We start from the raw sequence: 112,976 nt of genomic DNA, 5'->3' as shown, positions 1-112,976 counted from the left end.
AGCCCACGCCCGAGGAACTCGCCAAGGAAATGGACATCACCCCGGAGAAGGTGCTGGAGATCCAGCAGTACGCCCGGGAGCCCATTTCGCTCGACCAGACGATCGGCGACGAGGGCGACAGCCAGCTCGGCGACTTCATCGAGGACTCCGAGGCCGTCGTGGCCGTGGACGCGGTGTCGTTCACCCTGCTGCAGGACCAGCTCCAGTCGGTCCTGGCGACGCTGTCGGAGCGCGAAGCGGGCGTCGTCCGCCTGCGCTTCGGCCTCACCGACGGCCAGCCGCGCACGCTCGACGAGATCGGGCAGGTCTACGGGGTGACCCGTGAGCGCATCCGCCAGATCGAGTCGAAGACGATGTCGAAGCTGCGCCACCCGTCGCGCTCGCAGGTGCTGCGCGACTACCTCGAATAAGCCGAGGACTGCTTACGGACGCCGTCCGCTCCCACGTGGAGCGGGCGGCGTTCTTGCGTTTCGGCCCGATCCGCGCGGACAAACCGCCTGACGTCCACAGCCCGCGAGTCGCCCCGCCCGGCAAACGAGTCGCCCGTTCCGGCAAGTGAGTTCGACATTCGGGATAACGCGAATGTCGAACTCACTTGCCTGGAGGGGCGACTCGTTTGCCGGGCGGGGCGACTCGCGGGTTGGGGGTGGGGCGGGGACGGCGGCGGAGTCGCGTGATTGGGATCCGCCACGAACCCGTCCAGCGACGTCGTGACGTGCCGGAGCACCTTCCGCCTGCGGTCTGCGGCTCGTGTCGTCCGCAGGCGATGGGCAACCGGTGGGCTCACGGCCTAGTCCGCTGAGCTCTCCTCTACCTGCTGCATCTTGCGCCAGGCGAGTCCGGATGCCCGTTCGGCCTCTTTCGCGTCCCGGCGGGCAAGCTGGAGGGTGCGGCGGGCCTCCAATTCGGCCACCTCGGCGGCGTCCAGCTCGGCGTTGAGGTCGCGGACGCGTTTTTCGGCCGCGGTGACCGCGTCCTCAGCCCTGCGGATGGCCTTGTCCGCCGCGGCGCGTTCGGCTTCGGCGGCTTTTACCTGGGCCTTCGCCTCGGCCAACGCTTGGCGGGCGGCGGCCTTGCGGGCGCGTTCATCGTCGGCCTTGGCGCGCGGCTTGGGTTTCTCCGCGGGCTTCTTGGCGGCGGGTTCAGCAGGCGGCGTGAGGGACAGGCCGGGCCAGGTGGGGGCGATGGCCAAGTCGCGGGCGGTGGTGATCCGGCCCGCGCGCAGGACCTCGGCGGCCTCGGGGGTGGCCACGGCGGCGGTGAACATGTCTTCGAGTTCTCGGGTGATCGCTTCGGTCAGCTTCGATCCGCCCGCCAGGCCGACGAGTTGCCCGATCAGCTCAGTGCGCCGGCGGGTCAGGGCCCGCAGTTCCGAGCCCGACGCGTTGCCGGTGGCTTCGCGCAGTTCGTCGCCGAGGGTGACCAGGGACTCGATCTCGTCCGGGTGTTCGCGGGCCAGCCGGTTGACCAGCCAGGCGGCCGTGGTGGGCTTTGCCAGCTTCTCGATGGCCGCGGCGCCCTCCTTGTCGCCCGAGTCCCGGGCCTGGCGGGCGAGTTCGCGGCGGGCGGGGATGAACTCCTCCCGCGGCAGCCCGTACAAGTCGTCGACGCTCACACCGACCATCATGTCCGAACCGGGCGGGTGACACGATGTGGACGTGGTCTACCAGCAGCTGATTCGAAGCACCCTGTTCAAACTCGGCGGCGGCGATCCCGAGATCGCCCACACCCGCACGATGGCCGGTCTGACCCGCCTGGCGAAAGTCCGCCCGGCCGTGTCCGTCCTGCGCCACTACTTCGGCACGTCGAAGACCGTGCGGGCGTTCGGCGTGGACTTCCCCGGCGTCGTGGGGCTCGCGGCGGGGATGGACAAGGACGGGCACGCGCTGCGGGCGTGGCCCGCGCTCGGGTTCGGGTTCGTCGAGGTCGGGACGGTCACCCAGCACCCGCAGCCGGGCAACCCGAAGCCGCGGCTGTTCCGGCTCACCGACAGCGAAGCCATCGTCAACCGGATGGGCTTCAACAACGCCGGCGCCGACGCGCTGGCCTCGCGGCTGCGCGCGACCGGGCCGGTCGGGGTGCCGCTGGGCATCAGCATCGGCAAGTCGAAGGTGACGCCGGTCGACGAGGCGGTCGAGGACTACCGTCACTCGCTGCGCGCCCTGCACGAGTACGGCGACTACTTCGCGATCAACGTCAGCTCCCCCAACACCCCCGGGCTGCGCGGGCTGCAGGACCGGGCGGCGCTGGACGTTCTGGTCGGCGAGCTGCGCCGGGAGTCGACGAAGCCGCTGCTGGTCAAGATCGCCCCCGACCTGACCGACGACGCGATCGCCGAGGTGCTGCAGGTCTGCGCCGACCACCGGGTCGACGGGATCATCGCCACCAACACCACGCTCAGCCGTGAGGGCCTGGCGCCGTCCGATGTCGAGACGGGCGCGGAGGCGGGTGGCCTGAGCGGGCGGCCGCTGGCCGAGCGCGCGCGCGACGTGGTGGCTTTCGTGCACCAGGAGAGCGGGCTGCCGGTGATCGGCGTCGGCGGGATCTTCGACGCCGACGGCGCGCAGCGGATGCTCGACGCGGGCGCGACCTTGGTGCAGCTCTACACCGGGTTCATCTACGAGGGACCGCCGCTGGTGCGCCGGATCAACCGCGCGGTCGCCGCACGGTGACCTTGTCCAACTCGTCGCCGCGGCCGCGCCACCAGCGCAGCAGCGGGTAGGCCAGCACGATGAACATCGAGCCCCAGGCGATGCCCTCGATCGTGAGTTCGCCGATGGTGATGGTCAGGTTGCCCACGCCCGCCACCACGGCCGCGGCGGCGACGAGCTGGTTGACGGGGTCGGTGAAGTCGACCTTGTTGGCCATCCAGATGCGGACGCCGACCAGGCCGATCATGCCGTAGAGCAGCAGCGTGGCGCCGCCGAGGACACCGTCGGGCATGGTGTTGACCAGCGCGCCGAACTTCGGGACCAGGGACAGCAGGATGGCGGTCAGCGCGGCGACGGCGTAAGTGGCGGTCGAGTAGACCTTGGTCAGCGCCATGACACCGATGTTCTCGGCGTAGGTCGTCGTGCCCGAGCCGCCGCCCGCGCCCGCGAGCGTGGTGGCGAGGCCGTCGGCGATGAGCGCGTCGCCGACACTGCCGTCGAGGTTGCGGCCGGTGACCGTGCCGACGGCCTTGACGTGTCCCGCGTTCTCCGCGACAAGCACGATCACGACGGGGATGACGAGTAAGACCACCGACGGGCGCAGCTGCGGGCCGCTCAGTTCGGGCAGGCCGAACCAGGGCGCGGCGGCGAGCGCGGCGATCCTCTCGTCGCTCAGCGCGCCGGTGAAGACGGCGAACGCCCAGCCGACCAGCATGCCGACCAGGATCGAGACCCGGGAGAGCAGGCCGCGGGCGACCCCGCAGATCAGGATCGTGGCGAGGGTGACCACGGCGACCACAGGCTGCTTGGCGAACGACTGGGTCGCGGTGGGCGCGAGGTTGAGGCCGACAAGCACGACGACCGCGCCGGTGACGACCGGCGGCATGACCGAGTCCAGCAGCCGCACACCGAGCGCCTTGACCGCGACGCCGACACCCATGAGCAGCAGACCGGCTGTGAGCACGCCTCCGAGCTGCGCGGCCATGCCCTCGTCGCGGGTGGCCATCAGCGGCGCGATGAACGCGAACGACGAGCCAAGATAGCTGGGCACGCGGTTGCGGGTGATGATGAGGAAAAGCAGGGTGCCGACGCCGGAGAACAGCAGCGTGGTCGTCACCGGGAAACCGGTGAGGGCGGGCACCAGCACCGTGGCGCCGAACATCGCGGCCACGTGCTGCAGCCCGAGCCCGATGGTCAGCGGCCAGCTGAGCCGCTCGTTGGGCGCGACCTGATCACCATCACGGACGCGGCGGCCGTCACCGTGCACGGACCACACCGTCAATGCCGCCTCCACCCACGCCCGGGATTTGTCGGTGCATGGTGCCACAGCAGGTAGTCGCCAAGTCGATACGACACCGTGATGTTCACACAGATGCGCTAGTGCTGGCTGGTGGACCGGTAGCTCTAGGCAGGCATCCAGGACAGGACGAGGGCGTACGGGTCGACGACATCGCCGCGACCGGTGCCGATCCACTCGACCGCGACGTCGAGCATGCGGGAGGCGCGGGTGCGGTCGATGTGGCTGTTGTCGACGATGTCCCAGAAGCGGTCCTCATAGGCCGCCGCCTCGGCCACGCGCTCGGCCACGGTCTCGCGCAGTGCTGCCTGGTCGATCGTGTCCACGGCGGGCTCCCCTCGGGTCGGTTCGAGGTGGAGACGGTGGATTTGGGGGGCCATGACGTGAGCCTGGTAGTGATCATGGGCACAACGTCGTTGGCGGGGTGCCGGTCGCGTTCGCAGGTACGGCTCAGGGGGGCGGCGGCAGCGGTCGTTCGCTCTCGGCCGACAGGGCGTCGCCGAGGGTTTTGACATGGGCCCAGCAGGCCACGGCGGGCAGTCCCAGGACAAAAGCGGCGGAGAGGGACCGGTCAAGGACGGTGGTGCCCGGGTGCGGAAGGAAACCAAGCCACACGGCCAGTACGGGCAGCAGGAAAAAGCCCGCCGCGGCGAGCAACAGGGCCAACAAGATCCGCGTGCGCAACTGTCGGCGCAGTAGTTGGTTTCGATCGGCCATTTCGCCCCCTTGTCTCGACAGTGGGACGCATGTCCGGGCCCGTTGGATCCCTCGGGCTATGACAGCTCACGCAGGGCGTGGGCAAGGCCTGCGAGGTGGTCCGTGGCATCGACGAGTTCCGCGCGGCCGCTGGTGCGGGTGCTGGCGGCCAAGGCGTGGCCGGCGGCGCCGACCAGGCGGCAGTAGCCGTCGATACCCTCGTCGAGGTGGGTTCGCAATCGCCGGACACCGTCGGAGAGGGCCGCGCGGTCGGACGGCGGGGCGTGGTCTCGGGCGCGTTCCACGGCGTGGAGCTGGGCGGCGGTGGCGCGCAGCGCGGTCGCCGCGTCGGCTCCGGTGCGTCGGGCCTGGTCGACCGAGTCGGCCGGGACCATGGCGCCGCGTGAGAGCTGCGACAGGAGTTCATGGAGGGTGTCCTCGGCTTCCTCCAGGCGGCGCATCGGTTCGCGTGCCTGGGAGCCTCGGGCGGGTAGTCGCGTGGGGATGCGGATCGGGTCCGGCAGCGGCTGCTTGTGCAGCCGCCTGGACTGGATGCCCGCGCTGACCGCCATGAAGCCCGCGATGACGGTGGCGCCGATCAGGACCCCAGGTCCCGCGCCAGGGGACTCGACGGCGGTCTGCAGGACGGCGGCGCCGCCACCGGTGGTGACACCGGTGGCGGTCCACAGCCTGGTCCGTCTCGCCGCCTTGCGCCGCTCCCGCACGGCCTTGGCCCGCGGATCGCGCCACTTGGCGATCGTGCCGCGGATCTGGTCCGCGTAGGGGCCGCGCACATGCTGGCCTACCAACTCTCCGAGCTTGATCAGCTCGCGCCTGCGCGACCCCGTCATCGTCTGGTCAGGAACCGGCCTGCGGGTTGGCCTTCTGCTCCTGGGCCACCCGCTGCTGGATCTCCGCCTGGATGTTGGCCGTCGGCGCGGCCGCCGCCGCCGGTCCGCTGGTGACCTCGCCCGCGACCTTGCCGCCCGCCATGGACGCGCGGATCTGCTCGAGCCGCGAGTTGCCCGCCATCTCCGTGGTGGAGGCCTGGACCTCCATCATCCGGCCCTGCACCGAGTTCTGGGCGAGCTCGGCGGACCCGAGGGCGGTGGTGTACCGCTTCTCGATCTTGTCGCGGACCTCCTCAAGCGACGGGGTGTTGCCCGGCGCGGCGAGTTCGCTCATCTGGTTGAGCGACTTGGAGACCTGCTCCTGCATCTTGGCCTGCTCGAGCTGGCTGAGCAGCTTGGTGCGCTCGGCGAGCTTGTTCTGCAGGACCATCGCGTTGCGCTCGACGGCGGTCTTGGCCGCCCCCGCGGCCTGCAGCGCCTGGTCGTGCAGCGTCTTGAGGTCCTCGATGCCCTGCTCGGCGGTGACGAGCTGGGTGGCGAAGGACTGCGCGGCGTTCTCGAACTGCGTCGCCTTCTGCTCGTCGCCCTTGGAACGGGCCTCGTCGGCGAGCACGAGGGCCTGCCGGGCCGAGGCCTGCAGCTTCTCGACCTCACCGAGCTGGCGGTTGAGCTTCATCTCCAACTGGCGCTGGTTGCCGATCACCGCCGCGGCCTGCTGTGAGAGGGCCTGGTGCGCGCGCTGCGCCTCCTCGATGGCCTGCTGGATCTGCACCTTCGGGTCGGCGTGCTCGTCGATCTTCGACGAGAACGACGCCATGAGGTACTTCCAGAACTTCACGAACGGGTTGGCCATCTCCTCCGCCTGCCTTCTTCGTACCTGCCGGACCACTGGACCCCGCTGCCGACCACGAAACGGCAACGCTCCGGCACCGTTGTGGGTTCCATCGTGTCAGGTGCGTCGAAGCCGTACCACCAGACCCGGCAGATTTCAGGGTTACCTCGGAGATCAACCCTGATGCTCGGGCCCGGACTGCGGGTGATCCCCGACCAGGGCCGCGGTCAGCGCGGCCAAACGGGCGACCAACACCGCGGGGTCGGGGTGTGGCCCGCGGACGTCGTCGCGCACCTCGCGCAGTCCGTCCACGGCTGTGACCTGCGTCGACTCATCGGCGGCTCGCTCTATCGCGGCGACGAGCTCCGCCGCGGAACGACGGACCGCGCCCAGTGTGGTGGATCTCAAGGCCACGGCGTCGATGTCGGCGAGCAGTCGTCGGGATCGCGCGATCGCGGAATCAGCCCGTACCCGAACGGGCACGCCCATGGGTCGTCGGTGCGCGCCGGTCAGTACGGGAATGGCGGCCGCCACAATGACGGCGGCCGCGATCGCGACCATGACCCACACGGGATCAGGCGGCGAACACCGCGCCCGCCCTGGTGCCGCCCAGGGAGGTCTCGATCCGGTGCGACAGCGCGGGCTGGATGCGCAGATCGGCCAGGTTCTCCCCGACGATCGCGGGGACCAGCCTGCCGCCCTCGGCCGCGGCCCGGGGGCCCGCCTGCCTGGTGGACTCCTCGACGGCCGCCTGCTCCGGCATGGAGTGCTCCACGGCGGTCAGCGCGCCGATGTCGGCGGCCACCTTGTGGAGCAGTTCCGACAGCGGCAGGGCGAGGGCGTCGCAGATGGCGGCCAGGAGTTCGCTTGAGGCCTCCTTGCGCCCGCGTTCTACCTCGGAGAGGTAGCCCAGGCTGACCCGCGCGGAGCGGGAGACCTCCCGCAGCGTGCGCTGCTGGTTGGTGCGGGCGTGTCGGAGCCGATCACCGATCGCCTCTCGCAACAGCACGGTCATCGCGCACCTCCCTTCCTCCTGCGGAACCAGTCCGAACGCCGTTCCCTTCCCGGTCGGTGACCGGCTTGGGGACAACGTGTGGCCGTCTCCTCCACAACGTTACCGACTGACGCCGACGAAACGCAGCGCCTTTGCGGGTAGTCCGCCAAGAGCGAACGATCGGAGAGGATCGAATGTTCCCTGGTGGACGCGGGTTCGCCGGTTTCGGACATGATCATGTCAGGCACGCTTGGTGACGACAACCTCACTCGATGAGCGTATCGAGATCGGCCGTGAGCAGGTCCAGCGCACCTTGGACAGCGCCCGCGCGGACCTCTTCGCGATCTCCGGAGAGCGTCAGCAGCGCCACACTCGGGCCGCGCGCGCTGATCAGCGCCACCCAGACCGTGCCCGGCGTCACACCGTCCTGCGGGTCTGGTCCGGCGACACCGGTGAGGCCGATGCCGATGCTCGCCTGGCACCGGTCACGCGCGCCCGCGGCGAGTTGCACCGCGATGTCGGGGTCGACCGGACCGTTCGTGGCGAGGAGCGCGGCGTCGACTCCGGCGAGGGACGACTTGAGGTCGGCGCCGTACACGACGAGCCCCCCGCGCACCACGGCGCTGGAGCCGGGAACGCTGGTCAGGACGGCCGTGAGGAGCCCGGCGGTGAGCGATTCGGCGGTGGCGACGGTCTCGCCGCGCTCGCGGAGGCGGTCGATCAGCGCGGCGACAGGCTCCGCCGTCAGGCCGGGGACCAGCGCCAGCGCGGTCATGAGCCGACGACCCGCTTGCCCAGGGCGCGCAGCCGGACGGCGCGGATCACGTAGTCGACGCCGGTGATGACGGTCAGTGCGACCGCGACACCCATGATCGTCCAGGAGACCGGCAGCCAGCCCGCGGGCAGAGGCAGCAGGAAGAGCGTGATCGCGAAGATCTGGACCAGGGTCTTGAGCTTGCCGCCCGGGCTCGCCGGGATCACGCCCTGGCGGATCACCCAGAAGCGGAGCAGCGTCACGCCGATCTCGCGGGCGGCTATGACCAGCGTCACCCACCACGGCAGGTCGCCGAGCACGCTGAGCCCCACGAGCGCGGCCCCGGTGAGGGCTTTGTCGGCGATCGGGTCGGCGATCTTGCCGAAGTCGGTGATGAGGCCGTGTTTGCGGGCCAGCCAGCCGTCGACGTGGTCGGTGACGGAGGCGACGCCGAAGATGGCGGTGGCGATCAGCCGCCACGTGGAGTCGTGGCCGTCGCCCACGAAAAGGGCCACCAGGAAGACCGGGACAAGAGCGAGCCGCGACAGGGTGAGCAGGTTGGCGATGTTGAGCACCGGAACCTGGGTGGGCTCCGGGAGCACCGGCCGCGTGGGTTCGGCGGCGGGCGCGTCGTCGCCGGTCGCGGCCGGGCTCATGGGGCCGCCACCGCCGCGCGCGGGATGACCGCGACGGGCTCGACGACCAGGTCGACGCCCTCGCTGTCGATCACGCGGCAGCGCACGAGGTCGCCGACGACCAGGTCGCCGACGAGGACCGGGCCGCGATCAATTCCGTTGCCGTCGACCACGACGCATTCGCCATCGACCTCGGGGGCCTGGTGGGCGGCGCGGCCGCTGCAGTCCTCGTCCTCGGACTCCTCGCACTCGATGAGCACGACGACCTCCGAGCCGACGCGGTCCTCGGCGCGCTGCGTGGTCAGCTCCTCGACCAGCGCGGAGATCCGGGCGACGCGCGCGCCGATGGTGTCGGTGTCGAGCTTGTCGCCCAGGTTCTCGGCCTCGGTGCCGTCCTCGTCGGAGTAGCCGAACACGCCGACCGCGTCGAGCTTGGCCTCGGTGAGGAAGCGGGCGAGTTCGTCGACGTCGTCCTCGGTCTCGCCGGGGAAGCCGACGATGACGTTGCTGCGGATGCCCGCGGCGGGCGACAGCTCGCGGATCTGCTTGACCAGGCCGAGGAACGACTCGGTGTTGCCGAAGCGGCGCATGCGGCGCAGCACGGTCTCGCTGGAGTGCTGGAAAGACATGTCGAAGTAGTCCGCGACACCCTCGGTGGTGGCGATGGCGCGCACCAGGTTCGGGCGGGTCTCGGCGGGCTGCAGGTAGGACACGCGGACGCGGTCGATGCCGCCGATGGCGGCCAGGCGGGTCAGGACGGCTTCGAGGGCGCCCTGTCCGGCGTGCTCGCGGCCGAGGTCCTTGCCGTAGGAGGTGGAGTTCTCGCTGACCAGGACCAGCTCGCGCACACCCTGCTCGGCCAGCCACGCGCCCTCGGCGACGATCTCGTCGGGGGTGCGGGAGACGAAGGAGCCGCGGAAGGACGGGATCGCGCAGAACGAGCAGCGGCGGTCACAGCCGGAGGCGATCTTCAGCGAGGCGACCGGGGCGTCGTCGAGGCGCTTGCGCATGACCCGCGGGCCCCAGCCGTGGCCGGGGACGGTGACGTCGGTCGCGGCTTCCTGGCGCTGCACAGGCGTGATCGGCAGCAGTGTGCGGCGGTCGACCGGCGTGTGCGAGGGGACGGCATGGCCCTGGACGATGTCGCCGAGGCGCTCGGCCAGGTCCGGGTAGTGGTCGAAGCCGAGGACCGCGCTGGCCTCGGGCAGGCTCTCGGCCAGCTCGGCGCCGTAGCGCTCGGCCATGCACCCGACGGCGACGACCTTCGCGCCGGTGTCGGCGGCGGCGAGGAGCGTGTCGACGGAGTCCTTCTTGGCGGACTCGACGAAGCCGCAGGTGTTGACCACGATGACGTCCGGGGCCGCCTCACCGTCCGCGCCGCCTTCGAGGTCGACCAGGTCCCAGCCGCCGCCGGCGAGACGACCGGCGAGTTCCTCGGAGTCGACTTCATTGCGGGCGCACCCGAGGGTGAGCATGGCGACACGGCGTGACGTGGTCGGAGAGGGCACGGACACAGGGTAACCGCCTTGGACAGCCACTTTGACCAGTGGCGGCCACGGGTCCTTCGAGGGCGGCCGGGGCACCGGGGTTGGTCAGCGCCACCGGCCGCCACGGGCAATGGTGCCATCCCTGGTTCCGCCGGGGCCGACCAGGTTGTCGTAGTGTGCCGCGTCATGAGTCTGGAATGGGAGCAGGTCATGGTCGACGCCGCGGATCCGGCGGCGCTGGGGCGGTGGTGGGCGGAGGCGCTCGGCTGGGTCGTGGTCGAAGACGCGCCGGATGAGTTCGAGATTCGGCCGACGGCGGATCGGTTGCCGGGGCTGTTGTTCACGACCGTCCCTGAAGCGAAGAGCGTGAAGAACCGGCTGCATCTCGATTTTCGGCCGGAAGATCAGGCGGCTGAGGTCGCGCGGCTGATCGCGCTTGGGGCTTCGCGGGTGGATATCGGGCAGGGGGATGTGCCGTGGGTGACCTTGGCCGATCCCGAGGGCAATGAGTTCTGCGTGCTCGGGGAGCGGGCGGGCTGATCCCGCGCGCGCCCGTCAGACCCGTTCGAAGATCGCGGCCAGGCCCTGGCCGCCGCCGATGCACATCGTCTCCAAGGCGTAGCGCGAATCCCGGCGGCGCATTTCGCGCAGCAGAGTGGAGAGGATTCGGACGCCGGTCGCCCCCAAGGGGTGACCGAGGGAGATGCCGGAGCCGTTGACGTTGGTGCGGTCCCAGTCCGAGTCGGTGAACTTCCACTCGCGGGTGCAGGCCAGGACCTGGGCGGCGAAGGCCTCGTTGAGTTCGATCAGGTCCATGTCCGCCAGCGTGAGGCCCGCCCGGTCCAGTGCCTTCGCGGTGGCGGGGACCGGGCCGATGCCCATCGTGCGGGGCGGGACTCCGGCGCTCGCCCACGTCACCAGCTTCGCCAGCGGGCGCAGGCCCAGTTCGGCGGCCTTCTCCGGGGTGGTGACCAGGCAGGCCGCGGCGCCGTCGTTCTGGCCGCTGGCGTTGCCCGCCGTCACCGTCGAGTCGGGGTCCTGCCGGGCCATGATCGGCTTGAGGGCGCCCAGGCTCTCCATCGTGGTCTCGGGTCGCGGGTGTTCGTCGCGGTCGATGACCGTCTCGCCGCGGCGGCCGGGGACGGTGACGGTGACGATCTCGTCGGTGAACCGGCCCGCCTCGATGGCGGCGACGGCGAGGGTGTGCGAGCGCAGGGACAGTTCGTCCTGCTCTTCGCGTGGGATCGAGTACTCGCGGCGGAGGTTCTCCGCGGTCTCCAGCATTCCGCCGTCGACGGGGTGGTTGACGCCGCCCGCGGTGACTCGGGCGCGGGCGAGGCGGTCGTGCAGTTCGACGCCGGTTCCCTTGACGCCCCAACGCATCGCCGAGGAATAGAACTCGACCTGGCTCATGCTTTCCGCGCCGCCCGCGAGGACCACGTCGTTGACGCCGGTCTGCACGCGCATGGCCGCATTGATCACCGCCTGCAAGCCGGAGCCGCAGCGGCGGTCGAGTTGGACGCCGGGGACCTCCACCGGGAGGCCCGCGTCGAGGGCGGCGACCCGGCCGAGGGCGGGGGCGTCGCCGTTGGGGTAGCACTGGCCGAAGACCGCGTCCTCGATGACGGCCGGGTCGATACCGGTGCGCCGCAGGAGTTCGCGGATCACCGTCGCGGCGAGAGTGGTGACGGGGACGTCCTTGAACACCCCGCCGAACCTTCCGACGGGAGTACGGACGGGCTCACAGATCACTGCCTCGCGCATGGTTCTCCTAGGTTCGTGCCGCCACCACGATTCTGCCCGCCCACCCGAATTGCCGAACTACGTACCCTGATCAGGGCAAACCCTGATGCGCGACAGACTGCGCGGGGTGATGGTGGAAAGGTGACGTTTGCCGGAGTTCCGCTGTGGATCCCGGGGCTGGCCGCGCTGGTGCCCGCGATCGTGTTCGTGTTCGTCTACCCCCATGTGGCGGCGAACGGGTTTCGCGCGTGGCTGCTGCGGTGGGGGCATCCGCTGGCCTGGGTGCTGATCTCCGCCGCCGCCTTCGTCGGATACCGGTTCTCCGGTGAGCTGGCGTACTACACCGCCCTGGCCGGGCTTACGACCTTCCTCGGTTTCTTCGGTGCGTGGAGCACGGCCACCCAGGCGGAGGGATAGATTTTCGGTGTGAAGCCGTCTCCGCTGGTGCGCCGCGCCAGGACCACCGATGTCCGCGCGATCAAGGCCGTCGTCGACACCTACGTCGGGCGAGTGCTGCTCGCGAAGGCGATGGTCACCCTCTACGAGGACGTTCAGGAGTTCTGGGTCGCGGAGGTCGACGGCGAACTGGTCGGCTGCGGCGCGCTGCACGTGCTGTGGGAGGACATCGCCGAGATCCGGACGATCGCGGTGCTGCCCTCTGCCGTGGGGCTCGGGGTGGGACACGCGCTGGTGGAGCGGCTGGTGGCGACCGCGCGTGAGCTGGAGCTGTCGCGGATCTTCGTGCTCACGTTCGAGACGGAGTTCTTCGCCCGGCACGGGTTCGTCGAGATCGACGGCACCCCGGTCAGCCCGGAGGTCTACGAGGAGATGCGCCGGTCGATGGACGAGGGTGTCGCGGAGTTCCTCGACCTGCCGTATGTGAAGCCGAACACCCTGGGCAACACCCGCATGCTCCTGAAGCTGTGATTGTTCGAGTAATCACTCGAAGAGTCTTGACTAGATGAATCCTCGTCCGACAGGATCCTGTTTGTGGGACGAGACGCCGCGTTGACTGTCGAACAGCTGGCCGCCGAGGCCGGGCTGCCGACGAGCACGATCCGGATGTACCAGACGAGGGGACTGCTGCATCCGCCTCGGCGCGAGGGCCGCACGGCCCGTTACGACTCGTCCCATGTCGAGCGGCTCGGGCTGGTGAACAGGTTGCAGCAGCGGGGTTTCTCGCTGCCCGCGATCGCCGAGCTGATCGCCGCGCGGGACCTGGGGGCTCGCGTCGGCGACGTGCTCGGCCTGACCGGCCAGGGGGGCCCGGACGACTGGGTGCCGGTCGGCATGCGGGAGCTGCGGGCGTTGGTGTCGGTTCGGGACCTTCGCCCGCAGCTGTTCCGCCGGGCCAGCCGAATGGGGTTGATCCGGTGGGAGCGCGGCAAACCGTTCGTCCGGCGCTGGGCGATGGACTCGGGCACCGCGATGACCGAGATGGCCATGCCCCCACGCGAAATTCTCGACGCGTTCGAGCGGCTGCGCGGGCAGACCGACCGGATCGCCGCCGATTTCGTCGACGTCTTCGAGCGCATCCTCTGGCCGCGATTGGCGGACCAGGCAAGCAGCGACGACCAACTCGACCGGGTCCGCGCCCTCCTCGTCGAACTCACCGAGACCGCGCAAGGTGTGGTTGCCGGCGCGCTGCGCGATTCTATTCGGGACTCCGCGGAGGCGTTCGCCCGCAAGCACAATCTGCTTCCCGAGGACCGGCCACCCACCTGGGCCGGGCACACCGTCCCGGTCCTGGCCGAACGGCTCGAAGGCACGGCGGCCCACCCGGACGAGCCCGCCGACGCCGACATCGACCGCTACCTCGCCGAAGCCGACGCGGAGGAGGAGCAATGACCGCGAAGCTCGTCGCTGATCCGGCTTGGCGGGCGCAGGCTCGCGACGAAGGGCTCGTCGTGTTCGCCGGGGCCGACCTGATCTACCTCGTCCCCGACGTGCCGCGGGCCGACGCCGAGCAGCTCGCGGCGGCGTTCGACGGGCGCGACATCGATCCGGGGGCGCTGACCTCCTCCGCCCGGGATGTGCTGCCGCAGCTGCGATCCCTCGGTGCCCTGCGGCCCGCCGCGCTGCCCGGGCCGGGGCAGTCGCGCACGCTGCGCGTCGGCACCCAAGTCCTCGGGGACGCCTCCCCCGACCTCACCTCGGCCCTGGCGAAGGCGTTTCCGCCAGTCGGTGACCCCGACGTGCTCGTCGTGGTCCGCACGACAGCCAGGCTGGCCGAAGTGGTCGGTCTGAGCGCCGGACTGGTCCGAAGTGGACAGATTCACGTCCTGCTCGACCTCGCCTTCCACCACACCATCGCGCTCGGACCGCTGGTCGTCCCGGGTGCAAGCGCTTGCCTGGAGTGCCTCGCCCGCCGCGCCGGAAGTCGGTGGGGCGACCCGAAACCGCCGCCCGCGCCGAAGGCCGCCGCCGAGCCCGACCTGCCGATCGCGTTGGCCGCGCACGCGTTGCGCGAATTGGGCGACGGTTCTCTGGCCCTGTTGCAGCGCAGCGTCTCCTACGACCTGCGGACCCTGAGCAGCACCGCCGAGGACGTCCTGCCGAGCGCCGACTGCGACTCCTGCAGCCGACCACACCCGGGGCGCGTCACCCTGCCGTGGGAGTCGGCGTGATCGCCTTACGCTTGCCCGACCAGTTCAGCCCGGGCGCACTCGGCGCGGCGGCCGCGACCCCGACCTGCTGTTGTTGCTGCTGCTGTTGCCTCGCCTCCACGCTCACCACGCCGATCGTCCTGCACGGCGGACTCGGCCGGGACTTGGCGCGCGTCGCCGAGCCCGAGCGCCTGGAGCGGCATCACACCGCTCGCGCTTTCTCCGCCGCAACCTGGTTCACCTCGCTCTTCGCCGTCGTGCTGATCGCCGTCAACCTGGACTTGCCGGGCGACATCCTCCGGATCGTCGCTGCTGCCGTCGTTCTGGGCGCCGGCACCGCTGTGGCCCTGATCGCGGCCTGGGCGGGTTCGCCGAGGCCCGCCATGTCGGCGGTCCGACTGCTGGTGGGCGCGTTCGCGTTCGTCGTGGAACTCATCGGCGGCGCGTATCTGGTCCTGCTGGGCGGCTATCTGTTCATCGGCCCGGTGATCGCCCTGATCTCCGTGGTCGTCGCGATCTCGGTGTACCGGCGATGAGGCCGCCGCTGTCGTCGGTCCTGCTCGACCGCGCGGTCGGGTGGCGCCAGGGCGTCGTGTCGCGACTCCAGGCCACTCCGCCTTCTTTGTCCGATGTGGACATTCCAGGGTTCGCCGCGATCCCTGACCCGTCCACGACGGGCGGCACGACCGGCGGCGCGGGGTTCGACGCCGACTCCGCCCGGCTGGCCGCACTCGCCGAGGCCCTCGAACGACACGCCGCCACCCGCTGTCCATTGGAAACCACGGACACCGACGGCCCGCGATGGGACCTCGACGAGTTCACCCTGCACTCCCCCGAGCAGCGCGCCCACAAGGACTTTCCGCACGCCGGATACGAGAACCCCGGCTACACCACCGCGTGGACACTGCCCGACAACGAACCCATCCAGGTGCCCGCCGGTCTGATCTCCCTGGACGGCAGGCACCGACTGCCGGCGACCTCATCCGGTCTCGCCGCCGGCCCTTCGGCGAATGCGGCCCTGTTGAGCGCGATCAGCGAGATCGTCGAGCGTGACGCGCTCGCCACAGTGTGGCTACACGGCCTCGCCCCCGCCCGAATCCCACTCCCCACCCGGCTCACGGACCCCGTGCGCGCGCTTGGCGGCGACATCACCGCGTTCGATCTGACTCCCGCCTACAGCCCGTACCCGGTCGCCGCGATCGCCGGAACGCTTCCGGTGGCGGGCGAACTCCGGCCCACCTTCGGTCTGGCCTGCCGGGCGACTTGGGCCGACGCGGTCGACAAGGCGTGGCTGGAGTGGTGTCAGGGCACGGTGTTCATCCGGGTCTGGCTCGCCGGTGGCGACACCGCGAGCAGGCGACCGGACGAGGTGACCGACTTCGACCGCCACGCCGTCTACTACACCCGCGCCCTCGACGCCTGGGCCGACCTCCCGCTGTGGACCGGAGAGGTCAAGGAGCCACCCCCGGACGCCGCCGAACCCGGGCTGCGGCCGTTCGTCGACGCCCTCACCCAGGCCGGTGTCCGTCTCGCCTACCGGGACCTCACGACGCCCGAGCTGAGTGCCGTGGGCCTGCGCTGCGTCCGCGCGCTCTCCCCCGACCTGACCCCGCTGCACGCCGACCACCGGTGGCCCAACCTGGGCGGCCGGGCGCGCGAACTGTCCTGGCGCTACCCGGACCTGGTGTCGCGCACCGGGTTCCCGTCGCCGTATCCGCATCCCCTTGGGTGAGCCGATGTCCTTCGACGAGTTCTGGACCGAGAGCGGCCTGAGCACGCTCACCCAGCGGGCGTTCGCCGAGCGCCTGGGCGAGTACCGTGACGCGCCGTCGCGGCTCGACCCGTTCGTGCTGCCCAGTCCCCCGATCGCGTTACACCGACCGAAGAACGCCCTCACCAAGCTGTTCGCGAAGCGGCGCAGCGACCGGGGATTCGGCACCGGCCCACTGCGTGCCCGCGACCTCGGCGCCGTGCTCGCCGCCCTGGCCGAGACCGCACCGGGCAGGCGTTCGTACCCGTCCGCGGGCGGGCTCGCCGCGGTCCGCGCCTACCCCATCCTGCTCGACGCCGACCACGCCCTGTCCTACCGGGTCACCCGCTACGACCCGCGAACCCATGCCCTGCAAGATATCGCCCCCTGTCCCGAGTGGACGGAGCTGGCCGCGCTGGTCGGCGCTCCGCCGGACAGCGCGGCTCCGCAGCTGGTCGTCGTGCTGGTGCTCACCGACATCGAGCTGTTCGCCAAGTACGGGCCGCGCGCGGGACGGTTCGGGCTGGTCGAGGCCGGTGCCGCCGCGCAGTCGCTGGCGCTGGCGGTCGCCGACCAGGGACTCGCCGGGTACCTGCTCGGCGGCGCCGCCGACCGCGAACTCCTGGCGGCGCTGGGTTTGGCGCCGGAGCAGGCGCGACTGGCCGTGACGTTCGCGTGCGGCCGAACTTCACCCGATGTTGGTGGCGACTGACCCGAACGGCGGTGGCCAAGCACCGCGGGTGCCATGCGTAATAGGCGCAGCGTCGACGTCACCGAGGAGTTGTCATGCTCGCCGTCCGAGCCCTGCTCGCCACCGTGATCATGCTTGTCATCGGCGCGGGAACCGCCGCCGCGGAGCTGCCGCAGACCGAGCTGCGCGCCACCACCGACACGTTCCTCTTCACCCTGGCGCTGCCGCGGTTCGCCCAGACCCGGGCGGCCCAACCGTTCGCGAACCAGATCGACTGGTCGTCCGACGGCTGCTCCAGTTCGCCGGACACACCGCTGGGCTTCGACTTCCTGTCCGCCTGCCACCGGCACGACTTCGGCTACCGCAACTACAAGGCGCAGACCCGCTTCGACGAGACGACCCGGCTGAGCGTCGACAACGTGTTCCGGGCCGACCTGTACTCGGTCTGCGGCCGGAACTGGCTGTGCAAGCGCACGGCCGACATCTACTACGCGGCCGTCCGGGAGTTCGGCGGCGGGTACCGCAGCACCGCCGAAACCCTGCGTCACGCTCGAAGTCAGGAAGCTTCTCTGCTCACCAACAGGGTCGCCACGTCCCCAGCGGTGTCGAGCCCGACGAGCTTGATCCGGTAACCCTCGGACACGACCGACGTCGGGAAATCCCGGTGGGTGTGCAGTTCGATCGCCTCGGGTCCGCCACCCTTGTTGACCGTGACCCGGATGGTCGCGTCCCCTTCCCAGACGCACACCTGGCCCGGCTTGCACCGGCTGTCGTCCACGAGCGTCTGGTACCCCACCGTGAGGCCTTCGGCGGACAGGGTCAGCGATTCGCCTTTGCGCAGCGGGAAGTCGGCGTCGAGCGCCGGACCCGGTGGCTGCGTCGTCGACGGCGGTTCGGTGGTCGACGGCCCACCCGTGTCCGCCCCGCCCGTCATGCACGCCGACACCGCCATCAGCGCGGCCAGTGCCAAGACGCGGATCAAGCCGTTCACCATGGTCATTCCTCCAGTCTTCACCGCTGAGACGGAATTCGCGGCCCATGAGGTTGCCTGCAAAGCACAACGGGCGCCCCGACGATGCCGGGACGCCCGTGTGGAGAGCGGGACTTACTGGCCGTACGGCTGCTGCGGGTAGCCGCCCTGCTGCGGGTAGCCGGGCTGCTGGGGGTAACCGCCCTGCTGCGGGTAACCAGGCTGCTGCGGGTAACCAGGCTGGGCGGGCGCCTGCTGCGGGTAACCGGGCTGCGCCGGGTAACCGGGCTGCTGCGGGTAGCCCGGTTGCTGCGGGTAGCCGGGCTGCGCGTAGGCCTGCTGCTGCGGGTAGCCGCCCTGCTGCGGGTAACCGCCCTGGGGGTAGCCGCCGTGGGGCGGGTAGCCGCCACCGGCAGCGAAGGCCGGGTCGGCGACGGGGCCGACGTAGCGGGCGCTACCGAAGCCGAGGATGGGAATCGCTATCCAGGACAGCAGGATCAGCAGCACGGCGAAGCCTGCGCCCTTGCCGTACGCCTTCGCCAGGTCGATCATGACGATGATGGCGATAACGACACCGACCAGCGGGATGAACATCAACAGCAGCCACCACCACGGCCTGCCGACGATCTTGAGCATGGTCAACGTGTTGTAGATCGGGACGATGGCGGCCCAGCCGGGCTGGCCCGCCTTGGTGAACACCTTCCACATCGCGACGATGATCACCACAAAAAAGACCAAGCCCGCGATGATGGCGGGCACCATGGCCGCCGCATCGGGTCCCGAGCTGTAGCTGTAGTCGTACTGCACGCGCGTCCTTCCGTCGATCATGCCGCTACGACGGCACGCCACATTCGTCCGCCGGTACCTTCGCCGCCAATACGCTTCCCTGGGGCGAATATCCACCGGTCGTTAGCAATTCGAGACCTAAAAGGACCTTGCGCCCCGTCAGTCGTCGGGGTCGCCGTCCGCGGGCGCGCCGCCGCGCATCTCCCACAGGACGTTCTCCAGCTCGTCCGGCTTGATCAGCACCTCGCGGGCCTTGGACCCCTCGGACGGCCCGACGACGCCGCGGGTCTCCAGCAGGTCCATCAGCCTGCCCGCCTTGGCGAAGCCGACGCGGAGCTTGCGCTGCAGCATCGACGTCGAGCCGAACTGCGACGTCACGATCAGCTCGGTGGCCTGCAGCAGCACGTCGAGGTCGTCGCCGATGTCGTCGCCGATCTCCTTCTTCTCGCCCGCCTTGGCCGCGGTGACGCCGTCCTGGTAGTCCGGCTGCGCCTGCTCCTTGGTGAACGACACGATCGCGGAGATCTCCTCGTCGCTGACGTAGGCGCCCTGGATGCGGACCGGCTTGGAAGAGCCCATCGGCAGGTACAGCGCGTCGCCCATGCCGATCAGCTTCTCCGCGCCCGGCTGGTCGAGGATGACCCGCGAGTCGGTGAGCGAGGAGGTGGCGAACGCCAGCCGCGACGGGACGTTGGTCTTGATCAGGCCGGTGACGACGTCCACCGAGGGCCGCTGAGTCGCCAGCACCAGGTGGATGCCCGCGGCGCGGGCCTTCTGGGTGATCCGGACGATCGCGTCCTCGACGTCGCGCGGGGCGGTCATCATCAGGTCGGCCAGCTCGTCGACGATCGCGAGGATGTATGGGTACGGCCGGTAGACGCGCTCGCTGCCGGGTGGTGCCTGAATGACACCGGATCTCACTTTGGCGTTGAAGTCGTCGATGTGCCGGACCCGGTTGACCTGCATGTCCTGGTAGCGCTGCTCCATCTCCTCGACCAGCCAGGTCAGCGCGACGGCGGCCTTCTTCGGCTGGGTGATGATGGGCGTGATCAGGTGCGGGATGCCCTCATACGGCGTCAGCTCGACCATCTTCGGGTCGATCAGGATCATCCGGACCTCGTCCGGAGTGGCCCGCGCGAGCAGCGAGACGAGCATCGAGTTCACGAAGCTGGACTTGCCGGAACCGGTCGAGCCCGCGCACAGCAGGTGCGGCATCTTGGCCAGGTTCGCGGTGATCATGTGGCCTTCGATGTCCTTGCCGAGGCCGACCACCATCGGGTGGGTGTCCTTGATCGCGGTGGCGCTGCGCAGGACGTCGCCGAGGCGGACCATCTCGCGGTCGCTGTTGGGGACCTCGATGCCGACCGCGGACTTGCCCGGGATGGGCGCGAGCAGCCGGACGTTGTCCGTGGCGACGGCGTAGGCGATGTTCTTGGTCAGCGCGGTGATCTTCTCGACCTTCACGCCGGGGCCGAGCTCGACCTCGTAGCGGGTGACTGTCGGGCCGCGGGTGAAGCCGGTGACCTGGGCGTCGATGGAGAACTGGTCGAGGACGCCGCTGATCGCCTCGATCATCAGGTCGTTGGCCTTGCTGCGGGTCTTGGGCACGTCGCCGTCGGCCAGGATCGACGGGTCGGGCAGCCGGTAGTCGCCGTCGACGACCCGGGTCACGGTGATCGCGTCCTTCGGCTTCTTCGGGTCACCTGCCGGCTTGTTCTCCTTGACCTGGTCGGCGCGCACCCGCGGGGTCGGCTCGTCGATCGGCAGTTCGGGCTGCACGGCGCCGTCCTCGGCGGCCGTCCCGACCCGGCGCCGCGAGGGCCTGCGCAGCTTGACCGGCTCCGGCTCGGGCTCTTCGAGGTCGTCGAGACCTTCGTCGTCGGGTTCCATGCCCGCGAGTTCGCGCAGCCGGGTCGGGATCTCGCGGATGCGGGTGCCGGTGAAGACGAGGACACCGAAGCCGAGCATCAGGACGAGGACCGGGATCGCCACCCACGCGGTGACGCCCTTCGCGAGCAGGCCGCCCGAGACATAGCCCAGCGCGCCGCCCGCGAACATCCGCCCGGTGTTGTCGGTGGGCAGGTCACTGATCACATGCAGGACACCAAGCAGCGAAAGGATGATCAGCAGCGCGCCGACGACGAGTCGGGGGCGTTTCTCCGGCTGGGGGTCCGAGCGCATCAGGGCGACGCCGGTCACCAGCAGCATCAGCGGCAGCGCCACGGCCAGCGCGCCGAACACGCTGCGCACGCCGATCTCCATGCCCCGGCCGACCGGGCCCGCGGCCCGCCACCACACGGCGGCGCCGAGGACGACGCCCAGGGCGATCAGGCCGAAGCCGACACCGTCGCGGCGGTGGGCCGGGTCGAGTTCCTTGGTGCGCCCGACGGCCCGGGCGATCGAACCCGCGCCCTTGGCCAGCAGCCCCCAGCCGCCGGCGAACATCGCGACGAGGACGTTCTGCCTGGCGGGTGATTTGCGGGCCGCAGCCTTGCGGACCACTGCCTTACGGGCGGCCGGTTTGCGCGCCGGTGGACGCTTGGCCGCGGGTTTGCGCGCGGCGGGACGCTTGCCCGCGTTGTTGGAGGAGGTCGTCCGGCTCGCCATAGCCCACACGGTAGTCGGCCCTGCCCTCCCGCCCCACCGGTCACACGGACAACGTGAATCCGTGTCGACCTGGCGGCCGACACCGACCTGGGGCATGCCATGCTCTGGCCATGGTTGCGCTGCGGACCGACGGAGAACAGTCGACACGCCGTGGAAAGGCATACGGCAAGTCACCGCTGGTCTGGCGGGCGATGGTCTGGATCGATCGAGCCCTGGTGCGGTCCGTCGGACGCGTCGAGATCACCGGCGAGTTCCCCGAGGACCTGCGCGGACGCCCGGTTCTGGTCGCGGCCAACCACATCGGCATGTTCGACCCGTTCGTCCTGATCGCCGCATGCGCGAAAGCAGGTTTCCCGCCCCGGTTCATGCTCACCGCCGGCCTGCTCGACGCGCCCGTGCTGGGCTACTTCCTGCGCAAAGCGGGACACCTGCGGGTCGACCGCGGCAAAGCCCATGTGGCGGAGGCGTTCCACCGCGCTGTCGACGCTCTTGGCGAGGCTCGGGTGCCGCTGCTGGTCTATCCGGAGGGGCGGGTCAGCCGGGAGCCTGGGCTGTGGCCGGAGCGTGGGAAGACCGGTGTGGCGCGGATGGCGCTCGGCGGGAATGTGCCGGTGGTGACGATCAGCCAGTGGGGCGCGCATGAGGCGGTTTACTGGGGGACTGAGGTTGTCACGGGGTGGCGGGATGTGAAGCCGCTGCTGTTGTCGTTCTTCCGTGCGGTGCGGGATCGGCCGGTGTTTCGTGTCCACTTCGGACAGCAGGTTGACTTGTCGGATCTGACCGACGGGAAGCCTGGGGACGCGGTTCGGGCGCATGCTCGGATCATGCGGGCGATCACGGCTGACTTGATTCCGTTGCGGGCTGGAGAGCCTGACGGGCCGGCGTTTTTTGATCCGACTCGGCCTTGTGATGCCAAAAGTCCGTGGCGGCCTGTTTAGGTTCTTCTTGGGGCGTGCCGGTTGAGTGGTTCGTTGCGAATCGGGATCTTGGGGTCTGCCGAGCCCATTGCCGCTAGCTCGCGCTGTCGGGTAGGCCGAAGGCGTGTTCCGGTGGTGTCGGGGTGACCATGGGGGACGCGTCGGTGATGGGGACCGCGTTTGCCGATAGGGCCAAGAGTTGTGCCGTGGGAACACATCGCGCCGGGAAGGCTGCCGATGCTGCCCGTGACGCCAGGTCCTTCACCGGGAGTGGCTCGTTCGACGCCCCCACCACCAGATTTCCGTAGCGTCTGCCCCTCAGGACGTTTGGTTCTGCCAGCATCACCACATGGGGGTACACGGCCAACATCGTCGCGATGAATCTGCGGGCGAAGCGCAGGCCCGGGCCGTCGGAGATGTTGACCACCGCCGTTCCTCCCGGACGTAAGACGCGGGCTGTGTCGGTGATGAATTCCAGGGTGGCCAGGCCGCCGGGCATGGCCGCACGAACGTAGGCGTCGAGGATGACCAAGTCGTACTGGGCGTCGGGGAGTTCCGCCACCGCCGGGCGGCCTTCGGCGACGCGGACTTCCAGGCCTGGTACCGAGTCCAGGTCCAGCTCGGCCCGCACCAGGTCTATCAGGGGGCCGTCGGCGTCGATGACCAACTGGTCGCAGCCCGGGCGGGTCGCGGCGAGGTAGCGGGGCAGGGTGCCCGCTCCCCCGCCGACATGCAGGACGTCCAGCGGGCCGGCGGGAAGCACATCGATCACATCACCGATGCGGCGGACATAGTCGAATTCGAGGTGCCATGGGTCGTCGAGGTCCACATAGGACTGGGCGACGCCCTCGACAGTCAGGAGCCACGCGTTGTCGCGGTCGGCGTCGGCGAGTAGTTCGGCGGTGCCGAATCGGACCTTGTGAAGTCCGGGCACGGGCCCACGTCGTTCGCCTCGCATGACACCTCCGCCGCCTGTGCGCGCGCAAGCATAGAGGGCGGCCCAGGGGTTACCGACGAACGGATACGTCCTACCATCCAACCACCGACCGCATTGACTTAAGGCAGACTGGCATTCGTGACGACTGAACTGAAGACACCGGTTATTCACCGAGGTCGAGGCGTTGTTTACATCCTCGGCGCCTCGGTGGCGTTCGGCAGTTCCGGGCCGATGGCCAAGGCGGCGATGAATGCCGGATTGTCCCCGGAGCACGTGGCGAGCGCCCGGGTGGGCATCGCGGCCGCGGTGCTGCTGATCGGTGTCGCCCTGATCAAGCCGTCGATCCTGCGCGTCCGCCGCGACCAGTGGCGGCTCCTCGTGGCCTACGGGCTCACCGGGGTCGGCCTGGTCCAGCTGCTTTTCTTCATCGCCGTGTCCCGCCTGCCGGTGGGTATCGCGCTGCTGCTGGAGTACACCTCGCCGATCTTGGTGGCGTTCTGGGTGCGGTTCGTCCGCAAGGTGCGGCTGCCGATGTTGTCCTGGGCGGGCATCGCGCTCGCCTTTTGCGGGCTGGCGCTCGTCGCGCAGGTATGGAAGTCGCTTGAACTTGATGGGGTCGGGCTGCTCGCCGGAATCGGCGCGGCGCTGTGCTCCGCGGCCTATTACCTGCTCGGGGAGCGCGGGGCGAGCGAGCACCACCCGATCGGGATGGTGACGTGGGGAATGGTGGTAGGCGCGCTCGCGCTGTTCGCCGTCGCGCCGCCGTGGACGATGCCGTACGCGGCGGTCCGAACGACCTCGACCTTCGGCGGCGCGCAGGTGCCGGTGGTGGCGTTGCTGGTCACGGTCGCGCTGATCAGCACCGCTCTCGCCTACACCCTGAGTATCAGTTCACTTCGGCATCTGCCCTCCACCGTGGCCAGCGTGCTCGCCCTGTCGGAGCCGATCGTGGCCACCCTGCTCGCCTGGCTGATGCTCGGCGAGACCCTGTCACCCGACCAGATCATCGGGATGGTGGTGATCCTGAGTGGGGCCGCGCTGGTCCAGATCGCGTCGCGCGGACCGGTCACGCCCGCTGACCCACTACCCACCGATTGAGACCCACACCACACGCGGTCGAGTGAAGTTGATCTACCCGGGGGTCACCGGGAGCGTCGGAAGTAAAGCAATGTTTACTTGTCGCAGGCGACACATCGTGGTCAATCGGTCACCATGTGCTCATCTCGGTACCGAAACATGGTGCACCCGAGAGCGTCCATTCCGACCGACTCTCAAGGAGGTACCCCGATGGGTGCACCACGCTCCAGTGGCCCAGCCCACGCCCCGCCCCACCGCCTGCTCGACGCCCGCCATGACGTGCAGGCCTCACTCGTCGTCTTCCTCATCGCCGTCCCGCTCTCGCTCGGCATCGCCGCCGCGTCCGGGGCGCCCGTCATCGCCGGGCTCATCGCCGCCGTCGTCGGCGGCCTGGTCGCCGGACCGCTCGGCGGCTCCCGGCTGCAGGTCAGCGGCCCCGCCGCGGGTCTCACCGTGGTCGTCGCCGAACTCATCGGCCAATTCGGCTGGGCGGTGACCTGCGCGATCACCGTCTGCGCCGGCGTGCTCCAACTCATTCTCGGGGCGTGCAAGATCGGCCGGGCCGCGCTCGCGATCTCCCCCACGGTCGTGCACGCGATGCTCGCGGGCATTGGCGTCGTCATCGTCATCAGCCAGGTGCACGTGCTGCTCGGCGGCTCCCCGAGCGCCAACACCTGGCACAACCTGCGCGACCTGCCCGCCCAGATCACCGACCTGCACCAACCCGCCACCTTCATCGGCCTGGCGGTCGTCGCGCTGCTGCTCGTCTGGCCCAAGCTGCCCGCGCGGATCAGGGCCATCCCCGGCCCGCTGGTGGCGATCGTGCTCGCCACCCTGGTCACCCTGGGGATCGACGTACAGCGGGTGTCGCTGCCGGACTCACCGCTCTCGGCGATCGTCCTGCCCGCGCTCCCCGACGGCCACTGGGTCGCGTTCGCGCTCGGCGTGTTCACCATGACGATCATCGCCAGCGTCGAGAGCCTGCTCTCCGCTGTCGCCGTCGACAAGCTGCGCGACGGCCACCGCACCGACCTCAACCGCGAACTGGTCGGCCAGGGCAGCGCGAACATCGTCTCCGGCCTGCTCGGCGGCCTGCCCATCACCGGCGTGATCGTGCGCAGCGCGACCAACGTCCGCGCGGGCGCCCGCACCCGGGCCTCGGCGACCATGCACGGATTGTGGGTGCTGCTGTTCACCGTGCTGCTGGTCGACCTCGTCGAGCGGATCCCGATGGCCGCGCTGGCCGGGCTGCTCGTGGTCGTCGGCATGAACCTGGTCAAGCTGTCCGACATGCGGACCGCGCGCAGACACGGCGAGCTGATGGTCTACGTGGTCACGATCGCGGGCGTGGTCATGCTCAACCTGCTCGAAGGGGTCCTGCTGGGCTTCGCCGTCGCGCTCCTCGCGACGCTGCGCCGGATTGTCTGGGCGCGCGTGCGAGTCGAGCAGGGCGCCGACGAAGTCTACGCCGTCGTCGTCGAGGGAACTTTAAGCTTTCTTTCGGTGCCAAGACTTTCCCGCGTGCTCGCCCAGGTGCCCGACGGCAGCTCCGTCCACTTGGAACTCGTCGTGGACTACCTCGACCACGCCGCCTACGAACACCTCTCGGCGTGGCGGCGCCAGCACGAGGCGACCGGCGGCACGATCGTCATCGACGAGATCGGCGGACCCGGCCCCAACACCCGCCGCAAGCGCACCGGGCCGGGCCCGCGCTGGTTCCTGCCGTGGTCGCACTGGCAGGACAGCGAGTCCCTCAACTCGCACCATTCGATCAGGGGGCACGACAGTGCTGATTCAGGCACGCACCTCCCGATCCCACATCAGTCGCGTGACCATGTGCTCCGGCCGCTGCTGACGGGTGCCCGCGAATACCACCGCAGGACCGCGCCGATCATGCGCCCGCACCTGCGCAGGCTGGCCGCGAACCAGCACCCGCACGCCCTGTTCCTCACCTGCGCGGACTCGCGGATCGTGCCGAACGTGATCACTACGTCGGGCCCTGGCGACCTGTTCACGCTGCGCAACGTGGGCAACCTGGTGCCCGGCGACCTGTCGATGCGGGCGGGCGTGCTTTACGCGCTCGACCACCTGAAGGTGCCGACGATGATTGTCTGTGGCCACTCCCGCTGCGGTGCGATGACGGCGCTGCTGTCGGGTCCGGAGAACGATCCGATCGGGCGGTGGCTGCGGTGGGCCGAACCCAGCTTGCTGGCGTGGCAGGACGGGCATCCGCTGGGCAAGCGTGCGGCGGAGTCGGGGTGGTCGGAGATCGATCAGCTGGCGATGGTGAACGTGGCCGTGCAGCTTGATTCGCTGCGCAAGATGCCTGATGTGGCTGCCGCGGTGACGGCAGGCCGGGTGCGGCTGATCGGGCTGTTCTTCGACATTCCCAGCGGGACTTTGTTGATGTTGGACGACGCTGGGGAGCGGTTCGAACCCTTGCGGGCGCCGTCGGAGGCCGTTACGCCGCCGACGGGTGGAGCGACACCGTAGTAGACGCGAGCGGAAACGGAACTGCGATGAATCGAACCAGGCGTGAACGCCGTCGTGAACGCAATCTCCTGCTGCGGCAGTTGTTCAGCGCTGCTGTGGCTGTGCTGCTTGCCACGGCGGCTCGGCGCGCGTAGCTGCTTCGGGGCCTGGGCGGCTTGACTTACCGCCCAGGCCGCCGGGCCGGTGGTGGTGCGGGCGTCATCCCCGCAGTTCGCCGCCGACGCCCCAGTTCTCCGCTGGGACCTCGTTGATCACAACCCACACGCCCTCGCGATTACCGCCGCACGTCTCGACGAAAGCGTCTGTCAGCTTCGCGACGAGTTCGCGCTTCTGTTCCTGCGTGCGGCCCGGGTACATGGAAACCGAGATATAGGGCAAGACCCTCTCCTATACGGGGATGACGGTCGGCACGATCATCGGGCGCCTGCGGTAGGTGTCGGCGACCCAGCGGCCCACGACCCGGCGGATGTGCTGGGCGATCCTGTGGGTGTCGGTGATGCCTTCGGACTCCGTGTGCGACAGCTCCATCTCCACCAGCGACACCACATCGTCGAGTGCCTTGGGGTCGTCGGAGAAGCCGCGCCCGGAAATGGTCGGCGGCGCCATGGCCCTGCCCGTCGCCGAGTCGACGGCGATGGTGATGGAGATGAAGCCGCCCTCGCCGAGCACCAGCCGGTCCGAAAGTGTCGACTCGCCGACGTCGCCGACGGAGAGGCCGTCGACGTAGACGTGGCCGACCTCGACCCGGCCGGAGATCCTCGCGCGGCCGTCGATCAGGTCGACGACCACGCCGTCTTCCGCGATGACCACGCGGTCTTCGGGGACGCCGGTCTGCACGGCCAGCGCGGCGTTGGCGCGCAGGTGACGCCATTCGCCGTGGACTGGCATGACGTTGCTGGGGCGTACCGCGTTGTAGAGGAACAGGAGTTCGCCCGCGGGGGCGTGGCCGGAGACGTGGACCTTCGCGTTGCCCTGGTGGACGACGTGGGCGCCGAGCCGAACCAGGCCGTTGACGACGCCGAACACCGCGGTCTCGTTGCCGGGGATCATGGAACTGGCCAGGATCACCGTGTCGCCGGGGCGGATCGAGATGTGCCGGTGCTCGCCGCGCGCCATCCGCGACAGTGCGGAGAGGGGCTCGCCCTGCGAACCGGTGGAGACGAACAGAACCTGGTCCTCGGGCATCGTCATCGCCTCGTCGAGGCTGACGAGCAGGCCCGGGGGGACGGTGAGCAGCTTCAGGTCGGCGGCGATGCCCATGTTGCGCACCATCGACCGGCCGACGAGCGCGACCCGGCGGCCGTGTGCGACGGCGACGTCAAGGACCTGCTGCACGCGGTGCACGTGGCTGGCGAAGCAGGCGACGATGACCCGCTGGTTGGCCCGCTGGATGACACCGTCGAGGACCGGGCCGATCTCGCGCTCGGAGATGACGAACCCGGGGACCTCGGCGTTGGTCGAGTCGACCAGGAACAGGTCGACGCCCTCGTCGCCGAGGCGGGAGAAGCCCGCGAGGTCGGTGAGCCGACCGTCGAGCGGGAGCTGGTCGAGCTTGATGTCGCCGGTGTGCAGGACCACGCCCGCGGGCGTGCGGATGGCCACGGCCAGCGCGTCGGGGATGGAGTGGTTGACGGCGAAGAACTCGCAGTCGAACACGCCCCAGGCGCGGCGTTCGCCTTCCTTGACCTCGTGCAGTTTCGGGGTGAGGCGGTGCTCTTTGCACTTGGCCGCGACCAGGGCGAGGGTGAACCGGGAACCGATGATCGGGAGGTCGGGCCGCAGCCGCAGGAGGAACGGCACGGCGCCGATGTGGTCCTCGTGGCCGTGGGTCAGGACCAGCGCGTCGATCTCGTTGATCCGGCCTTCGATCGCGCGGAAGTCCGGGAGGATCAGGTCGACACCAGGCTGCTGGTCTTCGGGGAAGAGCACACCGCAGTCGACGATCAGCAGCCTGCCGCCGTACTCGAAGACGGTCATGTTGCGGCCGATCTCACCGATCCCGCCGAGCGCGACGATGCGCAGGCCGCCGTCAGCCAGCGGGGCGGGCGGATTGTGCGGCCACTTCCCCGTTGTGCGGTTGTCACTCACTTATGAACCGTCCCGGCGCTTGTGTGGGTCGTGGTGTTGACGTAGGCGGCGTTGGCGTCGGTGTGCGCCACGCGCGCGGTGGCGGGGTCGATGCCCTGACCGTCCGCGTTGGTCAGCCCGGCCACACCAAGGTCGCCCGCGATGGCGGCGATCTGCTCGTCGGTGGCGGGCAGCAGCGGCAGCCGCGGGTCGCCCGCGTCGATGCCGCGCAGCCGCAGCGCGGCCTTGGAGAACACGACGCCGCCGACCCGGCTGAACGCGCGCAGCACCGGCAGCAGTCCATTGTGGACTTCGCGGGCCGCGGCGACATCGCCGCTCTCGTAGCTGTCGACCATGGTGCGCAGGCGGTCGGCCACCACGTGGCCGATGACGCTGACGAAGCCGACGCCGCCGATGGACAGCCACGGCAGGTTCAGGGCGTCGTCGCCGGAGTAGTAGGCGAGGTCGGTGGTCGCGATGACCTGGCTGCCCGCGAGGAGGTCGCCCTTGGCGTCCTTGACCGCGAGGATGCGCGGGTGCTCGGCGAGCTTGCGCAGGGTGTCGACCTCGATCGGGACGACCGAGCGGGGCGGGATGTCGTAGAGCATGACGCCCAGGCCGGTGGTGTCGGCGATCGCGGTGAAGTGCGCGAGCAGGCCGGACTGCGGCGGGCGGGAGTAGTACGGGGTGACCACGAGCAGGCCGTGCGCGCCCGCCTTCTCGGCCTCGCCTGCCAGGTGTACCGAGTGCGCGGTGTTGTACGTGCCGACCGAGGCGACGACGGTCGCCCGGTCTCCCACGGCCTCGACGACGGCGCGGACCAGGTCCGACTTCTCCGTGTCGGTCGTGGTCGGCGATTCGCCGGTGGTGCCGTTGACGATCAGACCGTCGTTGCCCAGGTCGACGAGGTGCGCGGCGAGTTCCTGCGCCCGGTCCAGATCGACCGCCCCCTCGGCGTCGAAGGGGCTGACCATGGCGGTGAGCACCCGGCCGAACGGTCTGCCGGGCGTGGCTGTGGGACTTGCGGTCATGGGGTTAGACGCTACCTCGTGGTCATCGACCCGACGCCCGCAACCTGCGGTCACCGGCGCAGGTCTGGCTGCTAGAGGCCTCTGTTGAGGCCGGATACGACGCTGATGGACGACTGCTCGCCCTCGAACTCGACCCGGCATTCGTCGCGGCCGAACGCGAACAGCAGCAGCTCACTCGGTTCACCCACAAGGGTGACAGTGTTGGGGCCGCGCTTGAGGCTGGTGTGCCTGCCGGACGGGGTCCGGGCGTTGACGCCGACGGGGCTGTTGCGGAAGAACATCCGGCCGGAGCGCTTCAGTGCGACCCACAGGGCGCGGTCGCGCTCGTTGTCGGCGGGGCGCGGCTCCCAGCCGGGGACGGCGCGGCGGACGTCCTCGTGGTGCACGTAGTACTCGGTAGTGTTGATCAGCTCGTCAAGGAAGGCGGGGCGATAGATCGACAGCAGCGGCGGGCCGCCGCGCACCAGGTCGACGAGTTCGGGCCATGGCTTGGCGGCGTAGCCGTCCTGGACCTTCTGGAGGTAGCCCTCAAGGGCTTTGACCAGGATGCCGCCCGCCGCGTCGGGTCTGCGCTCGCGGACCACGAGGTGGGCGGCGAGATCGCGGGTCTTCCAGTCGCCGCACAGCGTCGGCGCGTCTGGCCCGACGGCGGAGAACAGGTCGCTGAGCTGCGCGCGTTCGTCCTTGGCTACACCCATGGACCTACATTACCGGCGGTAAGTTACTCCGGCTCCGTGACCTGGGACTCAGTGAGGGACGCGCCGCCCCGGTCGCTGAGCACACAGGACACGGTCCGATCGCCGCCATCGGAGGAGTCGGCATCCCAAGTCTTCTCAGACGGGATGAGCACCGAGTAGACAAGGCTGGACTTGCGCTCCTTGTTGACCCGATCGGTGGCGAACAACCAGCCGCAGTAGCTCTCGCCCAGCGCTTTCAACTCCGTGCCCGCGTAATCGAGTTTCGCGGAGGAGGTGGCCGGTTCCGTCTGCCCGTAGACCTGGAACTGGAACGGCTTCTTGCAGTCCGTGCCCGAATCGAACGAGGACCCCGCCTGCAACCTGCCGGTGTCGCAGTAACCGTTGGAGATCTTGAACTCGACGATGTTGCCGCCATCGCCATAGGTGAACGTCTGCGCCAGCGGCTTGGTGTCGGCGTCGGGGGTGTTGATGGCGTTGCTCAGGAAGAAGCCGCCGACCGCGCCCGCGATCAGCAGGATGCCCGCGAGGATCAGCGCGAGCTTCTTGTTCACCGCACCCTTCGGCGGCGCGGTGACCGCGCGGGTCGCCTGGTTGTGCGGGAAGTACGCGGTGCCGCCGGTCATCATCGTCGGGCCGGTGGGTGGGCCCGTCTGCACGTGCGTCAGCAGGCCGCGGGCCTGGCCGGAGGTGAGCCGGGCCTGCGGGGTGTTGATCATCAGGCCGGTGATCACCGAGGCCAATGCGCCCTGGCCGCGGGTCAGGTACGGGACCTCGTTGAGGATCGAGTGCATGGTGGCGGCGGTGGTGGCCCGCTCGTAGGGCGAGTAGCCCTCCATCGCGAAGAACAGGACAGCGCCCAGCGCCCACAGGTCGGAACTCGCGCTGGCCTCTTCGCCGCGGATGCGCTCGGGAGCCATGTAGGACGGCGACCCGATGAGGATGCCGCTGCTGGTCAGGCGCGGGTCGTCGAGGGACTGGGCGATGCCGAAGTCGGTGAGCTTCACCCGGCCGTTCGCGGCCAGCATGATGTTGCTGGGCTTGACGTCGCGGTGCACGATGCCCGCCTGGTGCGCGGCGTCGAGGGCGGAGAGCAGCTGGTCGGCGAGCTTGGCGACCTGGTCGGCGGGCAGCGGCCCGCGCTCCTTGACCACGTCGGACAGCGTCGGCGCCTGGATCAGCTCCATGACGATGTGGGTGGCGCCCGATTCCTGCACCACGTCGTAGACGGTGACGACAGCCGGGTCGTTGAGCCGCCCGGCGGTGCGGGCCTCGCGCAGCACGCGTTCCTCGAAGATCTGCCGCTCGCTCTGCGGCACACCCTCGGGCAGGTGCAGTTCCTTGATCGCGACGTGCCGCCCGATCATGGTGTCCTCGGCGAGCCACACGACGCCCATGCCGCCGCGGCCCAGCTCGTTGAGGACCGCGTACCGGCCCGCCACCATGCGCGGCCCGTGCGCCACGGTCGGCCCTTGCTCCTGCGACACCCTGCTACCTCCTCAGCCGCCGCGAATCCTAGACTCCCACCCCATTCGCGAGTCGCCCCTTCCGGCAAGTGAGTCGCCCCTTCGGGCAAGTGAGTTCAACATTCAGGCGGCGAACCTCTGCCGCGCGACCCGGTCGACACCATGGCCCCGCCAGCCTGAATGTTGAACTCACTTGCCGGAAGGGGCGACTCACTTGCCGGAAGGGGCGACTCGCGTTATTCGTGGACCTCGTGGCCTGCCTCGCGCAGGGCCGTGACGGCGCGGGTGAGGTCGGTGGCGTGCACCAGGATGTGGTCGGTGTCGAAAGTGGACAGCGCGAACAGCGACACCCCGGCCGCGGCGAGCGAGCCCGCCAGGGAGGCCATGATGCCGGTGAGGGTGAACTCCAGCGGGCCGCGCACGGTCAGCAGCCGCCAGCCCGCCTCGGTCTGGCCGCCCTCCGGCGCCGCGGCGCTCGGGGAGACGATCGAGACCTCGGTGGGCGTTCGGCTGACCGACACCAGGCCGTCGGCGTCGAACAGGCCCGCGGGGACCGTGGTCCCCGCGTCGAACCTGGTGACCGTGTAATCGCCGTCGATGACGTCGATGGCGAGCCGCTTCACCCGGCTCAGCCTTCGGCGACGAGCGGGCTGGAGGCGACCTCGGTGCCGTCGGGCAGCGCGGTGATCGTGAAGTCGGCGAACACGCTCGACGCCGCCTTCTGCAGCTGCCGCAGGCACTCGATGGCCAGCGCGCGGATCTCGACGTCGGCGTGCTCGGTGGCGCGCATCGCGATGAAGTGGCGCCAGGCGCGGTAGTTGCCGGTGACCACGATGCGGGTCTCGGTGGCGTTGGGGAGGATCGCCCGGGCCGCCTGGCGTGCCTGCTTCTTGCGCAGGGTGGCGCTCTTGACGTCGGCGAACTTCTTCTCCAGGCCTGCGAGCAGCTCGTTGTACGCGTCCTGCGCGGCCTGGGCGGCCTCGATGAACTTGGCGTGCAGCTCCGGGTCCTCGGCGATGACGTCGGGCTCGACCATCGCGGCCGACTTCTCCGGCACGTACCGCTGCGAGAGCTGCGAGTAGGAGAAGTGGCGGTGGCGGATCAGCTCGTGGGTGAGCGAGCGGGACAGGCCCGTCATGTAGAAGCTCACGCTGCCGTGCTCGAGGACCGACAGGTGGCCGACCTCGATGATGTGGTTGATGTAGCCCGCGTTGGTCGCGGTGGCCGGGTTCGGCTTCTTCCACGACTGGTAGCAGGCCCGGCCCGCGAACTCGGCCAGCGCCTCACCGCCGTCGGCGTCGGTGGACCACGGCACGTCCGCCGGCGCGAAGAACTCGGTCTTGGCGATGAGCTGCACCTTCGGCGACACCGTCTCGGTCACGTGGCCCGTCCTCTACTCGATTGCGACTACGGCGGCCAGCCTAACCGCACCCACCCACTTCCTTGACCGATGTCACCAGTGGTGTCATGGTGGTGTCATGGACCTGAACCCGTACCTCGCAGCTCTGCGTGACGACCTGGCCACCACGGCGTCGGCCGGTGACGAGACGATGCGGCGCGCGGCGGCGGTGTTGTCCGCCGCCATCGAGCCAGCCGCCCGGCTGGCCATGATGAACGCCCTGTCCGACCTCGCCGCCGAGGTGACCGCGGCGCTGCCCGACCATGTGGTGGATATCCGCTTGGACGGGCGCGATGTGCGTGTCGTCGTCACCGAGACGTCAGGTGGTGCCAAGGAGACACCACCGCCGCCGCTGCAAGACGGCGGCGATATGAGCCGGATGACCCTGCGCCTGTTCGAGGAGCTCAAGGCGAAGGCCGAGCAGGCCGCGAACGCCCAGGGCGTGTCCCTCAACACGTTCGTCCAGCAGGCGCTGCAAGGCGCGCTGCACGGCAAGGCGAAGGGCGGAGACAAGGGCTGGGACAAGACCGACGGGTCGCGCGTGCGGGGCTGGTACCGCGGATGACCGACACCCAGCCGGTCGCCGCGCGGACGTTCGACGCGGACGGACCTATAGAGATGACGGTGACCATCGGCGCCGGGGTCATCGAGGTGCGCCTGGTCGACGAGCCCAACGTCGCGGTGAGCGTGCGGCACGCGCCGGACAGCGGGAGTCCGTGGGCGGAGGGCCTGTCGAACCTGGTCACGTGGTTCAGCGGCCAGCTCGGTGAGCAGGCGCCCGCCGATGTGCCCGGGGAGGCGGTGCGCCAGACGAAGATCGAGTTCGGCGGCGGCAGGCTGACCGTGCGCACACCGCACCAGGCGAGCCTGCGCGGCGTGCCGGTCGCCGTGTCCATCCGCGCTCCCCTCGGCTCCCACCTGACGTCACGCTCGGGCGCGGCGTCGATCACCGTGACCGGGCAGGCGGGACGGGTCGAGGCGGCCACCGCGGGCGGCGCGATCGACGTCGAGGCAGCCGCAGGCGCCCACCTGACCACCGGCTCCGGCTCGATCCGGGTCGGCCGGTCCGGCTCGGGTCTGCGGGCCCGCACCAGTTCCGGCGCCGTCGAGGCGACCGAGATCGCGGGCCCCTCGTCGGTGTCCACCGGCGGCGGCGACGTCTGGCTGGGCGCGGTGGCCGACGACGTCCTCGTGCGCACCGGCACCGGCGACATCACGGTCGCCGACGCCGCGTCCGGTCAGCTCGAACTCACGACCGGCTCCGGTGACCTGCGGGTCGCGGTGCGGGCCGGATCGGCGGCCGAGATCGACCTGTCCTCCGGGTCGGGCGAGGCCCGCAGCGAGCTGCCGCTGTCGGATGAGCGGCCGGACGGGCCCTCCCCGCTGCGGGTGCGAGGCCGCACCGGCTCCGGTTCCGCACTCATCACGCTCGCGACTCTCTGAACATGAATGGCTCCGTTGCGCTCAAAGTCCGAGGCCACGACCTGCGACGTTCGGATCCGATGATCATGGTTTTGCTCGAAAACCGACAGTTGGTGCCCGTAGACGGTGGATATAGGTACGTAGGTACGTAGTTCTGACGATGTAGTACGCGTCACCGGACGGCATCGTGATCACGCGGGCAACGATGCAGGCTGGAGAGGCACATGGGACTTCAACACGGGTTGGTCAGCGACACCCCGGCGCAAGGGTCGACAGTCCGACGGGATGTGCAGCCACGGTGGTCGCCTTCGGTGCAGCGGGAGGCGGTCGCCGGGTTCCGGGCGCACGCGGGCCAGGTGGCCATGGCGATCATCGCCGAGGTCCGGCGGGCCGTGCCCGATCTGGCGACGCCGTTGGCGGGGCCGATCGGCGGGCTGCTGCCGTCGGCGATCCAGGCGGTGATCCTGCGCGGCATCGACACCGTGCTCGCGCCGCGGTCGACGTCGGACGACTGGACGGAGATGTTCCGCGGCATCGGCGCCATGATCTACGGCGCGGGCTGCCCGGCGGACGCGCTGCCCAAGGCGTACCAGGCGGGCGAGCGGGTCATCTCCGAGCAGATGCGCGCCTACGGCCTGGCGAACTCGGTGTCAGCGCAGGCGATCACCGTGCTGACGGGTGCCGTGGCACGGCAGGTCGACCGGCTGCGCGCGGTGTCCGTCGAGGGCTACGAGACCGCCCGCGCCACCTCCACCGACACCATGGCCGACCGCCGCGCCCGGCTGCTGCGGCTCCTCCTCGATGAGCGCACCACCGACGTCAACGTGATCACCGATGAGGCGCACGCGGCGCGGTGGCGGGTGCCCGAGGCGATCGTCGCGGTGGCGCTGCGCTCCCCCGAGGGACCGAGTGTCCCCGGGCAGGGCCCGCTGGGCACGGAGATCCTCGCCGACCTCGACGGCGCCCGGCCGTGTCTGGTGATCGCGGCCGACGACGTCGACCAGGCCGCGCTGGCCAAGTCGTTCCCCGGCTGGCGGATCGCCGTCGGCCCGCCGGTCCCGATCACGGCGATCCGGTCGTCGCTTCGGGTGGCGCGCAAGGCGATCGAGCTGTCCGAGCGTGGGCTGATCACCGACGGGCCGGTCGTCGACTGCGCCGAGAACGGTCTGGCGCTGGCCCTGTTCTCCGACGACTTCCTGATCGAGCAGCTGGTCAACCGGCGCCTCGCGCCGCTCAACGACCTGACGCCCCGGCAGCGGGAGCGGATGCTGGTGACCCTGCACGAGTGGCTCGCGCTGCGTGGCCGCGCCGGTGAGGTGGCCGACCGGCTAGGTGTGCACCCGCAGACCGTGCGCTACCGCTTGCACAAGATCGAGGAGCTGTTCAGCGACCAGCTCAGCGACCCGCGGGCCCGCTTCGAACTCGAACTGGCCGTCCGCGCCGAACTCCTCCGCACCGCCTCCCACCAACCCGACGAAGACACCGTCGAAGAGGCCTGCTAAACCCCGCGAGTCGCCCCCTCATGCAAACGAGTCGCCCCTTCCGGCAACTGAGTTCGTCGTTCGCTGCCGCGAATGTCGAACTGGCTTGCCGGAAGGGGCGACTCGTTTGCTGGGAGGGGCGACTCGCGGGTTCTGAATGTTGAACTCATTGTTCTGAACGTTGAACTCGCGACATCCAGGCGGCGATTTGGGCGCGGTTGGTGAAGCCGAGTTTGGTGCGGATGTGGTCGATGTGGGTCTCGGCGGTGCGCAGGGAGATGACCAGGGCCTTGGCGATCTCCTTGTTGGTCATGCCTTTCGCGACCAGTTCGGCGACTTCGCGTTCGCGCTTGGTCAGCCGCGGCTCGTCGGACTCCGGGGCGGCGCGGGTGATGTCCTCGCCCAGAGCGTAGGAAACAGCGGTGTCGGTGGGGAGTTTCGCGCCGACCATGAACTCCGCGCCCGCCACCTCCAGGCCCAGTGCGCTGGTCACCAGCTCCATGTCCCGGCGCATCGGTTCGCCGAAGGCGCCGTAGTTCGTCGGTGACGCGCCGACCTCGTGGAACACCGTGACCGACGCGCCGAGCAGTCGCGCCGCGCGGCGGTACTCGCCGCGGTGGGTGGCGCACCCGGCCAACACGTTGAGGCTGAACGCGAGGATCACCCGGTGGCCCACCTCGCGCTGCAGCCGCAGCACCTCCAGGCCCGCCTCAAGCGACTGCTCGTACTCCCCGTGCAGATACTCCGCGGCGCTGAGCGACCACAGCGCCCAGCACTGGAATGCCGCCTCCCCAAGGGAAGCGCACCGGTCGGCGCAGGCCCGCATGACGGTGCGGCCGGTCTCCAGATCACCGGCGAGGCTCACCGCGAGGCCGTGGTTGAAGGTCGACCACAGCTCACCGCTGAGATCACCGTGCGCGACGAAAGCGTTCGACGCCTTGCGGAACAGCCCGGCCGACTTCTCCCCTTCGTTCGCCATCAGCGCGGCGTAGCCGTTCACGTGGTCGACGTACGCGCGGGCACTGTCGTCGCCGATCCGCTCGGCGATCTCGGACGCCTCGGCCAGCCGCGCCGCGTAGGCGTCCATGTCGCCCTGGACGAGCGCGAGGAACGCCTCGACCCAGGCTGCGCCCGCCCACTCCGGGGTGTCGGGCTCGGCGACGGCCAGCAGCCTGCCCGCCCAGATCCGGCCCTCGGTGAGGCCGCGGATGAGCCAGTAATCCCTGATCTCGGTGACCATCCGCAGCCCGATGACCGCCTCGGCGGGATCGCTGAGGCAGAAGTCGAGCGCCTGGCGCAGGTTGGCGTGTTCCCGGTCGAGCTCGTGGACCAGCGCGAGCTGCCCCGGACCGACCCACTTCGCGCCGAAGTTCCGGGTGACCTCCCGGCACCAGTCGCGGTGCCTGCGGCGCAGCGCGCTGAGGTCGCCGTCGGCGCGGAGCCGGTCTTCGCCGTACTGGCGCACCGTCTCCAGCATCCGGAACCGGACCTGCCCGTCGTGTTCCTCGCGCAGCAGGATCGACTTGTCGATCAGGCTGTCGAGCATGTCCAGCATGTCATCGCAGGTCAGGTCGTCGCCGCAGCACACGGCTTCGGCGGCGTCGAGGTCGAAGCCGCCGGGGAAGACCGCCGCGCGCGCCCAGAGCAGCCGCTCCTCCTCGGTGCACAGCTGGTGGCTCCAGTCGATCAGCGCCTCGAGCGTCTCGTGCCTGCTCGGCGCGGACCGGTTCGTGCGAGTCAGCAGGGTGAACCGCTTGCTGAGCCGGTCGGCGAGCTGGCGCACCGACAGCGAACGCAGCCGGACCGCGGCGAGTTCGAAGGCCAGCGGCAGGCCGTCGAGCGAGCGGCACAGCTGGATCACGGCGTCGACGTCGTCGTCGGTGATGGTGAACGACGGCACGACCGCTGTCGCGCGGTCGATGAACAGGCGCACCGCGTTGTACTGGTGCACCGCGGCGGCGGACTCACCGAGGTCCGGCACGGCCAGCGGCGGCACCGGCATCACGTGTTCGCCCGAGACCCCGAGCGACTGGCGGCTCGTCGCGAGGATCACCACGTCCGGGCACGAGGTCAGAATGGCCTGGGCGAAGTGGGCGCTCGCCTCGATCAGGTGCTCGCAGTTGTCGAGCACGAGCAGCAGCCTGCGGGCGCGCAGGTAGTCGACGACGAGGTCGATCGGCGCCCTGGTCGAGCGGTCGCCGAGTCCGAGCCGGTCGGCGACGGTGTTGACCAGCAGTTTCGGGTCGTGCAGGTCGGCGAGGCCGACGAATACCACGTCGTCGAAGGAAGCCCGGGTGGACGTGGCCACGCGCATCGCGAGCCGGGTTTTACCGACCCCGCCCGGCCCGGTCAGGGTCACCAGGGGCGCGATTCCCAGCAGCCGTTTGACTTCGCGGGTCTCGTTTCCGCGTCCTACGTAGCTTGTGACCTCAACCGGAAGTCGATCTCCGCTGAATCGTGCGGCGACCGCGATCGACACGCTCACTCATCACCTGCCCAGCACTCGGTGCACCGACGTCCTGATTCGTCCGTTCGCCCCGACGGAGGTCCGATCTTGCCGCACGGCTGGCGCAATCAGCCGTACCACCTCGTCACCTACTAGGAAAGTGACATTAGCCGGACTCGGAGTAATAGGCTACTAGCCAGTACGAAGCGCGGCGATCAAGTCGCCCTTCACGCCCACCCGGACCTCGTCGAGTTCGAGCCAGGCGGCCATCGTGCGCAGTTCGGCCATGAGTTCCCCGGCCACCCGAGCGGTGTCGACACCCGGTTCGGCGAACGCGCCCTGCACGAGTAACGCCCCGTTGGCGCGGTCGGCCTTGAGGTCGACGCGGCCGACGAGTTCGCCGTCGAGCAGGAACGGGAAGACGTAGTACCCGTGCACGCGCTTGGGTTCGGGCACGTAGATCTCGATGCGGTAGCGGAAGCCGAATATCCGCTCGGTGCGGTCGCGTTCCCAGATCAGCGGGTCGAACGGGCACAGCAGCGCGCGCCCGGTGACCTTGCGCGGTGTGCGGGCGTCGACGTGCCGGTAGGCCTGGTGGCGCCAGCCCTGGACCGTCACGGCCTCCATCAGGCCCGCTTCCACCAGTTCGGCGACGGCCTGATGGGAGCGGGCGGGCTGCAGGCGGTAGTAGTCGCGCAGGTCTTTCTCGGTGCCGATGCCGTGGGCGACGGCGGCGCGCAGCATCAGCTGCCGGGCCGCTTCCTCATCGGACACAGCGGCGGCGCCCAGCACCTCGGGCGGCAGCACCCGCTCGGGCAGGTCGTAGAGGCGTTGGAAACCGCGCCGGGTGCCGGTGGTCAGCTCGCCGACGGCGAAGAGCCACTCGCAGGCGTGTTTGACGTCGGAGCGGTTCCACCAGCCGCCCTTGACCTTCGGGACCGTCGTGCCGCCGAGCGCCGTCTCCAGCGTGCCCGCGCCGACCGGGCCCAATTCCTTGACCGCGGCGAGGACGTCGTCGATCAGGCCGGGCGCCTTGGCTGTCATGCGTTCGAGGTGGTGGATGTAGCGGTGTTCGTAGCGGCGCATGCGCCACCGCAGCAGCGGCCAGTCGGCGACCGGGATCAGGCTCGCCTCATGCGCCCAGTACTCGACCAGGAGGCGGGGTTTGCGCTGGCTGTGCGTCCAGGCGGCGTCGTCGACCAGCTCCGGGTCGTAAGCGCCGAGTCGGGAGAAGACCGGCATGTAGTGCGCGCGAACCGCGACGTTGACCGAGTCGAGCTGCAGGAGTTGAACACGGGAGAGCACCTTGGCGAGATGCCGACGGGTTGGCACGCCCGTGGGCCGCGCGTCGGCGAAACCCTGCGCCGCCAGGGCTGTTCGTCGCGCGGCCGAAGCCGTGATCGTCTCACTCACCGTTGTACCTCGCACGGTTTCGGGATACTGCCGGCAGGCACCGACACTTCCGGTGCGGGCCGCTCGGCGCGGACCACCAGGACGACCGCGACCAGAACGATCAGGCCGCCGCCGAGCTGCGCGAGCCCGAAGCGCTCACCGGCGAAGAGGAAGCCGAGCAGGACGGCGATCACCGGGTTGACGTAGGCGTAGGTGGCCACGGTGGACACCGGCAGGCGGCCGAGAACGTAGACGTAGGAGCTGAACGCGAGCAGCGAGCCGGCGAGGACGAGGTAGATCCACGCGGCCCACGAGCCGGTGGTGATCTCGGCGATGTCGAACCGCTCCCCCATCGCCGCGCCGGTGACCGCGAGCGCGACGCCGCCCGCCACCATCTCCACGGCGGAGAGCGCGAACGGGTTGGAGGGCAGCGGGAGCTTGGTGGTCAGCACGGTCCCGATCGCCCAGCCGAGCGCGGCCAGCAGCACCAGCCACGGCCCGAACCAGGCCGCGCCGTGGGCGCCTTCGACCGGACCGCCGAACACCAGGACGGCGAGTCCCACCAGCCCGACCGCGACGCCGATCAGCGTGGTCCGGGAGGGTCGGTCGCCCCAGATCCGACGCAAGATCACGACGTAGATGGGCACAGAGGCCACGAGCAGCGCGGCGAGACCGGAGGCCACGTGCTTCTCGGCGAGGACGACCAGGCCGTTGCCCCACGCGGGCAGCAGAAGCCCGATGAGGACCGCCGACCCGAACTGGGCCTTGGTCATCCGCAGCGCCTTGACCCCCGCGAACAGCACGACGAGGACACCGAGGACCAGGCCGGCGACGAGGAAGCGGGCGCCGGCGGAGAGGAGGGCGGGCATGGACTCGACGGTGAAGCGGATGGCGAGGTAGGTGGACCCCCACACCACGTACACGACACCGAGGGCGGCCCACGCGAACCAGGACTTGGACGACATGGCCTCACCCTCGCACGAACCACCGACATTTGTATGCCGGTTATTTTTGTTGACCCGACCTTTGCGGCAACACGCTCGGGCGGTCGGACATTCCGCCTGGAGTCTGCCGGTGGACGGTCAGCGACTCTTGCGGGTTTCGGTCATGGCATTGGACCGGCGGGGGCGCGTGGGGTGCCGGTTGGGTGGCGTGGGGGTGGGCACCAACGGCGGTGGCGGTGGCGGTGGCGGCGGCGGTGGCGGCAGCGGTGATGGGTGGTTGGGCCCGGGCGGAACGGCGAGGCCGGGGCTGGGCGCAGAAAGGCGAGCCACTAGGTTGCCGCCATGGCTGAAGCCACGGTTCGTCCCGCCGTACCCGCCGATGTCGACGAGATCGCCCGGATCCAGGTGCTCACCTGGCAGGCCGGGTATTCGGGCATCCTCCCGGCCAAGGTTCTGGCCGCGCTCGACCCCGCCGACGCGGCGGTTCAGTGGCGGCAGACGATTGAGCAGGGGCCCGCGATGGTCTTCGTCGCCATCGAGGGGGACTGGATTGTCGGGTTCTGCAGCGCCGGGGCTTCGCCGGAGTCGGAGTCGGCCACGGCCAACGACCTGCCGCCGGAGGACGCCGCGACGGTCGCGTTGATCGGGACGCTGCTGGTCGAGCCGCGCTGGGGTCGACGGGGACACGGGGGCCGGCTGCTGGTCGCGGCGGCGGGGGCAGTGCGGGCCACTGGGTTGACGCGCGGGATTTGCTGGGTGCCGGAGGCGAATCAGTCGCAGGTGAGTTTCTTCACGCGGGCCGGGTGGGCGCCGGACGGGGTCGTGCGCACGCTTGACGCGGGCGGACAGCCCTTGCGGGAGCTGCGGATGTCCGGGTCGCTGGACCTGAAGCTGGCCTAGCAGTCACCCGGTTGAGGTACCGTCGACGACGGCCTCGTTATCGAGTGGGGGACATTCCTTGGTGCTGCCTTGGCTCTGCGTGACGTTTGGCGTCGCGTTTGGGTCGGCGCTTGTCCCTTTTATCAGTGTTGAGGTGTTTGTCCTGGCGTTGATGACGCAGCGGCCGGGGATCTCGTGGGTGGCGCTCGGCGCGGTCGTGGCCGTGGCGCAGGTGGCGGGGAAGCTTGTCTACTACTACGCCGGACGTGGGTCGATCCACCTGCCCGCGTTCCTGCACCGCGAACCCAAGCCGATGACACCCACCCGTTTGCGCTGGCAGCTGCGCACTAAACGGGTGCGTGGGTGGGTCGAGGGCATCAAGGAGCGGTGCGAGCGGCACCCGCACTGGATGTTCGGCACCTACGGGGTGAGCTCGGTCGTGGGGCTGCCGCCGTACATGGCGATGACGGTGCTCGCCGGGCTGGTGCGAATGCCGTTGCACACGTTTGTGTCGGTGGGGCTGGTCGGCCGGTTCGTGCGGTTCAGCGCGTTGGCGGCGTCACCGGCGATGTTCGCCGGCTGGTTCCTGTAGGAACGCCGCCCACGCGGACTGGGTGAAGGCGAGCCTGCCGAGGTTCGGGTTCTTGGAATCCCGAACCGCCACCGTCTCGGCGAAGTCGACCTCGACACAGTCCCCGTTGTTGCCGCTGAAGGAACTCTTGCGCCACCTCACCTCGACACAGTTGCCGTTGTCTCCACTGAAGCTGCTCTTACGCCACGCCGTCCCCATCGCTGCCCGCTCCCGGTCGGTCGTACTCACTTGCGAGGCTCGCAAGCATCGACCGTGATTCTTCCGCATGGAGCGCGACTGCGGCGAGTCCGCCGAGAATCAGCCAGTAGGTGGCTATGTCCACCGGACTCTCCAGGAACAGACTGCGATTCTGGGTTTCCACACAAACGACGGGCTGATGTTCGGTGAACTGCATCAGGCGAAACGGGCCACCCATTCCGGCATGCGCGCCGATTCTGGCCGGGATCACCCGGACCTGGCAGAACGGCTGAGAGGTTATGAACAGCAGGTGGAGCATCTGCTCGTGCATCACAGGCGGACCGCCGACCGGTAGCCGAAGCGCGTGCTCGTGAATGTAGAAGGTGAATTCCGGTGGATTCCTCCGCCGCATCAGGATCTGCCGATCCATCCGTGCCTGCACTCGCGTCTCGATCCCGGGCTCCGGGATCAGGCCCGACTCGCGCATCATCGCCCGGGCGTAATCCTCGGTCTGAAGCAGTCCTGGCAGACGGTTGAGTTCGAGTTCGAACACCGCTGCGGCGGTGGTTTCGTGCAGGACAAGGGTTCGGAGTTGATCAGGAAGGCGTTCGCCGTGGTGGCGGAGGAAGGAGCCGTGTTCGTCCTCCCCGCCGCACAACGCGATGATCCGGTCGAGTTCCCGGGGTGTCACCCGGCAATAGGCGAGGTAGATCGCCGCTTCGACCTCACTGCAACAGGTCTTCCCCGACTCCACCCGCGAGATCTTCGACTCCGACCAGCCGATCGCGTGCGCCAACTCGGTGGCCTTGAGCCCCCGGATCTGGCGCACCCGCCTCAACTCGTCGCCCAGTTCGCGGCTCCGCACCGTCGCATCCATACGAGCACGCTAGCGGCGCCACCCCGCGAAAACTCCCTGAAACCGCTGGTACCACCGGAAAGAATCACCAACGCGCCGTGCATGCATCGCGCGCAAGACATACTTCGCTCGTGACGACCTACGACACCATCGGTGCCACCTACGCCACCACGCGCAAGCCCGACCCCCGCATCGCCGCGCAGATCCACAAAGCCTTGGGCGACGCTGCCACCGTGATCAATGTCGGCGCGGGCACCGGGTCGTACGAGCCGCCGCAGACGGTTCTCGCGGTCGAGCCCAGTTCGGTGATGATCGCCCAGCGGCCGGCGGGTTCGGCTCCCGCGCTGCAAGCGTGCGCGGAGTCCATCCCGCTCGCCGACGACTCGGCGGACGCGGCGATGGCGTTGCTGACCGTGCACCACTGGACCGACCTGGCTGCCGGCCTCGCGGAGCTGCGCCGGATCGCCCGCGAGCGGGTGGTCATCCTCACCTGGGACCAAACCGTCACCCGCGCGTTCTGGCTGCTCGACGAGTACCTGCCCGAGGCGATCCCGCTGGACGACGCGCGTGCGGTGCCGATCGACCGGATGGTCAGCATGCTCGGCGGCGCCCGCGTCGAAACGGTCCCCGTCCCCCACGACTGCACCGACGGCTTCGGCGCCGCCTACTGGCGCAGGCCCGAGGCGTACCTCGACCCGGTGGTGCGGGCCGGGATGTCCATGCTGGCCCAGACCGGCGAGCCCGCACTCCAACCCGGCCTCGCCCGCCTGGCCGACGATCTCGCCACCGGCCGCTGGCACGACAACCACGCCGACCTGCTCGCCCTGGACACCCTCGACGCCGGCTACCGCCTGCTCATCGCCGACCTCTAAAGCGTTCTCACTCGCGAGACATGAATCGTTCACTGCCCAAGCCGATCCGCGGTCCCTAGCGTGATCACCATGGCACACATCGACCTTGGCATCGACGAGTCCCAGTTCCCTGGCATCACTGGGCCCATGCGGTTCCGGCCCGAGACAGGGAAGCCGCTCATGGAGTTGGCCGAAGTCCTGTTGCGTGGACCGCACTCGCTGACCGCGGGCGAACGCGAGCTGATCGCGGCGTACGTCTCGGGGCTCAACGAGTGCAACTTCTGTTGCAACTCGCACTCGGCGTTCGCCGCCGCCCAGCTCGACGAGGGGATGGCGCTCGTCGATCAGGTTCGGGCGAACCTCGATGAGGCGCCGGTCTCGGCGAAGCTGCGCACTCTGCTGCGGATCGCCGGTGCGGTGCAGGAGACGGGCCGCAAGGTCACGACCGACCTTGTCGAGTCGGCGCGGGCCGAAGGCGCGACCGACGTCGAGATCCACGACACGGTGCTGATCGCGGCGGCCTTCTGCATGTATAACCGCTACGTCGACGGCCTCGCCACGCTGACGCCCACCGACCCCGAGATGTACGCCCAGTCGGCTCAGCGGATCGTCGAGCACGGTTACATGAGCTGACCGCGCCGGTCGCGGAGGAAGACCGCCACCAGCAGTCCGGTCAGCACACACAGACCCGCGTTGACGAAGATCGCCGTGCTCACGCCGTCCAGCACCGCCGCGGGGCTGTCGCCGCTGTGGGCGCGGGCGGTCACGATCGCGCTCATGATCGGGATTCCCATGGTGATGCCGACCTGTTGGCTCATCGTGGCCAGGCCGGTCGCGAGGCCCTGTTCGCCGTCCGGCAGGCCGGAGGTGGCGGTCACCATGAACCCGACGATCGCCACCAGGTTGGCGACGCCGCCCGCGAAGGTCAGCGCCAGCAGCGGCAGGACCCACGCCGACGTGGTCCCGAGGAAGGCGAGCGGCAGGGTCGCCGCGGCCTGCACGCCGAAGGCGATCACGATCGCCCGCTTGGTCCCGATCCGGGCGATCACCTTCGGCGCGATCACACCGCCCACCACGGTCCCGATGCCGAGCACGGCGAAGGACAGGCCGGTCGCGAGTGGTGTGTAGCCGAGGACTTTCTGCAGGTACAGGGTCAGCAGGAACACCAGCGATGTCTCGGTGACGAAGGCGAGCAGGCCCGCCAGGTTTCCCCACGCGACGGTGCCGCGACGCAGGATGGCCACCGGCACCAGCGGCTCCGCCACGCGCCGCTCCACCAGCCAGAACAGGCCGAGCAGCACCACACCGACGGCCAACGCGCCGAAGGCGAGCGGGTCGCCCCACGAGCGCTCGCCGGCGGTGGTCAGACCGAACACGATCGCCAGCAAACCCAGTGTCACCGTGACCGCACCCGGCACGTCGAGCCGGGCCCGCCGCTCGGGCTTGCTCTCCGCCAACACCGCCGGCGCGGCGATCAGGACGAACGCCGCCACCGGGACGTTGATGAAGAACGCCCACCGCCAGTTCAGCAGGTCGGTCAGCAGGCCGCCGAGGATCGCGCCGGTGGTGAACCCAGCCGCCATCAACGCGCCGTTGAGCCCGAGTGCCTTGTCCCGCAACGCCCCTTCCGGGAAGGACGTGGTGAGCAGCGACAGGGCGGCCGGGGTGACGGCCGCGGTCGCCAGCCCCTGGGCGACGCGGGCGGTGAGCAGCAGTGCGGGGGTGGTGGCGAGCCCGCCGACCAAGGAGGCCACGCCGAGCAAAGCCATGCCTGCCAGGAAAAGCCGCCGCCTGCCGAACAGGTCGGCCACCCGGCCGAACAACAGGGTGAACCCCGCTGCGCACAGGGCGAAGGCGGTCGCGATCCACTGCAGGTGTTCCAGGGAGAACCCGACGTCCGCGCCGATCACCGGCAGGGCGACGTTGAGGATCGAGAAGTCGACGGCGAGGGTGAAGCTCGCGGTGAGCAGGAGAATGAGCGTCAGCCGTTGACGCGAGGTCATGAGCCCGGATGTTTTGTCCACAATGGACATGCTGGTTTCCTTTCAGCGATTGGAAACCAGCATCACCGAGTGGCTTTACAGCAACCAGCCCTCTGCCGTGCCTACCCCTGACAGTGCCAGTCAGATCTGGGCGTGCGAGCCGGCCCGCCCCAACAGCCGCAGCGCCGCCTCCGGCCCGCTCCCCGGCGCGGCGCTGTACATCAGCACTCGGTGCGCCGAGTCGTCCGGCAGTTGGAAGACCTCGAACTGAAGGTCCATCCGCCCGACGGTCGGGTGGGCGAAGACCTTGGTGCCGGACGTGCAGTTGAGCACCGGATGCCGCGACCACAGCGCGGAGAACCGGGTGCTCTTCATGGACAGCTCACCGATCAGCTCGGCCAGGTGTCGATCATCGGGATGGCGGCCCGCCACCAAGCGCAACGACGCGACCGAGCGTTTGGTCTCCTCTTCCCACTGCGGGAACAACTCGCGCGTGTGCGGATCGAGGAAGAGCATGCGGGTCAGGTTCGGCCGGGTGTCCACCGAAGTGGGACTCTCGACGGCGTAGTGGCTTGCCAGCAATTCGTGCCCCAGCGGATTCCAGGCCAGGACATCACTGCGCCGATCCATCACGACGGCCGCGACACCCTCCATCCCCGCGATCAGCTGCACGACGCCCGACCGGGCCGCTTCCGGCCGCGCCGCGCGCCGCTTGCGCCGGGTGGGGCGTGCGACATCACGCAGGTGCGCGGTCTCGTCGTCGTCGAGCCGCAGCGCGCGGGCGATGGCGTCGAGCACATCGTCGGAGGCGTTCTGGCTCTGCCCCTGCTCAAGGCGGGTGTAGTAGGTGATGCTGACCCCGGCCAGCTGCGCCAGCTCCTCCCGCCGCAGCCCAGGCACGCGCCGCGCGCCGAACGACGTCAAACCCACGTCGGCCGGAGTCAGCCGGGCCCGGCGGGTGCGGAGGAAGTCGCCCAGTTCGGTGCTCATGGACTCAGTATCCCGGCCGTTCGCGCGCTGAGCCTGACCCTGTCAGTGCCACCTGAGCGACCCCGCTCAGGGCGCCAGTTCGAGGGCTTTGCGCATGGTTTCCCGGGCTCGTCCTCGGTCGCCCGCGACGTCGTAGGCGACCGCCAGGCGGTACCAGCAGCGCCAGTCCTCCGGGGAGGCTTCGACCTCCGCGCGGCGTTCCTCGAACCAGGCGTCGGCGGCGGCGCGGTCGACGCGGCCTGAGGGCATGCGTGGGAGGTCTGAGGTGTCCGGGAGGCCGTCCTCGGCCTGCAAACGCTTGCCCAGCTCGGATGTGCGCATGCCGAACCGGATGGTCGACCACGCCACCCAGGCGCCGACGATCGGCAGGAGCAGGACGCCGACGCCGAACGCCACGGCCACGGGTGAGCCGTCACGGAACAGGGCCACTGCCCGGCCGCCGAGTAGCACGAAGTACAGGACCAGGACGGCGGTCAGGATCAGCGAAACCGTGCGCGCGGACACGGCTAGATGTCGAGCAGGTTCTCGAGGCCCACGACGAGACCCGAGTGGTCGAGGATGGCCCGCACACCGTGCAGCACGCCCGGCATGAAGGACTTGCGATCGAGCGAGTCGTGCCTGATGGTCAGCGTCTCGCCTTCGCCGCCGAAGAGGACTTCCTGGTGGGCGACAAGGCCGCCCAGGCGCACCGAGTGGACCCGGATGTCGTCGACCATGGCGCCGCGGGCGCCGTCCGGGTCGGACGTGGTGGCGTCCGGGATGGGCTTCATGCCCGCCGCCTCACGGGCCCGCGCGACCAGGCGCGCGGTGTGCGCGGCGGTGCCGGAAGGGGCGTCGGCCTTGCGGTTGTGGTGCAGTTCGATGATCTCGACGGTGTCGTAGTACTTCGCGGCCTGCTGAGCGAAGCGCATGGACAGCACGGCGCCGAGGGCGAAGTTCGGGGCGATGAGCACGCCGAGTTCGGGCTTGGGCTCCAGCCACTGCTTGACCGTGGCGATCTTCTCGTCGCCGAAGCCGCTGGTGCCGATGACGCTGCGAATGTCCTGGTCGATGCAGAACCGCAGGTTGTCCATCACCACGTCGGGGTGGGTGAAGTCGACGACGACCTCGGCGCCCGCGTCGGCGATGTCGAACATCCAGTCGCCGGTGTCGACCATGGCGACGACTTCCATGTCACCGGCCGCTTCCACGGCCCGGCACACCTCGGCGCCCATCCGCCCACGCGCGCCAAGAACACCCACGCGGATGGGGTTGTCTTCCGACCTGACGGACTTCGTCACCGGGACCTCCCGAGGATGCTCCGGCGTTCACGCCGGTGAGGAATCGGGAGTGGGAGGGCCGCCAAGGCCCGTGGGTGTCCTGGCCTGTCGGGTGTCAACTCTGTCTCCTGGTTTTGTCGGTGGCGGTCGCTAGGTTGATCGGCATGTCCCGGTTCCGTCTCCAGCCGACCCCCGCCCAGGAGCGGGTGTTGTTGGAGCATTCCGCCCATGCCCGGTTCGTGTGGAACCTCGCGGTCGAGCAGCACGCCCACTGGCGGCCGGGTCGCAAGGCCGCGCCAGGATATGCCGAGCAGTGCCGTCAGTTGACCGACGCGCGGGCGGCGAACCCGTGGTTGGCCGCTGGGTCGGTCGTCGTGCAGCAGCAAGCGTTGAAGGATTTCGGCCAGGCGATGGCGACCTTCTTCGGCCGAACCCACCGTCGACCGACCTGGCGCAGCCGCGGGCGGGGCGAAGGGTTTCGAATCGTGGCGGTCAAACCAGCCGATGTGCGCCGGGTTTCCCGCAAGGTGGGCGAAGTGAAGGTGCCCAAGGTCGGCTGGGTGAGGTTCCGCTGGTCGCGAGCGGTCGCCGACGGTGTGAAGTCCTACCGGGTCACCCGCGACCATGCTGGCCGCTGGCACGTGGCGTTCGCCTTGGTGCCCAAACCCATTCCGGCACCCGGCACCGGCGACATGGTGGGTGTGGATCGCGGTGTGGTGGTGTCGGCGGCCCTGTCCACCGGGGAACTGCTGAACGCGCCCACCCTGCGCGACAGCCAGAAGGCGCGGTTGCTGCGGTTGCAGCGCAAGCTCGCCCGTGCCCAACGCGGCTCCAACCGGCGCGGCAAGGTCAAGGCGGCGATCGCGAGGCTCAAGGCCCGCGAAACCGACCGGCGCAAGGACTGGGTGGAGAAGACCAGCACCCGCCTGGCCCGGGAGTTCGACGTGATCGCGGTCGAAGACCTCAAGATCGCCAACATGACCCGGTCGGCGAAGGGCACGGTCGAGGCACCAGGCCGGGGTGTGCGGCAAAAGGCCGGCCTTAACCGTGGCATCCTCGCCAACGGGTGGGGACTGCTTATAACCCGGCTGGAGCAGAAGGCCCCGGGCCGGATAGTGAAGGTCGACCCGCGGTTCACCAGTCAGCGTTGCTCGGCATGTGGGGTCGTGGATCGGGAGGCGCGCGAGAGCCAAGCCGCCTTCCGGTGCCGATCCTGCGGCTTCGCCGCCAACGCGGACGTGAACGCGGCACTGAACATTCGACGCGCGGCAGGGCATGCCGTGACTGCACGGGGAGGCCCACCGTTGGATGAGCCTGCGAACCGTGAACCTCAACACGACGGCCGCCTCCTCGTGGGGTAGTCGCTGTTGGAATCCCCGGCCTTCAGGCGGGGGAGGAAGTCAACTCGTGCAACTCGACCGGAACGTCGTCGGCGTGATCGTATGGGCCGACGACAGCCGCGGCGAGCGGCCGGGTCAGCAGTTCGCGGGCGAGCTTCGCCACGTCCTCGGCGGTGACCGCCGCGATGCGGTCCAAGGTCTGCTCGACCGACAGGTAATCCGCGTACGCCAACTCGCCCTTGCCGATGCGGGACATGCGGGAGCTGGTGTCTTCCAGGCCCAGGACCATCCCGCCGCGGAGCTGCCCCTTGCCGCGGGCGACTTCCTCGTCGGTGAACCCGTCCTTGGCGACCTGGCCGAGCACGTCGCGGATGACGTTGGCGACCTCGCCGAGCCGCTCGGGCTGGCATCCCGTGTAGACGGACAGGTGGCCGGTGTCGGCGTAGGACGCCACCGACGAGTACACCTGGTATGCCAGCCCGCGCCGCTCCCGGACTTCCTGGAACAGCCGCGAACTCATGCCGCCACCGAGCGCCGCGTTGAGCACGCTGAGGGTGAATCGGCGATCGTCGTGGCGGTCGATCGCGCGCACGCCGAGCATCATGTGGACCTGCTCGGTGTCGTCGGTGTGCAGCACCAGCCTCGACGAGTTGCCGATGCGGGCGCGGCCCGCGCGCGGGGCGACCGGCGACTTGTCGCCGGTCAGCCGCTCGCGCAAAGCCTTGCGCACCAAGGAAAGCACCTGGGTGTGGGTGACGTTGCCCGCGACCGCGAGCACCATCTTCGGCATCGTGTAGCGACGCCGGTAGAACCCGTTGAGCGCCGTGCGGGTCATCCCCGTGATCGACTCCTCGGAGCCCAGCACCGGCCGCCCCAGCGGGTGGTCGGCGAGCAGGGCGCTGCAGAACGCGTCGTGCAGCAGGTCTTCCGGGTCGTCATCGCGCATGGCGATCTCTTCGAGGACGACGCCCCGTTCGGTCTCCACGTCCGCCTCGGTGCACAACGCGTCGAAGACGACGTCGGACACCAGGTCCATGGCCAGCGGCAGGTCCTCGTCGAGGACGTGCGCGTAGTAGCAGGTGTGCTCTTTCGCGGTGAACGCGTTGAGCTCGCCGCCGACGGCGTCGATCTCCTCGGCGATCTGCGCGGCCGTGCGCTTCGCGGTTCCCTTGAACAGCAGGTGTTCCAGGTAGTGCGCGGCACCGGCGACAGCGTTCGGCTCGTCGCGCGAGCCGACCTGCACCCAGATGCCGACCGACGCGCTGCGCAGACCGGGCACCCGCTCGGTGATCACCCGCAGGCCGCCGGGCAGCAGCGTGCGCTTGACCTCGGCGTCGGGGGTGTTCTCCAGGGTGACCGTGCTGCCGGGCTTCTGCAGGTGGCCTTGGACCTTTGCGGAACGGCCGCGAGTGCTCAGGAGAGCACTCGCGGCCGCCGTGGAGCCTTTACTCACTGGGCGGGAGCCGCCTCGGCAGCCTCGGCCGGAGCGTCGGTGGCGGGAGCGGCCTCAGCGGCGTCCTCACCCACGACGATCAGGCTGATCTTGCCGCGCTGGTCGATGTCGGCGATCTCGACGCGGAGCTTGTCGCCCACCGAGACGACGTCCTCGACCTTGTTGATGCGCTTGCCGTTGCCCAGCTTGGAGATGTGGACCAAGCCGTCCTTGCCCGGGAGCAGGGACACGAAGGCGCCGAACGCGGCGGTCTTGACCACCGTGCCCAGGAACCGCTCGCCCACCTTCGGCATCTGCGGGTTCGCGATGGCGTTGATCATGCCGATCGCCGCCTCGGCGGACGGGCCGTCCGCGGCACCGACGTAGATCGTGCCGTCATCCTCGATGGAGATGTCGGCGCCGGTCTGCTCGGTGATCGAGTTGATCATCTTGCCCTTCGGGCCGATGACCTCGCCGATCTTGTCGACCGGGATCTTCACGCTGGTGACCCGCGGGCTGTACGGCGACATCTCGTCCGGGCCGTCGATGGCCTCGGCCATGACCTCCAGGATCGTGTACCGGGCGTCCTTGGCCTGGTCGAGCGCCTTGGCCAGCACGTCGGACGGGATGCCGTCGAGCTTGGTGTCGAGCTGCAGCGCGGTGACGAACTCCTTGGTGCCGGCGACCTTGAAGTCCATGTCACCGAAGGCGTCCTCGGCGCCGAGGATGTCGGTCAGCGCGACGTACTCCGTCTTGCCGTCGACCTCGTCGGACACCAGGCCCATCGCGATACCCGAGACCGGAGCCTTGAGCGGCACACCGGCGTTGAGCAGCGACAGGGTGGACGCGCAGACCGAGCCCATCGAGGTCGAGCCGTTGGAGCTCAGGGCCTCGGAGACCTGGCGGATCGCGTAGGGGAACTCGTCGCGCTTGGGGAGAACGGGCATGAGCGCCCGCTCGGCCAGCGCGCCGTGGCCGATCTCGCGGCGCTTCGGCGAACCGACGCGACCGGTCTCACCGGTGGAGAACGGCGGGAAGTTGTAGTGGTGCATGTAGCGCTTGTGCGTCTCGGGGGACAGCGAGTCGATCTGCTGCTCCAAGCGCAGCATGTTCAGCGTGGTGACACCCAGGATCTGGGTCTCGCCGCGCTCGAACAGCGCCGAGCCGTGGGCGCGCGGGATGAGCGCGACCTCGGCGGACAGGCCGCGGATGTCGGTCAGGCCGCGGCCGTCGATGCGGACCTTGTCGCGCAGGATGCGCTGGCGGACCAGCTTCTTGTTCAGCGAGCGGAACGCCGCGCCGATCTCCTTCTCGCGACCCTCGAAGGCACCGCCGGTGACGGCGCCGACCTTCTCCAGGCACAGGGCCTTGACCTCGTCGATGCGGAGCTCGCGCTCCTGCTTGGCGCCGATGGTCAACGCCTGCGCGAGCTCGTCGCTGACGGCCGCCGCGACGGCGTCGTAGGCGTCGGGCTGGTAGGCCGGGTAGGTCGGGAACTCACCGGTCGCCTTGGCGGCGTTGGCGGCGAGCTCGGCCTGCGCGTCGCACAGGACCTTGATGAACGGCTTGGCGGCCTCGAGGCCCTGGGCGACGACCTCTTCGGTCGGCGCGGTGGCGCCCTCGGCGATCAGGTCGATCACGTTGTCGGTGGCCTCGGCCTCGACCATCATGATCGCGACGTCATCGTTGACCACGCGACCGGCGACGACCATGTCGAAGACAGCGGTCTTGAGCTGCTCGTAGGTCGGGAACGCGATCCACTGGTCCCCGACGAGCGCGACCCGGACAGCGCCGATGGGGCCCGAGAAGGGCAGCCCGGCGAGCTGGGTGGACGCCGACGCGGCGTTGATCGCCACGACGTCGTAGAGGTCCTGCGGGTTGAGCGACTGGACGGTGATGACGACCTGGATCTCGTTGCGGAGACCGTCGACGAACGACGGGCGCAGCGGGCGGTCGATGAGCCGGCAGGTGAGGACGGCGTCCGTGGACGGACGGCCCTCACGGCGGAAGAACGCGCCGGGGATGCGACCCACGGCGTACATGCGCTCTTCGACGTCCACGGTCAGCGGGAAGAAGTCGAAGTGCTCCTTCGGGTGCTTCGACGCGGTCGTCGCCGACAGCAGCATGGTCTCCTCGTCGAGGTAGGCCACGACACTGCCCGCGGCCTGTCGGGCCAGGCGGCCCGTCTCGAATCGGATGGTGCGCGAGCCGTACTTGCCGTTATCGATGACGGCTGTCGACTCGTGCACGGTGTTTTCAGTCATGTATTCGGTACTCCTCGTATGCGAGCCAGCGCGCAACCCGAGCACGGGCGCGGTTCGGACGAGGCCGGTCTTCGATCGAAGTCCTCGGGGCCACACGACACTCCCTGTGTCGGTCGGCTGTACCCGGGAACCACTACCGAGGACCGGCGAACTTGGTCCCGTGGTGCGCGGCGTGCTGGCTCTGTTGTGTTCTGCGTCTTTGTTGAGTTTTGGGTGGGGGGAGTGGCCGGATGGCCACTCCCCCCAAGGTCAAGCTATCGGCGCAGGCCGAGTCGCTGGATCAGCGACCGGTAGCGCTCGATGTCCACCTTCGTCAGGTAGTTGAGCAGCCGACGGCGACGGCCGACGAGCAGCAGCAGACCACGACGCGAGTGGTGGTCGTGCTTGTGCATCTTGAGGTGTTCGGTGAGGTCCTTGATGCGCTTGGTGAGCAGCGCGATCTGGGCCTCGGGTGATCCGGTGTCCGAGTCGTGCACGCCGTACTCGGTGAGGATCGTCTTCTTCTGGTCGGTGGACAGAGCCACTCGTCAACTCCTTGTTCGATGTCCCGTGCGGCCCGAGCTGGGAATTCTCACTCGGGTGAGTCGGTACCGGCCGCCACGGACTGCAGCCGGACCCAATCACCAAGGTTAGCAGGTAGGCCTCGGTTGCTCCGCGTGGAGCAGCCTGACCTGGCCGATCGGCGTGTAGACCGGCCCGCGCTCGCTCGTGAAGAGGACGAGTTCACTCGGGGTCCACTCGGGGCCGGTGTAGTCGTCGAGGCCCAGCTGGACCTGCTGGTCTTTGGGCCACCGGGCGATAGTCACGTGCGGGATGTAGTCCTCGGGGCTGCGACCGGCCGCCGCGACGAGCGCGGGGAGGGCGCCGTCGGCCTGGACTCCGATCCAGCCGACTCCGGGGAACGTTCCCGACCCGCGCAGCCTAAGGCGCGGCGCGGGCAGTGTCATGTCGATTTCTTCAAGGGCGGCGACACGGGCTTCGAGGTCGTCTTCGCCGTGGAAGACGACGGTGATGTGCCAGGTGTCGCGGCCGAGCGATTTCACGCCCGCCGGAAGTTTCGGCAGGTGGTCGGCCAGATGGTCGGCGACCGGGTCGGGCAGGGGGAACGCGGTGAAAAGCCTGGTCATATTCGCTTTCCGGCGTGCCGGAGCAGCTCGGCGAGCTCGGGGAACCGGCCGTCGAGCGCCGCGGCGGCCTCGGTGAGATGGTCGGACGGGATGAGCCTGCGCAGCGCCATGATCGCGCTGCGGCCGACGTCGACGGGCAGGTTGTCCCTGGTCACGGCGGGCTTGGAGGAGCGGACGTCGTCCAGCGCGCGCTGCAGTGCCTCGCGGCGGCCGGAGGCGACGTCGGGGGTGAGGATCTTGCGTTCGAGCATGATCAGCCGGGCGAGGACGGCCGGGTTGCCGATCTTGGCGCGGCGGCCGCTCATGACCTGGCTCAGCATCGGGGCGCTGATGCCCAGCACGTCGGCGAGGCTGGCCTGGGAGACGTCGAAGGCGACCACGAGTCTGCGGACGCGGTCGCCAAGAGGCTCCCCATACCACTCCCGCTGCAGCGCGATGTTGCGCTGGACGATCTTGTGGTCCTCCACGTTCGCCTCTCTCTTGACGTCTGCCCGCGGTTATCTTGCCAGGCTCATACGACGCTCGTGGGCGAATCGGTTACTCGGTGTCAAGGAGCTCGCGGGTGCGGGCGACGTCGAGGTGCATCTGCTCGACCAGGGCCGCCGACGTGGGGTACTTCTCCATGGCGCGCAGCCGCTCGACGAAGTCGATCGCGACCCGCTGCCCGTAGAAGTCCTCGTCGACGTCGAGCACGAACGCCTCGACCCGGCGCTCGCGGCCGGAGAAGGTCGGGTTGGTGCCGACGGACACCGCGGCGGTCAGCGGGCCGCGGTTGGCGCTGTTGAGCAGGGTGAACTGGCACGCGTAGACACCGTCGGCGGGCACGGCGGCGAAGCGTGGGGTGGAGAGGTTGGCCGTGGGGAAGCCGAGTTCGTGGCCCCGGCCGTCGCCGCGCACGACGATGCCTTCGAGCCGGTGCGGACGTCCCAGCGCGGCCTGCGCGGCCCGGACGTCACCGGCGTCGATGCAGGCGCGGATGTAGGTGGAGGAGAAGGTGATCTCGCCACTGGAGTCGGCGGTGACCAGCTTGGCGCCCTCGGTGGAGAACCCGAAGCGGTGGCCGAGCTTGGTCAGCAACTCGACGTTGCCCAGCGCGCGGTTGCCGAAGGTGAAGTTCTCCCCCACGACCACGGCGGCGATGTGGAGGCGCTCGACGAGCACCTCGTGCACGAACTCCTCGGCGGTGACCTTGGACAGCTCTGGGGTGAAGGGCAGGACACACAGGGCGTCCACGCCGAGGCTCTCGACCAACTCGGCCTTGCGCCGCAACGTGGTGAGCTGAGCCGGGTGGCTGCCGGGCCGGACCACTTCGGACGGATGCGGGTCGAAGGTCACCAGGACGCAGGGCAGACCCCGGTCATGGGCGATCTCGACCGCCCGGCTGATCAGCTCCTGATGCCCCCGGTGCACCCCGTCGAACACGCCGATGGTCGCCACACAGCGACCCCACCCGCTCGGAAGATCCTCAAGTCCGCGCCATCGCTGCACAGTTCCACCCTAGTGGCTCTTGATAACCGCGCCACCGTGTCCCGCCCCACCCCACACAATCGCGAGTCCCCCACCCGCGAGTCGCCCCTCCAGGCAAACGAGTCGCCCCTTCCGGCAAGCGAGTTCGACATTCAGGCCGGTGACCGATCGCCACCGGCGAACGCTGCAGGGACCCGAAGCCAGTTCGCAGAAATCCTGGGCCGACCAGCACAGGTGGTCTCAAGATCATCGCTGGAGGAAAGAGATCACGCGCGAGTCCGCAGCGCAGATCTCCGCCGCGTTGGGCAGCACCCGCGGTACTGGCTGCCGCACCAGGACCAGCACCACCTGTGGAAACCGCCGCCACCACCGGCCGGAGCACCGGCACCAGGGCCGCCCCACCGGGACCGCCGCGGTAGCCACCGGGACCGCCGCGGATGCGCGAATGTCGAACTCAGTTGCCGGAAGGGGCGACTCAGTGGCCGGAAGGGGCGACTCGTTTGCCTGGAGGGGCGACTCGCGGACTAGGGGACGTTGAGGACGACCAGGGCGCGGGAGGTGGTGCCTTCGTCGGTGCCGAGGGCGATGGCCTTGCCTGCTGGGTCGAAGATGCCGTAGGTGCCTTCGATGCCGGCGGCGGGGAGCTTGCGGCCGTGGGCCAGGGCGGTGGTCTCGGCCTTGCCCAGGTCGCGCCGTGGGAAAGCCGCGGCGACGGCGCCCTCCATGTCCAGGGACAGGGCCGGGTCGGTTTCCAGCTGCTCCAGCGTGCGCGCCAGGCGCAGGTCGAACGGGCCGACGCGGGTGCGGCGCAGCGCGGCCAGGTGGCCGCCGACGCCGAGGGCGGTGCCCAGGTCTCGGGCCAGGGCACGCACATAGGTGCCGGAGGAGCAGTCGACCATCACGTCCAGGTCGATCCCGTTCTCACCGCGCTGGGTGCCGAGCAGGTCGAAGCGGAACACCGTGACCGGGCGGGCCGGGATCTGGACGTCCTCACCCGCGCGGACCCGGGCGTAGGCGCGCTTGCCGTCGATCTTGACCGCGCTCACCGAGCTGGGCACCTGCTCGATCGCGCCGGTCAGCGCGGCGATGCCCGCCGCGATGGCCTCGTCGGTGACCGCCGCCAAGGCCGCCGGGACGGGTTCGCCGAGGAATTCGCCTTCGGCGTCGTCGGTGGTGGTGGCGGCGCCGAGGCGGATGGTGGCCAGGTAGGTCTTGCGGTCGAGGGCGAGGTGGCCCAGCAGCTTGGTGGCCCGCTCGACCCCCAGCACCAGGACGCCGGTCGCCATCGGGTCGAGGGTTCCGGCGTGGCCGACCTTGCGGGTGCCGATGATGCGGCGGACACGGGCGACGACGTCGTGCGAGGTCATCCCGGGTGCCTTGTCGACGACAAGGAGACCGGGGGCGACGGGCTGGCGCTGACTGGGGCGAGACACGAGCGGGAATCCTATGACGACGCTGAATCCGCGTGCGCCCGGATGTCCCAGGAGCGACGCCGAATCACAACTGGCACCAATTCGCCACGGGCGTCCGCGGCCAGGACAGCGGCCCGGGCACGCCGCCACCAGACGCCGGTGCGCCACGCGCCGAAGAGCAGCATCACCGCTATGGCAAGGAAAGCGACGCGGAAAGCAGCCGCGTCGGCTTGATTGGAGTCGCCACCGAGGAGCAGTCCGATGGCGAGGGTGGTGACGGTGATCGCGAAGAAGCCGCCGACGTTGACCACCCCGCTGGCCGTGCCGACGCGCATGATCGGGTTGTAGTCGCGGGCGAGCGCGAACCCGACCGCGGACAGCGGCCCACCGATGGCGATGAAGCCGAACGCGACGGTCACCAGCGGCGCCGGGACGACCCCGCCGGGCCAGCCGAGCAGCACCGCCCACACACCCACCGAGATGGCGATGTACGCCGCGACGAGCGGCACGCGCAGCTCGGGCTTGCGGCCGGTGACCTCGCCGATGACCGGGCCGGTCACGCCCGCCATCACCACGAGCAGGCTCAGCACCCCGCCCGCGGCGGCCTCGGACATGCCCTGCGCCTTGACCAGGTACGGGAATCCCCACAGCAGGCCGAGCACGGCGGGGGCGAACATCGTGGAGAAGTGGACCCAGAACCCCAGCCGGGTGCCGGGTGTCTGCCAGGCCCGCCGAACCTGGTCGACCACTTCGGACAGGTTTGTCGCGGTGGAGCGGTGGACCGGGGCGCCCTCGGGGGTGTCGCGCACCCGCCAGGCCACGACCGCGGCGTACGCCATGGTGACCATGCCGGTGACGGCGAAGGTCCAGACCCAGCCCGCGTGCGCCAGGGCGAAGGTGAGCGGGACGGTCGAGGCGAGGTTGCCGACCGTGCCCAGGGCGGCGGTGACGGCGGTGACCGTGGCGTAGCGGCGCGGCGGGTAGTAGGCGGCGACGAGGCGCAGGACGCTGACGAAGGTCATCGCGTCACCGAACCCGAGCACGCCGCGCGCGGCCAGGGCGATGCCGTAGGACGGGGCGAGGGCGAACAGGAGCTGACCGAGTCCGATGAGGACGGCCGCCGCGGTCAGGGTGCGGCGCGGGCCGAAGCGGTCGACGAGCAGGCCGGTGGGGATCTGCATGGCGGCGTAGACGCCGATCTGCAGGACGGTGAACACGCCGAGGGCGGCAGGCCCGATGCCGAAGCGGTCGGCGGCCTGCAGGCCCGCCACGCCGAGGGAGGTGCGGTTGAACACCGCCAGGAGGTACACCGTCGCCGCGGTTGCCCAGATCACCAGCGCGGTGCGCGTGGTGCCCGACACAGCGGCTCTCCCGTCCTCGCGAATGGTCTCCACCAGTGTGTCCTGTTGAACCGAAAGATTGTTAGCCTAGCTAACCGTGTTCTCTATCACAGTCCTAAGTGGACGCTCCGACGACGGCCCAGCGGCCCGCCCGGACTCGGACCAGGATCGTGGCCAGGCGGATCACCATGAACAGACTCAGGCCCGTCCAGATGCCGACCAGACCCCAGCCCAGCGCGTGCGAGATCCAGACGAGCGGGAGGAATCCGATGATCGCGGAGGCGAGCGTCGCCGTGCGCAGGAAACGCGCGTCACCCGCGCCGAGGAGCACACCGTCGAGCGCGAACACGACGCCCGCGATCGGCTGCAGGGCGACGAAGAACCACCAGGCGTGCGGGATCTCTTGCAGGACAATGGAATCCGTCGTGAACGCGCGAGGCAGCGGGCCGGCGAGCGCGGCGAAGACGACACCGAGCGCGGAGCCGAAGACGAGCCCGTAGCCGGTGAGTTTGCGCGCGAGAACCTTGGCGCGCTTGTCATCCCCGGCGCCGAGCGCCGCGCCCACAAGGGACTGCGCGGCGATGGCGAGCGAGTCGAGGACCAGGGCGAGGAACGTCCACAGCTGGAGCACGACCTGGTGCGCGCCGACCGCGCCGACGGAGGTCCGCGCGGCCACCGCGGCGGCGGAGACGAAGCAGGCCTGGAAGGCGAGGCTGCGCAGGATGAGGTCGCGGCCGAGGACCAGTTGGGCGCGCATGATCGTGAGGTGCGGTCGGCGTTCCACGCGTTCCAATAGGAGCGCGCGCAGGAATAGCGCGCCGGCCAGGAGTTGCCCGGCGACGTTGGCGACCGCTGAGCCGTCGAGGCCCCAGTCGAGCCCGTGGACGAGGAACGGGCAGAGGACGGCGGAGGTGGCGTTGCCGGCGAGGACGTATCGCAGGGGCCGACCGGTGTCCTGCACGCCGCGCATCCAGCCGTTGCCCGCGAGGGTCACCAGGATCATCGGGACGCCCAGCAGGGCGATGCGCAGCCAGCCGGTGGCCGCGTCGGCGAGTTCGCCCGGCCCGGCCAGGGCCCGGGCGATGGGACCGGCAAGGAGCTGGCCGACACCGATGATCACGACGCCGACGGCCAGCGCCAGCCAGGTGGCCTGGATCCCTTCGGCCACCGCGTCGGCCCGCCTGCCGGCGCCGTGGAGCCGGGCGGCGCGGGCGGTGGTGCCGTAGGACAGAAAGGTCAACTGGGTCGAGAGTTGGGCGAGGACGATCGCCCCGACCCCCAGCGCCCCAAGCTCCATGGCCCCGAGGTGACCGACGACGGCGGTGTCGACGAGCAGGTAGAGCGGCTCGGCGGCCAGCACCGGCAGCGCGGGCAGGGCGAGACGCAGCACTTGACGCAGGTCTCGCATGGTCCACCGTCCGGTAAGGTGTGGGAACGTGTTTTGCACCTGACAGTAGCCGTAAGGACCATCCGTGGACAACGCTGATTACCTAGACGTGGCCCTCCGGCTCGCCAACGCCGACCTGAGCGACCTGTCCGGGTTGCGGGCGGCACTGCACGACGAACCTTGGTGGTCTTCGCGAGCCACTTCTTCGGACGTCACCACCCTCCGCGAAGTCGCCGCGACGATCCGCGCGACGCTGGACGCGGCGGTGCGTGGGAATGGGGAGGCGGTGCTCACGTCGGTGAACGGGCTGCTGGCCGAACACCCGCCGCGTCCCCGGGTCTCCGGGCACGGGTCGGGCGGGTGGCACATCCACGTGGCCGACCCGGACGCCTCCCCCGCCACCGAGGTGGCTGCCGCTTCGGCTTGGGGGTTGGCCCAGGCGATCGTGCGGCATCCGTTGAGCCGGTGGGGGCATTGCGCGGCTGAGGGGTGCGGGAACTACTACCTGGACAGCTCGACCAACCAGGCGAAGCGCTTCTGCTCGCCTCGGTGCGCGAACCGGGTACATGTGGCGGCGTTCCGGTCGCGCCACCGGTGATAGATGGCCTGTTACAAAACGCGGTCCGCCGACGACTCCTGGTGACACGACGTGACGAGGAGCCTTGATGACGGATGAGCACGCTCCAGCCTGGCCGGTCTCCGAAGTGGATGGTGCCGTGATCGACGCGACCATCGCCACTGTCGTCCCCGTCGCACTGGTCGGCGCTCAAGTGGAATCGCACCGCGCGGGAACAGCATCGCCCGGCGATCCGACGGTTCAACAAGCTTCTGGAGGACTTGGTGGAGCCCGGCACCTGCGACAGGCGCAGAGGTAATCCGTCAACGAGGGCGTCGAGTGGATTCCGAAGAAGCGATCAAACGCCGTGTCCTCGAAGAGTTGTGGCGCGCGAAGGCCGCTACTTCTCCAGTTGGGCGCCGAGGTCCTCCGGGCCGACATCTCCTGAAAACGCGTGAGTCCCCGGTTCCGTGCGGCACCGGAACCGGGGACGCACACCGCGACTAGTCCGGCAGACGCTCGCCGGTCACCGCGTCGAACAGGTGGACCGCACCCGGATGCGGAGCGAGGGCCAGCCTCTCGCCCGGCCGCCACGGGGACATTCCGGGGGTGCGCACGGTGATGGAGTGCGGCGCGTCCGGGGAGTCCGTGGGGTCGATCTGCGGGGTGGCGGCCGAGCAGTACAGGTACTGGTCGCTTCCCAGTTCCTCCACCACGTCCACCGTCGCGTCGATGCCCTCGGCGACGATGGTCCAGCCCTCGGGGCGGACGCCGACCACGACCTTGTCCGACGTCAGTTCCGCGCGCTGGGCCCGGGTCAGCGGGATCGGGCGGCCACCGACGGTGGCGCTCTCGCCGATGACCGTGGACGGGATCAGGTTCATCGCGGGCGAGCCGATGAACCCGGCGACGAACAGGTTGGCGGGCCTGCCGAACAGGCCGACGGGGGTGTCGCACTGCTGCAGCACGCCGTCCTTGAGCACCGCCACCCGGTCGCCCATGGTCATGGCCTCGACCTGGTCGTGGGTGACGTAGATCGTGGTGACACCCAGCCGCCGCTGCAGGGACGCGATCTGGGTGCGGGTCTGCACTCGCAGCTTCGCGTCCAAATTGGACAGTGGCTCGTCCATGCAGAAGACCTGTGGACGCCGCACGATCGCCCGACCCATGGCCACTCGCTGACGCTGGCCGCCCGACAGCTTGGCGGGCTTGCGGTCCAGGTACGGCGTCAGGTCAAGCAGTTCCGCCGCCTCGCGGATGCGCTCCTCCCGCTCCGACTTGGCCATCTTCGAGATCTTCAGGTGGAAGCCGATGTTCTCCGCCACCGTCATGTGCGGGTACAGCGCGTAGTTCTGGAACACCATCGCGATGTCCCGGTCCTTCGGCGGCAGGTTCGTGACGTCGCGCGACCCGATGCGGATCGCTCCCCCGTCCACGCCTTCGAGGCCCGCGAGCATCCGCAGGGTGGTCGACTTGCCGCAGCCCGACGGGCCGACCAAGACGAGGAACTCGCCGTCGGCGACCTCCAGGTCGAGGTTGTCCACCGCGGGTTGCGGATTGCCCGCGTAGTACCGCGTGGTGGAGTCGTAGGTGACCGTTGCCATTTCTCTCCCTAGTGGACGCTATTTACCGGCGCCGAGGGTCAGGCCGGTGATGATCCGGCGGGCCAGCAACAAATACAGCACAAGCATCGGCAGCACGACGATCGCGACACCCGCGATCAGGCCGCCGTACTCCGACTGGTAGCTCGCCGCGCCGTAGAAGGAGAACAGCGCGCGGGCGAGGGTGAAGTTGGCGTTCTCGTTCAAGAACACCAACGCGAGCAGGGTTTCGTTCCACAGGCCGATGGCGTTGAGGATCAGCGCGGTGATCAGGCCGCCGCGGGCGAGCGGCAGCATGATCGAGAAGAACGTGCGCAGCGGTGAGGCGCCGTCGATGGACGCCGCCTCCTCCAGTTCGTCCGGCAGGGAACGGAAGAACCCGGTCAGCAGGAACACCGTGAACGGGATCGACAGCGCCACATAGACCAGGAACATGCCGAACAGGCTGTTCGTCAGGTTCAGCTTGGCCATCCCGATGAACAGCGGGATCACCACGGTCTGGAACGGAATGCCCATGCCGATCGCGATGAAGTTGGTCAAGCCGTTGGATCCCCGCACGCCCAGGCGGGTCAGCGCGTACGCGGCAGGGGCCGAGACCAGGACGATCGCCACGGACGAGACCGCGACCAGCACCACGGTCACCAGGAACGCCCGGCCGAAACCGGCGTTGTTCCAGGCATAGATGATGTTGCGGAACGGGTCGCCGCGCTCGAACCACTGGTACGGCAGGGCGAACGGCTTGGTGAAGATCTCGATCGGCGTCTTGAACGTGGCCGTCAGCAGCCAGTACAGGACCAGGATGTTGAACGCCGTGAACAGCCAGACGAACGCCATTCCCAGCAGCCGCAACGGACTCAGGCCCCGAGACCCCGGTGCCGGACGCGGCTTGCGGGGAGCGACCCGCGGCGGCACGGTCCTTTTCGGAACGCGTGGAGCGGTGACAGTCACAGTGGCTTGCCTTTCAGAACTGGACACTGTCGCGCCTCATCATCCTGCGCAGCATGACCACGAGCACGGACACCAGCGCGATCATCACGACCGCGGCCGCGCACGCCATGCCGTACTCGGGCGAGCCCGCCGTCCCGAACGAGCGGTCGAAGACGTAGACGCCGAGCGTCCACGATTTGATCGGCGGCGAATAGGTTCCGGGGCCCGCGAGCACGAACACCAGCTCGAAGATCTTGATCGCGCCGATCGTCCACAGCACACCGGCCACCCCGATCACCTCCCACGTCAGCGGAAGCGTGATGTTGCGGAACTTCTGCCACGGCGACGCGCCCGCGATGTCCGCGTCCTCGTAGAGATACGGCGGAATCCGGTCGACCGCGGCCATCAGGATCGTGATGTAGAACCCCGCGCTGGCCCAGATCAGGCAGCCGGTGACGACCCAGGTCACGTTCTCCGGGGCCAGGAACTTCACCGCATCGATCCCGAAGGACTCCAGCACGTAGTTGACGAGCCCCTGCCGGTTCGGCCGAAAGATCAGCACGATCCCGAAGAACATCCCCAGCGCCACCGGCGCGACGATGTTGGGGAAGAACAAGATCGCCCGAACCGTTTTGCCACCGCGCATGTCGCGCAGCACCATCGTGAACAGGAACGCCAGCAGGAACGTCCCGACACCGCCGACCAGGATGTAGAGCAGCGTGTTCAGGAACGAGAAGCGGAACGAGTCCGACCCGAGCAGCTCACCGAAGTTGTCCAACCCGGTGAACCGGGGCGTGTCGCCCGCCCCGGCCCACGAGGTGAAGCCCAGCACGACCGTCGCGATGGTCGGAACCAGCAGGAAAAGCACGTACAGCGACACGGCGGGCAGGAAGAACGGCAGGAACAGCCGCCGTCGACCGGCCTTGTGCGCACCTAGAGCAGCGGTCATGAATTCGTGCTCTTCCAGAACTCAGCCTGCTTCGCCGCGAGGCCGTCGATGAACTGCTTCGCGGTGATCTTGCCCTTGAGCAGGTCGTTGTTGAGCGGGTAGAAAACGTTGTCGACCCACTTGCCCGCGGCCAGGCCGTCGAGCGCGTCCATGAAGATCGCGTGCTCCACGCCCGGGGCCTCCAAGGCGGCCTTGACATCCTTGAGCGAGTCCGGCACGGGGAGGTCGGCGCGCGGGGTCAGGTTGTCGGCGACCGCGGGGATGCCCGAGAGGATGTCCTTGTTGAGCACGTAGGCCATGAACGCCTTGGCCGCCTCCGGGTGCTTCGCCTTGGCCGTCACCGCGAAGCCGATCGGCAGCTGCTCGACGACCTTGTGCGTGGCGCCCTCAGGCTGCGGGAACTGGAACGAGGCGTACTCGATTCCCTTGTCGCCGCCCTGCTTGCTCAGGTACTCGCGGGTCTCGCTCGGGCCCCAGCTGCCGACGAAGAGGTACGCCGCGTCGCCGTCGGCCCAGCGCTGCTGGATCTGCGGGAACTTCGCCGCGTCCCAGCCGTCGATGAAGTAGCCGCCCTTGGCCAGTTTCTCCACCAGCTCGGCGGACTTGAGCAGGCCCGGGTCGGACGTCCACGCCGCACCGGTCTTGTCGAGCGCGGCCTTCTCCAGCCCGCCGGCGCCGAGGTAGCGCACGGCGATCTGGGTGAAGAAATACGCGTTGTAGAAGTTGATGTCGCCGTCCTGGCTGACCGCGGCCATGCCGTCGGACTTGGCCTTGTCGAACAGGGCGAACAGGTCGGCCATCGTGGCGGGCGCCTTGAAGTCCTTGATCTTCGCCTTGTCGTACCACCAGGCGTTGCCCAGCAGCTCGTACGGGATCTCGAAGATCTTGCCGTTCGCGTCCTTGTTCTGCGGGATGTCGTACGACGACGCGGGAAGGACGTCGCGGACCAACTTGTCGCCCTCACCGATCTTGTAGTCGAGCACGTCGTCGACCGGCTGGGTGCCGCCGGGCGCGACGATGGCGGCCTTGACCTGGCTGATGTCCTGGTCGAACAGATCGGGCACGGTGTCGGTGTTCAGCGCGGGCGCGACGTTCTGGGTGAGCAGCTTGCGGCCCAGCCACTGCACGTTGACCTTGACGCCGGTCTTCTCGGTGAAGCACTTGATGGCCTTGCCGAGCACCTTGCCCTGCGGCTCGTCGGCGGTCCACATCGACCAGTAGGTGAACTCCTTGTCGGTGGCGGGTTTCGTCCCCACCTCGGGACACGGCGCGTTCAGGTACTCATCGACGCCGGGCAGCGTCAGCGGCACGGCGCCGCCCCCGCCCGCGTCGGCCCCGCCACCGCAGCCGGTCAAGGCAAGGGAAAACGCGGCGGCGAGAACCAGCCCAGTGGTCGAACGCATGGTCACCATCCAGATCTTCAGTCGGCTCCAAGATGCGAGCAGGGAGCCTGGCACCAGATTGGTATATACCATTTGGGTGGGCCATGTCACCCCCCAGCGGACATGAATTGGCTGGATCTTGGCCGGTCACGGCGGGTCGGAGGCATTCGGAGACCGATGCGGGCTTGGGCGGCCCGTCGAACGAACTCGCCGGTCAGACCGCCCGCGGGCATGGCTCAGCGCCCGACGTTCCGATCGGAAAGTCGAGTGAAGAAATCGCGCGTCAAACTGTGGCGGTCAGGGCACGCCGAAGTGCGAACTCACTGTCCTGAACGTGGAACTCACTGTTCTGAACGGTGAACTCGTTGTCGGGAGCGGGGGACTCGCGGGTCAGCAGTTGGAGACGGAGGAGGGGCCGCGGTAGGCGTCGATGAGCCAGCCCTTGTCGGACTTGAGGGCCTTCATGCCGCCGACGCCGCAGGCGCTCAGCTCCACGACCGTGTCGCTGTCCTTGATGACCGACGTCGGGGTGGTCTTCGCGGCGAACGCGGGGAGGTCGGTGATGCGGCCCGCGGCTTTCGTCACGACGAGGTCGCACGGCGTCTCCTGCCACTCGTCCTCGAAGGCGACCACACCGCCCTCGGTGAACAGCGCGCACGTGCCCGGGCCGTCCACCTTGCTCAGCCGGGTCACGTACTCGGCGAAGAGCTTCTCCGGGGACTGCTGCGGGGCGGTGCCCACGACGCTCGCCTTGGTGGGCGGGGCAGTGGGTGCGGGTGCGGGGTCGCCGGTGCCGCACGCGGTCAGCGCGCAGGCCACGATGAGGACCGATGCCAGTCGGTGAAGTGTCGACACGGAGCGCACGGTACCCGGTCCGGTCAGCCGAGGGCCTTCTTGATCGAAGCCAGAACATCCTCGGCCGTGCCGTGGGCGGTGAACCCGGCCGCGCGCCGGTGTCCGCCGCCGCCCAGGGCCACGGCGACCGCGCGGACGTCGAAGTCGCCGACCGCGCGCAGCGACACCGTCCAGACGCCCGGTTCGAGTTCCTTGGCGACGGCGGCGACCTCGGCTTCGGAACTTGACCGGACCAGGTCGATCACGCCCTCGACGTCGTCCATCGTCACCCCGGCCATGTCCGACAGGCGCACCGCCGTGTGCACCAGACCACGCCCACCGGCCGCCTCCGGGACCAGTTCCGCCCGGCCCAGGACGGTCGCCAGCATCCTCAGCCAGGCGAACGGGTGCTCGTCGAACCTCCTGCTCAGCCCCTCGGTGTCGACACCGGCGTCGACGAGGCGGGCGGCGATGCGGTGGGTGGCGCCGGTGGCGCGGCGGAAGAAGCCGGTGTCGGTGAGGACACCGGCGTACAGACAGGTCGCGATGGCCGGGTCCAGCGGCACTTCGAGCTCGTCGAGCAGGGCGAGCACCAGCACGGCCGTGGCCACGGCGGTGTCGTCGAGGATGTGGTCGGTGCCGAAGCGCGGGGTGCCGACGTGGTGGTCGATCACCAGCACCCGGCCGCCCGCCGAACGGGTCGCCGGGACGCGGTCGATCAGCGGGCCGAGCCTGCGGTCGCTGCCGCAGTCGAGGACGACCAGGGTCGCGGGCGCGGCGGGCACGTCACAGGCCGGCACGAGCAGACCGGCCGAATCCAGCCCGCGCAGCACCTCGGGAACGGTGTCGGGCGAGCCGAAGGAGACTCGGGTGCGCTTGCCCAGCTTCTTCAAGGCCAGTGCGAGGGCCAGCGCGCTGCCCAGCGCGTCGGCGTCCGGGTTCACATGCCCGAGGAGCGTGACGTCGGTGGCGGCGCGCAGCAGGTCTGCGGCGGCGGCGTAGTCGGAACCCATGGCGCCACGGTCGCGCACGGGGGCGGGCGCGTCCACTCCGACATCGTGGTCAGACATTTGACCCCACGAAGCGAAGAACCTCAGGCAGCACCCGGATCCAGTAGTCCACGTCGTGCGCGCCGGGAGCCATGACCGCCTCGGCCGGCTTGAGTGCGCTGATCAGCTGCCGGGCGACCGGGGCGAAGGGGTCGGCGTTTCCGCACCAGACACCGACCTTGGCGGGGGTGAGGTCATCGGTGTGCCGCAGCGGCTCGGTGGCTTCCCACTGGGCGCGGTCGGCGAACACCCCGCGCGTGCGCGCGTCGGACCACGACCCGAACAGCGCCGGGCTGATCGCCGCGGCGGCGACCGGGTGGGTCCTGGCGTAGTTGAGGGCGCCGTACGCACCCATGGAGATCCCCATCACCGCGGCTGGTTCGGGCCGCAGCCCCCGCGCGGCGAGCCAACCGGGGACTTCCTGGTCGAGCATCCGCTGCGGGTCGTCGGCGGGGTCCGCGGCGACCCAGTAGGTGTCGCCGTCGACCGCCACGACGGCGAACGGCGGGACACCGGCGGCCACCGCCGCGGTCAACATCGAGGGGACACCCAAGTCGGCGAACATCCGGGCCGAGGCACCCCGACCGTGCAGGGCGAGACAGACCGGCAGCTCCCCCGCGACGTCGCGCGGGCGCATGACGATCAGGTCGACGTCCTGCCCGCGTGCGGCCGAGGCGAGCCGCTGGGTGACCACCGGCTCGACCGGACGGGTGGTCGACGACGTGGTCGAGGTGGGCGCCACGGCCCCTGTCGGCGCGGCGGCCTGGTCCTGACGAAGCAGCCAGGCGCCGAGTCCGGCGGCGGAGCAGAGCCCCGCCGCCGACGCGGCCAGCACCGTACGCCGGCTCAGCGGCCTACGGTCGGAGTCCGTCACTCGTCGTTTTCATCCTCGTCTTCGCGCGGGGCGCGGTACGGGTCCGGCTCACCGGCGTGTGAGGCACCGGAAGCGATCGCGGCGACCTCGGCGTCGGCCGCGCGGGCGCGGGCGAGCAGGTCGTCGATGTGCTTGGCGTCCTCTGGCACGGTGTCGGCCACGAACGTCAGCGTCGGGGTGAACCGGACGCCGGTGCCCGCGCCGACCATCGTGCGCAACACGCCCTTGGCGCTTTCCAACGCCTGCGCGGCGCCTTGGCGGTCCGGCTCGACGTCGAGCTTGTCGCCGAGCACGGTGTAGTAGACCGTCGCGTCGTGCAGGTCGGCGGTCACTTTGGTGTCGGTGATCGTGACCCGGGCCAGACGCGGGTCTTTGACCTCGTGTTCCAACGCGGAGGCCACGATCTGGGAGATGCGCTTCGCTAGTTTGCGAGCGCGGGGTGCGTCGGCCACGACGCTCCCCCTTTCGGCTTGAACTTCATTCGACTGTGCTGAAAACTGCTGGGCTGATCTCTGCTGATGTCACTGCTATTCGTCGTCCGGTCCCAGCAAACGGCGCCGGGCGGACAGCAGTTCCAACTCCGGACGTCCGGCGACCAAACGCTCGCAGGCGTCGAGGAGATCGCGGACGTGCGACGCTTCGGCGGCGACCGCGGCCACCCCGATCAGCGCCCGGCGGTGCAGGTCCTGGTGGCCCGCCTCGGCGGCGGACACCTCGAACCTACGCCGCAACTCGGCGACGACGGGTTTGACCACGGAACGCTTCTGCTTGAGCGAGTGGACGTCTCCGAGGAGCACGTCCAATTCGAGCGCACCTACGTACAACAGGCATCACCAAGGGGGAGTCAAGCCGGGGCGCCCGCGAACGGGCGCCCCGGCGGCTGACATCAGACGCGCGGCTTCTCGCGCATCTCGTAGGTCTCGATCAGGTCGCCGACCCGCAGGTCGTTGTACGACCCGAGCGTCAGACCACACTCGAAGCCCTCGCGGACCTCGGTCGCGTCGTCCTTGAAGCGACGAAGCGAGCTGATCGGCAGACCCTCGTTGATCACGACACTGTCGCGGATCAGGCGGGCCTTGGCGTTGCGTCGGATCTCGCCGGACATGACCATGCAACCGGCGATGGTGCCGACCTTGGACGACTTGAACACGTCGCGAACCTCCGCGCGGCCCAGCTCGACCTCTTCGTAGATCGGCTTGAGGAGACCCTTGAGGGCCGCCTCGATCTCGTCGATCGCCTGGTAGATCACCGTGTAGTAGCGCACGTCGATGCCCTCGCGGTTCGCGAGTTCGGTCGACTTGCCCTCGGAGCGGACGTTGAACCCGATCACGATCGCGTCGGACGCGGTCGCCAGGTTGATGTCGCCCTCGGTGATGCCACCGACGCCGCGGTGGATGACCCGCAGCTCGACCTCGTCGCCGATATCGATCTTCGTGAGCGCGTCCTCGAGTGCCTCGACGGTACCCGAGTTGTCGCCCTTGATGATCAAGTTGAGCGAGCTGGTCTCCTTCAGCGCCGCGTCGAGGTCTTCCAGGCTGACGCGCTTGCGCCTGGTGGCGTTGAGCGCCGCCCGGTTCCTCGCCGCGCGCCGCTCGGCGATCTGCCGCGCGGTGCGGTCTTCCTCGACCACGAGGAACGTGTCGCCCGCGCCGGGAACCGACGTCAGACCGATCACCTGGACCGGCCGCGACGGCAGGGCCACGGTGACGTCCTCGTTGAACTCGTCGACCATCCGACGCACGCGACCGTAAGCGTCACCGGCGACGATGGAGTCACCCACACGCAGCGAACCGCGCTGGACGAGCACCGTGGCGACCGGACCGCGACCGCGGTCGAGGTGCGCCTCGATGGCAACGCCCTGGGCTTCCATGTCGGGGTTGGCCCGAAGGTCGAGCGCCGCGTCCGCCGTCAACAGGATTGCCTCAAGCAGCCCGTCGATGTTGATCGCCTGCTTCGCCGAGATGTCGACGAACATGGTGTCGCCGCCGTACTCCTCGGCGACCAGTCCGTACTCGGTGAGCTGCTGACGGATCTTCTGCGGGTTCGCGCCTTCCTTGTCGATCTTGTTGATCGCCACCACGACCGGCACGCTGGCGGCCTGGGCGTGGTTGATCGCCTCGACCGTCTGCGGCATGACGCCGTCGTCCGCGGCCACCACGATCACGGCGATGTCGGTCGCCTGGGCACCACGCGCACGCATGGCGGTGAACGCCTCGTGACCCGGGGTGTCGATGAAAGTGATGAGGCGCTCGACGCCCTCGAGCGAGGTCGCGACCTGGTAGGCACCGATGTGCTGGGTGATGCCACCGGCCTCGCCCTCGTGCACGGTCGTCTTACGGATCGTGTCGAGGAGTCGGGTCTTACCGTGGTCGACGTGACCCATGACGGTGACGACCGGCGGGCGAGCCTGCAGGTCTTCCTCGCCGCCGGCGTCGTCGCCGTAGCTGATCTTGAACGAGTCGAGCAGCTCGCGGTCTTCCTCCTCCGGAGAAACGACCTGAACCGTGTAGTTCATCTCGGAGCCGAGCAGCTCCAGGATCTCGTCCGAGACCGACTGGGTCGCGGTGACCATCTCACCGAGGTGGAACAGCACCTGCACCAGCGAGGCCGGGTTGGCGTTGATCTTGTCGGCGAAGTCGGTCAGCGAGGCGCCACGAGCGAGCCGGATCGCCTCGCCATTGCCCTTGGGCAGGCGGACGCCGCCGACGCTGGGCGCCTGCATGTTGTCCATGTACTCCTGGCGCTTCTGCCGCTTCGACTTGCGGCCACGCCGAGAAGGACCACCGGGGCGACCGAAGGCACCCGCGGCGCCGCCGCGACCGCCGCCGCCACCGGGACGACCACCGCCGCCACGGAAACCGCCGCCGCCACCGGCCGGAGCACCGGCACCAGGGCCGCCGCCGCCGGGACCGCCGCGGTAGCCACCGCCACCGCCACCACCGGGACCGCCACCAGGGCCGCCACGGAAGCCGCCGCCACCGGGACCGCCGCCACCGGGACCGCCGCGGAAACCTCCGCCGCCGCCACCGGGACCGCCACCGGGACCGCCACGAGGACCGCCGGGACCGCCACCAGGGCCGCCACGAGGTCCACCGGGACCGCCGCCAGGACCGCCGCGACCGCCACCCGCGGGGCGGGCGGGGCGAGGCGGCATCATGCCCGGGTTGGGCCGAGGCGGCATGTTGCCCGGCGTCGGGCCACCGGCCGGACGCGGACCGCCGGGTGCGCGGTCGCCACGAGGGGCGCCCGCGGGACGGCCTTCACCAGGCCGGGCCGGGCCACGCTCGCCACCGGCGGGCGCGCCGCCGGGGGTCGGGCCTGCCGGGCCGGGACGCCGGTCGCCCGGACGCTGGGCGGGAGTGCCGCCACCGACGCCGAACGGGTTGTTGCCGGGACGCGGCGCGCGCGGACCGGGCTTGGGGGACTGCGTCTTGGGTGGGACAACCGCGCCAGGCTTCTCCGCAGCGGCGGGCCGCTCGGCGGGCTTGGCGGCGGGCTTGGGCTGCTGCTGAGCCGGGGCCGGGGCCGGGGCTTCGACAGCGGCCGCAGGGGCCTGCACCTCGCGCACGGGCTCGGGCTTCGGCGCGGGCTTGGGAGCCGGCTTCGGTCCGGGCATCGCGGGCTTGGGGCCGCTCGGCGCTGCTGCTGCTGGGGTGCTCGCGACCGGAGCCGGGGCCGGAGCGGACTGCTCGGGCTTCGGCGCGGGCGCGGGCGGGCGTGGGGCCGGCTTGGGGCCGGGTCGCGGCGCGGGCTTCGCGTCGCTTCCGCCCTTGCCGGGGTATGCATCCCGCAACCTGCGGGCTACCGGCGCCTCCACGGTGGAGGACGCAGACTTCACGAACTCGCCCAGATCCTTCAACTTGGCGAGTACATCCTTACTGGTGACTCCGAGCTCTTTTGCCAGCTCGTGCACACGGGCCTTACCTGCCACTGCTCTCCTAGTCCGGGAGGTCGGCGGCAGACCCGTCGACCTCGTCCTATCGTCGCGCGTTCATGTCTTCAGCTTCACGGCTGACTCATGACGGGTCGACCTGCTTCCTGTCTTCTTCCACGGTGTGGGGTCGTCCCGCACCACTTCCCGCGAGGCGCTCTATCTCCGCTCGCACCACGTCCACGCCGAGGACCCCCAGGACCTTGAAGGCCCTGGTGAACGCCCGTCGCTTCTCGGCCAAGGCCAGACATCTCAGGTCGGGGTGAATCCATGCGCCCCGACCGGGCATCCGGCGCCGCGGATCGGGGAACAAGTCCCCGTCCACGAGCACTACCCGCAGCAACTTCTTGTCCGCCGCCCGGACGCGGCAACCGACACAAGTCCGTACCGGGCTTGCGCCATCGGGACGTGCGGAGACCGGTTCCTGACGATGAACCACGATCAGTCTATCCCGTCAAGCTCAGTCAGCCGAACCGGATACCGGAGCGGGGGCCGCCGCGTCGCTGCGGATGTCGATGCGCCAGCCGGTCAGCCGGGCCGCGAGTCGGGCGTTCTGCCCCTCCTTGCCGATGGCGAGGGAGAGCTGGAAGTCCGGGACCACGACCCGGGCCGTCTTGGCCCGCTCGTCCACCACTGTGACCGAAACCACTTTGGCGGGTGAGAGCGCGTTGCCGACGAACGTCGCCGGGTCGTCCGACCAGTCGATGATGTCGATCTTCTCGCCGGCCAGCTCGCTCATCACGTTGCGCACCCGCGCGCCCATCGGGCCGATGCACGCGCCCTTGGCGTTGACGCCGGAGACGGACGTGCGGACCGCGATCTTGGACCGGTGTCCCGCTTCGCGCGCGACCGCCGGGATCTCGACGGTGCCGTCGGCGATCTCGGGGACCTCCAGCGCGAACAGCCTGCGGACCAGATTCGGGTGCGTGCGCGAAAGCGTGATCTGCGGGCCGCGGTTGCCGCGGGCGACGCCGACGACGTAGCACTTGATCCGGATGCCGTGCTCGTAGCTCTCGCCGGGGACCTGCTCGACCGCGGGCAGCACGCCCTCGGTGTCGCCGACCTGCACGATCACCATGCCGCGCGAGTTCGCCCGGGTGTCGCGCTGCACGACTCCGGCGACGATCTCGCCCTCCTTGGCGGAGAACTCGCCGAAGGTGCGCTCGTGCTCGGCGTCGCGCAGCCGCTGCAGGATGACCTGCCGGGCGGTGGTCGCGGCGATCCGGCCGAAGCCCTCGGGGGTGTCGTCCCACTCCTCTTCGACCTGGCCGTCGGCGGCGGTCGTGTACGCCAGGACCCGCACCAGGCCGCTGCGCTTGTCGATGTCGATGCGCGCGTGCGGCTGGTGGCCCTCGGTGTGCTTGTACGCGGTCAACAGCGCGGTCTCGATGGCGTCGATCACCGTCTCGAACGGGATGTCCTTGTCGCGCTCGATCGCCCGCAGCGCGGCGATGTCAACGTTCATCGCGCGTCCTCCTCACCATCGGACGCCCGACCTTCGAGCATCGCCAACTCCGCCACCGGCGGTTGCTTGAATTCCACTTCGATCACGGCGTGCGCGATGTCGGTGTACCCGACCCGCCGCAGCTTGCCGTCGACCAGCATCTCCACGCCGCCCCCGGGCTCCTCGTCGGCCGCGCCGACCCGGCCCACGAACTCGGCGCCCTCGACCGGCCGGACCTTGACCAGCCGCAGCTTGGCCCGGCGCCAGTGGCGGGGCCGGGTCAGCGGGCGGTCGAGCCCGGGGGAGGTGACTTCCAGGGTGTACGGGCCGCCGAGGACCTCGTCGTGCTCGTCGAGCACCGCCGAGACGGCTCGGCTGACCGCGGCGACCTCGTCGAGTTCGACCCCGTCGTCGCCGTCGACCACGACTTTGACCAGGCGCCTGCGCCCGGCCTGCGCGACGTCGAGCTGTTCGAGTTCGAAACCGGTCGACGCGACGGCCTCGGCCACGATCGGCTCCAGCGCCGCCGCGGCCGGGTTGGTGGGCGCGGCGTTCGTTCCGCTGTCGCGATGTCGCTGGTTGGCCACGTCGGTGCCGCTCCCCGATTCAGGTAGGTGGTGCGATTGTCTGCCGGTCGGCGATGAGACCCGCCGACCGTGGTCACCTAGCGTATCTCGCCCACGCGGACCGGGCTGCCGCAGGCGATCATCCGGCAGCGTGGCAGGCCCGAACGGGTGGCCTGGCAGGATGACTTACTGTGATCCCTTCGGCGAGACAGACAACGGTGAGTCGCCGCGCGCTGTTCCGGGCCGCCGGTGCCACAGCCGCCACGGTCGCGGTCGGCGGCTGCACGGCTGAGCCGGACAAGCCACGGCCACCCGACCCCCTCGTCGAGCTGGCCGCGCAGGCCCGCGCCGACGCCGAAGCGGCCACCGCGATGGCCGCGCTGGTCGCCCCGGCCGCCGAGATCGCCTCGATCCGCGCGGAGCACGCGACGGTGCTGCAGGCCGAGGTCGACCGCGAGCGGCCGCCGGTGAGCAGCTCGGGCGCGCCCGCCCCGACGTCGGCTTCGCCACAGGCGCCGCCCGCGGACACCGCCACCGCCCGCAGGCAGCTGTTGGACGCCCTGATCGCGGCCGAGGAGAAGGCCGCGGCGGTGGTCCCGGCCGTCCCCCGCTACCGCGCGGGCATGGTCGGCTCGGTCGCCGCGGCGTGCGCGAGCCTGCGGGAGGTTCTGGCATGACCCAGCCACAGCAGCCGACCCTGCCCGACGACACGGTGGCCGCCGTTCAGGCCGCCTTGGGCACCGAGCACGCCGCGATCTGGGTGTACGGCCTGGTCAGCGCGTTCCTCAAGGCGTCGTTCGACGCCCCGATCCGCGACGGCGCCACCGCCCACCGCGCCCGCCGCGATGCGATCGCGCGGCTGCTGGGGCGGTTCGGCAAGACACCGGAGCCCGCGAAGGCCGCGTATCTGACCCCGCAGCCGGTGACCGACGAGGCCTCGGCGCTGGCGGTGCTGGTGACGGCCGAACAGGACGCCACGGTGGCGTGGCGGGCGGCGCTGGAACGGTGTGACGACGCCGACGTGCGCAAGACGGCGTTGGAGGGTCTGACGTCGGCGGCGGTGCGGGCGACGCGGTGGCGCAAGCTGGCCGGGATCGCCCCGCTCAGCCCCGCGCAACCGGGTCTGCCGTAGGTCAGGCGCCCTGGTCGATCTTCTCGCCCAGCCGCAGCGCGTCCTCGCACACGGCGTCGAGGGTCTTCTCGTCCTTGCCGCCGGGCTTGGTGAAGTCGCCTTCGACGATGGTGATGACCGAGCCTTCCACGCGCGACTGGTAACCGCCGCCCTTGGCCAGCGATTCGAGTCCATCGACCTTGATGACCTTCTGCAGGACGAGGTCGCTGACGTTGCCGGTCTTGTTCTCCCTGGTCAACGCCTGCAGTTCGAGCGCCTTCTCCTGGCTCGACAGGTGCAACACCGACACGGTGATCAGGACGTCCCGACCTTCGGCTTTGGTGGTGTAGGCCGCCTGGATGAGTTTCGTGCAGACACCCGGCCCGGCCAGGAAGGTCTTCGTCTTGCCGTAGGCGTGGCCGGGGCAGTCGGTGTCCTCCCTCGGCGTCGACACCTGCGGGTGCACCGCGAAGTCGTAGACGCCTTCGCGGGGAGCCGCCGAGGTCTGCTGCGGCCCGGCACCCCCACCGGCGGGTTCCTCGTTGATGTACCAGTACACAGCGCCCGAGAGGAAGGCCACCGCGACTAAGCCCAGGATCCGCATCGCCCAGGTCATGGCCGGGGCTGGCTCCGGTTCGGGCTGCTCCTCGGTGAACCGGAACGGCTCGTCGCGGCGGGGCGCGTCCGACACGCGCGGAATCCACTCCGTCTCACCGGTGCGGTGCTGCGGAGGCTGTCCTGGACGCTGTGGGGCCGACACGACTGGTCACCGTAAACGGTCTGGGCGCTCCGCGTCAGGGCGACTGGTGAATTGCTTGCGAATGTCCAGTTCAGCGCAGCGCGGCCAGTGCGAGGTCGACATCCTCCTCGGTCGAGTAGAGGTGGAACGCCAGCCGCGTGCGACCCGCGCGGGACGCGCAGCGGATGCCCGCCGCGGTGAGGGTTTCGGCGGACCGGTCGATGGAGACGATCGCGGAGCCCGCCGGTGCCAGGTTCAGGCCTGCCAGGAACTTGTCGGCGAGCCCGACGCAGTGGGCCTGGATCTCGTTCATGTCCAGGCCGGCGAGCCACGGCAGCGCGCTCCCGGCGCCGACCTGGGCGAACCAGTCCGGGGACAGGTCGAAGGCCCGCGCACTCGACGCGAGGCGCAGCGGGAGGCCGTAGACGGTGTCCCACGGGTTCTCCCCCGCGTACCAGTTGGCGCCGACCGGCTTGGTCAGCTCCTCGACGTCGGGCCGGATCGCCAACCAGGCCGACCCGCGCGGGGACAGCAGCCACTTGTAGCTGCCGCCGACCACCCAGTCGGCCCAGCCGAGGTCGAGCGGCAGCCAGCCCGCGGCCTGCGTGACGTCGAGCAGGACGCGGGTGCCCGCGGCGCGCAGACCGGCCAAGTCGACGATCGAGCCGTCGGCCGACTGCACGACGCTGACCGCGACAAGGTCGAACTCGGACGCGCGCTCGGCGATCTGGGCGAGCGGCACCTCCGTGACGGTGATTCCGCGACCCTGCGCGGCGAACGGGAACGTCGCGCTGGTGAACTCACCGGCCGCGACGAGCACCCTGGTCCCGTCCGGCACGCCCGCCGCGACCTGTCCGACCAACTGGGACACGCCCGACGCGATCGCCACCCGGTCGGCCTCGACGCCGACGATCCGCGCCCACGCGGCCCGTGCGGCCGCGACCGGCGCGTCGAACTCGGGGGCGTGGGTGTCCCCGCGCCGCCAGCGGTCGACCACCTCCGCCAAGGCGTCGGCCGCGAAGGCCGGTGGGACACCGATGCTGGCGGTGTTGAGGTACCCGGCGGGGACGTCGAACCGCTCTCCATAAGCCATGCGCACGATTTCGACCTTACTGTGGAACCGTGCACAGTGAGGAAATCGAGATCAACACGGGGGGCGCCGAGGTCGTCGTGGACCTCACCGAGCGGTGCGCCCGCTTCCTGACCGACGCCGACGCCACCGACGGCCTGCTCCACGTCTGGGTCCCGCACGCGACCGCGGGCCTGGCCGTGATCGAGACCGGCGCGGGCAGCGACACCGACCTCCTGCGGGCCCTGGGCGACCTGCTGCCCGCGGACAGCCGCTGGCGGCACCGCCACGGCAGCCCCGGGCACGGCCGCGACCACGTCCTCCCCGCGTTCCTCCCGCCCTACGCGAGCATCCCGGTGATGGCGGGCACCCTCGCCCTGGGCACCTGGCAGTCGATCTGCCTCGTCGACACCAACACCGACAACCCGATCCGCAAAGTCCGCCTCAGCTACCTCCCAGCCTGACCCGCGAGTCCCCCCTCCCAGCAACCGAGTCGCCCCTCCCGGCAAGCGAGTTCACCGTTCCGGCAAGCGAGTTCACCGTTGGACCCGCGAGTCCCCCGTTCCCGACACTGAGTCCAGCGGTCAGACGTGCTCCGGGACCCGTCGCGCCTCCGGCGCCCGCACCGGAGCGGGCTTCCCGGGCAGCACCAGCAACACGAGTCCGGCCACCGCCATCGACCCGAGCACGATCACGCCCAGCCGCACGTCCGGCGCCGACCCCGTGCCCCGCAGCAGGCTCCGCAGTCCCTCGGCGGAGAACCGGAACGGCGTCCACGACCACAGCAGCGCCCGGTACGCCGGGTTCAGCAGCTCCGGCACCTGCCCCGCCACCGCGGGCGCGATCAGGTACAGCGGACCCAGGATCACCGCCGCCCGGATTCCCAGGAACCGCAGCAGGCCACCCTGGATCGACACGAACGCCACCGCGGCGAGCAGCAGGAAGCCGAGCACGTCCCAGGTCAGCGGCAGCGCCGAGTCCCACAGCGCCAGCAGCCCGACCACCGCGGCCACCGTCGTCACGCTCGCCGCCGCCACCAAGGCCAGACGGTGACGCCTGCCGACCCGAAGACCGAACCGCGCCGACGCCACCACGAGTCCGATTCCCGCCACCAGCCCGCCGACCCACAGCAGGGCCGTCGCCGCCAGCGGGGCCGTGCGGCCCGCGACGCTGACCGGGTTGAGGGTGACGGTGGTGACCTGGGCGCCCATCGCCTGGGCGACTCCGGTCAAGACCTGCTGGGCGATCTGGGTGCCCTGCGGGTTGACCGCGCCCGAGAGCACGATCGTCGCGCCCACGCCGTTGGCCGCGGGTGCCAGTTCGAGGACTCCGTAGACGTCCTTGTCGGCCAGCCGCTGCCGCGCGCCGTCCGGTGTGTCCACCCGCCAGGCCACCGCCTCGCCCCCGTGCGAAGCGATCCGGTCGGCCATGGGCCGCAGCGGTCCGGGCGCCGAGATGGCCAGCGGGACGGCCTCGGGACGGGACGTGGCCTGGGCGCCGAAGGTCAGCAGTCCCAGCACGGCCGCGACGAGCGCCCCCACGATCGACAGCGCCAGGACCAGCGCGCCCGTTCGCTTGGGTCCGGACATGTCCACCTCCCGAGTTCATCATGTGTTGAATTTATACGGTACGCCTGGCTGTCGAGTCAGGTCAACACACGTTGAATAACGGCACCCGCTACGGTCTGCGATGTGCGAATCCAGCGTGCGGCCCTCGGCGCGACCTCGCTCGCGGTCCTTGCCGGCGCGATAGTCACCGTGTCCACCCTCGGCTCCGCCGACGAACACCGGACCGAGGTCAGCGAACCGCCCCGCCCCACGGCCACCCGCCAGGCCGCGCCGGTCGTCCCGAACATGCCCGGCTGGCAGGTCGTCACCGACGAGACCGCGGCGCTCACCTACGAGGTCCCGCCCGGCTGGACCCTCGCCGAGGGCACCGAGACGCTGGAGTCCTCCAGCGGGGTCGAACTCGGGCACCTCGCCGACTTCGGCCCCTACCTGTGCCAGGGCGCCGAGTACGGCCGCGCCTTCAGCGGCAGCGGCCTGACCCACGGCGATCCCGGGGACACCGCCACCGAACTCGCCGCGGCCGTGGCCGCCGACCAGTACAGCGACGGCAGCCAGACCGCCCAGGTCACCCTCTCCGCGCCGACCCCGATCACCCGCGGCGGCGTCCGGGGCACGGTCGTGCGGGCCGACAGCGAGGTCACCGCCGAGAGCGCGGACCACTGCGCGAGCACCAAGGGCACGATCGTGGTCGTCGCGCTGAGCACGGCGGCGGGCACGTCGGTTGTCGTCCTCGCCGCCGACGCCGACACCGGGTCGACGCCGAGCGCCCCACTCGTCAGCCCGGACGAGGTGCGGACGATCACCGACAGCGTGCGTCCTTCTGGTTGATCCGTCCCAACGGGCGGAAAGCTGTCGGCGACCCGTGCCACCATGGGTGGGTGACCGCACCCTCCACCCTCGTGCTCTGGGACATCGACCTCACCCTCGTCGACTTCAGCGGCATCGGCCGCCGCTGGTACGGCGAGGCGCTGACCACGGTGCTCGGCGTGGAGATCAGCCATGTCCCGGTGTTCCCGGGTCGCACGGAGCGCTCGATCACCACCGAGATGCTGCTGGCGCACGACGCGGAGCCCACCGAGGACAACATCGCCCGGATGTACGCCGAACTGGTCCGCCTCGCCACCGAGGGCGACCTGGCCACCGTCGGCCGCGCCCTGCCCGGCGCCACGGAGATCCTCGCCGCCCTGGCCGACCGCGACGACGTCGTGCAGTCGCTGGTCACCGGCAACCTGCCCGAGGTGGCCGCGCACAAGCTCATCCCGTTCGGCCTCGACGGGTTCATCGACCTCGAGATCGGCGGCTACGGCACGCTGTCAGAAGACCGCCACGAACTCGTCCTCGCCGCCATCAGCGCGGCGGGCGACAAGCACGCCACGACCTTCACCCCCGATTCGGTGATCGTCATCGGCGACACCCCGCACGACATCGCCGCCGCCCTGCACCACGACGCCATCGGCATCGGCGTGGCCACCGGCAGGCACACCGCCGCCCAGCTGGCCGCCGCGGGGGCGCACGCCGTCCTCGACGACCTGTCCGACACCCCCACCGTGCTGGCCTGCCTGCTCGGATGCGTGGGTTCCGGCACACGGACCAATGGTGGCCGGATACCGTTCCGGGCATGAGCACCCCAGGGGGTCCGTACTGGCAGGAACCGCAGCCGCAGTACCAAGTGGACCCGATCACCGGTCAGCCCGCGCCATTCCAGGGCCAGCCACAGCAACAGCAGCCCTACGGCGGCTACCAGGGTTTCGGCATGTACCAGCCGCCCGAGCCGCCCAAGAGCAACAACGCGCCGTGGATCATCGCGCTGGTCGCGCTCCTGGTCCTCGGCGGCGGCGGTGTCGGCGCCTACTTCCTGCTGAGCGGGGATGACGAGCCGCAGCAGCCGATCGCCGGGCCCACGTCGTCGTCCAGTGCGCCGACCACGACCAAAGGCAAGCCCTCGCCGACGAAGACCACGGTCACGGCGAAGAGGCCGACCACGTCCAAGACCCCGACCGAGGTCGAGGAGATCAAGGTCGACGCGGTCACCCCCGGTTTCCAGGGTGTGCTGTCGTACAAGGAGAACGTCGCCTACGACGTGCCCACCGACTGGAAGATCGAGACGCCCGGCATGGTCGTCGGCTTCGAGGACAACGCGGGCAAGCCGAAGGCGATCATGCACGGCGTGTCGACGTACCGGGAGAACGCCTGCACCAACGTGCGCGGGTCCTACCGAGGCCACGTCGGCCTCGTGTCCGCGGACAACCTCGAACTCGCCTTGGGCGCGAAGAACGGCGTGAAGGTCTTCGCCGATGCCGCTGCGCTGAACAAGGACAACTCGATGGCACCGGTGACCTACACGGAACCGGTCGCCACGAAGGTCGGCCAGGGCAAGATCGAAGCGATGACTGCGAAGGGCACGCTGACGGTCAACCAGCCAGGCGAGTGCTCGTCACCGACGGTCGAGTTCACCTCGGTGGCGTTCAAGATCGGCGGCGGCAAGACCGCGATCTTCATCAGCTACATGGACCAGGGCGTCCCCGACGCGCTTCCGGCGGACACGCTGCAGAAGATCATCGCAAGCCTGCGGATTTACGAGGACTAAGCGGGTTCGTGAGCGCGCCTTAGGCGGCGTAAGCAGCGAGTGGGGTGCGGGGCCGATGGCCCGCACCCCACTCGCTTGTCAGTCGATCAGCCCCGAACCAGCGCCGTCAGATGAGCGACAACCTCATCGACCGCGACCTCGGCCTTCTCGCCAGTCGCCCGGTCCTTGACCTCGACCACGCCATTCGCCAGCCCGCGCCCGACCACCACGATCGTCGGAACCCCGATCAGCTCGGCGTCCTTGAACTTGACCCCAGGCGAAGCCAGACGGTCGTCCAGCAGCACCGACAGGCCCGCCGCGTCCAGGTCGGCGGCCAGTTTCTCGCCGCCTGCGCGCAGGGTGTCGTCCTTGCCGGCGATCACCAGGTGGATGTCGGCGGGCGCGATGCCGCGCGGCCACACGATGCCCAGTTGGTCGTGGCTCTGCTCGACCAGGACCGCGACCAGCCGGGAGACGCCGATGCCGTACGAACCCATGGTGATCCGCACGGGCTTCGAGTCCGGGCCGAGCGCGTCGAGGGCGAAGGCGTCGGCGTACTTGCGGCCGAGTTGGAAGATGTGGCCGATCTCGATGCCGCGCGCGGCGACCAGGGTGCCGACGCCGTCGGGGGCGGGGTCGCCCTCGCGGACCTCGGCGGCCTCGATGGTGCCGTCGGGGGTGAAGTCGCGGCCCGCGACCAGGTCGACGATGTGGTGGTCGGACTTGTCGGCGCCCGTCACCCACGCGGTGCCGGTGACCACGCGCGGGTCGACCAGGTAGCGGACCCCGTTGTCCTGCAACGCCTTCGGGCCGATGTAGCCCTTCACCAGGAACGGGTTCTTGGCGAAGTCGGCCTCGTCGAGGATGACGACCTCAGCCGGGTCCAACGAGGCTTCGACGCGCTTCATGTCGACCTCGCGGTCGCCGGGCAGGCCGACGGCCACCAGCTCCCACTCGGTCTCGCCGGGCTTGCGGGTCTTGAGGAGCACGTTCTTCAGCGTGTCCGCCGCGGTGAAGGTGCGACCGAGGTCGGCGGCGTTGAGGAAGTTGACCAGGGTCTCGATGGTCGGGGTGTCGGGCGTGTGGTGGACCTGCGCGTCGGGCAGCCCGTCGAGCGGGATCGCGGGGGGCGCCTGGGTGACGACGGCCTCGACGTTCGCCGCGTAGTCCGAGTCGGTGGCGCGGACGAAGGTGTCCTCACCGGTCTCGGCGACGGCCAGGAACTCCTCGGAGGCCGACCCGCCCATCGCGCCGGAGGTGGCCGAGCAGATGACGTACTCGATGCCGAGCCGGTCGAAGATCTTGATGTAGGCGGCGCGGTGCTTCTCGTAGCTCTCGGACAGGCCGTCGTCGCTGAGGTCGAAGGAGTACGAGTCCTTCATCAGGAACTCGCGGCCACGCAGGATGCCCGCGCGGGGACGCGCTTCGTCGCGGTACTTCGTCTGGATTTGGTACAGCGTGACCGGGTAGTCCTTGTACGAGGTGTATTCACCCTTCACGGTGAGCGTGAACAGCTCCTCGTGGGTGGGGCCGAGCAAGTAGTCGGCGCCCTTGCGGTCCTTGAGGCGGAACAGGTTGGGGCCGTACTCGGTCCACCGGTTCGTCGCCTCGTAGGGCTCCTTGGGCAGCAGCGCGGGGAACTGGATCTCCTGGGCGCCCATGGCGTCCATCTCCTCGCGCACGACGCGCTCGATGTTGCGCAGCACGCGCAGGCCCAGCGGCAGCCAGGAGTAACCACCCGGTGCGACGCGGCGGACGTACCCGGCGCGGACCAGCAGCTTGTGGCTGGGCACCTCGGCGTCCGCCGGGTCCTCGCGCAGCGTGCGCAGGAACAGCGACGACATCCTGGTGATCACAATGGACTCCTCTGGGCCTCGTAGAAAGCAGGTCAAAGCGTAGTGACCCACCCCTGGCCTGCGCATTCGGGTTACACGTCGCGGAATTGTCGGTGGTCGGGTGCAGCATGCCCACCATGACAATCCACCTGGGCGGGACCACCATCGACTGCGAGAACCCGCGAGCACTGGCGGAGTTCTGGGCGGCCGCGATGGACTACAAGATCAGCGAGGACTACGGCGGCGAGTTCGTCATGCTGCTGCCCGAGGGCGGCACGCTTGGCGAGGTCCCGTACCTGGGCCTGCAGCGGGTGCCGGAGAAGCGTGACGGCAAGAACCGGGCGCACCTCGACTTCCACACCGAAGACCGGCTCGCCGAGGTGGAGCGCCTGGTCGACCTCGGGGCCACCGTGTTAGGCGAGCAGAAGATGCCCGGCCTGACCTGGTCGGTTCTCGCCGACCCGGAGGGCAACGAGTTCTGCGTCGCCTCGACTAGCGGATGAGCGCATAGGTCGTCCACCGCTCGACGACGCTGAACCCACACCGCTCGTACACGCCGAGGGCGCCGGTCGAGTTCCCGGCGTCCACGGCGAGCGTCATGGTGTCGTACCCGGCGCCGCGCGATTCCCGCAGCACCAAGGCGAGCAGCGCGGTCGCCACGCCGCGCCCGCGCCAGGACTTGCGGGTGCCGACCTCGCCGACCCACAGGTCCCGGGTGCCCGCGGGGCTCTCGGTGTCGTAGCCGAGGACATACGCGGCGATCTCGCCGGTCGCGTCGTCCCGCAGGATGACGGCCCGATCCGGCGCGAACGCGGGGCTCCCGGTGTAGTGCGCGCGCCAGTACGCCGGGTCCGACGGCGTCGAGCCCCAGTGCTCGGCGAAGCACTCGTTGTGCGTGCGGCGCAGGTCGTCGTCGATGGCGGCGGTGTACTTGTCGACGGTGAGACCCGGCGGGATCGGGAGGTCCGGCGTCGCACCGTCGAGTTCGGCGCGCATGTCGAAGAACCATCGCACCGGCACATATCCGGCGTTGACGAGCAGCGCCGTGTGCCCGGGATTGTTTTCGTGACTCGACGACCGCGGTTCCAGCCGTAGGTGCGGGCAGTGCGCGGTGTGCAGGTCCTCGGCCAAACGGACCAGCCGGTCGAGCAGGTCCCGCCCGATCCCCCGCCGCCGGTGCGACGGCCGCACGTGCCCCTCCAAGGGCACCCCGTCGACCTCGGTCTTGCCCACCTTGAACCAGGCCACACCCTCCGCGACGAGCAGGTCGCCGTCGAAGCCGCCGAGGGGGCCGGTGTTCGGGTCGGCCAGCAACTCGGCGAACTGGGTGAGCCCGGCGTGCTCCCCGGTCTTGTCGACCGCCTCGGCGGCGGCCCGCAGGTCCACCCACTGATCGGCGTCGTCGGCAACCAGGTTCCGCCAGGTGATGGTCATCGCCCGACCGTACGACCGGCACGAGCCGAGATCGACCGAATTACCGGACGCGCCGCCACCGCTTAAGCTCACCGCGTGCTCGTGCTGCTGCCCCCATCGGAGACCAAGGCCGAGGGCGGCGCAGGCGGGCCCCTCGACCTCACCGCCCTGTCGTTCCCTGAGCTCACCCCGGTGCGCGAGCGCCTGGCCACCGCACTGAGCGACATGGCCGCCGACGTCCCGGCGAGCCTGGCCGCGCTCGGCCTCTCGGAACGCCAGGCGGACGAGGTCGTCCGCAACGCGGTCCTGCGTGAGTCCCCCACGATGCCGGCGCTGGAGCGCTACACCGGCGTCCTCTACGACGCCCTCGACGCGAAGTCGTTCACCAAGCCGCAGCGCAACCGGGCCAACCGCAGGCTCGCCGTGGCGTCGGCGCTGTTCGGCGTGGTGCGCACCGGCGACCCGATCCCGGCCTACCGCCTCTCCGGCGACACCGTCCTGCCCGGGCTCGGCGGCCTGCGGCCCCTCTGGCGGGCCGACCTGGAGAAGACGCTGTCCACAGTGGACGACCTCGTGGTCGACCTGCGCTCGGGCGCGTACGCCAACCTGGCCGCGATCCCGCACGCCGTGACCGTCCGCGTGGTCACCGACGACGGGACCGGCAGGCGCAAGACCGTCAGCCATTTCAACAAGGCCTACAAGGGCAAACTCGCCGCCGCCCTCGCGCTGGCCCCGCGCGAACCGGGCTCCGTCCGGACCCTCATCTCCGTCGCCGCGGCCAACGGAATGCGACTCGAACCGACCGGCAAGAAATCGCTCGACCTGATCGTCGCTTAATTCGATTGACCGCCCTGAGCCGGCCGGGCAAGCTGTGCGCGACAGAGGCGAAGAAGGACCTGAGGAGGTGCCCTGTGGTGATGACTGTCCCGGTGGCGGCACCAGCCCGGCCACCCGCCCCACGTCGCTGACTCTCGCGGTGGGGCTTCCTTCCCAGGTCTAGGAGACCCACCAGTGCGAAAGCACGAGTTCACCGACGAGTTCGACAGTTTCGACAGCACCCCGCGCGGCCGCATGCGCCGCGTCCGGTTCGACGACGACCCCCAGCCGCAACGCACCGGCAGGCTCACCGAGGCCGAGAAGGCCCGGCTCGCCCGCGTGCGCGACGACGCCTACACCGCCGCCGAGGAACTCCCCGACGGCGCGGACCGCTGGTCCACATGGGGTGACAGCGACCAGGGTCCGCACCCGCGGCCCGACTGGCTGATCACCGACCTCGCCGCGGCCGACACCGAGTTGGGCGTGCTCAAGACGGGCAAAGAGGCCGACGTGTTCGTCATCGAGCGCGCCGTCCCCGACGGTCCGCGCTGCCTGCTGGCCGCCAAGCGGTACCGCAGCGGCGAGCACCGGATGTTCCACCGCGACGCGGGCTACCTCGAGGGCAGGCGGATGCGCCGCTCCCGCGAGATGCGCGCGATGGCCAACCGCAGCGCCTTCGGCCGCAACCTGATCGCCGAGCAGTGGGCGGTCGCGGAGTTCGCCGCGCTCACCCGCCTGTGGTCCATCGGCGCCCCGGTGCCGTACCCGGTGCAGCGCGACGGCACCGAGATCCTCTTGGAGTTCCTGCGCGACGAGGAAGACCAAGCCGCGCCGCGACTCGCCCAGCTCCGCCCGGAGCAGGACGAGCTGCGCGAGCTGTGGGAGCAGCTCGTCGCGGGCCTGGAGCTGTTCGCCGTCGTCGGCCTGACCCACGGCGACCTGTCGGCGTACAACACGCTGGTCCACGATGGACACCTGATGCTGATCGACCTCCCCCAAGTCGTCGATCTCATCGCGAATCCGCGCGGCCCGGAGTTCCTGGCACGTGACGTTGCCAACATTTCGGGCTGGTTCCGCTCCCGCGGACTGCCCGAAGACGTCGCCGATCCGGGCACTTTGACCGCTCGTCTGCTGGTCACGGCCGGTATCGACTGATCGGCCCGGGGAGCGGCGTACGTGATCCTGGTCCCTTGGTGCACGCTCGCTACTGGGCGTGCGCTAACCTAGGCACGCATCGTGAGCGACACATGGACGTCGCTCCCCGCCCGGCAACCGAATGACCGCCGGATGGCCAGCGGTGCCACCCGCAACTAACGGCGTGACATACGCGCCGGGCCCGTCCGTGTGAATGCCTGCCGGCCTCCTTTGAAGAGGGCGGAGCCTCCCGAGACGCGCCACGTCCGGAGAGGACCCCGTGCAGAATACTGCCCTGCCCACGAACGACCTGATTTCGAACGACATCGCTGAAGAGGACCGCAAGCCCCGCCACCGCCAGAGCGGCAAGGGCAAGCACATCGACCTCCACGAAGAGGGCGTCATCTCGTTCGCCGACCTCGGTCTGCCCCAGCCGCTGCTCAAGGCGCTGGCTGACGCAGGCATCACTTCCCCCTTCCCGATCCAGGCCGCGACGCTGCCGGACGCCCTCAAGGGCCGTGACGTCCTGGGCCGCGCGCAGACCGGCTCGGGCAAGACCCTCGCCTTCGGCCTCGCGCTGCTCGCCCGCCTCCAGGGCGGCAACCCCCGCGCCCTGCGGCCCCGCGCGCTGATCCTGGTCCCCACCCGTGAACTCGCGCTGCAGGTGAGCGACGCGCTCACCCCGCTGGGCAAGTCGCTGGGCCTGTGGGTCCGCACCGCCGTCGGCGGCATGTCGTTCCCGCGGCAGTCCGACGCCCTCAAGCGCGGTGTCGACCTGCTGATCGCCACGCCGGGCCGACTGTCGGACCACGTCCGCCAGGGCACCTGCATCCTGCACGACGTGCAGTACATGGCGATCGACGAAGCCGACCAGATGGCCGACATGGGCTTCCTGCCCCAGGTCCGCGAGATCATGGACCAGGCCGACCCGGACGCCCAGGTGCTGCTGTTCTCGGCGACGCTCGACGGTGACGTCGACCAGCTGATCAAGCGGTACATGAAGAACCCGGTCACCCACTCGGTCGCCCCGGCGACCGCCAGCGTGTCCACAATGGACCACCACATGCTGCTGGTGTCCAAGCAGGACAAGCCCGACGTCATCGCCGAGATGGCCGCCCGCGAGGGTCGCACGATCATGTTCGTGCGCACCAAGCACCACGTGGACCGTCTCGCCGACAAGCTTCGCTCCGTCGGCGTCCACGCCGGCGCGCTGCACGGCGGAAAGACCCAGGGTGCGCGCAACCGCGTCCTGAGCCAGTTCCGTGACGGCAACATGCCCGTCCTGGTCGCCACGGACGTCGCGGCCCGCGGCATCCACGTCGACAACGTCAGCCTGGTCGTGCACGTGGACCCGCCCGCCGACTCGAAGGACTACCTGCACCGCGCGGGCCGTACCGCGCGCGCCGGCGAGTCCGGCACGGTCGTCACGGTGGTCACCCACGACCAGCGCCGCACGGTTGTGCGGATGACGGACAAGGCGGGCGTCAAGCCGGAGAGCACCAAGGTGCGCCCCGGCGACCCGGACCTCGCGCGCATCACCGGTGCCCGCACCCCGTCCGGCGAGCCGGTCATCGAGCGGGTCGCCCCGGCCCGCCCGCCGCGCGCCGGTGGCCACACCCCGCGTCGGGGTGGCGGCGACTTCCGCCGTCGCACCGGCCGCGAGAGCCACGGCCACGAGGGCCGCGCCCGCGACGCGCACCACCCGCGTGACGACCGTCGCGACGCCCCCCGTGAGGGTGGCCCGCGCCGCGAGTTCCGCGACGGCCCCCGTCGTGAGTTCCGCGAGGGCCCGCGCACGGACGCTCCCCGAGGCGACGCCCCGCGTCGTGAGGCTCCTCGCCGCGAGTTCCGCGACGCTCCCCGTTCAGACGACCGCCGTTCGGCGCCTGCCGGTGCCGCGCGTGGGTCGCGTGACGGAGACCGCCGCTACTGATAGCGCATGAGAACCGCCCCCGAGGACTTTTCCTCGGGGGCGGTTTTCGTTTGCCGGCTTTGGCTGGGATGCCTGTTGGTGCCGGCCCGTTGTGTCCGGCGGGGGGCCGGCGCATCGGGGCACCCTTGCTCCTAGCCTTGGGGCCGTTCCAACTCCGCCGCCAAGCCGGCCACCGGCCCGATGATCGTCACAGCGGGCGGCCGAATCCCCTCCGCCGCCACATCAGCCGCCACCGAGTCCAAAGTGGACCGCAGGATGCGCTGATTCCGCGTAGTCCCCTCCTGCACCACCGCCACCGGCGTGGACGCCGGCCTGCCGCCCTCGATCAAGGACTTGGCGAACTGGTCCAGCTTGTCGACGCCCATCATCAGCACGATCGTGCCCCGCAGCTTGGCCAGGGCGGACCAGTCGGTCAGCGAAGTCGGGTCGTCCGGGCCGACGTGCCCAGACACCACCACGACCTCATGCGCCACGCCCCGATGGGTCACCGGCACGTCCGCCACGGCGGGCACCGCGAACGCCGAAGTGATGCCAGGAACCACAGTGACCGGCACCCCCGCCTGCGCGCAGGCGATCAGTTCCTCGAAGCCCCGGCCGAACAGATAGGGGTCGCCGCCCTTGAGGCGGACGACGAACTTGCCGGCGCGCGCGTGGGTGATCAGGGCTTCGTTGATGGCTTCCTGGGTGGCTGCGCGGCCGTAGGGGATCTTGGCCGCGTCGATCACCGTCACCGACGGCGGGAGTTCGTCGAGCAGGTCGCGGGGGCCGAGGCGGTCGGCGACGACCACGTCGGCTCGGGACAGCAGTCGCCTGCCGCGCACGGTGATCAGTTCCGGGTCACCGGGGCCGCCGCCGACAAGGGCGACGCCGGGCAGTTCCGGGGTACGGGCCTGATCGGACACCCGGCCCTCACGCAGGGCGTCGAGCAGGGCGTCGCGGACAGCGGCGGAGCGCTGGTGGGCGCCGCCTGCCAGCACGCCGATGAGCAGGCCGTCGTAGGAGCCGCTGGCCGGGGTGACCGCGCTGCCCTCGCTGCCGGCGTCGGCGCGTACGCAGAACACGCGGACCCGCTCGGCTTCGGCGGCCACCGAGGCGTTGACGTCGGTGTCGGACGTGCAGCACAGCACGTACCAGGCGTCGGCCAGGTCGCCGTCGGCGTAGCGGCGTTCGTGCCAGGTCAGTTCGCCCGCGTCGGCCATGGCCTGCACGGACGGGGTGACTTCCGGCGCGATGACCTCGACCTTGGCGCCCGTGGCGACCAGTCGGGGGAGCCTGCGCTGCGCGACGGTGCCGCCGCCGACCACGACGACGCGGCGGCCCGCGAGATCGAGTCCGACCAGATAATGCTGCTCTGCCATTGCGCAAGCATGCCTGGTCCGCCGCCGGACGCCACTCACCCACGCCCGTCAGTGTGACGGAACCGGCACCTCGGCCACCCGCACCCGGTACCCGACCCCGCGCACCGACTCGACGACGACCCCCGACGCACCCGTGCGCAACGACCGGCGCAATCGTTTGACAGCGGAAACCACGGCCTGGGTGTCGCCCACATAGGGGCGCCCCCACACGTGCGTGGTCAACTCCGCGAACGCCCACACCCGCCCGGGATCACCGGCCAGGGTGAACAACAGGTCGAACTCGCGCGACGACAGTGTGATCCGGGTGCCGTGCCAGGTCGCCTCCCGAAGATCGGCGTCGAGGCGCAGCTTGCCCTGTTCGACCACCCGGTGCGCGGGCATCATCGGCTCCCCGTCGAGGACGGCCCGCAGGGCGGACGAGTCGGGCAGGTAGAGCACCGCGACTTGGCCGTCGGTGGCCGCCGCGACGGCGGCGAGCTGATCGGCGGAAGTCCCCACACAGAACACGAGCGGTGTATCCAGGCCATTGAGCACGCCAACCCCCAGGCACGTCATCCACTGACAAGGCCTTTCGCCACAGGTTTCGCTTTGTTACAGCTTTTTCGACCGGTGGACCCCCTGACCTGAGATCAGGGGTTCGCCGCGAGACCGACCGGATACCGCCAGAGGACCTGGGGACCGCCGCGAGCTGACCAAGATCCAGCCCCCGCAAGCATCGGGCAGACGTCCATCAACCGCCCTTCCACACCGGGTCCGAGGCGCGGGCACACCGGCCGCGAATCGACCCGATACCGCCCGTCTGGAGTCCTTCACGGCGGATGACGGGTAGGGAAACGTCGAATGGAACCGGTGGTTGTCAGCCAACTACCGGCGGTCACACGCGCGGGCACCCCTGACCGCACAAGATGGGAGCGACCTTGTTATCCCACCGTCATCCCGGCCGGGCCTGGCTGGTCCTGCTCACCGCTCTACTCGCCATGCTCAGCACCCTGACCGTCCCCGCCCTGGCGGAGCCGGACCCGGCCGACAAGATCGAGCGGGCCGTCGCCGAAGCCTTGGAAGCAAAGGACAGCAGCGACTTCTGGGTGATGTTCACCGAGCAAGCCGACCTTTCCGGACCGTCCCAGGTCGCCGACTGGAACGCGCGCGGCCAAGCGGTGCTCGACGCGCTGCGCGAGACCGCGGACCGGAGCCAGGCCGCGGTCCGGGCCGACCTCGATGGCGCGCGGGTCGACTACCAGTCGTTCTTCATCGCCAACGCGCTGCTCGTGCGCGGCGGAACCACCGCCATGGCCGACTCGCTGGCCAAGCGCGCCGAGGTCGCGTCGATCCTCGCGACGCACACCTACGCCCTGCCCACACCCCAGCCCGGCGCCGACTCGGGCGCGGTGGACGCGGTCGAGTGGGGCCTCGCCGCCATCAACGCCGACGACGTCTGGTCCGGCTTCGGTGTGCGCGGCGAAGGCGTCGTCGTCGGCAACATCGACTCCGGCGTGCAGTTCGACCACCCGGCGCTGGCCGCGAAGTACCGCGGCAACACCGGTTCGGGAACGTTCGACCACAACTACAACTGGTTCGACCCGTCCCGGGTCTGCGCGGGCGGCACGCCGTGCGACAACAACGGCCACGGCACCCACACGATGGGCACCATGGTCGGCGGCGACGGCGCCAACCAGGTCGGTGTCGCCCCCGGCGCCCGCTGGATCGCGGCGAAGGGCTGCGAGTCCAACGGGTGCTCCGAGGCCGCACTGCTCGCCTCGGGCCAGTGGATGCTCGCCCCGACCGACTCGTCGGGCGCCAACCCGCGTCCCGACCTGCGCCCGCACGTGGTCAACAACTCGTGGGGCTCGTCGAACGGCGGGACGATCGACCCCTGGTACCGGGCGACCGTGCAGGCCTGGCGCGCGGCGGGCATCTTCCCGTCGTTCTCCAACGGCAACTCCGGACCCGGCTGCAACACCTCCGGCTCCCCCGGCGACAACCGCGAGTCGTTCTCGTCGGGCGCGTTCGATGTCAACGGCGCCATCGCCTCGTTCTCCAGCCGTGGCCCCGGTGAGAACGGTGACGTGAAGCCGAACCTGGCCGCGCCAGGCGTCAATGTGCGCTCGTCAGTCCCGGGCAACGGTTACGCGGCCAACAGCGGCACCTCGATGGCCTCGCCGCACACATCGGGCACGGTCGCCCTGATGTGGTCGTCGGCGCCGAGCCTGGTCGGCGACATCGCCCGCACCGAAGCCCTGCTCGACGACACCGCCGTCGACGTCGACAACCTCACCTGCGGCGGCACGTCTGACGACAACAACGTGTTCGGCGAAGGCAAACTCGACGCCTACGCCGCCGTCGACCGTTCCCCGCGCGGCCCGGTCGGCACGCTCACGGGCACCGTCACCGACGCGTCCACCGCCGCGCCGATCTCCGGGGCCAGGGTCGAGCTGACCGGCCCGAGCAACCGCTCGCTCCTGACTGGGGCACCTGGTTCGTATAGCTCCTCCCTTCCTGTCGGCGACTACACGATCTCGGTCTCGGCATTCGGCTACGGAACGGTCACCGGCACGGCGACCGTCACCGAGGGCCAGACCACGACTCGCGACATCGCCCTGACCCCTCAGCCCTTCGGCGACATCACCGGTGTGGTGCGTTCGTCCGCCGGATCGCCGGTGGCCAACGCGACGATCCGGATCACTCCGGGCCCCATCCAGTCTGTCACTTCGGGGCCGGACGGCGCTTTTGTCATCCACAGGGTCCCGTATGGCAACTACCAGCTGACCGCGTCCGCGGGTGGCTGCTCCGATCCGCGTACCCAGGCCCTGACCGTCGACGGCCCGGAGACACTCGACTTCACCCTGCCGAACCGATCGGATTCCTTCGGCCACCACTGCACCCTGGAGACAACGTCCTATGTGGAGGGTGACAACCAGCTGGCGCTGACCGGCGACGACCAGGCGACCCTGGTTTCGCTGCCGTTCGAGTTCTTCTTCTACGGCAAGACATACCGTGAAGCGCACGTCGCGACCAACGGCCACGTCAACTTCCTGGCCCGCAGCACGGCGTACGCGAACGCGGCGATCCCCGGCACCGCCGCGCCCAACGCGGCGATCTACCCGTTCTGGGACGACCTGCTCATCGACGCGTCCAGCCGGGTGATGACGAAGACCTCCGGCGCCGCGCCCAACCGCGAGTTCGTCATCGAGTGGCGCAACGCCACCTTCTTCCAGGCCACCACCACGCGCATCGACGTGGCGGCGGTCCTGTCGGAGAACGGCGAGGTGTCGCTGCGCTATCGCAATCTCGATTCCGCGACCCCGAGGGAAACCGGCAGCTCCGCGACCGTCGGCATCGAGAACTCCACGGGAACCGTGGCGCTGCAGTACTCGCTCAACTCGCCGGTCTTGACCAACACCCAGTCGATCCGCTTCACCCCGCCCGCCAGCGGCGTGCTGAGCGGAACCGTCACCGACGCCAACGACACCCTGCCAGTCGCGGGCGCGGTGGTTCGGGCGATGAGCGGCGCCACCGAGGTCGCCCAGACCACGACGGCAGCCGACGGCACCTACCGGCTGCGGCTGCTCGCCGCGGACTACACGGTCGAGGTCACCAAGCAGCACTACGTGAGCAGTTCCTCGCCGCTGACCCTCACCGGCGACCACACCCAGAACGTGGCGCTGAACACGCCACGGGCGGAGCTGGACACCACGCCGCTGACGTTCCTCGCCGAGGCCGGGCAGCTGCGCACGACCACGCTGTCGCTGCGCAGCACCAGCGCCCTGTCGCTGGACTACAGCCTGAGCAGCGGCGCGTCGTGGCTGTGGGCGGTGCCCGGGACGTCGAGCGTGAAGCCCGAGTCCGCGCAGGCGGTCACGGTCCGGGTCGACCCGGTCGGCCTGGTCCCGGGCGTGCACGACTCGACCATCACGTTCACCACCAACGCGGGCCGCACGCCCACGCTGACGGTCCCGGCCAGGCTCGTCGTCCCCGAATACCGAAGGGGAATCAACGTCGGCGGCAGCGGTCTCACCGACCGCAACACCGATGTCTGGGTCGATGACCAGCGGTGGGCGCCGGGCGGTGCCGGCTACCTCAGCGCGGGCCCGGTCACGACCACCCGCAAGGCGATCGCGGGCACCGAGGACGACGCGCTGTTCCAGTCGCAGCGCGAAAGCGCGGGTGGCTACCGATTCGACACGCTGCCCGCGGGCACCTACCAGGTCCAGCTGAACTTCGCCGAGCTGAACGCTTTCCAGCCGGTCGGCAGGCGGGTGTTCGACGTGTCCGTCAACGGGGCCAAGGTGTTGCCGAACTACGACATCGCCGCCCGGGTCGGCGCTCTCACCGCCGACGTGCACGAATTCTGGGTGACCGTCCCAGATGGAGGGTCGATCACGGTGGAACTCGCCGCGCTGGCGGGCAAGAAACCACCGGTCCTCAACGGCGTGCGGATCACGCACCGGCCGGACCGGACCTCGTAGTCCGATCCCCGGAGGCAGCCTCCAGCTCTACGGAGGTTGCCTCCGGGCGTTTCGGGGTATCCTGTGAGTAGTCGAGAGAATTCTCGGACGGGACCAGGAACCGTCCGTCTCGACAGACCGGGTGGCCTCCGGCCACCGGATCGGGCCGCGGATACCCCGGCAGACACTGAGCGTGTCGTGGGACCAGGGTCGCGGACCTGCCAATTCAGCGTGTTCGTCCCGATCGCCGGGAACAGGCGCCCACGACACTCCGAGACGAGTTTGTGCCATGTCAGCGAGTTCTCCCGTTCTTGAACGCCCCCCCAAAGCGCCCAAGCCCATCTTCGGCGAGCCCGCTTCGCGGACCGAGATCATCACGATCCGCGCGTTTCTGATCATCCCGTTCATCGCCTTGCTGGCCGCCATCCCGCTGATGTGGGGCTGGGGCGTGAGCTGGGTCGACCTGACGGTGGCCGCGGTGTTCTACACGGTGTCCACGCTCGGCGTGACCGTCGGCTTCCACCGCTACTTCACCCACGGCGCCTTCAAGGCCGCCCGACCGCTGCGGATCGCCCTGGCCATCGCCGGGATGCTGGCCGCGCAGGGCAGTGTCCTTGGCTGGGTCGCCGACCACCGCAGGCACCACGCGTTCTCCGACCGCGAGGGCGACCCGCACTCCCCCTGGCTGTTCGGCACGTCGCCCAAGGCGATCCTGCGCGGCTTCTGGCACGCGCACATGGGGTGGCTGTTCGGGCGCGACCGCACCAACATCGACCGCTTCGCCCCGGACCTCGCCGAGGACCGCGACATCCGGATGCTCGACAAGCTGTTCCCGCTCTGGGTGACGCTCAGCGTGGCGCTGCCCGCCGTCATCGGCGGCCTGGTCACCATGTCGTGGTGGGGCGCGCTGACCGGCTTCCTGTGGGCCGGACTGGCCCGCGTCGCCTTCCAACACCACGTGACCTGGTCGACCAACTCGATCTGCCACATGATCGGCAGCCGCCCGTTCGCCAGCCGCGACCGCTCGGCCAACTTCTGGCCGCTGGCGATCCTGTCGATGGGCGAGTCCTGGCACAACTCCCACCACGCCGACCCGACCTCGGCCCGCCACGGCGTGCTGCGCGGTCAGATCGACATCTCGGCCCGGCTGATCTGGATCTTCGAGAAGCTCGGCTGGGTCTCGCAGGTCCGCTGGCCCACCCAGGAACGACTCGACAAACTGGCGGTTTCCAAGTGAACGAAGCACTCACCGGTCCGATGTCCACCTTCGCCCGATCCCGCTCCGACGCCCTGGACGACATGGTGCTGCAGCGCGGCCGGGCCGCGGTGGTCGTCGCGGGCCAGTCCGACGGTGTCGAGGACTGCCGGGAACTGCTGCTCATGCTCGGGCTGGACGCGGGCACCGAGCGGCCGCACGACCCGCTCCTGGCCTACGTCGGCCCGGCGATGTAGCCGCTGAGCCGCTCGGCCAACACCGCCCTATCGTCCGCCGTCGCGGGCCGGTCCGTGCTTGTGGACCGGCCCGCGACGGCGTTCGCGACGAACTTGGCGACGTCACCGGGGGCCGGGACGATGTCGGTGCTCAGCCTCGCGACGGTGTCGGGCTTGCCGGGCGGATTGTGTTCGATCGCCAGCGACCAGCCCGCGCGCTCGTCCCACAGGAGCATGAGGTCCTTGCCCGGGCGGCCAGGCAGGGCGACGTAGGCGGTCGCGGTGTCGCTGATCTCGCAGGAAGTTCCCTCGGCGGGCAGGTCGATGGCCTCGGCCACGGCACGCAGGTAGGCCTCCAGGCCGCGCCGCAGGGAGTAAGTGCTGTCCGCGTTGTTCACGTCGTGAACGTTACTTCAGTGCGACCGGCAGGTTATCCCGGCGAGGTGGGGCTCACCGCGGTCCGACTTCGCGCCGCACCACCTCGGGCAGCCACGCCCGCACCGGCGAGAACTCGTGCTCGACCACCATGCCGAAGTCCGCCGGGTACGAGAACGGCGACAGATCCGCGTCGCCGACCGGGTCGTCCAGTTCCTCGATCACCGCGGCGCGGCCGGTCACGTCCTCGATCACCGCGCACAGGTCCCGCGCGCTCAGCCCGTCGGGTGAGCTCGCGTTGACCGGCCCGGTCAGCGACGACTCGCTCAGCCAGGCCAGGTAGCCCGCTATCTCGTCGGCATGGACGAACGACGACCGCCCAGGCTCCCGGTGCGTGACGATCCTGGCGCCCGCCAGCACCCGGTCGACGTGGAACGCGAGCCTGCCGGTGAACTCCCCCTCGGCCAGCACATGGCCCGCCCGCGCGAACGCCACCGGGAATTCCGCCGCGTCGGTCAGCGCGCTCTCGGCCTGGCGCTTGCCTTCGCCGTAGTGGGCGTCGGCGAAGTCCGGGTCCAGCCACGGCAGGGACACGTCGTACCCGTGGTCGGCGGGGTCCAGCTCGGTCGCGGCGGCGAAGGGGCGGACGCCGGGGACGGTCGGGTAGACCTCGATCGTCGAGGTCATGACCAGCCTGCCGGTCCGGCCCTGGAACGCCTTGGCGGCGGCGAGTGCGGCGACCGGCGAGTAGCACATCTGGTGGACGACGGCGTCGAACTCGCGGCCCGCCACCGCTTCGCTGAGCGCGGCGACGTCGTTGGCGTCGGCGGACAGCCGCGACACCGTGTGGCCGAAGTCGTCGCCGGAGCGGCCCCGGGTCAGGACCGTCACACGGTGGCCCTCGCCTAGCAGCCGCCTGACCAGTGTTCTGCCGAAGAACCTTGTGCCGCCGATGACACAGATGTGCCCCATGTCTCCCCCTCCGCTGTCGAACACTCCAACGCGGGGAGGGGCGGGCTATTCCCGGCTAGGCGGCTTCGCGCCAGAGTCCTTCGATGCCTTCGGACCGGCAGCGGTGGTCGATGTAGAGCAAGGTCGTGAGCACCGTCGTGGCGGGGGCGAACACCGCGCTGGTGAGGACCGTGGCCAACGAGGTGCCCAGGGCCGATCCGCCGCTGACGGTCTCGAACACGGCCCCGACGATCGCGGCGACGATGCCGGTCGCGAGCCCGGCGAGGAGCAGGATCCCGAACACGCGCCACCAGCCCACGGCATGCACCAGCGTGCGGGAGCGGCGCAGCGACTCGATGACGCCCTGGTTTTCGACGACCGCGACCGAGGCGGCGAACGAGAACGCCATCGACAGGTACACGATGGCCACCAGCCCCGGGAAGGCCAGCAGCATGCCCGCCTCGCCGCCGAGCGCGATGGCACCGACCGCGATGGTCGCGATCCCGATCATCATCGCGCCGATGGCCGCGAGGATCCCGAGCAGCCGGGGCAGCTTCGGCAGCATGGCCGTCAGCGCCGCCCGCAGACCCGTGACGTGCCCGAACACCGCCCGCGGAACCACGACGTTGACCACGCCGACCAACACGAGCGCCATGACCTCGACGACCAGCAGCGCGATCATGGTCGCGATCAGGAACGGGCGCAGCTCGGCGAAGGTCGGAATCTCGGTGGTCGGCACCTCGGGAAGCCCGCCCACCACGAGAACCGTCACCGCGACCGTCACCAGTTCGGCGATGACCGCGATGAGCAGGCCGCCGCCGAAGAGCGCGCGCGGATTGCGGCGCAACGCCTGCACAGTGCCGCTGACCAGGTCGGACAGGGTCAGCGGGCGAAGCGGGACGATGCCCAGGCGCAGGGCTTCGTTGTCAGTGCTCATCAGTTTGATCCCCAGGGGTCGGTGTGTGGACGATAGCCGCACACCGGCGGGTCAGAGAACGCTGCCCACGAACTTCAGCGCCTCGGGAAGCACCGACTTCCAGTAGGCCTCGTCGTGGCCACCGGGGGTGAACGCCGCCTCGACGGCCTTGGTGTTCTCGGCCAGCCGCCGCGTCGGGCCGATGAACGCCTTGTCCTCGGTGCCGCACCAGACACCCAGCTTCTGGGTCGCGAACTCCGCCATGTGGCGCAGCGGCTCCCGCTGCTCCCACTGTTTCTGCCCGTCGTCGAACATGCTGGAGGCCTGTGCGTCGCCCCAGTTGTCGTACAGCTTCGGGCTGATCACCGCGACCGCCGAGAGCCCGGGCGTGCGGGCCATGTTCAGCGCGCCCGCGCCGCCCTCGGAGATGCCGAGCACGGAGAACGGGGTGCTGGCGAGATCGTGGTAGTCCAGCCAGCCGGGAAGGTCCTCGAAGAGCATCCGCTGCGGGTCGTCGTCCTTGTACCCGACCCAGTCGCCACCGTCGACCGCGGCGACCGCGAACGGCGTGGACCCGCCCGCGACGACCTTGGTCAACATGTCGGGGACACCGAGTTCGAGGAAACTCTTGGCCCCGCCGAGGCTGGAGGCGTGCATGGCCACACAGACAGGGAGCGGCTCGGTGATGCCTGCCGGTCGCATGATCACGATGTCCACTTCGCGGTACCGGCCGGACGACAGGTTGCGTCCCGTCGTCACCGGCTCGGTGGCCGAGGCGGGGGTCTTGCTCTGGATGATGTTGTCGGCCTGGCCACCGGGCGTCATATCCCGCTGACATCCCGCCAGCAGACCGGCACCGAGACCCAGCCCACCGACCAACACCGCCCGACGAGAAAGCCGAACAGTTCGCGCAATATTCACAAGTTCTCCGCTCGTCACGGACCCCTGGCGAGATCCTATGGGTCTAGCGGGGCCTGTGGGGCAGTCCGCGCAAACCTGCCACGTTGACCTTGTCACGTGAACATCTGGTGAGTGGCGATCGAGCCACCAGTCGGTTGCCCTCCGATAACTGGTCCGCACCACTACGCCGTTCGGTGCAATGGAATCACAGGGCGCTCTCCGCCCACCTCGCGGCGCGACCGCTTGTCACATGGGAATCAACTCGAACGACGCCGCCAGTGGGGTGCCGAAACGTTTCCCGGTCTGCTCCGCGATCGTGCGCAGGAATCCCTCCGGTTCGGCCATCGGCCCGTCCAGCGCCGCCAGGTAGGCCGCGTGTTCCTTGAGGGACGCGATGCCCCGGTCCAGTGTCTCTGTCACGTCCACCGCGTGGGTCGCCAGCGGGGAACCCGCGACAGCCACCCAGCGCACGCCGGACCACGGCTCGCCGGCGTCGGTGAAGACCCACCGGTTGGCGGCGTCTCGGACGGCGTCGAGGGTGGCGTTGCCGACGTTGCGGTGGTCGGCCGTGTTGAGGAAGCCACCGGGGAAGCTGGGGTGGTGGTTGATCGTGATGATCAGCTCCGGCTGGTGGCGGCGGATCGCCGTGGCCAGGTCACGGCGCAGGGGGACGCCATATTCGATGACGCCGTCGGGGTGGTCGAGGAATTCCACGACGTCGACACCGACGATCACGGCGGCGGCGATCTGTTCGGCGGCGCGCAGCGGGCCGGAGCGATGTGGCGGCATCGAATCGATCCCCGCCTCGCCGCGGGAGGCGAGCAGGTACGTCACCGTCTTGCCCGCGTCGGTCCAGCCGGCGATCGCCGCGGACGCGCCGTACTCCAGGTCGTCCGGGTGCGCGACGATGGCCAAGGCGCGCTGCCAGTCGGTGGGCATAGGTTCCAAATCGGGCATTATCGCTTCCCCCACAACAGGAATGTCGAACTCGCGGGCGCGATACCGACGCCGGTCGGGAGTTCGGTCAGGGCGGCTGAGGACAGTTGGCATCCGTCGACGGTGTAGCCGGCGTCGAGCAGGGTCTTGCGGGTGTCGCCGAGGCGGTCCAGTTCCGGGACCAGCACGACGATCCGGTCCGCCCCGGTTCCGGCGCACGCGCGGACGACTTCCGGGTGGGAAGTGCCGACGAACACCGAATCGGGACGGGGCAGACCGGCCAAGGCCGCGGGCGGGTCGCCGTCGACCAGGCGCAGGTCGACGCCGTGGGAGCCGGCGTTGGCGACGATTCGTATGCACAGTGCGGGATCGCGCTCGATCGAGACAACGGCCGCGCCGAGTTTCCCGGCCTCGATGCCCAGCGCGCCGGAGCCGGCGCAGACGTCCCAGACGAGCGCGCCGGGACGCGGGGCGAGCCGTGCCAGGGCCAGCGCTCGGACTTCGGGGGCGATCCCGACGCCCGCCCTCGTCTGGTACGCGCTCTCGTCGAGCGCCCACCCGCCTGCCGCGGGCACCGGTTCGCCACCGGCGATCCAGGTGTCCGGCCCGAGCGCGTCGAGGGACGCCAGGCACAGCACCAAGTTCGGCTCACGCCAGGTTCGCCGGACAGCCTCCGTCGCGTCCACAATGGACAGCTTCTCGCCTGGGCCACCCAGGTCTTCCAGAACCGCGATGTTGCGCTGCCAGCCGTCGAGTTCGCGGGCGAGCTCGGCGGGTCCGGCGCCGGGCGCGGTGAGTACCGCGACGGACTTGCGGGCTCGGCAGACGTTCACCGCGTGGCGGAAGTCGCGACCGCGGGCACTGACCACAGTCAGGTCGTCCCACGGCCGCTTGATCATCGCGGCCATCCGCTGCAGGGCCGACACTGATGGCCAGGTGACCACTGGGAGTCCCTTGGCCCGCAACGCGCGCAGCACGCCGAAGAAGCCCGCGTCACCCGAGACCAGGACGGTGGCGGACTCCTCGGCGCGGACGGTGTCGGCCAGGGCCCGCAGGATGGAGGCCTCCACCGTGTGGCCGCCCAGGATCAGCGTGCGCTCGGCGTGGCGGCCGTGGGCGTCCAGATGGGACCTGGCGCCCACGACCAGCTGGGACTTGCCCAGCGCCACCTCGGCACCGGCGGGCAGGACCACCCCGTCGACACCGACCACCGTCACCGTCGTCATGGGCTCATGAGATCACGAACCGAGCCCATTGGGCAGCCTCAGCCCGCCTTCTTGAACTCGTAGGCCTTGGCCGCGTCGGAGGTGAAGTTGTACTTGACCGTCTTGAGCCCGAACGGCTTCGCCGGGTCGATCGCGAACAGCGTGCTCGTGCGCGGCGGGTTGCGGTCGTCGACCGAGCCGTACTGGTAGTCGCCGGTCAGGCCGTCGAACGTCACCGTGCCCAGTTCCTTGGACGCGGCGAGGATGCCGTCGCGGCTCAGGTTGCCCTTCGACACCGCCTTCTCCAGCACCGCGGTCATCGCGCGGGCCTGGTTGTAGCCGAAGGAGAAGTAGTAGTCGGGCTGCTGGGAGGGGGCGTACTTCGTGGTGCGGTCCACCATGTCCTTCATGCCGGGGACGGCGTTGTCGCCCCACTCGGTGCCCTCGGACACGATCAGCACGTTGGCCTGCATGTACGGCGCGACCGCGGACTTCGACAGCGCGCCGGCGTAGCTCGGCGACTGCGCGTACCACTTCGGGGCGAACCGGCCCTGCGCCGCCGTGCCGAAGATCTTGCCCGCGTCGCTCGGCGTCGCGGTCAGGAAGACCATCTGGCAGCCCGCACCGGCCAGCGCCTGGATCTGGCCCGCGTAGTTCTCCGTGCCCGCCTTGAACTTCTGCTGGTTGGCGACGGTGAACCCGTTGGCCTTGGCCGCCTCGGCGACACCGGCCAGCCCGGCCTCGCCGTAGACGTCGTCCTGGCTCATCGTGCAGATCTTGCTGTCCTTGGTGCCGCCGCCCTGGGTCAGGTAGTAGTCGATCGCGTTGATCGCCTGCACCTGGTACGGGCCGCCGATGGGCAGCAGGTTCTCCTCGCGGACCCAGAGCGCGTCGAGCGAGGCGGGCGCGGCGAGCACCTTGTCGGTCTTGAGCTGCGGGAGGACCGCCAGGGTCGAGGGGGTGCCGAGGATCTGGGTGAACGCGACGACGTTGCCCTTGACCTTGTTGTACTGCTGGACGGTGACGTCCGGCTTGTACTGGGTGTCCTCCTGGACCAGCTCCACTTTGTACTTCCCGGCGACGCCGCCGGTGGAGTTGAGGTGGTCGAACCAGACCTTGTTGCCCGCGGTGAGCGGGAGGCCGATGACGGCGACCGGACCGGACAGCGGTGAGAGAACGCCGAGCTTGATGGTGGTGCCGTCGAAACCCGCGGTGGTGCCTGGCGTGCCCGCGTCGCCGCCGCCGGATCCACCCCCGTTGTCGCCCGCGCCGCCGCACGCGGACGCGGCGAGCACGAGCGCCGCGAAGCCCGCGGCAAGAGCCAATCGGTTGTGCGGCATGTGACGCCCTCCTTGAGTCAATACGAGAATGGCCAGGCCTTGAAGTAAGTCTTGACGCGCAGCCAGATTCCTGCGAGTCCACGCGGTTCGAGCACGAGGAACAACACGATCAGGACACCGAAAATCGCCTGATTGAGTGCGAAGACGCTGATGAACCCCTCTCCGCCGACCGAGGTCCGCACACCGGGGATGTCGGCGCTGTACCGGTCGATCAGGGCGGGCAGCGCGCCGACGAACACCGCGCCCAGGATCGAGCCGAAGATCGTGCCGAGCCCGCCGACGATGACGATCGCGATGTACTGGATGGACAGCAGCAGGTTCCACTCGTCGGGGCTGACGAACTGCTGATACGACCCGAACAACGCGCCCGCGACGGCGGCGATCGCGCTGGAGACCATGAAAGCGCCGATCTTGTAGCGCCCCGCGCGCACACCGATGACCTCGGCGGCTTGGTCACGGTCGCGCACGGCCTGCAGCGCGCGGCCAGGCCGGGTGCGCACGAGGTTCTTGGCCAGCAGCGCGATCAGCGCCACCAGGCCCCACACGAGCCAGAAGTAGCCCTGGTTGCGGGAGTACACCTCACCGGCGATTTCCAGTCGGCTGAAGTCGATCGGGCCGACCGCCGGGGGCGCGGCGACCGACGTGCCCGAGTTGCCGCCGGTGACGTCCTTGAGATTGCGCCACAGATGCTCGCCCACGAAGATCAGCCCGAGGGTGACGATGGCGAGGTAGTTTCCGCGCAGCCGCAACGCGAACGGCCCGATGAGTCCGCCGAGAGCCGCGCCGACGGCGGCCGCCGCGAGCAGCCACAGTGGCAGCGGCAAACCGAGATCACCACCGACGATCGCCGTGCAGTAGGCGCCCGCGCCGATGAAGAAGGCGTGGCCCAACGAGATCTGCCCGCAGTAACCGGTCAGCAGGTTCAGCCCGATCGCGCCGACCGCGGTGATGCCGACGTAGACCAGGATCGACAGCCAGAAGTCGTCGTGGACGACCATGGGCAGCATGACGACCACGAGGATCATCATGGCCAGCCCGGCTTTCGCCCACGGCGTGCCGAACAGCCGCAGGTCCTGGGCGTAGGCGCGGGTCAGATTGCGGTGCGGCTTGGCCATCAGATCCGCCTCACGTCTTTGGTGCCGAGCAGGCCGTACGGTCTGATGAGCAGAATGACGATCATGAGCAGATACGGGACGATGATCGAGACGTTGTCGCCCGCCCAGGAGAACAGCTGGTCCTGGTAGCCGCGGGTCAGCGCCTCGGCCAGGCCGATGACGATGCCGCCGAGCACGGCGCCCGCCGGGGAGTCCATGCCGCCGAGGATCATCGCGGGGAACGCGGCCAGCGCGATGAAGCCGATCGACGGCGACAGCCCGCCCGGACCGGCCGCCAGCGTGATGCCCGCGAGCGCGGCCAGCGCGGCGGCGATCGCCCACGAGACGGCGTAGACCTTCTTGGCGCTGATCCCCTGCGCCAGCGCGGCTTCCGGGTCGAACGCGGTCGCCCGCATGGCCAGGCCGAAGCCGGAGAAGCGGAAGAACAGGAAGAACGCCGTGACCACCGCGATCGTGATACCGATCGTCCACAGGTCGCGCACGCCGAAGACGAGGCCGCCCGCCTCCACGGTCTGGATGTTCCACGGGTTGGGGACCTGGAGGTTGTCGAATCCCCAGATGGCCGTGAGGACCGGTTCGATGATGAACAGCAGGCCGATGGTGATCATGATGACGGCGAACGGGGGCTGCCCGACCATCCGGCGCAGCACGATCCGCTCGAACCCGGCGCCGACCAACGCGGCGGCGAGGCAGGCGAACAGGATCGACAGCCCGAACGCGAGGGCCAGGTTGTCGGAGAAGGTGTAGCCGAGGTACGCCCCCAGGGCGAGCAGGCCGCCTTGGGCGAAGTTGATGACGCCGGTCGACTTGTAGATGACCACGAAGCCGAGCGCCACCAAGGCATACGTCGAGCCGAGGGCGAGGCCGGCGAAGCAGTTGGTGAGGAAGGCGGTCAGTTCCGGGCTCATGTGTACATCGCCTCGATCTCCTCGGCGAACCGCTGCTCGACCGCGCGGCGCTTGACCTTCTGGGTGGCGGTCAGCTCGCCGTCCTCATGGTCGAGTTCCTTCGTGATCACCTTGAAGCGCTTGATCTTCTCGACGTTGGCGAGGGAGGCGTTGGCCTCGTCGACGACCTTGGCGATCAGCGCCTCGACCTCGGGCTTGGCCGACAGGTCGGCGTAGGTCGTGTACGTGATGCCGCGGCGGGTGGCCCAGTTGCCGACGGTGTCGCGCTCGACGCCGATGAGCGCGCTGAGGAACTTGCGGCGGTCGCCGATGACGATGGCCTCGCGGACGAACGGCGAGACCTTCAGCAGGTTCTCGATCTCCGACGGGGAGATGTTCTTGCCGCCCGCGGTGATGATGATGTCCTTCTTGCGGTCGGTGATCCGCAGGAAGCCGTCGCCGTCGACCTCGCCCACATCGCCGGTGTGCAGCCAGCCCTCGGCGTCCACGGTCTCCGCCGTCGCCTCGGGGTTGTCCAGGTAGCCCTGGAAAACGCCTGCCGAGCGGGTGAGGATCTCGCCGTCGTCGGCGATGCGGATCTCGACACCCGGCAGCGTGGTCCCGACCGCTCCGAGGCGGACGTCGCCGACCGGGGTCAGGGTGCAGATCGCGGTGTTCTCGGTCTGGCCGTAGCCCTCACGGACCGGGATACCGATGGCCCACAGGAACTCCAGGACCTGCGGCGCGATCGGCGCGGCGCCGCTGATGGCCGCGCGGACGCGGGACATGCCCAGTTTCTCCCGCAGGGCACGGAAGACCAGCAGCTCGCACAGCGCCAGCACGACCTTGTCGGCGAACGTCGTCGACTCGGTCATCCGGCGCGGGGCGATGCGGCGGCCCTGGCGCAGGCACATCTTGTAGAGGCCGCGCTTGAGCCGGGACGCGTCGGCCATCCGGATCTCCACGCCCGCCAGCATCTTCTCCCAGACGCGGGGAACGCCGAGGAACACTGTCGGCTGCACGTCACGCAGGTCGTGCTGGAACGCCGGGCCGCCTTCGCCGAAGTTGACCACCAGACCGGCCCAGACGGCGTCGATCACCGAGATCAGCCGCTCGGCGATGTGGCACAGCGGCAGGTAGCTCAGCACCTCGTCCTCGCGGGTCGCGCCCAGCGCCTCGATGAAGCACCGGCCCGACGCGACGAGGTTGGCGTGGGAGATCATCGCGCCCTTGGGCGGTCCGGTGGTTCCCGACGTGTAGACGAGGATCGCGGTGGCCTCCGGGTCCACTGAGGACACTTCGCGGGCGAACTCGGCGCGGGCGTCGCCGCTGTTCTCCAGCTCGCTGAAGGTGTGGACGTCCCGGTGGTCCTCGACGCGGACACCCTGCGGGTCGATGAGGACGATGTGGCGCAGCGCGGGTAGCCGGTCGCGGACCTGGGCGACCTTGTCGAACTGCTCCTCGTCCTCGGCGATCAGGACGGTTGCCCCGGAGTGCGACAGCAGGTATTCCACCTCCGCGGCCGGAGACGTCGGGTACACGCCGATGCACTGCGCACCGATGCCCTGGATCGCGAGGTCGGCGACCACCCACTCCGGACGGTTCTCCGCATGGATCGCCACCCGGTCCCCGGGTTCGACACCCAGGGCTTTGAGTCCTATCGCGACGGAGGCGACACGGTCGGCGTAGGTCGCCCACGTCCATTCCCGCCAGATGCCGCGGTGCTTCTCCCGCATCGCCGGATCGTTCGGGCGTTCCTCGGCCAGCTGGAGCAGGCGGCCGGGCAGGGTCGCCATGCCGCTGAGTGTCGCGGTCATTCGCCACCACCAAGGTAAGCCTCGATGACCTTGGGGTCCTTCTGCACTTGCGCGGGCAGGCCCGCGGCGATCCCGACCCCGAAGTCCAGCGCCAGGACCCGGTCGGCCAAGTCCATCACCAGTCGCATGTCGTGCTCCACCAGGATCATCGCGAGGTTGAGCTCCCGGCGGACCTGCACCAGGTAGCGGGCCATGTCCTCGGTCTCCTCGACGTTCATGCCCGCCACGGGCTCGTCGAGCAGCAGCAGGGTCGGCTCCATCGCCAGCGCCCGCCCGAGTTCGGCGCGCTTGGCCACGCCGTAGGGCAGCAGGCCCGCGGGCATTCGCCGGTAGGGCTCCAGTTCGAGCAGTTCCACGACCTCCTCGACGGCGGCGCGGTGCTCGATCTCCTCACGTTTGGCCCGGCCCCACCAGGCCATGCCCGCCACGAAACCCGTGCGCATCAAGTGGTGTCGGCCAAGCATCAGGTTGTCGATGAGGGTGAGGTGTTCGAACAGGCCCAGGTTCTGGAACGTCCGCGCGACGCCGAGTCCGGCGATCGCGGCGGGCGATTTGCCGATGATGCTCTTCCCGTCGAGGGTGATGGTGCCGTGCTGCGGGCGGTAGACACCGTTGAGGCAGTTGAAGATGGAGGTCTTCCCGGCGCCGTTGGGGCCGATCACCGCGAACAGCTCGCCGCGCGCCACCTCGAAGCTGACACCGTTGAGCGCGGTGACCCCGCCGAACTTCAGGGTGAGCTCGGAAACCGAGACCAGCGGCGCCGCCACGGGCGCGGGCGCCGCCACCGACTCCATCTCGGCGGTCAGGCGCTCCATCGCTTCTTCCTCCGATAACTCTTGATCTCGGCGAACGACCGCTGCGACCCGTCGGCGGGGGCGCCCAGGTAGAACTCGCGAATGTCCTCGTCGGCGAGCAGGTCGCCCGCCGGGCCGTCGCGCACCACGGTGCCCACTTCGAGCACGTAGCCGAAGTCCGCAATGGACAGTGCCATCATCGCGTTCTGCTCCACCAGCAGCACGCTCGTGCCCTGTTCGTTGATGTGCTTGATGATGTCGCGGACCTGTTCGACCAGCTTCGGCGCGAGCCCGAGGGACGGTTCGTCGAGAAGCAGCAGTCGCGGGGCTGCCATGAGAGCGCGGCCGATCGCGAGCATCTGCTGCTCGCCGCCGGACAGGTAGCCCGCCGTGGAACGCCGCCTGCTCGCCAGCACGGGGAACAGGTCGAGCACGCGGGCGTAGGACTCGCGGACCTCGGCGCGCGACCGGCGGGTGTGCGCGCCCGCGCGGAGGTTCTCGTCGATGGTCATCTCGGCGAAGATCCGGCGGCCCTCCATCACCTGGGCGATGCCGAGCCGCACCACGCGGGCGGGGTCGGCGCCGGTGATGTCCTGGCCGTCGAACTGGACGGTGCCCTTGGTGACGCGGCCGCGGTGGGGATGGAGCAGGCCGGTGACCGCACGCAGCAGGGTCGTCTTGCCCGCGCCGTTGGCGCCGAGCAGCGCGACCACGCCACCGGTCGGGACGGTCAGGCTCAGTCCGCGGAGGACCAGCACAACGTCGTCGTACACGACCTCCAGGTTGGACACCGAAAGGACCGACTCGCCCGCCGACGCCACCATCGCCCTCCGCGTGACCTAGATCACAAGTAGGCAGGACGGTAGACGGTGGCCCGATCAGGAGCAAGGGTCGAGCACAAGATGTTACCGGCGGGTCAGGCCTTCTTCGTCGACCGGCGGTTCGCCGTGCGGGTGGTGCCGGCGCTCTTCTTGGCGGCGGGCTTGGCCGCGGTCGTCTTGGCCTTGACCTCGGGCTGCGTCGCGCCGTTGACCGCGGATCCGTTGGACTTCACGGCCTCGTCCACCGCTGCGTCTACCGCTGCGGACCGGGCCGAACCGTTGGTCTCGGGCTTCGCCTTGCCGTTCGGGGCGGGTGCCGCCGAGCCGTTGACGGCGGGCCGGGGAACGCTCTCGATCATGGGTGTCGGCGCTGGAGGAGGTGTGGCTGAGCCACCGTTGTCGTCGCCGGGAATGTCGGCGTCCGCCACCTCGACGGTGACAGTCGAGCCGTTGCGGGCGGAGTCGTTGACAGCGCCGTTGCGGGCGGCGATCGGGGCGGGCTCGGTCTCGGGGGAATCCTGCTCGACGCAGGTGCGCACCTTGGTGCTGCCGTTGCGCGCCCAGGACGTCCCCACCTCGGCCTGCATCCGGGAGCGCCAGCCGCCGTTGCGCGAAACCCAGCGCGGCGCTGGGACGTCGTCCTCGGCGGGTCGCACGTATCCGGGTCGGGGCTTGTCCTCGCGCAGGGCGTCGCCGATGAGGAACAGGGTGTGGCGCCACAGGTTGCGGCGCTTCACCGCGGCGGCCAGCTCGCCGACGGTGGTGCGCAGCAGGACCTCGTCGGGCCAGGTGGTCTTGTAGGCCACGGCGACCGGCATCTCGGGGTCGACGCCGCCGCTGAGCAGCGCCTCGGCGAGGTCGGCGGCACGGGCGGCCGGGGCGTGCACGGCGACCGTGGCGCACCGGGTGACCATCGCGCGGACGCGGGAGAAGTCGGCTTCGGTGAACACGACGGTCTCGGCGACGCCGGACTCGACCAGCGCGTTGCCGGTGGCGGCGGCAGCGGCCGACGCGGGCGCGACACCGGGGATGATCTCGACGTCGAGGCCGAGCTTCTCGCAGAGTTCGCGCTGCTCGCGCACATCGGGCGACTGCGCGGCGTCCCCCGCGAACAGGCGGACCGCGCTGGAGCGCCTGCTGGCGGCCATGCGGTAGTGCTCGACGAGTTCCTCTGGGGTGGCACGCGAGCTGTCGACGAGTTCGGCGCCGTCCTTGGTGTGCTCACGCACCCAGCCGGGGTCGATCACCGCCGGGCTGTAGACGACCAGATCGGCCGCACCGATCCGACTCGCCCCCCGCAGGGTGATGAGGTCAGCCGCTCCCGGTCCCGCTCCGATGAAATACACGGCGCCACGCATGGGCACGACCGTATCGGTGTCGTGTTCGCCACCCGGACCTGGGCCTGCGTCTCCGCGATGTAACACTCCGATGCGTGACCGACGAAACCCATCCGGCCGAAGCGGCGTTCGCCTGGCTCGACGCCCACGCCGACGACCGCAGGCGCGCGGGTCTGAGCAGGCAGCTCCGCCCGCGCCGGGCGGATTCCGACCTGCTTGACCTGGCGAGCAACGACTACCTCGGGCTGGCCCGCGACAAGCGCGTCAGCGGCGCGGCCGCGGCGGCCACCCTGCGCTGGGGCGCCGGGTCCACCGGGTCGCGGCTGGTCACGGGCAGCACGGAGCTGCACAGCGAGCTGGAGTTCGAGCTGGCCCGGTTCTGCGGCGCGCAGGCGGCGCTGGTGTTCTCGTCGGGTTTCGCGGCGAACCTGGGCGCGGTGACGGCGTTGTCGGGCAAGAACTGCGCGATCGTCACCGACGCCTACATCCACGCCTCCCTGATCGACGGCTGCAGGCTCTCCCGCGCGGATGTCGCGGTAGTCGCCCACAGCGACGCCGCAGCGGCAGGGCGCGCGTTGGCGACCCGGCGGGCCGAGCGCGGTCTGATGGTCACCGACTCGGTGTTCTCGGTGGACGGTGACCTGGCGCCGCTGACGGAGCTGGCGGAGGTCTGTCGGGCTAACGGCGCCGCTCTGATCGCCGACGACGCCCACGGCTTCGGCGTCCTGGGTGACGGCGGCCGCGGCGCGGTTCACGCGGCCGGGTTGTCCAGTGCACCCGATGTGGTGACAACCCTGACCCTGTCGAAGTCCCTCGGCGCCCAGGGCGGGGCCGTGGTCGGGCCGCGGAAGGTCATCCGACACCTCGTGGAGAACGCGCGATCGTTCATCTTCGACACCGGCCTGGCCCCCGGCAGCGCGGCGGCGGCACTGACCGCGCTGACTGTGCTGAAGGAAGAGCCGGAGCGGGCGGGGCGGGCGCTGGCGGTCGCGGTGACCCTCGCGGAGCGGTTGCGGGAAGCCGGACTTCAGGTGTCGGAGCCGACCGCGGCCGTGGTGTCGGTGCGTGCGCCGTCGCCGGAGGCCGCGGTGAAGTGGGCGGACGACTGCCGGGCGGCTGGTGTGTGGGTGGGGTGCTTCCGACCCCCGTCAGTACCGGACAAGGTGTCGCGGCTGCGGCTGACGGCACGGGCGGACCTCACCCCGGTTGACATCGACCGGGCTGTCACGGTCATCACCGAACACGCTCCGCCGCGCGCCTGATTTCGCATTTCGCGGGCGAGGTGAACCAGGGTGGTGCGCCCCCCACATGCCCGGAAACCGAAAGCAGACCGGATCGTCTGCGGTGTCGACACCCGCGCCGAGACCCCCCGCCCTGCCGTCATGTTGATCAACGATGCACACCTTCGGGGGTGCGAGCACCGGCACCTACGGCACGTTCTCACTCGCCATCACACGGCGAAGGCGTGAGGGTGGACGAGATCAACCGCGCTGGTCGCCGCCAAGTCCGACCCGGCAACCTGACAAACCAAAGGAGCATTCCGGGGGGACGGCCCTGGCCACTCTATCGGCGGTCGGGCGATTTGCGATGGGTGCGCGTTGGCCTGCCGATAGGTGCGCGGTCGGCGGCTTAGGCAGGTGCGTTCGCTGGGCGGCGCATGGTGATGTGGGGGATGCCGTCCTCCTCGAACGGGTCGCCGGCGGGGACGTAGCCGAAGCGGGCGTACATGCCTTGGGCTTGCACCTGGGCGTCGAGGACGCTGTCGACTTCGCCGATGTGGGCCAAGGCCGCCGCCATGAGCTTGCCGCCCAGGCCGGTGCCTCGGGCATCCTTCGCGGTGCAGACGCGGCCGATGCGGACTGGGCGGCCGGCGTCGGCGGGGAGGATGCGCAGGCAGGCAAGGGGTTCGGGGGCCTCGGCAGGCTGCCACCACAGGTGCACGGTGTCGGCGGCGAGGTCACGGCCGTCGAGTTCCGGGTAGGGGCATTCCTGCTCGACGACGAAGACGTCGACCCGGAGCTTGAGCAGGGCGTAGAGCTGGGCTGCCGTCAGGTCCGGCCCGGCGGCGGTGTGCAGTGCGGTCACGCCGCCTTGGATATCACAGGTGTTCGGCGATGTCAGAGGCGTAGACGGTCACGCGGGTGTAGACGCCGGGCTTGTTCGCCTCGGCGCAGCCTTCGCCCCAGGAGGCGATGCCGACGAGCCTGCCCGCGATGACCAAGGGGCCACCCGAGTCGCCCTGGCAGGTGTCGACGCCGCCTTCGGGGAAGCCGGCGCAGACCATCGACTCTTCCGCGAAGGCCTTGTAGGACTTCTGGCAGGTGTCGTCGGCGATGGTCGGGACCTCGGCCTTGAGCAGGTAGCGCGACGCCGGGCCGCCGTCGGAGGTGCGGCCCCAGCCGAGGATCGTGCCGCGGGTGCCCGGCTTGTAGAGGGCGTCGTCGCGGGAGTCGGCGATGGGCAGGATCTGGTATTCGAGGGGCTTGGCGAGGGTCAGCACGGCGATGTCGGCGCCACTGGCCACGTCGGTGAAGCCCGGGTGGATCCACGTGCTGGTGACCTTGACCTCGACACCCTCGGTGGAGCGCTTGTCCTCACGGCCCGCGATGACGCGGATGTCCTTGGGGGCATAGGCCTGGGCGCAGTGCGCCGCGGTGACGACCTTGTCCTCGGCGACGAGGGTGCCCCCGCAGAACTGGTAGCCGTCGCGAGTGGCTATATAGACCATGTACGGATGGTCGGCGATCTGCGCGCGGGTCCCGCCGACGATCTGCTCACGCGCGTCCGCGGCGAACTGGCCGAGGACGACGGCGACGATGGCGATGGCGGCGGCGACACCGATGATGCGGCGCGCGGCGGTTCCCCCCATGGGAGAGTCTCCTGTCGGTGAGTTTGGGCAACGATCCGTGCTCCGCAAGACACGCTAGGTCAAACGGACCCGAAATAGTGACTCGGTGTGGTCGCACGAATGGGTGGAAGTTGGGGCGGGCATGCTGGAGGGGTGCCGTACCGCATCCGGGTCGTTCTCGCCCTCACGCTGGTCCTTGTCGTAGGGGCGTGCGTCACGCCGCCCGAGCAGGCCGCGGCGCGGCGGTCCACGGAACCCCAGGTCACAGGCAGCTCTCCCGCACCGACGACGACGACCGCCCCCACTGCGGCGTCGAGCGCGGCTCCCCCGCCCAGCACGGCGGCGGCGAAGCCCGCGTGGGTCGTGGGTGCGACCCCGCTTCCGTTGCGGCCCGACGGTTTCGGCCAGGTGCTCCCGACACCCCCCGTACTGGTGAACCGGTCACTCCCGACCGCGGATCGGCTGCCCCCGCCGGCGGGCGGGTACACGGCGACGGTGTCGGCGATCCCGGACGACGTGCTCGCCCGCAGCACCTGGCGGGTCGACTGCCCGGTGGGCCGCGACGACCTGCGGTACCTGACGATGTCGTTCTGGGGTTACGACGGTCGCGCGCACACCGGCGAGATGATCGTGAACGCGTCGGTCGCGCGGAACGTGACGAAGGTGTTCGAGGAACTGTTCAAGAATCGGTTCCCGCTGGAGGAGATGCGGGTGACCGCGCTGCCGGAACT

The 112,976-nt window shown here is 69.9% G+C and carries 114 protein-coding genes (2 of these 114 only partly in view); 38 read left to right on the top strand and 76 right to left on the bottom strand.

Translation table 11 applies throughout. The annotated features are described in order from the left end of the window. A protein-coding gene (locus ACUZ2Y_RS28810; RefSeq protein ID WP_476324764.1) for an RNA polymerase sigma factor crosses the window boundary here: on the top strand, positions 1-410 show its final stretch. The gene continues 904 nt to the left of window position 1, outside the view; 410 of the gene's 1,314 nt are visible here — the last part of the coding sequence; its start codon lies beyond the left edge, outside the window; it ends in the stop codon at positions 408-410. A gap of 380 nt (positions 411-790) precedes the next feature. Here the strand turns inward: ACUZ2Y_RS28810 and ACUZ2Y_RS28805 are convergent, their stop codons facing one another. Continuing rightward, positions 791-1,615 carry a hypothetical protein gene (locus ACUZ2Y_RS28805; protein WP_476324763.1) on the bottom strand — a complete coding sequence of 275 codons (825 nt, stop codon included), beginning with the start codon at positions 1,613-1,615 and terminating at the stop codon, positions 791-793. 43 nt (positions 1,616-1,658) lie between these two features. On the opposite strand from ACUZ2Y_RS28805, the gene ACUZ2Y_RS28800 reads away from it, so the two are divergent. After that, complete coding sequence (locus ACUZ2Y_RS28800; RefSeq protein WP_476324761.1) at positions 1,659-2,672, top strand: quinone-dependent dihydroorotate dehydrogenase; 1,014 nt, start codon at positions 1,659-1,661, stop codon at positions 2,670-2,672. On the opposite strand, the gene ACUZ2Y_RS28795 is transcribed toward ACUZ2Y_RS28800, so the two are convergent. The 10 genes from ACUZ2Y_RS28795 to rimO form a co-directional block, all read right to left on the bottom strand. Next, positions 2,647-3,927, bottom strand: a complete 1,281-nt coding sequence (locus ACUZ2Y_RS28795; protein ID WP_476332126.1) for a uracil-xanthine permease family protein — start codon at positions 3,925-3,927, stop codon at positions 2,647-2,649. The two genes, ACUZ2Y_RS28800 and ACUZ2Y_RS28795, sit on opposite strands and share 26 nt — an antisense overlap. Positions 3,928-4,055: 128 nt before the next feature. Continuing rightward, positions 4,056-4,274 carry a hypothetical protein gene (locus ACUZ2Y_RS28790; protein WP_476324759.1) on the bottom strand — a complete coding sequence of 73 codons (219 nt, stop codon included), beginning with the start codon at positions 4,272-4,274 and terminating at the stop codon, positions 4,056-4,058. A gap of 124 nt (positions 4,275-4,398) precedes the next feature. Then, entirely contained in the window at positions 4,399-4,665 is a 267-nt protein-coding gene (locus ACUZ2Y_RS28785) for a hypothetical protein (protein WP_476324757.1), read from the bottom strand. Positions 4,666-4,721: 56 nt separating this feature from the next. Next, entirely contained in the window at positions 4,722-5,495 is a 774-nt protein-coding gene (gene pspM / locus ACUZ2Y_RS28780) for a phage shock envelope stress response protein PspM (RefSeq protein WP_476324755.1), read from the bottom strand. Between the two features lie 7 nt (positions 5,496-5,502). After that, complete coding sequence (locus ACUZ2Y_RS28775) at positions 5,503-6,348, bottom strand: PspA/IM30 family protein (protein ID WP_476324753.1); 846 nt, start codon at positions 6,346-6,348, stop codon at positions 5,503-5,505. A gap of 153 nt (positions 6,349-6,501) precedes the next feature. After that, the gene (locus tag ACUZ2Y_RS28770) at positions 6,502-6,888 is read right to left on the bottom strand and encodes a hypothetical protein (protein ID WP_476324751.1); all 387 of its coding nucleotides are present in this window, start codon (positions 6,886-6,888) and stop codon (positions 6,502-6,504) included. Positions 6,889-6,901: 13 nt separating this feature from the next. Continuing rightward, on the bottom strand, positions 6,902-7,342 hold the full coding sequence (locus ACUZ2Y_RS28765; protein ID WP_431425015.1) for a helix-turn-helix domain-containing protein: 441 nt from the start codon (positions 7,340-7,342) through the stop codon (positions 6,902-6,904). 244 nt (positions 7,343-7,586) lie between these two features. Continuing rightward, positions 7,587-8,096 (bottom strand): CinA family protein, encoded by a 510-nt coding sequence (locus ACUZ2Y_RS28760; protein ID WP_476324749.1) that lies wholly within the window; start codon positions 8,094-8,096, stop codon positions 7,587-7,589. Continuing rightward, positions 8,093-8,731 carry a CDP-diacylglycerol--glycerol-3-phosphate 3-phosphatidyltransferase gene (pgsA, locus tag ACUZ2Y_RS28755; RefSeq protein WP_476324747.1) on the bottom strand — a complete coding sequence of 213 codons (639 nt, stop codon included), beginning with the start codon at positions 8,729-8,731 and terminating at the stop codon, positions 8,093-8,095. Before pgsA ends, ACUZ2Y_RS28760 begins: the two co-directional genes overlap by 4 nt. Then, positions 8,728-10,185: a 30S ribosomal protein S12 methylthiotransferase RimO gene (gene rimO, locus ACUZ2Y_RS28750; RefSeq protein WP_476332124.1), complete on the bottom strand. Its 1,458-nt coding sequence runs from the start codon at positions 10,183-10,185 to the stop codon at positions 8,728-8,730. Before rimO ends, pgsA begins: the two co-directional genes overlap by 4 nt. Before the next feature lie 198 nt (positions 10,186-10,383). On the opposite strand from rimO, the gene ACUZ2Y_RS28745 reads away from it, so the two are divergent. Then, positions 10,384-10,737, top strand: a complete 354-nt coding sequence (locus ACUZ2Y_RS28745) for a VOC family protein (RefSeq protein WP_476324745.1) — start codon at positions 10,384-10,386, stop codon at positions 10,735-10,737. Between the two features lie 15 nt (positions 10,738-10,752). Here ACUZ2Y_RS28745 and ACUZ2Y_RS28740 read toward each other — a convergent pair whose 3' ends face one another. Further along, complete coding sequence (locus tag ACUZ2Y_RS28740) at positions 10,753-11,961, bottom strand: acetyl-CoA C-acetyltransferase (RefSeq protein WP_476324743.1); 1,209 nt, start codon at positions 11,959-11,961, stop codon at positions 10,753-10,755. A 120-nt stretch (positions 11,962-12,081) separates the two neighbouring features. On the opposite strand from ACUZ2Y_RS28740, the gene ACUZ2Y_RS28735 reads away from it, so the two are divergent. From ACUZ2Y_RS28735 to ACUZ2Y_RS28700, 8 genes are all read left to right on the top strand, one after another. Then, positions 12,082-12,357 carry a hypothetical protein gene (locus ACUZ2Y_RS28735; RefSeq protein WP_476324741.1) on the top strand — a complete coding sequence of 92 codons (276 nt, stop codon included), beginning with the start codon at positions 12,082-12,084 and terminating at the stop codon, positions 12,355-12,357. Positions 12,358-12,366: 9 nt separating this feature from the next. Next, positions 12,367-12,867: an amino-acid N-acetyltransferase gene (locus ACUZ2Y_RS28730; protein WP_476324739.1), complete on the top strand. Its 501-nt coding sequence runs from the start codon at positions 12,367-12,369 to the stop codon at positions 12,865-12,867. Positions 12,868-12,930: 63 nt separating this feature from the next. Next, a complete protein-coding gene (locus ACUZ2Y_RS28725; RefSeq protein WP_476324737.1) occupies positions 12,931-13,788 on the top strand; it encodes a MerR family transcriptional regulator in 858 nt (285 codons plus the stop codon). Then, positions 13,785-14,567 carry a hypothetical protein gene (locus ACUZ2Y_RS28720; RefSeq protein WP_476324735.1) on the top strand — a complete coding sequence of 261 codons (783 nt, stop codon included), beginning with the start codon at positions 13,785-13,787 and terminating at the stop codon, positions 14,565-14,567. Before ACUZ2Y_RS28725 ends, ACUZ2Y_RS28720 begins: the two co-directional genes overlap by 4 nt. Then, positions 14,564-15,082 carry a hypothetical protein gene (locus ACUZ2Y_RS28715; RefSeq protein WP_476324733.1) on the top strand — a complete coding sequence of 173 codons (519 nt, stop codon included), beginning with the start codon at positions 14,564-14,566 and terminating at the stop codon, positions 15,080-15,082. Before ACUZ2Y_RS28720 ends, ACUZ2Y_RS28715 begins: the two co-directional genes overlap by 4 nt. Further along, positions 15,079-16,278: a YcaO-like family protein gene (locus tag ACUZ2Y_RS28710; protein ID WP_476324731.1), complete on the top strand. Its 1,200-nt coding sequence runs from the start codon at positions 15,079-15,081 to the stop codon at positions 16,276-16,278. Before ACUZ2Y_RS28715 ends, ACUZ2Y_RS28710 begins: the two co-directional genes overlap by 4 nt. Positions 16,279-16,282: 4 nt before the next feature. After that, positions 16,283-17,008, top strand: a complete 726-nt coding sequence (locus ACUZ2Y_RS28705; protein WP_476324729.1) for a nitroreductase family protein — start codon at positions 16,283-16,285, stop codon at positions 17,006-17,008. 74 nt (positions 17,009-17,082) lie between these two features. After that, entirely contained in the window at positions 17,083-17,619 is a 537-nt protein-coding gene (locus ACUZ2Y_RS28700) for a phospholipase (protein ID WP_476324727.1), read from the top strand. Here ACUZ2Y_RS28700 and ACUZ2Y_RS28695 read toward each other — a convergent pair. The 3 genes from ACUZ2Y_RS28695 to ACUZ2Y_RS28685 form a co-directional block, all read right to left on the bottom strand. Further along, entirely contained in the window at positions 17,544-17,987 is a 444-nt protein-coding gene (locus ACUZ2Y_RS28695) for a hypothetical protein (RefSeq protein WP_476324725.1), read from the bottom strand. The genes ACUZ2Y_RS28700 and ACUZ2Y_RS28695 overlap by 76 nt on opposite strands. Positions 17,988-18,092: 105 nt before the next feature. Continuing rightward, complete coding sequence (locus ACUZ2Y_RS28690; protein ID WP_476324723.1) at positions 18,093-18,785, bottom strand: DUF5684 domain-containing protein; 693 nt, start codon at positions 18,783-18,785, stop codon at positions 18,093-18,095. A 117-nt stretch (positions 18,786-18,902) separates the two neighbouring features. Next, positions 18,903-21,350, bottom strand: a complete 2,448-nt coding sequence (locus ACUZ2Y_RS28685) for an FtsK/SpoIIIE family DNA translocase (RefSeq protein ID WP_476324721.1) — start codon at positions 21,348-21,350, stop codon at positions 18,903-18,905. 110 nt (positions 21,351-21,460) lie between these two features. Here ACUZ2Y_RS28685 and ACUZ2Y_RS28680 point away from each other — a divergent pair, with 110 nt between their 5' ends. After that, positions 21,461-22,288: a lysophospholipid acyltransferase family protein gene (locus tag ACUZ2Y_RS28680; RefSeq protein WP_476324719.1), complete on the top strand. Its 828-nt coding sequence runs from the start codon at positions 21,461-21,463 to the stop codon at positions 22,286-22,288. A 73-nt stretch (positions 22,289-22,361) separates the two neighbouring features. Here the strand turns inward: ACUZ2Y_RS28680 and ACUZ2Y_RS28675 are convergent, their stop codons facing one another. Beyond that, positions 22,362-23,225, bottom strand: a complete 864-nt coding sequence (locus ACUZ2Y_RS28675) for a spermidine synthase (RefSeq protein WP_476324717.1) — start codon at positions 23,223-23,225, stop codon at positions 22,362-22,364. Between the two features lie 117 nt (positions 23,226-23,342). On the opposite strand from ACUZ2Y_RS28675, the gene ACUZ2Y_RS28670 reads away from it, so the two are divergent. Together ACUZ2Y_RS28670 and ACUZ2Y_RS28665 are read left to right on the top strand one after the other, a co-directional pair. Beyond that, on the top strand, positions 23,343-24,302 hold the full coding sequence (locus tag ACUZ2Y_RS28670) for an EamA family transporter (RefSeq protein WP_476324715.1): 960 nt from the start codon (positions 23,343-23,345) through the stop codon (positions 24,300-24,302). A gap of 189 nt (positions 24,303-24,491) precedes the next feature. After that, a complete protein-coding gene (locus ACUZ2Y_RS28665; RefSeq protein WP_476324714.1) occupies positions 24,492-26,774 on the top strand; it encodes a SulP family inorganic anion transporter in 2,283 nt (760 codons plus the stop codon). A gap of 198 nt (positions 26,775-26,972) precedes the next feature. Here the strand turns inward: ACUZ2Y_RS28665 and ACUZ2Y_RS28660 are convergent, their stop codons facing one another. The 7 genes from ACUZ2Y_RS28660 to thyX form a co-directional block, all read right to left on the bottom strand. Beyond that, on the bottom strand, positions 26,973-27,152 hold the full coding sequence (locus ACUZ2Y_RS28660; RefSeq protein WP_476324712.1) for a 2-hydroxymuconate tautomerase: 180 nt from the start codon (positions 27,150-27,152) through the stop codon (positions 26,973-26,975). A 9-nt stretch (positions 27,153-27,161) separates the two neighbouring features. Further along, entirely contained in the window at positions 27,162-28,862 is a 1,701-nt protein-coding gene (locus ACUZ2Y_RS28655) for a ribonuclease J (RefSeq protein ID WP_476324710.1), read from the bottom strand. Beyond that, complete coding sequence (dapA, locus tag ACUZ2Y_RS28650; protein ID WP_476324708.1) at positions 28,859-29,872, bottom strand: 4-hydroxy-tetrahydrodipicolinate synthase; 1,014 nt, start codon at positions 29,870-29,872, stop codon at positions 28,859-28,861. Before dapA ends, ACUZ2Y_RS28655 begins: the two co-directional genes overlap by 4 nt. Positions 29,873-29,943: 71 nt before the next feature. Beyond that, positions 29,944-30,570: a TIGR03085 family metal-binding protein gene (locus ACUZ2Y_RS28645; protein WP_476324707.1), complete on the bottom strand. Its 627-nt coding sequence runs from the start codon at positions 30,568-30,570 to the stop codon at positions 29,944-29,946. Positions 30,571-30,593: 23 nt separating this feature from the next. Next, complete coding sequence (locus ACUZ2Y_RS28640) at positions 30,594-32,054, bottom strand: serine/threonine-protein kinase (RefSeq protein WP_476324705.1); 1,461 nt, start codon at positions 32,052-32,054, stop codon at positions 30,594-30,596. A gap of 215 nt (positions 32,055-32,269) precedes the next feature. Beyond that, the gene (locus ACUZ2Y_RS28635) at positions 32,270-32,656 is read right to left on the bottom strand and encodes an ACT domain-containing protein (protein WP_476324703.1); all 387 of its coding nucleotides are present in this window, start codon (positions 32,654-32,656) and stop codon (positions 32,270-32,272) included. A 5-nt stretch (positions 32,657-32,661) separates the two neighbouring features. After that, positions 32,662-33,414 (bottom strand): FAD-dependent thymidylate synthase, encoded by a 753-nt coding sequence (gene thyX, locus ACUZ2Y_RS28630; RefSeq protein ID WP_476324701.1) that lies wholly within the window; start codon positions 33,412-33,414, stop codon positions 32,662-32,664. A gap of 97 nt (positions 33,415-33,511) precedes the next feature. Between thyX and ACUZ2Y_RS28625 the strand changes: the two genes are divergently transcribed. From ACUZ2Y_RS28625 to ACUZ2Y_RS28615, 3 genes are all read left to right on the top strand, one after another. Next, positions 33,512-33,997: a toxin-antitoxin system HicB family antitoxin gene (locus tag ACUZ2Y_RS28625; protein ID WP_476324699.1), complete on the top strand. Its 486-nt coding sequence runs from the start codon at positions 33,512-33,514 to the stop codon at positions 33,995-33,997. Continuing rightward, positions 33,994-34,875, top strand: a complete 882-nt coding sequence (locus tag ACUZ2Y_RS28620) for a DUF4097 family beta strand repeat-containing protein (RefSeq protein WP_476324697.1) — start codon at positions 33,994-33,996, stop codon at positions 34,873-34,875. The genes ACUZ2Y_RS28625 and ACUZ2Y_RS28620 overlap by 4 nt, the downstream gene beginning before the upstream one ends. 290 nt (positions 34,876-35,165) lie before the next feature. Beyond that, positions 35,166-36,356 (top strand): PucR family transcriptional regulator, encoded by a 1,191-nt coding sequence (locus ACUZ2Y_RS28615; protein ID WP_476324695.1) that lies wholly within the window; start codon positions 35,166-35,168, stop codon positions 36,354-36,356. Positions 36,357-36,501: 145 nt separating this feature from the next. Here the strand turns inward: ACUZ2Y_RS28615 and ACUZ2Y_RS28610 are convergent, their stop codons facing one another. The 3 genes from ACUZ2Y_RS28610 to ACUZ2Y_RS28600 form a co-directional block, all read right to left on the bottom strand. Beyond that, positions 36,502-38,820, bottom strand: coding sequence for an ATP-binding protein (locus ACUZ2Y_RS28610; protein ID WP_476324693.1), 2,319 nt, complete (start codon positions 38,818-38,820; stop codon positions 36,502-36,504). A 153-nt stretch (positions 38,821-38,973) separates the two neighbouring features. Then, the gene (locus tag ACUZ2Y_RS28605; RefSeq protein WP_476324691.1) at positions 38,974-40,194 is read right to left on the bottom strand and encodes a winged helix-turn-helix domain-containing protein; all 1,221 of its coding nucleotides are present in this window, start codon (positions 40,192-40,194) and stop codon (positions 38,974-38,976) included. Further along, positions 40,191-41,138 carry an EamA family transporter gene (locus ACUZ2Y_RS28600; RefSeq protein WP_476324689.1) on the bottom strand — a complete coding sequence of 316 codons (948 nt, stop codon included), beginning with the start codon at positions 41,136-41,138 and terminating at the stop codon, positions 40,191-40,193. Before ACUZ2Y_RS28600 ends, ACUZ2Y_RS28605 begins: the two co-directional genes overlap by 4 nt. 321 nt (positions 41,139-41,459) lie before the next feature. Between ACUZ2Y_RS28600 and ACUZ2Y_RS28595 the strand changes: the two genes are divergently transcribed. Then, positions 41,460-42,017 (top strand): N-acetyltransferase family protein, encoded by a 558-nt coding sequence (locus ACUZ2Y_RS28595; protein WP_476324687.1) that lies wholly within the window; start codon positions 41,460-41,462, stop codon positions 42,015-42,017. A gap of 61 nt (positions 42,018-42,078) precedes the next feature. Continuing rightward, positions 42,079-42,588, top strand: coding sequence for a hypothetical protein (locus ACUZ2Y_RS28590; RefSeq protein WP_476332122.1), 510 nt, complete (start codon positions 42,079-42,081; stop codon positions 42,586-42,588). Here ACUZ2Y_RS28590 and ACUZ2Y_RS28585 read toward each other — a convergent pair. Together ACUZ2Y_RS28585 and ACUZ2Y_RS28580 are read right to left on the bottom strand one after the other, a co-directional pair. Then, positions 42,556-42,729, bottom strand: a complete 174-nt coding sequence (locus tag ACUZ2Y_RS28585; protein WP_476332120.1) for a DUF397 domain-containing protein — start codon at positions 42,727-42,729, stop codon at positions 42,556-42,558. The genes ACUZ2Y_RS28590 and ACUZ2Y_RS28585 overlap by 33 nt on opposite strands. 37 nt (positions 42,730-42,766) lie before the next feature. Next, positions 42,767-43,642 carry a helix-turn-helix domain-containing protein gene (locus ACUZ2Y_RS28580; protein ID WP_476324685.1) on the bottom strand — a complete coding sequence of 292 codons (876 nt, stop codon included), beginning with the start codon at positions 43,640-43,642 and terminating at the stop codon, positions 42,767-42,769. A 110-nt stretch (positions 43,643-43,752) separates the two neighbouring features. On the opposite strand from ACUZ2Y_RS28580, the gene ACUZ2Y_RS28575 reads away from it, so the two are divergent. Next, complete coding sequence (locus tag ACUZ2Y_RS28575) at positions 43,753-44,493, top strand: class I SAM-dependent methyltransferase (RefSeq protein WP_476324683.1); 741 nt, start codon at positions 43,753-43,755, stop codon at positions 44,491-44,493. A 69-nt stretch (positions 44,494-44,562) separates the two neighbouring features. Then, positions 44,563-45,105, top strand: coding sequence for a carboxymuconolactone decarboxylase family protein (locus ACUZ2Y_RS28570; RefSeq protein ID WP_476324681.1), 543 nt, complete (start codon positions 44,563-44,565; stop codon positions 45,103-45,105). On the opposite strand, the gene ACUZ2Y_RS28565 is transcribed toward ACUZ2Y_RS28570, so the two are convergent. The 4 genes from ACUZ2Y_RS28565 to dapB form a co-directional block, all read right to left on the bottom strand. Then, entirely contained in the window at positions 45,093-46,505 is a 1,413-nt protein-coding gene (locus tag ACUZ2Y_RS28565) for an MFS transporter (protein ID WP_476324679.1), read from the bottom strand. The two genes, ACUZ2Y_RS28570 and ACUZ2Y_RS28565, sit on opposite strands and share 13 nt — an antisense overlap. A 90-nt stretch (positions 46,506-46,595) precedes the next feature. Next, entirely contained in the window at positions 46,596-47,444 is an 849-nt protein-coding gene (locus tag ACUZ2Y_RS28560; RefSeq protein ID WP_476324678.1) for a helix-turn-helix transcriptional regulator, read from the bottom strand. 66 nt (positions 47,445-47,510) lie between these two features. Further along, positions 47,511-47,948, bottom strand: a complete 438-nt coding sequence (locus tag ACUZ2Y_RS28555) for a hypothetical protein (RefSeq protein ID WP_476324676.1) — start codon at positions 47,946-47,948, stop codon at positions 47,511-47,513. A gap of 2 nt (positions 47,949-47,950) precedes the next feature. Then, positions 47,951-48,724 carry a 4-hydroxy-tetrahydrodipicolinate reductase gene (gene dapB / locus ACUZ2Y_RS28550; RefSeq protein WP_476324674.1) on the bottom strand — a complete coding sequence of 258 codons (774 nt, stop codon included), beginning with the start codon at positions 48,722-48,724 and terminating at the stop codon, positions 47,951-47,953. 143 nt (positions 48,725-48,867) lie between these two features. Between dapB and ACUZ2Y_RS28545 the strand changes: the two genes are divergently transcribed. Next, a complete protein-coding gene (locus ACUZ2Y_RS28545) occupies positions 48,868-50,064 on the top strand; it encodes an RNA-guided endonuclease InsQ/TnpB family protein (RefSeq protein WP_476324672.1) in 1,197 nt (398 codons plus the stop codon). Positions 50,065-50,086: 22 nt separating this feature from the next. On the opposite strand, the gene ACUZ2Y_RS28540 is transcribed toward ACUZ2Y_RS28545, so the two are convergent. The 9 genes from ACUZ2Y_RS28540 to ACUZ2Y_RS28500 form a co-directional block, all read right to left on the bottom strand. After that, positions 50,087-51,460, bottom strand: coding sequence for a M16 family metallopeptidase (locus ACUZ2Y_RS28540; protein WP_476332118.1), 1,374 nt, complete (start codon positions 51,458-51,460; stop codon positions 50,087-50,089). Positions 51,461-51,492: 32 nt separating this feature from the next. Further along, positions 51,493-53,739 (bottom strand): polyribonucleotide nucleotidyltransferase, encoded by a 2,247-nt coding sequence (locus ACUZ2Y_RS28535; RefSeq protein WP_476324670.1) that lies wholly within the window; start codon positions 53,737-53,739, stop codon positions 51,493-51,495. 254 nt (positions 53,740-53,993) lie between these two features. After that, on the bottom strand, positions 53,994-54,263 hold the full coding sequence (rpsO, locus tag ACUZ2Y_RS28530) for a 30S ribosomal protein S15 (protein ID WP_091371089.1): 270 nt from the start codon (positions 54,261-54,263) through the stop codon (positions 53,994-53,996). Positions 54,264-54,368: 105 nt separating this feature from the next. Next, positions 54,369-54,866, bottom strand: coding sequence for a 2'-5' RNA ligase family protein (locus tag ACUZ2Y_RS28525; protein WP_476324668.1), 498 nt, complete (start codon positions 54,864-54,866; stop codon positions 54,369-54,371). Next, positions 54,863-55,333 (bottom strand): XRE family transcriptional regulator, encoded by a 471-nt coding sequence (locus ACUZ2Y_RS28520; RefSeq protein WP_476324666.1) that lies wholly within the window; start codon positions 55,331-55,333, stop codon positions 54,863-54,865. Before ACUZ2Y_RS28520 ends, ACUZ2Y_RS28525 begins: the two co-directional genes overlap by 4 nt. A gap of 70 nt (positions 55,334-55,403) precedes the next feature. Further along, the gene (locus ACUZ2Y_RS28515; RefSeq protein WP_476324664.1) at positions 55,404-56,354 is read right to left on the bottom strand and encodes a bifunctional riboflavin kinase/FAD synthetase; all 951 of its coding nucleotides are present in this window, start codon (positions 56,352-56,354) and stop codon (positions 55,404-55,406) included. Between the two features lie 503 nt (positions 56,355-56,857). After that, a complete protein-coding gene (truB, locus tag ACUZ2Y_RS28510; RefSeq protein WP_476324662.1) occupies positions 56,858-57,766 on the bottom strand; it encodes a tRNA pseudouridine(55) synthase TruB in 909 nt (302 codons plus the stop codon). A gap of 11 nt (positions 57,767-57,777) precedes the next feature. Beyond that, on the bottom strand, positions 57,778-59,139 hold the full coding sequence (locus ACUZ2Y_RS28505; protein ID WP_476324660.1) for an MFS transporter: 1,362 nt from the start codon (positions 59,137-59,139) through the stop codon (positions 57,778-57,780). Positions 59,140-59,200: 61 nt separating this feature from the next. Continuing rightward, complete coding sequence (locus ACUZ2Y_RS28500) at positions 59,201-60,493, bottom strand: MATE family efflux transporter (RefSeq protein ID WP_476324658.1); 1,293 nt, start codon at positions 60,491-60,493, stop codon at positions 59,201-59,203. Between the two features lie 64 nt (positions 60,494-60,557). Between ACUZ2Y_RS28500 and ACUZ2Y_RS28495 the strand changes: the two genes are divergently transcribed. Beyond that, positions 60,558-61,070, top strand: a complete 513-nt coding sequence (locus tag ACUZ2Y_RS28495; RefSeq protein ID WP_476324656.1) for a CGNR zinc finger domain-containing protein — start codon at positions 60,558-60,560, stop codon at positions 61,068-61,070. A 461-nt stretch (positions 61,071-61,531) separates the two neighbouring features. Here the strand turns inward: ACUZ2Y_RS28495 and ACUZ2Y_RS28490 are convergent, their stop codons facing one another. The 13 genes from ACUZ2Y_RS28490 to rimP all read right to left on the bottom strand — a co-directional run bounded on the left by ACUZ2Y_RS28490 (position 61,532) and on the right by rimP (position 74,606). Then, positions 61,532-62,632 (bottom strand): ABC transporter ATP-binding protein, encoded by a 1,101-nt coding sequence (locus ACUZ2Y_RS28490; RefSeq protein WP_476324654.1) that lies wholly within the window; start codon positions 62,630-62,632, stop codon positions 61,532-61,534. Between the two features lie 18 nt (positions 62,633-62,650). Then, positions 62,651-63,463 (bottom strand): carbohydrate ABC transporter permease, encoded by an 813-nt coding sequence (locus ACUZ2Y_RS28485; protein ID WP_476324652.1) that lies wholly within the window; start codon positions 63,461-63,463, stop codon positions 62,651-62,653. A gap of 127 nt (positions 63,464-63,590) precedes the next feature. Continuing rightward, positions 63,591-64,505: a carbohydrate ABC transporter permease gene (locus ACUZ2Y_RS28480; RefSeq protein WP_476324650.1), complete on the bottom strand. Its 915-nt coding sequence runs from the start codon at positions 64,503-64,505 to the stop codon at positions 63,591-63,593. After that, positions 64,502-65,908, bottom strand: a complete 1,407-nt coding sequence (locus ACUZ2Y_RS28475) for an ABC transporter substrate-binding protein (protein WP_476324648.1) — start codon at positions 65,906-65,908, stop codon at positions 64,502-64,504. Before ACUZ2Y_RS28475 ends, ACUZ2Y_RS28480 begins: the two co-directional genes overlap by 4 nt. A 369-nt stretch (positions 65,909-66,277) precedes the next feature. Next, on the bottom strand, positions 66,278-66,742 hold the full coding sequence (locus ACUZ2Y_RS28470; protein ID WP_476324646.1) for a hypothetical protein: 465 nt from the start codon (positions 66,740-66,742) through the stop codon (positions 66,278-66,280). 23 nt (positions 66,743-66,765) lie between these two features. Continuing rightward, positions 66,766-67,734, bottom strand: a complete 969-nt coding sequence (locus tag ACUZ2Y_RS28465; RefSeq protein ID WP_476332116.1) for a DHH family phosphoesterase — start codon at positions 67,732-67,734, stop codon at positions 66,766-66,768. 49 nt (positions 67,735-67,783) lie between these two features. Next, a complete protein-coding gene (locus ACUZ2Y_RS28460; protein ID WP_476324642.1) occupies positions 67,784-68,644 on the bottom strand; it encodes an alpha/beta hydrolase in 861 nt (286 codons plus the stop codon). Continuing rightward, positions 68,641-69,096, bottom strand: coding sequence for a 30S ribosome-binding factor RbfA (gene rbfA / locus ACUZ2Y_RS28455; RefSeq protein ID WP_476324640.1), 456 nt, complete (start codon positions 69,094-69,096; stop codon positions 68,641-68,643). The genes ACUZ2Y_RS28460 and rbfA overlap by 4 nt, the downstream gene beginning before the upstream one ends. Before the next feature lie 75 nt (positions 69,097-69,171). Then, the gene (locus ACUZ2Y_RS28450; protein WP_476324638.1) at positions 69,172-69,468 is read right to left on the bottom strand and encodes a DUF503 domain-containing protein; all 297 of its coding nucleotides are present in this window, start codon (positions 69,466-69,468) and stop codon (positions 69,172-69,174) included. Between the two features lie 62 nt (positions 69,469-69,530). Beyond that, the gene (gene infB, locus ACUZ2Y_RS28445) at positions 69,531-72,575 is read right to left on the bottom strand and encodes a translation initiation factor IF-2 (RefSeq protein WP_476324636.1); all 3,045 of its coding nucleotides are present in this window, start codon (positions 72,573-72,575) and stop codon (positions 69,531-69,533) included. Positions 72,576-72,660: 85 nt separating this feature from the next. After that, positions 72,661-73,014: a YlxR family protein gene (locus ACUZ2Y_RS28440; protein ID WP_476324634.1), complete on the bottom strand. Its 354-nt coding sequence runs from the start codon at positions 73,012-73,014 to the stop codon at positions 72,661-72,663. 21 nt (positions 73,015-73,035) lie between these two features. Continuing rightward, a complete protein-coding gene (gene nusA / locus ACUZ2Y_RS28435; protein ID WP_476324632.1) occupies positions 73,036-74,040 on the bottom strand; it encodes a transcription termination factor NusA in 1,005 nt (334 codons plus the stop codon). Then, positions 74,037-74,606 (bottom strand): ribosome maturation factor RimP, encoded by a 570-nt coding sequence (gene rimP, locus ACUZ2Y_RS28430; protein WP_476324630.1) that lies wholly within the window; start codon positions 74,604-74,606, stop codon positions 74,037-74,039. Before rimP ends, nusA begins: the two co-directional genes overlap by 4 nt. Positions 74,607-74,803: 197 nt before the next feature. On the opposite strand from rimP, the gene ACUZ2Y_RS28425 reads away from it, so the two are divergent. Beyond that, positions 74,804-75,262, top strand: a complete 459-nt coding sequence (locus tag ACUZ2Y_RS28425; RefSeq protein ID WP_476324628.1) for a hypothetical protein — start codon at positions 74,804-74,806, stop codon at positions 75,260-75,262. Beyond that, the gene (locus tag ACUZ2Y_RS28420) at positions 75,259-75,717 is read left to right on the top strand and encodes a ferritin-like domain-containing protein (protein ID WP_476324626.1); all 459 of its coding nucleotides are present in this window, start codon (positions 75,259-75,261) and stop codon (positions 75,715-75,717) included. Before ACUZ2Y_RS28425 ends, ACUZ2Y_RS28420 begins: the two co-directional genes overlap by 4 nt. A 1-nt stretch (position 75,718) precedes the next feature. Here ACUZ2Y_RS28420 and ACUZ2Y_RS28415 read toward each other — a convergent pair whose 3' ends face one another. Further along, the gene (locus ACUZ2Y_RS28415) at positions 75,719-76,387 is read right to left on the bottom strand and encodes a hypothetical protein (RefSeq protein ID WP_476324624.1); all 669 of its coding nucleotides are present in this window, start codon (positions 76,385-76,387) and stop codon (positions 75,719-75,721) included. 139 nt (positions 76,388-76,526) lie between these two features. Further along, positions 76,527-77,534 (bottom strand): aminotransferase class V-fold PLP-dependent enzyme, encoded by a 1,008-nt coding sequence (locus ACUZ2Y_RS28410; RefSeq protein ID WP_476324622.1) that lies wholly within the window; start codon positions 77,532-77,534, stop codon positions 76,527-76,529. Between the two features lie 23 nt (positions 77,535-77,557). Here ACUZ2Y_RS28410 and ACUZ2Y_RS28405 point away from each other — a divergent pair, with 23 nt between their 5' ends. Further along, the gene (locus ACUZ2Y_RS28405) at positions 77,558-77,968 is read left to right on the top strand and encodes a YjbQ family protein (RefSeq protein ID WP_476324620.1); all 411 of its coding nucleotides are present in this window, start codon (positions 77,558-77,560) and stop codon (positions 77,966-77,968) included. 120 nt (positions 77,969-78,088) lie between these two features. Here the strand turns inward: ACUZ2Y_RS28405 and ACUZ2Y_RS28400 are convergent, their stop codons facing one another. Then, positions 78,089-79,093: a YhgE/Pip domain-containing protein gene (locus tag ACUZ2Y_RS28400; protein WP_476324618.1), complete on the bottom strand. Its 1,005-nt coding sequence runs from the start codon at positions 79,091-79,093 to the stop codon at positions 78,089-78,091. 102 nt (positions 79,094-79,195) lie between these two features. On the opposite strand from ACUZ2Y_RS28400, the gene ACUZ2Y_RS28395 reads away from it, so the two are divergent. From ACUZ2Y_RS28395 to ACUZ2Y_RS28385, 3 genes are read left to right on the top strand one after another with little or no spacing between them, the layout of a single operon-like run. Next, complete coding sequence (locus tag ACUZ2Y_RS28395) at positions 79,196-79,900, top strand: DUF8017 domain-containing protein (RefSeq protein ID WP_476324616.1); 705 nt, start codon at positions 79,196-79,198, stop codon at positions 79,898-79,900. A 50-nt stretch (positions 79,901-79,950) separates the two neighbouring features. Beyond that, positions 79,951-80,694, top strand: a complete 744-nt coding sequence (locus ACUZ2Y_RS28390) for an HAD family hydrolase (protein ID WP_476324614.1) — start codon at positions 79,951-79,953, stop codon at positions 80,692-80,694. Beyond that, a complete protein-coding gene (locus ACUZ2Y_RS28385) occupies positions 80,691-81,659 on the top strand; it encodes a DUF8017 domain-containing protein (RefSeq protein ID WP_476324612.1) in 969 nt (322 codons plus the stop codon). Before ACUZ2Y_RS28390 ends, ACUZ2Y_RS28385 begins: the two co-directional genes overlap by 4 nt. Before the next feature lie 86 nt (positions 81,660-81,745). Here the strand turns inward: ACUZ2Y_RS28385 and ACUZ2Y_RS28380 are convergent, their stop codons facing one another. Beyond that, positions 81,746-83,494 carry a proline--tRNA ligase gene (locus tag ACUZ2Y_RS28380; protein WP_476324610.1) on the bottom strand — a complete coding sequence of 583 codons (1,749 nt, stop codon included), beginning with the start codon at positions 83,492-83,494 and terminating at the stop codon, positions 81,746-81,748. A gap of 116 nt (positions 83,495-83,610) precedes the next feature. Here ACUZ2Y_RS28380 and ACUZ2Y_RS28375 point away from each other — a divergent pair, with 116 nt between their 5' ends. Next, a complete protein-coding gene (locus tag ACUZ2Y_RS28375) occupies positions 83,611-83,976 on the top strand; it encodes a VOC family protein (RefSeq protein WP_476324609.1) in 366 nt (121 codons plus the stop codon). Here the strand turns inward: ACUZ2Y_RS28375 and ACUZ2Y_RS28370 are convergent. Beyond that, positions 83,966-84,907, bottom strand: coding sequence for a GNAT family N-acetyltransferase (locus ACUZ2Y_RS28370; RefSeq protein ID WP_476324607.1), 942 nt, complete (start codon positions 84,905-84,907; stop codon positions 83,966-83,968). The genes ACUZ2Y_RS28375 and ACUZ2Y_RS28370 overlap by 11 nt on opposite strands. Before the next feature lie 75 nt (positions 84,908-84,982). Here ACUZ2Y_RS28370 and yaaA point away from each other — a divergent pair, with 75 nt between their 5' ends. The 3 genes from yaaA to ACUZ2Y_RS28355 all read left to right on the top strand — a co-directional run bounded on the left by yaaA (position 84,983) and on the right by ACUZ2Y_RS28355 (position 88,769). Beyond that, positions 84,983-85,723 (top strand): peroxide stress protein YaaA, encoded by a 741-nt coding sequence (gene yaaA / locus ACUZ2Y_RS28365; protein ID WP_476324605.1) that lies wholly within the window; start codon positions 84,983-84,985, stop codon positions 85,721-85,723. Between the two features lie 174 nt (positions 85,724-85,897). Next, entirely contained in the window at positions 85,898-86,857 is a 960-nt protein-coding gene (locus ACUZ2Y_RS28360) for a serine protein kinase RIO (RefSeq protein WP_476324603.1), read from the top strand. Between the two features lie 259 nt (positions 86,858-87,116). Further along, complete coding sequence (locus ACUZ2Y_RS28355; protein ID WP_476324601.1) at positions 87,117-88,769, top strand: DEAD/DEAH box helicase; 1,653 nt, start codon at positions 87,117-87,119, stop codon at positions 88,767-88,769. A 131-nt stretch (positions 88,770-88,900) separates the two neighbouring features. Here the strand turns inward: ACUZ2Y_RS28355 and cobA are convergent, their stop codons facing one another. Together cobA and ACUZ2Y_RS28345 are read right to left on the bottom strand one after the other, a co-directional pair. Then, the gene (gene cobA / locus ACUZ2Y_RS28350) at positions 88,901-90,127 is read right to left on the bottom strand and encodes a uroporphyrinogen-III C-methyltransferase (RefSeq protein ID WP_476324599.1); all 1,227 of its coding nucleotides are present in this window, start codon (positions 90,125-90,127) and stop codon (positions 88,901-88,903) included. Positions 90,128-90,175: 48 nt separating this feature from the next. Continuing rightward, positions 90,176-90,625: a winged helix-turn-helix domain-containing protein gene (locus tag ACUZ2Y_RS28345; protein WP_476324597.1), complete on the bottom strand. Its 450-nt coding sequence runs from the start codon at positions 90,623-90,625 to the stop codon at positions 90,176-90,178. A gap of 419 nt (positions 90,626-91,044) precedes the next feature. Here ACUZ2Y_RS28345 and ACUZ2Y_RS28340 point away from each other — a divergent pair, with 419 nt between their 5' ends. From ACUZ2Y_RS28340 to ACUZ2Y_RS28330, 3 genes are all read left to right on the top strand, one after another. Then, complete coding sequence (locus ACUZ2Y_RS28340) at positions 91,045-94,593, top strand: carboxypeptidase regulatory-like domain-containing protein (RefSeq protein WP_476324595.1); 3,549 nt, start codon at positions 91,045-91,047, stop codon at positions 94,591-94,593. A 268-nt stretch (positions 94,594-94,861) separates the two neighbouring features. Beyond that, positions 94,862-95,809 carry an acyl-CoA desaturase gene (locus ACUZ2Y_RS28335; protein WP_476324593.1) on the top strand — a complete coding sequence of 316 codons (948 nt, stop codon included), beginning with the start codon at positions 94,862-94,864 and terminating at the stop codon, positions 95,807-95,809. Further along, on the top strand, positions 95,806-96,024 hold the full coding sequence (locus tag ACUZ2Y_RS28330) for a hypothetical protein (protein WP_476324591.1): 219 nt from the start codon (positions 95,806-95,808) through the stop codon (positions 96,022-96,024). The genes ACUZ2Y_RS28335 and ACUZ2Y_RS28330 overlap by 4 nt, the downstream gene beginning before the upstream one ends. Here the strand turns inward: ACUZ2Y_RS28330 and ACUZ2Y_RS28325 are convergent. From ACUZ2Y_RS28325 to ACUZ2Y_RS28265, 13 genes are all read right to left on the bottom strand, one after another. Further along, on the bottom strand, positions 96,003-96,401 hold the full coding sequence (locus tag ACUZ2Y_RS28325; RefSeq protein ID WP_476324589.1) for a DUF6292 family protein: 399 nt from the start codon (positions 96,399-96,401) through the stop codon (positions 96,003-96,005). The two genes, ACUZ2Y_RS28330 and ACUZ2Y_RS28325, sit on opposite strands and share 22 nt — an antisense overlap. Positions 96,402-96,453: 52 nt before the next feature. Further along, entirely contained in the window at positions 96,454-97,350 is an 897-nt protein-coding gene (locus ACUZ2Y_RS28320; protein ID WP_476324587.1) for an NAD-dependent epimerase/dehydratase family protein, read from the bottom strand. A gap of 55 nt (positions 97,351-97,405) precedes the next feature. Beyond that, positions 97,406-98,266: a hypothetical protein gene (locus ACUZ2Y_RS28315; RefSeq protein WP_476324585.1), complete on the bottom strand. Its 861-nt coding sequence runs from the start codon at positions 98,264-98,266 to the stop codon at positions 97,406-97,408. 51 nt (positions 98,267-98,317) lie between these two features. Further along, positions 98,318-99,127, bottom strand: coding sequence for an alpha/beta hydrolase-fold protein (locus tag ACUZ2Y_RS28310; RefSeq protein WP_476324583.1), 810 nt, complete (start codon positions 99,125-99,127; stop codon positions 98,318-98,320). A 264-nt stretch (positions 99,128-99,391) separates the two neighbouring features. Next, positions 99,392-100,102 (bottom strand): PIG-L deacetylase family protein, encoded by a 711-nt coding sequence (locus tag ACUZ2Y_RS28305; protein ID WP_476324581.1) that lies wholly within the window; start codon positions 100,100-100,102, stop codon positions 99,392-99,394. After that, on the bottom strand, positions 100,102-101,307 hold the full coding sequence (gene cbiE / locus ACUZ2Y_RS28300; RefSeq protein ID WP_476324579.1) for a precorrin-6y C5,15-methyltransferase (decarboxylating) subunit CbiE: 1,206 nt from the start codon (positions 101,305-101,307) through the stop codon (positions 100,102-100,104). Before cbiE ends, ACUZ2Y_RS28305 begins: the two co-directional genes overlap by 1 nt. A gap of 38 nt (positions 101,308-101,345) precedes the next feature. Continuing rightward, on the bottom strand, positions 101,346-102,626 hold the full coding sequence (locus ACUZ2Y_RS28295) for an ABC transporter substrate-binding protein (RefSeq protein ID WP_476324577.1): 1,281 nt from the start codon (positions 102,624-102,626) through the stop codon (positions 101,346-101,348). Positions 102,627-102,643: 17 nt separating this feature from the next. Continuing rightward, positions 102,644-103,741: a branched-chain amino acid ABC transporter permease gene (locus ACUZ2Y_RS28290; protein ID WP_476324575.1), complete on the bottom strand. Its 1,098-nt coding sequence runs from the start codon at positions 103,739-103,741 to the stop codon at positions 102,644-102,646. Beyond that, complete coding sequence (locus ACUZ2Y_RS28285) at positions 103,741-104,649, bottom strand: branched-chain amino acid ABC transporter permease (RefSeq protein WP_476324573.1); 909 nt, start codon at positions 104,647-104,649, stop codon at positions 103,741-103,743. Before ACUZ2Y_RS28285 ends, ACUZ2Y_RS28290 begins: the two co-directional genes overlap by 1 nt. Then, on the bottom strand, positions 104,646-106,445 hold the full coding sequence (locus ACUZ2Y_RS28280) for an AMP-dependent synthetase/ligase (RefSeq protein WP_476324571.1): 1,800 nt from the start codon (positions 106,443-106,445) through the stop codon (positions 104,646-104,648). Before ACUZ2Y_RS28280 ends, ACUZ2Y_RS28285 begins: the two co-directional genes overlap by 4 nt. After that, positions 106,442-107,260, bottom strand: coding sequence for an ABC transporter ATP-binding protein (locus ACUZ2Y_RS28275; protein ID WP_476324569.1), 819 nt, complete (start codon positions 107,258-107,260; stop codon positions 106,442-106,444). The genes ACUZ2Y_RS28280 and ACUZ2Y_RS28275 overlap by 4 nt, the downstream gene beginning before the upstream one ends. Beyond that, on the bottom strand, positions 107,248-108,063 hold the full coding sequence (locus ACUZ2Y_RS28270; RefSeq protein ID WP_476324567.1) for an ABC transporter ATP-binding protein: 816 nt from the start codon (positions 108,061-108,063) through the stop codon (positions 107,248-107,250). The genes ACUZ2Y_RS28275 and ACUZ2Y_RS28270 overlap by 13 nt, the downstream gene beginning before the upstream one ends. Before the next feature lie 92 nt (positions 108,064-108,155). Continuing rightward, positions 108,156-109,418: an SAM-dependent methyltransferase gene (locus ACUZ2Y_RS28265; RefSeq protein WP_476324565.1), complete on the bottom strand. Its 1,263-nt coding sequence runs from the start codon at positions 109,416-109,418 to the stop codon at positions 108,156-108,158. A 74-nt stretch (positions 109,419-109,492) separates the two neighbouring features. On the opposite strand from ACUZ2Y_RS28265, the gene ACUZ2Y_RS28260 reads away from it, so the two are divergent. Continuing rightward, positions 109,493-110,659: an 8-amino-7-oxononanoate synthase gene (locus tag ACUZ2Y_RS28260; protein ID WP_476324563.1), complete on the top strand. Its 1,167-nt coding sequence runs from the start codon at positions 109,493-109,495 to the stop codon at positions 110,657-110,659. A 367-nt stretch (positions 110,660-111,026) separates the two neighbouring features. On the opposite strand, the gene ACUZ2Y_RS28255 is transcribed toward ACUZ2Y_RS28260, so the two are convergent. Continuing rightward, on the bottom strand, positions 111,027-111,482 hold the full coding sequence (locus tag ACUZ2Y_RS28255; protein ID WP_476324561.1) for a GNAT family N-acetyltransferase: 456 nt from the start codon (positions 111,480-111,482) through the stop codon (positions 111,027-111,029). Between the two features lie 13 nt (positions 111,483-111,495). Beyond that, complete coding sequence (locus ACUZ2Y_RS28250) at positions 111,496-112,266, bottom strand: S1 family peptidase (protein ID WP_476324559.1); 771 nt, start codon at positions 112,264-112,266, stop codon at positions 111,496-111,498. Positions 112,267-112,398: 132 nt separating this feature from the next. On the opposite strand from ACUZ2Y_RS28250, the gene ACUZ2Y_RS28245 reads away from it, so the two are divergent. Next, positions 112,399-112,976, top strand: the 5' portion of a protein-coding gene (locus tag ACUZ2Y_RS28245) for a M15 family metallopeptidase (protein WP_476324557.1). 313 nt of this gene lie beyond the right edge of the window; only the first 578 of its 891 coding nucleotides appear in the window; its start codon is at positions 112,399-112,401; its stop codon lies beyond the right edge, outside the window.

This window comes from Actinokineospora sp. UV203 (assembly GCF_056323665.1).
Note: the sequence above shows the minus strand (reverse complement) of the source record. Positions and strands in the feature narration are given on the sequence as shown.

Excerpts from the sequence above, each read along its gene's own strand:
- ACUZ2Y_RS28265 (WP_476324565.1), bottom strand. The coding sequence starts at position 109,418 with ATGCGTGGCGCCGTGTATTTCATCGGAGCGGGACCGGGAGCGGCTGAC.
- rimO (WP_476332124.1), bottom strand. The coding sequence starts at position 10,185 with ATGCTCACCCTCGGGTGCGCCCGCAATGAAGTCGACTCCGAGGAACTC.
- ACUZ2Y_RS28770 (WP_476324751.1), bottom strand. The coding sequence starts at position 6,888 with ATGGTCGCGATCGCGGCCGCCGTCATTGTGGCGGCCGCCATTCCCGTA.
- ACUZ2Y_RS28600 (WP_476324689.1), bottom strand. The coding sequence starts at position 41,138 with ATGTCGTCCAAGTCCTGGTTCGCGTGGGCCGCCCTCGGTGTCGTGTAC.
- ACUZ2Y_RS28675 (WP_476324717.1), bottom strand. The coding sequence starts at position 23,225 with ATGCGAGGCGAACGACGTGGGCCCGTGCCCGGACTTCACAAGGTCCGA.
- ACUZ2Y_RS28490 (WP_476324654.1), bottom strand. The coding sequence starts at position 62,632 with ATGGCAACGGTCACCTACGACTCCACCACGCGGTACTACGCGGGCAAT.
- nusA (WP_476324632.1), bottom strand. The coding sequence starts at position 74,040 with ATGAACGTTGACATCGCCGCGCTGCGGGCGATCGAGCGCGACAAGGAC.
- ACUZ2Y_RS28625 (WP_476324699.1), top strand. The coding sequence starts at position 33,512 with ATGGACCTGAACCCGTACCTCGCAGCTCTGCGTGACGACCTGGCCACC.
- ACUZ2Y_RS28465 (WP_476332116.1), bottom strand. The coding sequence starts at position 67,734 with ATGGGTTCCGACTACGCCGCCGCCGCAGACCTGCTGCGCGCCGCCACC.
- ACUZ2Y_RS28270 (WP_476324567.1), bottom strand. The coding sequence starts at position 108,063 with ATGGTGGCGTCGGCGGGCGAGTCGGTCCTTTCGGTGTCCAACCTGGAG.
- ACUZ2Y_RS28645 (WP_476324707.1), bottom strand. The coding sequence starts at position 30,570 with ATGGGTGTAGCCAAGGACGAACGCGCGCAGCTCAGCGACCTGTTCTCC.
- ACUZ2Y_RS28375 (WP_476324609.1), top strand. The coding sequence starts at position 83,611 with ATGACAATCCACCTGGGCGGGACCACCATCGACTGCGAGAACCCGCGA.
- ACUZ2Y_RS28710 (WP_476324731.1), top strand. The coding sequence starts at position 15,079 with ATGAGGCCGCCGCTGTCGTCGGTCCTGCTCGACCGCGCGGTCGGGTGG.
- ACUZ2Y_RS28280 (WP_476324571.1), bottom strand. The coding sequence starts at position 106,445 with ATGACCGCGACACTCAGCGGCATGGCGACCCTGCCCGGCCGCCTGCTC.
- ACUZ2Y_RS28370 (WP_476324607.1), bottom strand. The coding sequence starts at position 84,907 with ATGACCATCACCTGGCGGAACCTGGTTGCCGACGACGCCGATCAGTGG.
- ACUZ2Y_RS28720 (WP_476324735.1), top strand. The coding sequence starts at position 13,785 with ATGACCGCGAAGCTCGTCGCTGATCCGGCTTGGCGGGCGCAGGCTCGC.
- ACUZ2Y_RS28285 (WP_476324573.1), bottom strand. The coding sequence starts at position 104,649 with ATGAGCCCGGAACTGACCGCCTTCCTCACCAACTGCTTCGCCGGCCTC.
- ACUZ2Y_RS28315 (WP_476324585.1), bottom strand. The coding sequence starts at position 98,266 with ATGAGCACTGACAACGAAGCCCTGCGCCTGGGCATCGTCCCGCTTCGC.
- ACUZ2Y_RS28775 (WP_476324753.1), bottom strand. The coding sequence starts at position 6,348 with ATGGCCAACCCGTTCGTGAAGTTCTGGAAGTACCTCATGGCGTCGTTC.
- ACUZ2Y_RS28695 (WP_476324725.1), bottom strand. The coding sequence starts at position 17,987 with ATGACCATGGTGAACGGCTTGATCCGCGTCTTGGCACTGGCCGCGCTG.
- ACUZ2Y_RS28560 (WP_476324678.1), bottom strand. The coding sequence starts at position 47,444 with ATGAGCACCGAACTGGGCGACTTCCTCCGCACCCGCCGGGCCCGGCTG.
- ACUZ2Y_RS28765 (WP_431425015.1), bottom strand. The coding sequence starts at position 7,342 with ATGACCGTGCTGTTGCGAGAGGCGATCGGTGATCGGCTCCGACACGCC.
- cobA (WP_476324599.1), bottom strand. The coding sequence starts at position 90,127 with ATGGCAGAGCAGCATTATCTGGTCGGACTCGATCTCGCGGGCCGCCGC.
- ACUZ2Y_RS28565 (WP_476324679.1), bottom strand. The coding sequence starts at position 46,505 with ATGTCCATTGTGGACAAAACATCCGGGCTCATGACCTCGCGTCAACGG.
- ACUZ2Y_RS28250 (WP_476324559.1), bottom strand. The coding sequence starts at position 112,266 with ATGGGGGGAACCGCCGCGCGCCGCATCATCGGTGTCGCCGCCGCCATC.
- ACUZ2Y_RS28305 (WP_476324581.1), bottom strand. The coding sequence starts at position 100,102 with ATGCCCGATTTGGAACCTATGCCCACCGACTGGCAGCGCGCCTTGGCC.
- ACUZ2Y_RS28545 (WP_476324672.1), top strand. The coding sequence starts at position 48,868 with ATGTCCCGGTTCCGTCTCCAGCCGACCCCCGCCCAGGAGCGGGTGTTG.
- ACUZ2Y_RS28485 (WP_476324652.1), bottom strand. The coding sequence starts at position 63,463 with ATGGCGTTCGTCTGGCTGTTCACGGCGTTCAACATCCTGGTCCTGTAC.
- ACUZ2Y_RS28525 (WP_476324668.1), bottom strand. The coding sequence starts at position 54,866 with ATGACCAGGCTTTTCACCGCGTTCCCCCTGCCCGACCCGGTCGCCGAC.
- ACUZ2Y_RS28580 (WP_476324685.1), bottom strand. The coding sequence starts at position 43,642 with ATGGATGCGACGGTGCGGAGCCGCGAACTGGGCGACGAGTTGAGGCGG.
- ACUZ2Y_RS28295 (WP_476324577.1), bottom strand. The coding sequence starts at position 102,626 with ATGCCGCACAACCGATTGGCTCTTGCCGCGGGCTTCGCGGCGCTCGTG.
- pspM (WP_476324755.1), bottom strand. The coding sequence starts at position 5,495 with ATGACGGGGTCGCGCAGGCGCGAGCTGATCAAGCTCGGAGAGTTGGTA.
- ACUZ2Y_RS28420 (WP_476324626.1), top strand. The coding sequence starts at position 75,259 with ATGACCCAGCCACAGCAGCCGACCCTGCCCGACGACACGGTGGCCGCC.
- ACUZ2Y_RS28500 (WP_476324658.1), bottom strand. The coding sequence starts at position 60,493 with ATGCGAGACCTGCGTCAAGTGCTGCGTCTCGCCCTGCCCGCGCTGCCG.
- ACUZ2Y_RS28760 (WP_476324749.1), bottom strand. The coding sequence starts at position 8,096 with ATGACCGCGCTGGCGCTGGTCCCCGGCCTGACGGCGGAGCCTGTCGCC.
- ACUZ2Y_RS28680 (WP_476324719.1), top strand. The coding sequence starts at position 21,461 with ATGGTTGCGCTGCGGACCGACGGAGAACAGTCGACACGCCGTGGAAAG.
- ACUZ2Y_RS28480 (WP_476324650.1), bottom strand. The coding sequence starts at position 64,505 with ATGACCGCTGCTCTAGGTGCGCACAAGGCCGGTCGACGGCGGCTGTTC.
- ACUZ2Y_RS28475 (WP_476324648.1), bottom strand. The coding sequence starts at position 65,908 with ATGCGTTCGACCACTGGGCTGGTTCTCGCCGCCGCGTTTTCCCTTGCC.
- ACUZ2Y_RS28700 (WP_476324727.1), top strand. The coding sequence starts at position 17,083 with ATGCTCGCCGTCCGAGCCCTGCTCGCCACCGTGATCATGCTTGTCATC.
- ACUZ2Y_RS28705 (WP_476324729.1), top strand. The coding sequence starts at position 16,283 with ATGTCCTTCGACGAGTTCTGGACCGAGAGCGGCCTGAGCACGCTCACC.
- ACUZ2Y_RS28620 (WP_476324697.1), top strand. The coding sequence starts at position 33,994 with ATGACCGACACCCAGCCGGTCGCCGCGCGGACGTTCGACGCGGACGGA.
- ACUZ2Y_RS28535 (WP_476324670.1), bottom strand. The coding sequence starts at position 53,739 with ATGACTGAAAACACCGTGCACGAGTCGACAGCCGTCATCGATAACGGC.
- ACUZ2Y_RS28690 (WP_476324723.1), bottom strand. The coding sequence starts at position 18,785 with ATGATCGACGGAAGGACGCGCGTGCAGTACGACTACAGCTACAGCTCG.
- ACUZ2Y_RS28570 (WP_476324681.1), top strand. The coding sequence starts at position 44,563 with ATGGCACACATCGACCTTGGCATCGACGAGTCCCAGTTCCCTGGCATC.
- ACUZ2Y_RS28335 (WP_476324593.1), top strand. The coding sequence starts at position 94,862 with ATGTCAGCGAGTTCTCCCGTTCTTGAACGCCCCCCCAAAGCGCCCAAG.
- cbiE (WP_476324579.1), bottom strand. The coding sequence starts at position 101,307 with ATGACGACGGTGACGGTGGTCGGTGTCGACGGGGTGGTCCTGCCCGCC.
- ACUZ2Y_RS28785 (WP_476324757.1), bottom strand. The coding sequence starts at position 4,665 with ATGGCCGATCGAAACCAACTACTGCGCCGACAGTTGCGCACGCGGATC.
- ACUZ2Y_RS28745 (WP_476324745.1), top strand. The coding sequence starts at position 10,384 with ATGAGTCTGGAATGGGAGCAGGTCATGGTCGACGCCGCGGATCCGGCG.
- ACUZ2Y_RS28400 (WP_476324618.1), bottom strand. The coding sequence starts at position 79,093 with ATGTCCGGACCCAAGCGAACGGGCGCGCTGGTCCTGGCGCTGTCGATC.
- ACUZ2Y_RS28665 (WP_476324714.1), top strand. The coding sequence starts at position 24,492 with ATGGGTGCACCACGCTCCAGTGGCCCAGCCCACGCCCCGCCCCACCGC.
- ACUZ2Y_RS28740 (WP_476324743.1), bottom strand. The coding sequence starts at position 11,961 with ATGCGCGAGGCAGTGATCTGTGAGCCCGTCCGTACTCCCGTCGGAAGG.
- dapA (WP_476324708.1), bottom strand. The coding sequence starts at position 29,872 with ATGACCGCAAGTCCCACAGCCACGCCCGGCAGACCGTTCGGCCGGGTG.
- ACUZ2Y_RS28595 (WP_476324687.1), top strand. The coding sequence starts at position 41,460 with ATGGCTGAAGCCACGGTTCGTCCCGCCGTACCCGCCGATGTCGACGAG.
- ACUZ2Y_RS28275 (WP_476324569.1), bottom strand. The coding sequence starts at position 107,260 with ATGGAGCGCCTGACCGCCGAGATGGAGTCGGTGGCGGCGCCCGCGCCC.
- pgsA (WP_476324747.1), bottom strand. The coding sequence starts at position 8,731 with ATGAGCCCGGCCGCGACCGGCGACGACGCGCCCGCCGCCGAACCCACG.
- ACUZ2Y_RS28385 (WP_476324612.1), top strand. The coding sequence starts at position 80,691 with ATGAGCACCCCAGGGGGTCCGTACTGGCAGGAACCGCAGCCGCAGTAC.
- ACUZ2Y_RS28290 (WP_476324575.1), bottom strand. The coding sequence starts at position 103,741 with ATGGCCAAGCCGCACCGCAATCTGACCCGCGCCTACGCCCAGGACCTG.
- ACUZ2Y_RS28320 (WP_476324587.1), bottom strand. The coding sequence starts at position 97,350 with ATGGGGCACATCTGTGTCATCGGCGGCACAAGGTTCTTCGGCAGAACA.
- ACUZ2Y_RS28685 (WP_476324721.1), bottom strand. The coding sequence starts at position 21,350 with ATGGCGAGCCGGACGACCTCCTCCAACAACGCGGGCAAGCGTCCCGCC.